The organism is Streptomyces sp. ITFR-16, assembly GCF_031844705.1.
In the GTDB taxonomy this organism is placed as follows: Bacteria; Actinomycetota; Actinomycetes; order Streptomycetales; family Streptomycetaceae; genus Streptomyces.
In genome coordinates this window covers 1-112,028 of record NZ_CP134609.1, presented here as the reverse complement: position 1 = coordinate 112,028, position 112,028 = coordinate 1, and the positions used below count along the sequence as shown (strand labels likewise).

General features: G+C 70.5%; 106 protein-coding genes and 13 pseudogenes (1 of these 119 running past the window's edge). 65 read left to right on the top strand and 54 right to left on the bottom strand.

Features of this window, described 5'->3' with window-relative positions; all coding sequences use genetic code 11:
* The 7 genes from RLT58_RS00590 to RLT58_RS00560 all read right to left on the bottom strand — a co-directional run.
* Positions 1–292 carry the start of an FAD-dependent monooxygenase gene (locus tag RLT58_RS00590; protein ID WP_311308350.1) on the bottom strand. 1,193 nt of this gene lie to the left of the window's left edge, so 292 of the gene's 1,485 nt are visible here — the first part of the coding sequence; its start codon is at positions 290–292; its stop codon lies beyond the left edge, outside the window.
* Positions 289–822, bottom strand: a complete 534-nt coding sequence (locus RLT58_RS00585) for a truncated hemoglobin (protein WP_311308349.1) — start codon at positions 820–822, stop codon at positions 289–291. Before RLT58_RS00585 ends, RLT58_RS00590 begins: the two co-directional genes overlap by 4 nt.
* 12 nt (positions 823–834) lie before the next feature.
* Positions 835–1,935: a GNAT family N-acetyltransferase gene (locus tag RLT58_RS00580; RefSeq protein WP_311308348.1), complete on the bottom strand. Its 1,101-nt coding sequence runs from the start codon at positions 1,933–1,935 to the stop codon at positions 835–837.
* Between the two features lie 82 nt (positions 1,936–2,017).
* On the bottom strand, positions 2,018–2,377 hold the full coding sequence (locus tag RLT58_RS00575; protein WP_311308347.1) for a hypothetical protein: 360 nt from the start codon (positions 2,375–2,377) through the stop codon (positions 2,018–2,020).
* Between the two features lie 187 nt (positions 2,378–2,564).
* A complete protein-coding gene (locus tag RLT58_RS00570; RefSeq protein ID WP_311308346.1) occupies positions 2,565–3,359 on the bottom strand; it encodes a helix-turn-helix domain-containing protein in 795 nt (264 codons plus the stop codon).
* A 61-nt stretch (positions 3,360–3,420) separates the two neighbouring features.
* Complete coding sequence (locus tag RLT58_RS00565) at positions 3,421–3,963, bottom strand: AAA family ATPase (protein ID WP_311308345.1); 543 nt, start codon at positions 3,961–3,963, stop codon at positions 3,421–3,423.
* 114 nt (positions 3,964–4,077) lie between these two features.
* Complete coding sequence (locus tag RLT58_RS00560) at positions 4,078–4,488, bottom strand: ATP-binding protein (protein ID WP_311308344.1); 411 nt, start codon at positions 4,486–4,488, stop codon at positions 4,078–4,080.
* Positions 4,489–4,713: 225 nt separating this feature from the next.
* On the opposite strand from RLT58_RS00560, the gene RLT58_RS00555 reads away from it, so the two are divergent.
* The 3 genes from RLT58_RS00555 (at position 4,714) to RLT58_RS00545 (ending at position 8,136) form a co-directional block, all read left to right on the top strand.
* Complete coding sequence (locus RLT58_RS00555) at positions 4,714–5,340, top strand: ArsR/SmtB family transcription factor (RefSeq protein WP_311308343.1); 627 nt, start codon at positions 4,714–4,716, stop codon at positions 5,338–5,340.
* On the top strand, positions 5,337–6,644 hold the full coding sequence (locus tag RLT58_RS00550; RefSeq protein WP_311308342.1) for an MFS transporter: 1,308 nt from the start codon (positions 5,337–5,339) through the stop codon (positions 6,642–6,644). The genes RLT58_RS00555 and RLT58_RS00550 overlap by 4 nt, the downstream gene beginning before the upstream one ends.
* A gap of 1,204 nt (positions 6,645–7,848) precedes the next feature.
* Positions 7,849–8,136: a hypothetical protein gene (locus RLT58_RS00545; RefSeq protein ID WP_311308341.1), complete on the top strand. Its 288-nt coding sequence runs from the start codon at positions 7,849–7,851 to the stop codon at positions 8,134–8,136.
* A 62-nt stretch (positions 8,137–8,198) separates the two neighbouring features.
* Here RLT58_RS00545 and RLT58_RS00540 read toward each other — a convergent pair whose 3' ends face one another.
* The gene (locus RLT58_RS00540) at positions 8,199–9,242 is read right to left on the bottom strand and encodes a hypothetical protein (protein ID WP_311308340.1); all 1,044 of its coding nucleotides are present in this window, start codon (positions 9,240–9,242) and stop codon (positions 8,199–8,201) included.
* Entirely contained in the window at positions 9,239–10,705 is a 1,467-nt protein-coding gene (locus RLT58_RS00535; protein ID WP_311308339.1) for a phenylacetate--CoA ligase family protein, read from the bottom strand. The genes RLT58_RS00540 and RLT58_RS00535 overlap by 4 nt, the downstream gene beginning before the upstream one ends.
* 623 nt (positions 10,706–11,328) lie before the next feature.
* Here RLT58_RS00535 and RLT58_RS00530 point away from each other — a divergent pair.
* The 6 genes from RLT58_RS00530 to RLT58_RS00505 are packed head-to-tail and all read left to right on the top strand — an operon-like array spanning position 11,329 to position 15,601.
* Positions 11,329–11,505 carry a hypothetical protein gene (locus RLT58_RS00530; RefSeq protein ID WP_187285003.1) on the top strand — a complete coding sequence of 59 codons (177 nt, stop codon included), beginning with the start codon at positions 11,329–11,331 and terminating at the stop codon, positions 11,503–11,505.
* Between the two features lie 10 nt (positions 11,506–11,515).
* The gene (locus tag RLT58_RS00525) at positions 11,516–12,208 is read left to right on the top strand and encodes a hypothetical protein (protein WP_311308338.1); all 693 of its coding nucleotides are present in this window, start codon (positions 11,516–11,518) and stop codon (positions 12,206–12,208) included.
* A complete protein-coding gene (locus RLT58_RS00520; RefSeq protein ID WP_311308337.1) occupies positions 12,205–13,257 on the top strand; it encodes a DUF6895 family protein in 1,053 nt (350 codons plus the stop codon). Before RLT58_RS00525 ends, RLT58_RS00520 begins: the two co-directional genes overlap by 4 nt.
* 43 nt (positions 13,258–13,300) lie before the next feature.
* The gene (locus RLT58_RS00515; protein WP_311308336.1) at positions 13,301–14,224 is read left to right on the top strand and encodes a DUF6895 family protein; all 924 of its coding nucleotides are present in this window, start codon (positions 13,301–13,303) and stop codon (positions 14,222–14,224) included.
* Positions 14,221–15,288 (top strand): serine hydrolase domain-containing protein, encoded by a 1,068-nt coding sequence (locus tag RLT58_RS00510; protein ID WP_399130647.1) that lies wholly within the window; start codon positions 14,221–14,223, stop codon positions 15,286–15,288. Before RLT58_RS00515 ends, RLT58_RS00510 begins: the two co-directional genes overlap by 4 nt.
* 52 nt (positions 15,289–15,340) lie before the next feature.
* Positions 15,341–15,601: a hypothetical protein gene (locus RLT58_RS00505; RefSeq protein ID WP_311308335.1), complete on the top strand. Its 261-nt coding sequence runs from the start codon at positions 15,341–15,343 to the stop codon at positions 15,599–15,601.
* 13 nt (positions 15,602–15,614) lie between these two features.
* Here RLT58_RS00505 and RLT58_RS00500 read toward each other — a convergent pair whose 3' ends face one another.
* A complete protein-coding gene (locus RLT58_RS00500; protein ID WP_311308334.1) occupies positions 15,615–16,502 on the bottom strand; it encodes a universal stress protein in 888 nt (295 codons plus the stop codon).
* Between the two features lie 227 nt (positions 16,503–16,729).
* Here RLT58_RS00500 and RLT58_RS00495 point away from each other — a divergent pair, with 227 nt between their 5' ends.
* Entirely contained in the window at positions 16,730–18,397 is a 1,668-nt protein-coding gene (locus RLT58_RS00495; RefSeq protein ID WP_311308333.1) for a sigma-70 family RNA polymerase sigma factor, read from the top strand.
* A 16-nt stretch (positions 18,398–18,413) separates the two neighbouring features.
* On the opposite strand, the gene RLT58_RS00490 is transcribed toward RLT58_RS00495, so the two are convergent.
* Positions 18,414–19,076, bottom strand: a complete 663-nt coding sequence (locus RLT58_RS00490; protein WP_311308332.1) for a DUF4230 domain-containing protein — start codon at positions 19,074–19,076, stop codon at positions 18,414–18,416.
* A gap of 135 nt (positions 19,077–19,211) precedes the next feature.
* On the opposite strand from RLT58_RS00490, the gene RLT58_RS00485 reads away from it, so the two are divergent.
* Positions 19,212–20,825: a DUF885 domain-containing protein gene (locus RLT58_RS00485; protein WP_311308331.1), complete on the top strand. Its 1,614-nt coding sequence runs from the start codon at positions 19,212–19,214 to the stop codon at positions 20,823–20,825.
* A gap of 4 nt (positions 20,826–20,829) precedes the next feature.
* Here the strand turns inward: RLT58_RS00485 and RLT58_RS00480 are convergent, their stop codons facing one another.
* Positions 20,830–21,654, bottom strand: a complete 825-nt coding sequence (locus tag RLT58_RS00480; protein ID WP_311308330.1) for an SDR family NAD(P)-dependent oxidoreductase — start codon at positions 21,652–21,654, stop codon at positions 20,830–20,832.
* A gap of 160 nt (positions 21,655–21,814) precedes the next feature.
* Here RLT58_RS00480 and RLT58_RS00475 point away from each other — a divergent pair, with 160 nt between their 5' ends.
* Positions 21,815–22,489 (top strand): TetR/AcrR family transcriptional regulator, encoded by a 675-nt coding sequence (locus RLT58_RS00475; RefSeq protein WP_311308329.1) that lies wholly within the window; start codon positions 21,815–21,817, stop codon positions 22,487–22,489.
* Positions 22,490–22,570: 81 nt separating this feature from the next.
* On the opposite strand, the gene RLT58_RS00470 is transcribed toward RLT58_RS00475, so the two are convergent.
* Positions 22,571–23,515 (bottom strand): aldo/keto reductase, encoded by a 945-nt coding sequence (locus RLT58_RS00470; protein ID WP_311308328.1) that lies wholly within the window; start codon positions 23,513–23,515, stop codon positions 22,571–22,573.
* Between the two features lie 99 nt (positions 23,516–23,614).
* Here RLT58_RS00470 and RLT58_RS00465 point away from each other — a divergent pair, with 99 nt between their 5' ends.
* Entirely contained in the window at positions 23,615–24,271 is a 657-nt protein-coding gene (locus RLT58_RS00465; RefSeq protein WP_399131803.1) for a TetR/AcrR family transcriptional regulator, read from the top strand.
* A gap of 44 nt (positions 24,272–24,315) precedes the next feature.
* Here RLT58_RS00465 and RLT58_RS00460 read toward each other — a convergent pair whose 3' ends face one another.
* Positions 24,316–25,125, bottom strand: a complete 810-nt coding sequence (locus tag RLT58_RS00460; protein ID WP_311314379.1) for an AraC family transcriptional regulator — start codon at positions 25,123–25,125, stop codon at positions 24,316–24,318.
* A gap of 174 nt (positions 25,126–25,299) precedes the next feature.
* Between RLT58_RS00460 and RLT58_RS00455 the strand changes: the two genes are divergently transcribed.
* A complete protein-coding gene (locus tag RLT58_RS00455; RefSeq protein ID WP_399130642.1) occupies positions 25,300–26,157 on the top strand; it encodes an alpha/beta fold hydrolase in 858 nt (285 codons plus the stop codon).
* Positions 26,158–26,195: 38 nt separating this feature from the next.
* Here the strand turns inward: RLT58_RS00455 and RLT58_RS00450 are convergent, their stop codons facing one another.
* Both RLT58_RS00450 and RLT58_RS00445 read right to left on the bottom strand, forming a co-directional pair.
* Positions 26,196–28,346, bottom strand: a complete 2,151-nt coding sequence (locus RLT58_RS00450; RefSeq protein WP_311308327.1) for an ATP-binding protein — start codon at positions 28,344–28,346, stop codon at positions 26,196–26,198.
* Positions 28,347–28,416: 70 nt separating this feature from the next.
* Positions 28,417–29,352, bottom strand: a complete 936-nt coding sequence (locus RLT58_RS00445) for an AraC family transcriptional regulator (protein ID WP_311308326.1) — start codon at positions 29,350–29,352, stop codon at positions 28,417–28,419.
* A 100-nt stretch (positions 29,353–29,452) separates the two neighbouring features.
* Between RLT58_RS00445 and RLT58_RS00440 the strand changes: the two genes are divergently transcribed.
* Together RLT58_RS00440 and RLT58_RS00435 are read left to right on the top strand one after the other, a co-directional pair.
* On the top strand, positions 29,453–30,367 hold the full coding sequence (locus RLT58_RS00440; protein WP_311308325.1) for an MBL fold metallo-hydrolase: 915 nt from the start codon (positions 29,453–29,455) through the stop codon (positions 30,365–30,367).
* Positions 30,368–30,426: 59 nt separating this feature from the next.
* Complete coding sequence (locus RLT58_RS00435; RefSeq protein WP_311308324.1) at positions 30,427–31,074, top strand: hypothetical protein; 648 nt, start codon at positions 30,427–30,429, stop codon at positions 31,072–31,074.
* A gap of 103 nt (positions 31,075–31,177) precedes the next feature.
* On the opposite strand, the gene RLT58_RS00430 is transcribed toward RLT58_RS00435, so the two are convergent.
* Both RLT58_RS00430 and RLT58_RS00425 read right to left on the bottom strand, forming a co-directional pair.
* Positions 31,178–31,786: a GOLPH3/VPS74 family protein gene (locus RLT58_RS00430; protein ID WP_311308323.1), complete on the bottom strand. Its 609-nt coding sequence runs from the start codon at positions 31,784–31,786 to the stop codon at positions 31,178–31,180.
* Between the two features lie 130 nt (positions 31,787–31,916).
* Positions 31,917–32,450, bottom strand: a complete 534-nt coding sequence (locus RLT58_RS00425; protein ID WP_311308322.1) for an EF-hand domain-containing protein — start codon at positions 32,448–32,450, stop codon at positions 31,917–31,919.
* Positions 32,451–32,830: 380 nt separating this feature from the next.
* Between RLT58_RS00425 and RLT58_RS00420 the strand changes: the two genes are divergently transcribed.
* From RLT58_RS00420 to RLT58_RS00405, 4 genes are read left to right on the top strand one after another with little or no spacing between them, the layout of a single operon-like run.
* Positions 32,831–33,586 carry a (5-formylfuran-3-yl)methyl phosphate synthase gene (locus RLT58_RS00420; RefSeq protein WP_311308321.1) on the top strand — a complete coding sequence of 252 codons (756 nt, stop codon included), beginning with the start codon at positions 32,831–32,833 and terminating at the stop codon, positions 33,584–33,586.
* A gap of 8 nt (positions 33,587–33,594) precedes the next feature.
* Positions 33,595–35,001: an aldehyde dehydrogenase family protein gene (locus tag RLT58_RS00415; RefSeq protein WP_311308320.1), complete on the top strand. Its 1,407-nt coding sequence runs from the start codon at positions 33,595–33,597 to the stop codon at positions 34,999–35,001.
* A 2-nt stretch (positions 35,002–35,003) separates the two neighbouring features.
* A complete protein-coding gene (locus RLT58_RS00410) occupies positions 35,004–36,092 on the top strand; it encodes an NAD(P)-dependent alcohol dehydrogenase (protein ID WP_311308319.1) in 1,089 nt (362 codons plus the stop codon).
* Between the two features lie 30 nt (positions 36,093–36,122).
* Positions 36,123–37,031: a class I SAM-dependent methyltransferase gene (locus RLT58_RS00405; RefSeq protein ID WP_311308318.1), complete on the top strand. Its 909-nt coding sequence runs from the start codon at positions 36,123–36,125 to the stop codon at positions 37,029–37,031.
* Positions 37,032–37,112: 81 nt separating this feature from the next.
* Here the strand turns inward: RLT58_RS00405 and RLT58_RS00400 are convergent, their stop codons facing one another.
* A complete protein-coding gene (locus RLT58_RS00400) occupies positions 37,113–37,691 on the bottom strand; it encodes a TetR/AcrR family transcriptional regulator (RefSeq protein ID WP_311308317.1) in 579 nt (192 codons plus the stop codon).
* A gap of 162 nt (positions 37,692–37,853) precedes the next feature.
* Between RLT58_RS00400 and RLT58_RS00395 the strand changes: the two genes are divergently transcribed.
* From RLT58_RS00395 to RLT58_RS00385, 3 genes are all read left to right on the top strand, one after another.
* Positions 37,854–39,347: an MFS transporter gene (locus RLT58_RS00395; protein WP_311308316.1), complete on the top strand. Its 1,494-nt coding sequence runs from the start codon at positions 37,854–37,856 to the stop codon at positions 39,345–39,347.
* 107 nt (positions 39,348–39,454) lie between these two features.
* The gene (locus tag RLT58_RS00390; RefSeq protein WP_311308315.1) at positions 39,455–40,348 is read left to right on the top strand and encodes an SDR family oxidoreductase; all 894 of its coding nucleotides are present in this window, start codon (positions 39,455–39,457) and stop codon (positions 40,346–40,348) included.
* 114 nt (positions 40,349–40,462) lie between these two features.
* Positions 40,463–41,128: an O-methyltransferase gene (locus RLT58_RS00385; RefSeq protein WP_311308314.1), complete on the top strand. Its 666-nt coding sequence runs from the start codon at positions 40,463–40,465 to the stop codon at positions 41,126–41,128.
* A gap of 13 nt (positions 41,129–41,141) precedes the next feature.
* Here the strand turns inward: RLT58_RS00385 and RLT58_RS00380 are convergent, their stop codons facing one another.
* On the bottom strand, positions 41,142–41,768 hold the full coding sequence (locus RLT58_RS00380; protein WP_311308313.1) for a TetR/AcrR family transcriptional regulator: 627 nt from the start codon (positions 41,766–41,768) through the stop codon (positions 41,142–41,144).
* Positions 41,769–41,980: 212 nt separating this feature from the next.
* Between RLT58_RS00380 and RLT58_RS00375 the strand changes: the two genes are divergently transcribed.
* Complete coding sequence (locus RLT58_RS00375; protein WP_311308312.1) at positions 41,981–43,096, top strand: pyridoxamine 5'-phosphate oxidase family protein; 1,116 nt, start codon at positions 41,981–41,983, stop codon at positions 43,094–43,096.
* Positions 43,097–43,127: 31 nt separating this feature from the next.
* On the opposite strand, the gene RLT58_RS00370 is transcribed toward RLT58_RS00375, so the two are convergent.
* Entirely contained in the window at positions 43,128–44,138 is a 1,011-nt protein-coding gene (locus RLT58_RS00370) for an NADP-dependent oxidoreductase (RefSeq protein WP_311308311.1), read from the bottom strand.
* 111 nt (positions 44,139–44,249) lie between these two features.
* On the opposite strand from RLT58_RS00370, the gene RLT58_RS00365 reads away from it, so the two are divergent.
* Complete coding sequence (locus RLT58_RS00365; RefSeq protein WP_311308310.1) at positions 44,250–44,831, top strand: TetR/AcrR family transcriptional regulator; 582 nt, start codon at positions 44,250–44,252, stop codon at positions 44,829–44,831.
* Positions 44,828–45,688, top strand: coding sequence for a hypothetical protein (locus RLT58_RS00360; protein WP_311308309.1), 861 nt, complete (start codon positions 44,828–44,830; stop codon positions 45,686–45,688). Before RLT58_RS00365 ends, RLT58_RS00360 begins: the two co-directional genes overlap by 4 nt.
* Before the next feature lie 161 nt (positions 45,689–45,849).
* On the opposite strand, the gene RLT58_RS00355 is transcribed toward RLT58_RS00360, so the two are convergent.
* Positions 45,850–46,437, bottom strand: coding sequence for a TetR/AcrR family transcriptional regulator (locus RLT58_RS00355; RefSeq protein ID WP_311308308.1), 588 nt, complete (start codon positions 46,435–46,437; stop codon positions 45,850–45,852).
* Positions 46,438–46,507: 70 nt separating this feature from the next.
* Between RLT58_RS00355 and RLT58_RS00350 the strand changes: the two genes are divergently transcribed.
* The gene (locus RLT58_RS00350; protein WP_311308307.1) at positions 46,508–47,401 is read left to right on the top strand and encodes an NADP-dependent oxidoreductase; all 894 of its coding nucleotides are present in this window, start codon (positions 46,508–46,510) and stop codon (positions 47,399–47,401) included.
* 145 nt (positions 47,402–47,546) lie between these two features.
* On the opposite strand, the gene RLT58_RS00345 is transcribed toward RLT58_RS00350, so the two are convergent.
* Entirely contained in the window at positions 47,547–48,071 is a 525-nt protein-coding gene (locus RLT58_RS00345; RefSeq protein WP_311308306.1) for a MarR family winged helix-turn-helix transcriptional regulator, read from the bottom strand.
* 118 nt (positions 48,072–48,189) lie between these two features.
* Here RLT58_RS00345 and RLT58_RS00340 point away from each other — a divergent pair, with 118 nt between their 5' ends.
* Positions 48,190–49,692: an MFS transporter gene (locus RLT58_RS00340; protein WP_311308305.1), complete on the top strand. Its 1,503-nt coding sequence runs from the start codon at positions 48,190–48,192 to the stop codon at positions 49,690–49,692.
* A gap of 114 nt (positions 49,693–49,806) precedes the next feature.
* On the opposite strand, the gene RLT58_RS00335 is transcribed toward RLT58_RS00340, so the two are convergent.
* The 3 genes from RLT58_RS00335 to RLT58_RS00325 form a co-directional block, all read right to left on the bottom strand.
* Positions 49,807–50,529 (bottom strand): SMI1/KNR4 family protein, encoded by a 723-nt coding sequence (locus tag RLT58_RS00335; RefSeq protein WP_311308304.1) that lies wholly within the window; start codon positions 50,527–50,529, stop codon positions 49,807–49,809.
* 61 nt (positions 50,530–50,590) lie between these two features.
* Positions 50,591–51,262 (bottom strand): DNA alkylation repair protein, encoded by a 672-nt coding sequence (locus RLT58_RS00330; RefSeq protein WP_311308303.1) that lies wholly within the window; start codon positions 51,260–51,262, stop codon positions 50,591–50,593.
* A 91-nt stretch (positions 51,263–51,353) separates the two neighbouring features.
* Positions 51,354–52,472 carry an FAD-dependent oxidoreductase gene (locus tag RLT58_RS00325; protein ID WP_311308302.1) on the bottom strand — a complete coding sequence of 373 codons (1,119 nt, stop codon included), beginning with the start codon at positions 52,470–52,472 and terminating at the stop codon, positions 51,354–51,356.
* 53 nt (positions 52,473–52,525) lie between these two features.
* Between RLT58_RS00325 and RLT58_RS00320 the strand changes: the two genes are divergently transcribed.
* The 6 genes and pseudogenes from RLT58_RS00320 to RLT58_RS00295 form a co-directional block, all read left to right on the top strand.
* Positions 52,526–53,218, top strand: a complete 693-nt coding sequence (locus RLT58_RS00320; protein WP_311308301.1) for a TetR/AcrR family transcriptional regulator — start codon at positions 52,526–52,528, stop codon at positions 53,216–53,218.
* A gap of 294 nt (positions 53,219–53,512) precedes the next feature.
* Entirely contained in the window at positions 53,513–54,082 is a 570-nt protein-coding gene (locus RLT58_RS00315; protein ID WP_311308300.1) for a restriction endonuclease, read from the top strand.
* 521 nt (positions 54,083–54,603) lie between these two features.
* Positions 54,604–55,146, top strand: coding sequence for a reverse transcriptase N-terminal domain-containing protein (locus tag RLT58_RS00310; RefSeq protein ID WP_311308299.1), 543 nt, complete (start codon positions 54,604–54,606; stop codon positions 55,144–55,146).
* A gap of 25 nt (positions 55,147–55,171) precedes the next feature.
* Positions 55,172–55,693: a group II intron maturase-specific domain-containing protein gene (locus RLT58_RS00305; RefSeq protein WP_311308298.1), complete on the top strand. Its 522-nt coding sequence runs from the start codon at positions 55,172–55,174 to the stop codon at positions 55,691–55,693.
* A 68-nt stretch (positions 55,694–55,761) separates the two neighbouring features.
* Entirely contained in the window at positions 55,762–56,028 is a 267-nt protein-coding gene (locus RLT58_RS00300) for an HNH endonuclease (protein WP_311308297.1), read from the top strand.
* Between the two features lie 73 nt (positions 56,029–56,101).
* A pseudogene (locus RLT58_RS00295) lies at positions 56,102–56,353 on the top strand (restriction endonuclease); the annotation flags it as partial.
* A 114-nt stretch (positions 56,354–56,467) separates the two neighbouring features.
* Here RLT58_RS00295 and RLT58_RS00290 read toward each other — a convergent pair.
* Entirely contained in the window at positions 56,468–57,694 is a 1,227-nt protein-coding gene (locus tag RLT58_RS00290) for a metallophosphoesterase (RefSeq protein ID WP_311308296.1), read from the bottom strand.
* 641 nt (positions 57,695–58,335) lie between these two features.
* Here RLT58_RS00290 and RLT58_RS00285 point away from each other — a divergent pair.
* From RLT58_RS00285 to RLT58_RS00270, 4 genes and pseudogenes are all read left to right on the top strand, one after another.
* Positions 58,336–59,304: an alpha/beta hydrolase family protein gene (locus RLT58_RS00285; RefSeq protein ID WP_311308295.1), complete on the top strand. Its 969-nt coding sequence runs from the start codon at positions 58,336–58,338 to the stop codon at positions 59,302–59,304.
* 56 nt (positions 59,305–59,360) lie between these two features.
* The gene (locus tag RLT58_RS00280; protein ID WP_311308294.1) at positions 59,361–60,110 is read left to right on the top strand and encodes an SDR family NAD(P)-dependent oxidoreductase; all 750 of its coding nucleotides are present in this window, start codon (positions 59,361–59,363) and stop codon (positions 60,108–60,110) included.
* A 47-nt stretch (positions 60,111–60,157) separates the two neighbouring features.
* Positions 60,158–60,265 (top strand): annotated as a pseudogene (locus RLT58_RS00275) (SDR family NAD(P)-dependent oxidoreductase); the annotation flags it as partial.
* Positions 60,266–60,279: 14 nt separating this feature from the next.
* Positions 60,280–60,652 (top strand): annotated as a pseudogene (locus tag RLT58_RS00270) (hypothetical protein); the annotation flags it as partial.
* A 532-nt stretch (positions 60,653–61,184) separates the two neighbouring features.
* Here RLT58_RS00270 and RLT58_RS00265 read toward each other — a convergent pair.
* The 3 genes and pseudogenes from RLT58_RS00265 to RLT58_RS00255 all read right to left on the bottom strand — a co-directional run bounded on the left by RLT58_RS00265 (position 61,185) and on the right by RLT58_RS00255 (position 63,226).
* The gene (locus tag RLT58_RS00265; protein WP_311308293.1) at positions 61,185–62,009 is read right to left on the bottom strand and encodes a hypothetical protein; all 825 of its coding nucleotides are present in this window, start codon (positions 62,007–62,009) and stop codon (positions 61,185–61,187) included.
* Between the two features lie 215 nt (positions 62,010–62,224).
* Positions 62,225–62,431 (bottom strand): annotated as a pseudogene (locus RLT58_RS00260) (transposase); the annotation flags it as partial.
* A 123-nt stretch (positions 62,432–62,554) separates the two neighbouring features.
* A complete protein-coding gene (locus tag RLT58_RS00255; protein WP_311314377.1) occupies positions 62,555–63,226 on the bottom strand; it encodes a TetR/AcrR family transcriptional regulator in 672 nt (223 codons plus the stop codon).
* Between the two features lie 112 nt (positions 63,227–63,338).
* On the opposite strand from RLT58_RS00255, the gene RLT58_RS00250 reads away from it, so the two are divergent.
* Together RLT58_RS00250 and RLT58_RS00245 are read left to right on the top strand one after the other, a co-directional pair.
* On the top strand, positions 63,339–64,349 hold the full coding sequence (locus tag RLT58_RS00250; RefSeq protein WP_311314376.1) for a glycoside hydrolase family 113 protein: 1,011 nt from the start codon (positions 63,339–63,341) through the stop codon (positions 64,347–64,349).
* A 128-nt stretch (positions 64,350–64,477) separates the two neighbouring features.
* A pseudogene (locus tag RLT58_RS00245) lies at positions 64,478–65,500 on the top strand (MFS transporter); the annotation flags it as partial.
* A gap of 80 nt (positions 65,501–65,580) precedes the next feature.
* Here the strand turns inward: RLT58_RS00245 and RLT58_RS00240 are convergent.
* Complete coding sequence (locus tag RLT58_RS00240) at positions 65,581–66,183, bottom strand: helix-turn-helix transcriptional regulator (RefSeq protein WP_311314375.1); 603 nt, start codon at positions 66,181–66,183, stop codon at positions 65,581–65,583.
* A 170-nt stretch (positions 66,184–66,353) separates the two neighbouring features.
* Here RLT58_RS00240 and RLT58_RS00235 point away from each other — a divergent pair, with 170 nt between their 5' ends.
* The 4 genes and pseudogenes from RLT58_RS00235 to RLT58_RS00220 all read left to right on the top strand — a co-directional run bounded on the left by RLT58_RS00235 (position 66,354) and on the right by RLT58_RS00220 (position 69,091).
* Positions 66,354–66,893: a hypothetical protein gene (locus RLT58_RS00235; RefSeq protein WP_311308292.1), complete on the top strand. Its 540-nt coding sequence runs from the start codon at positions 66,354–66,356 to the stop codon at positions 66,891–66,893.
* Between the two features lie 281 nt (positions 66,894–67,174).
* Positions 67,175–67,384 (top strand): transposase, encoded by a 210-nt coding sequence (locus RLT58_RS00230; protein WP_311308291.1) that lies wholly within the window; start codon positions 67,175–67,177, stop codon positions 67,382–67,384.
* A gap of 90 nt (positions 67,385–67,474) precedes the next feature.
* Positions 67,475–68,398, top strand: a pseudogene (locus tag RLT58_RS00225) (IS3 family transposase); the annotation flags it as partial.
* A 90-nt stretch (positions 68,399–68,488) separates the two neighbouring features.
* A complete protein-coding gene (locus tag RLT58_RS00220; RefSeq protein WP_311308290.1) occupies positions 68,489–69,091 on the top strand; it encodes a hypothetical protein in 603 nt (200 codons plus the stop codon).
* Here the strand turns inward: RLT58_RS00220 and RLT58_RS00215 are convergent.
* A protein-coding gene (locus tag RLT58_RS00215; RefSeq protein WP_311308289.1) for an IS3 family transposase occupies positions 69,075–70,327 on the bottom strand; the annotation gives its coding sequence in 2 pieces (ribosomal slippage) (positions 69,075–70,045 and positions 70,045–70,327; 1,254 coding nt in all). The two genes, RLT58_RS00220 and RLT58_RS00215, sit on opposite strands and share 17 nt — an antisense overlap.
* On the opposite strand from RLT58_RS00215, the gene RLT58_RS00210 reads away from it, so the two are divergent.
* The 5 genes from RLT58_RS00210 to RLT58_RS00190 all read left to right on the top strand — a co-directional run bounded on the left by RLT58_RS00210 (position 70,326) and on the right by RLT58_RS00190 (position 75,476).
* Positions 70,326–71,597 (top strand): hypothetical protein, encoded by a 1,272-nt coding sequence (locus RLT58_RS00210; protein WP_311308288.1) that lies wholly within the window; start codon positions 70,326–70,328, stop codon positions 71,595–71,597. The genes RLT58_RS00215 and RLT58_RS00210 overlap by 2 nt on opposite strands.
* Positions 71,594–73,759: a hypothetical protein gene (locus RLT58_RS00205; protein ID WP_311308287.1), complete on the top strand. Its 2,166-nt coding sequence runs from the start codon at positions 71,594–71,596 to the stop codon at positions 73,757–73,759. Before RLT58_RS00210 ends, RLT58_RS00205 begins: the two co-directional genes overlap by 4 nt.
* Positions 73,749–74,156, top strand: a complete 408-nt coding sequence (locus tag RLT58_RS00200; protein ID WP_311308286.1) for a hypothetical protein — start codon at positions 73,749–73,751, stop codon at positions 74,154–74,156. The genes RLT58_RS00205 and RLT58_RS00200 overlap by 11 nt, the downstream gene beginning before the upstream one ends.
* A gap of 80 nt (positions 74,157–74,236) precedes the next feature.
* Positions 74,237–74,500 (top strand): hypothetical protein, encoded by a 264-nt coding sequence (locus RLT58_RS00195; RefSeq protein ID WP_311308285.1) that lies wholly within the window; start codon positions 74,237–74,239, stop codon positions 74,498–74,500.
* Between the two features lie 163 nt (positions 74,501–74,663).
* Positions 74,664–75,476, top strand: coding sequence for a hypothetical protein (locus tag RLT58_RS00190; RefSeq protein ID WP_311308284.1), 813 nt, complete (start codon positions 74,664–74,666; stop codon positions 75,474–75,476).
* A gap of 173 nt (positions 75,477–75,649) precedes the next feature.
* Here RLT58_RS00190 and RLT58_RS00185 read toward each other — a convergent pair whose 3' ends face one another.
* Positions 75,650–76,141: a hypothetical protein gene (locus RLT58_RS00185; RefSeq protein ID WP_311308283.1), complete on the bottom strand. Its 492-nt coding sequence runs from the start codon at positions 76,139–76,141 to the stop codon at positions 75,650–75,652.
* Positions 76,142–76,439: 298 nt separating this feature from the next.
* Here RLT58_RS00185 and RLT58_RS00180 point away from each other — a divergent pair, with 298 nt between their 5' ends.
* Positions 76,440–76,994 carry a hypothetical protein gene (locus RLT58_RS00180; protein WP_311308282.1) on the top strand — a complete coding sequence of 185 codons (555 nt, stop codon included), beginning with the start codon at positions 76,440–76,442 and terminating at the stop codon, positions 76,992–76,994.
* A 61-nt stretch (positions 76,995–77,055) separates the two neighbouring features.
* Here the strand turns inward: RLT58_RS00180 and RLT58_RS00175 are convergent, their stop codons facing one another.
* The 3 genes from RLT58_RS00175 to RLT58_RS00165 all read right to left on the bottom strand — a co-directional run bounded on the left by RLT58_RS00175 (position 77,056) and on the right by RLT58_RS00165 (position 79,922).
* Positions 77,056–77,967 (bottom strand): ParA family protein, encoded by a 912-nt coding sequence (locus tag RLT58_RS00175; RefSeq protein ID WP_311308281.1) that lies wholly within the window; start codon positions 77,965–77,967, stop codon positions 77,056–77,058.
* Positions 77,968–78,010: 43 nt separating this feature from the next.
* Positions 78,011–79,462, bottom strand: coding sequence for a ParB/RepB/Spo0J family partition protein (locus tag RLT58_RS00170; RefSeq protein WP_311308280.1), 1,452 nt, complete (start codon positions 79,460–79,462; stop codon positions 78,011–78,013).
* A 154-nt stretch (positions 79,463–79,616) separates the two neighbouring features.
* The gene (locus tag RLT58_RS00165; protein WP_311308279.1) at positions 79,617–79,922 is read right to left on the bottom strand and encodes a hypothetical protein; all 306 of its coding nucleotides are present in this window, start codon (positions 79,920–79,922) and stop codon (positions 79,617–79,619) included.
* Between the two features lie 656 nt (positions 79,923–80,578).
* On the opposite strand from RLT58_RS00165, the gene RLT58_RS00160 reads away from it, so the two are divergent.
* Both RLT58_RS00160 and RLT58_RS00155 read left to right on the top strand, forming a co-directional pair.
* Positions 80,579–81,034, top strand: a complete 456-nt coding sequence (locus tag RLT58_RS00160) for a ricin-type beta-trefoil lectin domain protein (RefSeq protein ID WP_311308278.1) — start codon at positions 80,579–80,581, stop codon at positions 81,032–81,034.
* A gap of 402 nt (positions 81,035–81,436) precedes the next feature.
* Complete coding sequence (locus tag RLT58_RS00155) at positions 81,437–83,029, top strand: DUF2637 domain-containing protein (protein WP_399130625.1); 1,593 nt, start codon at positions 81,437–81,439, stop codon at positions 83,027–83,029.
* Positions 83,030–83,725: 696 nt separating this feature from the next.
* Here RLT58_RS00155 and RLT58_RS00150 read toward each other — a convergent pair.
* The 7 genes and pseudogenes from RLT58_RS00150 to RLT58_RS00120 all read right to left on the bottom strand — a co-directional run.
* Complete coding sequence (locus RLT58_RS00150; protein ID WP_311308277.1) at positions 83,726–84,409, bottom strand: AfsR/SARP family transcriptional regulator; 684 nt, start codon at positions 84,407–84,409, stop codon at positions 83,726–83,728.
* Positions 84,410–85,745: 1,336 nt separating this feature from the next.
* On the bottom strand, positions 85,746–86,120 hold the full coding sequence (locus RLT58_RS00145; RefSeq protein WP_311308276.1) for a hypothetical protein: 375 nt from the start codon (positions 86,118–86,120) through the stop codon (positions 85,746–85,748).
* Between the two features lie 151 nt (positions 86,121–86,271).
* Positions 86,272–86,832, bottom strand: a complete 561-nt coding sequence (locus tag RLT58_RS00140) for a VOC family protein (RefSeq protein WP_311308275.1) — start codon at positions 86,830–86,832, stop codon at positions 86,272–86,274.
* 71 nt (positions 86,833–86,903) lie between these two features.
* Positions 86,904–87,248, bottom strand: a complete 345-nt coding sequence (locus tag RLT58_RS00135; RefSeq protein WP_311308274.1) for a hypothetical protein — start codon at positions 87,246–87,248, stop codon at positions 86,904–86,906.
* Positions 87,249–87,898: 650 nt separating this feature from the next.
* Positions 87,899–88,522, bottom strand: a complete 624-nt coding sequence (locus RLT58_RS00130; RefSeq protein WP_311308273.1) for a MerR family transcriptional regulator — start codon at positions 88,520–88,522, stop codon at positions 87,899–87,901.
* 91 nt (positions 88,523–88,613) lie between these two features.
* Positions 88,614–88,940: an integrase core domain-containing protein gene (locus RLT58_RS00125; protein WP_311308272.1), complete on the bottom strand. Its 327-nt coding sequence runs from the start codon at positions 88,938–88,940 to the stop codon at positions 88,614–88,616.
* Positions 88,894–89,205 (bottom strand): annotated as a pseudogene (locus RLT58_RS00120) (IS30 family transposase); the annotation flags it as partial. The pseudogene RLT58_RS00120 and the gene RLT58_RS00125, both read right to left, overlap by 47 nt.
* Before the next feature lie 36 nt (positions 89,206–89,241).
* On the opposite strand from RLT58_RS00120, the pseudogene RLT58_RS00115 reads away from it, so the two are divergent.
* Positions 89,242–90,443 (top strand): annotated as a pseudogene (locus tag RLT58_RS00115) (IS3 family transposase); the annotation flags it as partial.
* A 183-nt stretch (positions 90,444–90,626) separates the two neighbouring features.
* Here RLT58_RS00115 and RLT58_RS00110 read toward each other — a convergent pair.
* The 4 genes and pseudogenes from RLT58_RS00110 to RLT58_RS00095 all read right to left on the bottom strand — a co-directional run.
* Positions 90,627–91,676 carry a zeta toxin family protein gene (locus RLT58_RS00110; RefSeq protein ID WP_311308271.1) on the bottom strand — a complete coding sequence of 350 codons (1,050 nt, stop codon included), beginning with the start codon at positions 91,674–91,676 and terminating at the stop codon, positions 90,627–90,629.
* Positions 91,673–91,972, bottom strand: coding sequence for a hypothetical protein (locus tag RLT58_RS00105; protein ID WP_311308270.1), 300 nt, complete (start codon positions 91,970–91,972; stop codon positions 91,673–91,675). The genes RLT58_RS00110 and RLT58_RS00105 overlap by 4 nt, the downstream gene beginning before the upstream one ends.
* A gap of 29 nt (positions 91,973–92,001) precedes the next feature.
* Positions 92,002–92,259: pseudogene (locus tag RLT58_RS36040) on the bottom strand (hypothetical protein); the annotation flags it as partial.
* Positions 92,260–92,467: 208 nt separating this feature from the next.
* Positions 92,468–92,596, bottom strand: a pseudogene (locus RLT58_RS00095) (IS3 family transposase); the annotation flags it as partial.
* Positions 92,597–92,665: 69 nt separating this feature from the next.
* Here RLT58_RS00095 and RLT58_RS00090 point away from each other — a divergent pair.
* Positions 92,666–94,036, top strand: a complete 1,371-nt coding sequence (locus tag RLT58_RS00090) for an IS30 family transposase (protein ID WP_311308269.1) — start codon at positions 92,666–92,668, stop codon at positions 94,034–94,036.
* Here the strand turns inward: RLT58_RS00090 and RLT58_RS36035 are convergent.
* The 3 genes from RLT58_RS36035 to RLT58_RS00080 form a co-directional block, all read right to left on the bottom strand.
* Positions 93,936–94,175, bottom strand: coding sequence for a hypothetical protein (locus RLT58_RS36035; protein WP_399131800.1), 240 nt, complete (start codon positions 94,173–94,175; stop codon positions 93,936–93,938). The two genes, RLT58_RS00090 and RLT58_RS36035, sit on opposite strands and share 101 nt — an antisense overlap.
* A 26-nt stretch (positions 94,176–94,201) precedes the next feature.
* Complete coding sequence (locus RLT58_RS00085) at positions 94,202–94,579, bottom strand: IS3 family transposase (protein WP_311308268.1); 378 nt, start codon at positions 94,577–94,579, stop codon at positions 94,202–94,204.
* A gap of 88 nt (positions 94,580–94,667) precedes the next feature.
* Complete coding sequence (locus RLT58_RS00080) at positions 94,668–94,877, bottom strand: transposase (protein WP_311308267.1); 210 nt, start codon at positions 94,875–94,877, stop codon at positions 94,668–94,670.
* A gap of 560 nt (positions 94,878–95,437) precedes the next feature.
* On the opposite strand from RLT58_RS00080, the gene RLT58_RS00075 reads away from it, so the two are divergent.
* A complete protein-coding gene (locus RLT58_RS00075) occupies positions 95,438–96,490 on the top strand; it encodes a hypothetical protein (RefSeq protein WP_311308266.1) in 1,053 nt (350 codons plus the stop codon).
* A 62-nt stretch (positions 96,491–96,552) separates the two neighbouring features.
* On the opposite strand, the gene RLT58_RS00070 is transcribed toward RLT58_RS00075, so the two are convergent.
* Positions 96,553–97,617, bottom strand: a complete 1,065-nt coding sequence (locus RLT58_RS00070; protein WP_311308265.1) for a C40 family peptidase — start codon at positions 97,615–97,617, stop codon at positions 96,553–96,555.
* A 555-nt stretch (positions 97,618–98,172) separates the two neighbouring features.
* Here RLT58_RS00070 and RLT58_RS00065 point away from each other — a divergent pair.
* From RLT58_RS00065 to RLT58_RS00025, 9 genes and pseudogenes are all read left to right on the top strand, one after another.
* A complete protein-coding gene (locus RLT58_RS00065) occupies positions 98,173–98,556 on the top strand; it encodes a hypothetical protein (RefSeq protein ID WP_311308264.1) in 384 nt (127 codons plus the stop codon).
* Position 98,557: 1 nt separating this feature from the next.
* Complete coding sequence (locus RLT58_RS00060) at positions 98,558–98,890, top strand: hypothetical protein (protein WP_311308263.1); 333 nt, start codon at positions 98,558–98,560, stop codon at positions 98,888–98,890.
* Position 98,891: 1 nt separating this feature from the next.
* On the top strand, positions 98,892–99,692 hold the full coding sequence (locus RLT58_RS00055) for a hypothetical protein (protein WP_311308262.1): 801 nt from the start codon (positions 98,892–98,894) through the stop codon (positions 99,690–99,692).
* On the top strand, positions 99,689–101,146 hold the full coding sequence (locus RLT58_RS00050; RefSeq protein ID WP_311308261.1) for a hypothetical protein: 1,458 nt from the start codon (positions 99,689–99,691) through the stop codon (positions 101,144–101,146). Before RLT58_RS00055 ends, RLT58_RS00050 begins: the two co-directional genes overlap by 4 nt.
* A complete protein-coding gene (locus RLT58_RS00045; protein WP_311308260.1) occupies positions 101,143–102,594 on the top strand; it encodes an SCO6880 family protein in 1,452 nt (483 codons plus the stop codon). The genes RLT58_RS00050 and RLT58_RS00045 overlap by 4 nt, the downstream gene beginning before the upstream one ends.
* Before the next feature lies 1 nt (position 102,595).
* Positions 102,596–104,188, top strand: a complete 1,593-nt coding sequence (locus tag RLT58_RS00040) for a putative type IV secretion/conjugal transfer ATPase (protein ID WP_311308259.1) — start codon at positions 102,596–102,598, stop codon at positions 104,186–104,188.
* On the top strand, positions 104,185–105,924 hold the full coding sequence (locus tag RLT58_RS00035) for a type IV secretory system conjugative DNA transfer family protein (protein ID WP_311308258.1): 1,740 nt from the start codon (positions 104,185–104,187) through the stop codon (positions 105,922–105,924). Before RLT58_RS00040 ends, RLT58_RS00035 begins: the two co-directional genes overlap by 4 nt.
* Positions 105,917–106,498: a DUF4913 domain-containing protein gene (locus RLT58_RS00030; protein WP_311308257.1), complete on the top strand. Its 582-nt coding sequence runs from the start codon at positions 105,917–105,919 to the stop codon at positions 106,496–106,498. The genes RLT58_RS00035 and RLT58_RS00030 overlap by 8 nt, the downstream gene beginning before the upstream one ends.
* Before the next feature lie 225 nt (positions 106,499–106,723).
* A pseudogene (locus RLT58_RS00025) lies at positions 106,724–107,927 on the top strand (IS3 family transposase).
* 571 nt (positions 107,928–108,498) lie between these two features.
* On the opposite strand, the pseudogene RLT58_RS00020 reads toward RLT58_RS00025, so the two are convergent.
* Together RLT58_RS00020 and RLT58_RS00015 are read right to left on the bottom strand one after the other, a co-directional pair.
* Positions 108,499–109,302: pseudogene (locus tag RLT58_RS00020) on the bottom strand (transposase); the annotation flags it as partial.
* Positions 109,265–109,740, bottom strand: a pseudogene (locus RLT58_RS00015) (transposase family protein); the annotation flags it as partial. The pseudogenes RLT58_RS00015 and RLT58_RS00020, both read right to left, overlap by 38 nt.
* A 104-nt stretch (positions 109,741–109,844) precedes the next feature.
* On the opposite strand from RLT58_RS00015, the gene RLT58_RS00010 reads away from it, so the two are divergent.
* Positions 109,845–110,111 (top strand): hypothetical protein, encoded by a 267-nt coding sequence (locus RLT58_RS00010; protein WP_311308256.1) that lies wholly within the window; start codon positions 109,845–109,847, stop codon positions 110,109–110,111.
* Between the two features lie 844 nt (positions 110,112–110,955).
* Here the strand turns inward: RLT58_RS00010 and RLT58_RS00005 are convergent.
* Positions 110,956–111,165, bottom strand: coding sequence for a helicase associated domain-containing protein (locus RLT58_RS00005; RefSeq protein ID WP_311308255.1), 210 nt, complete (start codon positions 111,163–111,165; stop codon positions 110,956–110,958).
* Between the last annotated feature and the right edge of the window lie 863 nt (positions 111,166–112,028).

Sequence of the window (112,028 nt, the reverse complement as noted above, 5' to 3'; positions counted from 1 at the left end):
TCCCCGACATGCCGAAGGCACCGGACCGGATGCGCTCGTCACCGATCACGGTGACCGTCTCGTCCCAGGTCGCGTACGCGGACTCCGGCAGGCGCAGCACATCGGGGTGGACGGCCCGCAGTCGCCGGGCGAAGTCGTCCGTCACCACGATGCCGGCACCCGGCCCCTGATCCGGCCGGTCGTAGAGCTCGACGGCAGTGTCCGGCAGCAGCCGGGCCAGCTCCAGCGCGCAGAAGGCACCGGCGGGCCCCGCGCCCACCACGGCCACCGTACGGACGGACGTGCCGCTCATGCCGGGGTCCCGTCCCAGTGGAACCGCTCGCCACGGGCCAGCGCGGCACCCCGCGACACTGCCGTCATCTCCCCGCTCGCGATCTTCATGATGGTGAGGAACTCCGTGAAGTACGGCTCCGGCGCGTTGAGTTGGATGCCCGCCTCCTTCATCAGCGCCAGCCAGCGAAGCCGCTGCTCGCGGGAGATCAGGAAGTGCGCGTGCGCCTGGTGCATCTTCGGGTCCCAGGCCGCGGTGAGGTCGTTCTCGCCGTAGATCCGGCGGAAGTGGTCGTACAGCCGTGCGGCGTGGCGCTCCCAGTCGGGCACCGCGAAGAGCGGGGTCAGCAGTTCGTCCTTCGCGACGAGTTCGTAGAAGCGCGTCGTGAGCGCCTGGAAGAACGCGGCACCGCCGATCCCGGTCCAGAAGTCGGAGACCTTCTGGTCGACCTGGGTGGGTGTCATCCGCTCGGCGGACTGCAGACCCTGGTCGGCGACGAGAAGTACCTTCCCGTCGTGCCGGGGAACCTGGGTGGCTGGATCGGGCGACATGGGCGTACTCCTTCAGTCGGATCGGTCAAGAACCAGGCCCGCGGCGGAGAGCATGCTGACGGTGCAGCCACGGTGCCGTTTGGCCTGTACGGTCCCGAGCCCGTAGGCGATCGCGGTGATCCCCTGCTTCGGGGCCAGCTCGGCCGGGCGGTAGAACATCGTGGCGAAGTACGTGAACGAGGCGTCGGGGTGGTCGTAGTCGGTGCCGCTCATCAGGGCGGTCCACTGGTCGCCGTCCCGCACGAGCATCGTGAAGGAGAGCAGAGCGCCGCGCTGCCGGGCCTCGACCACCCAGACGTTCTCCGGACCGAAGTGGTCCCGCAGATGCCGGAACGAGCCGGCCTCCCGCTCGGCGTCGGGCACACCGCCGTACTTCGTCACGATCTGGGCCCGCAGACGGACGAGATCGGGCTCGTCGTCGCCGATCGGGCGTTCGCTGATCTCGATGCCCCGGGCGGCGATCTCGCGCAGCTCGCGGCGCACCGCGAAACGCCGGTTGCGCCGCAGCCCGGCGATGTAGCCGTCCAGATCGTCCCAGGTGACGTCCATGTCGCTGCGGTCGACCATCGGGACGATGTCGAACCCCTCGGCGCGCAGCACGTCCACGAACTCCGGGTAGTCGGGCCGCAGGAACAGCGCGGAGACACTGCGCATGCCCTGCTCGCGGCACCAGTCGAGCAGTTCGCGCACATACGCCCGCAGCACCCGGGGATCGCGGGCGCCCGGTCCGGCCGGTGCCGACTCGTAGTTGGGGCCCATGAGCACGCAGGCCGGGAACAGGTCCTCGGCGGGGCGCCCCTGCCAGGGATGCGGCCCCTCGGCGACCACCCCGTCGTCGACCGAACCGCCCGACAGCACCCGCTGCGGATCGAACCGTACGTGCCCTGTCGGGGCCTCCATCACACCGCCGACCAGGGCGACTTGGTCACCGTCCGGACCGGACAGACCGAAGGTGCGCGCGCCGCCGGGGATGCGGCCCTCGGCGAGCGAGATCCAGCGCCGGCGCAGCGTGACCGGGGCTCTGCCGATCCAGTCGTCCCAGCTCTCGGGGATCTCGGTGCGCACGTGCAGCCGGGCGGTGTCCCGCGCCGGTTCGAGGCGGTGTGGCGTCACGGCAACTTCCTTCCGGTCCGGTCCGCCCGTCCGGCCCGGCGATGCACACGGTCGCCGGGCCGAAGGGGCTGAGGGTGGATGGTCAGGCCGCCTGCAGTTCCTGGACCCGGTCCCAGACCGGGGCCTTGTCCCAGACGGACAGGTCGTCGGCGGCGCGGTCCCAGACGGACAGCTCCTCCGACGCCCGGTCCCAGACGGCGAGTTCGTCCGACGCCCGGTCCCAGACCGCCAGTTCCTCGGCGGCGCGGTCCCAGACGGCGAGCTCCTCCGTGGTCCGGTCCCAGACGGAAAGCTCGTCTGCGGTCAGGTCCCAGACGGGGAGTTCGTCGGCCGTGCGGTCCCAGACGGACAGATCCTCGGCGGCGCGGTCCCGGACGGGAACCATGTCCCACACGCCGAATTCGTCGGCCGACCCCGCACGGGTCATACAGATGTCGCGCATTAAGCACTCCTTTGTGAGATTCACACAAGGCGATCCGCCGGACCGCCGAGACACGACCTCTGTCGCGCTCATAAAGAAGTCTTGCAGCGTGACTCACGACCTGTCTTCTCCCTAATTGCTGAGCTTCGGAACAGTCCGGAAAGCAAGGTGAAGGGCTTCTCGAATTCTGCTCGAATCGACTTGACGGTCACTTGGGTCCGGGTCGAGGAGCCGGCGTGATCGGAATCTCCAGGCCGGGAAGGGCGAACAGAAGAGGCGGCTGCGACCAGTGCCGCTGCCGCAGCACCAGCTCCACGTCGGGGGAGGCGTGGGGCTCGACGTCCAGCGGCCCGAGGGTGGCTGTGAGCAGCACCGTTTCGAGCGGCTGCCCCGGCAGCTCCCGAGCCGCCCGCATCATCGCGTGCACGTAACAGATTCCGCGCGGCACCTGCTGGAGCGAAAAGGGGCCGAGCCGCTTCGTACTGGTCCAACTGGAGGGGTGACCTTGGAGAATGGGCCCGGCGAAGGAGCCTATGTAGATCGGGGACACGGGCTCGGCCGCCGCCCGCGCCACACCGCTCAGCCGACAGGGCACCCCGTCGCCCGGACCGAGTGCGGGGGGCCGTACGGCGTGTGCGCCCTCGCCCCGGCTCAGCCGGCGGTACCGGGTGGGCGGGACCCCCACGGATTCGGTGAAGCGTCGGGTGAAGCTGCCCGTGCTGCTGTACCCCACGCGGCACGCGATGGTGGCGACGCCGAGATCGGAATTCCGCAGGAGACGTTTCGCCTCATCGAGGCGGACCGCACTGAGAAAACGCCCCGGGGTGACCCCTGTGAATTGATCGAATATCCGCAGGAGATGGAATTTACTCACCAGGACGGCGCGGGATATGTCATCCAGGCTGAGCGGTTCCGCGTACCGTTCGCGGATGATCTGCACGGCTCGTTCCACCATATGCTCGATACGCGTCTCCTGGACGGCCATGGAACGAGGCGTAGGCATGGAACAAAGCTAGAGAATATGTATGGAGGGCCGCTCGACACCCAATCGAGAAAGATTTGAATCAGTTGAAGGAGAAGAGCGCGGCGGCTTCCGCGGGTGTGACCCCTTGCCGGCGTCCGGGGATCTCGTGGACCGCCGCCGGACCCTCGGAACGCAGCTGGTCGAGACCGGCCTCCCGCACGACGATCGCGGCGTAGGCACGGACGTCCTCGTCCGTCACATCCGGACGCCCCCGCTCGGCCTGCTGCCGCAGGAGATCGGTGACGTCATGGGTGAAGCGCAGCACCGTCACCGGTGTGTGGAAGCGCCCCGCGAGGGCGAGAAGCCGCGCGCGAGCCTCTGCGGTGACATTCGTCGACTCGGCGATGGCGCTGCGCCCTGCGGCGAGCCGTTCGGCGATCCTGCGGTCGCGCTCCTCGAAGACACGGGAGTCCACGACGTCGGAGTCGGCCTCGGCGGGCGGAACACCGAACAGCTCCGCACGGATCTCGTCGCTCGACACCACGGCATCGGCCGCTACCTGCCCCCGCGCGACGAGGGCCCGCACGAAACTGGTCTTGCCCGAGGCCGGCGCCCCGACGAGCACGACGAGGCCGGCTGCCACGGGGATTGGGTGCTGTGCCACCTGTGGCGGTCTCTCTCCTGGACGGCGCCCCGCTGGGCGTGATCGGTCATCATAGACCGGCGGCCTGATCGGGGGCCTGGGTGCGGAAGGTCCTCACAGGGGGAGCTCGGCGCAGATGGTCTTGCCGCTCCCGGGCCCGGGGGTGACGGTCAGGCGGTCGGCCAGGCGGCGGACGAGGTGCCAGCCGAAGCCGCCGCTGCCGCCTTCGAGGTCGGGCGTGCGTTCGCGCGGGTGGTCCGGGTTCGGGTCGCTGACCGCCGCGGTCACCGTCTCGGGACCGGCGGAGAGGCGCAGCGTGTAGCGGCCGCCGCCGTGCCGCACCGCGTTGGTGACCAGCTCGCAGACCACCAGGACGAGAGCGTCCGCCGCGCGCGGGCTGAGTGCGGGGGTGAGCCGATGGGCGAAGGCCCCGGCGGCCTGACGGGCCCGGCGGATGGCGGCCGGGCTGTCGCCCTGAACCACGGTCGGCGCGGGGGGAGTCGAGGTGATCGTCGTGTTGTTCATCGCGTACACCTCACTTGCGATCGGGGGTGTCGTGACCACTCGCGTGCCCGTTCCCGGGGTGTTCACACCCCGTGAGTGTGCTCGGAGTGCACCTTCTCGTCTCCGCCGACGGCAGGAGACCATCAGTGTGCGGTACAGGAAATGTGTATTGAGTGGCGTAGATATCGCGCGGACTCGGGATGTGAGAGTTGACTCTCACACTATCTGAGAGCACACTCTCACACCATGGAATCCAGCAATCGTCTGGGCGACATCGAGATCACCGATCCGCAGGCCATGCGGGCGCTGGCGCACCCGGTGCGGCTGGCGATCCTCGAACGCCTCCAGCGGCACGGGCCGGCGACGGCCACGCAGCTCTCGCCCGATGTGGGGGCGACCCCCTCCGTGACCAGCTGGCATCTGCGGCACCTCGCGGGCTTCGGGCTCGTCCGCGACGCCGAACCGGGCCCGGACAGGCGCCAGCGGCGATGGGAGGCGGTGGCACGGGGCTTCCGGTTCGAGGCGCCGGAGGATCCGCACGACGAAGAGGGCGCCGCGGCCGCCCGGATCCTGTCCCGGGAGCTGTTCCTGCGCTCGGGAGACCTGCCGAACCGCTGGGCCGCCGAGGTCGAACCCGTACTCGAACCGGCATGGCGGGGGCGTGCGGGCGTGGCCCACACCCGCGTCGTCGTCTCCGCCGACGAACTCGGCGCCATCGAGGACGCGATGGAGCGCGTCCTCGCCCCCTACGTGACACGCGACGAGGCCGACCGGCCGGCCGGCGGACGCGGTGTCCGGCTGCTGCGCTACGTCCTGCCGGAGGCCGCCGGGGACCGGACCGGCGCCGAGGACCCGGCCGGCGGTACACCGTGAGCGCCGTCGGCGGGCCCATACCCGTATCGCTCTGGCGTGACCGGCCCTTCCGCCGCTTCTGGGCCGGTCAGTCGATCTCGCAGTTCGGCGACCGGATCACCGAACTGGCCCTGCCCCTGATCGCCGTGGGGGTCCTGAACGCCTCGGCCGGCCAAGTGGCCTCGCTGACCGGGCTCCTCTGGGCCCCGGCCCTGCTCGCCGTCGTCCTCGGCGCCTGGGTGGACCACCGCGTCCACAAGCGGCGCCTGATGGTGGTCGCCGACCTGGTCCGGGCGGGAGTACTCCTCTCGCTCCCGGCCGCGTATCTCCTGGGGGCGGTGACGCTGGTCCAGCTGTACGTGGCGGCCTTGCTGACGGGTGCGGCCGGGGTGCTGTTCAACGCCGCCTATCCGCCGTTCTTCGCGCACCTGGTGCCCCGCTCGTCCTACGTCGACGCGAACAGCAAGCTCAGCGCCGGCCGGTCCGTCTCGCACGTCGCCGGCCCGGCGATCGGCGGCGCTCTGGTCCAGGCGCTGACCGCTCCCGTGGCCGTCGTCGTCGACGCCCTGACCTTCCTGGCGTCCGCGGCCCTGGTCGGCCGGGTCCCGCTCGACGAGCGGCCCGCCGCCCGGGACGCGGCACCGCCCTCGCTGCTCCGGCGTGCGGGGGAGGGGATGGCGTTCGTCGTCCGTCACCCCGTGCTGAGGGCGAGCCTGGGATGCGCGGCGACCGTCAACTTCTTCACCTTCGTCGCGGGCAGCGGGCTGATCGTGCTGTTCGCCGGCCGCACCCTGGGACTGAGCGCGGGGGCCATCGGCCTGGCGTTCGGGGTCGGCGCCACCGGCTCGCTGCTCGGCGCGGTGATCGCCCCCCGGATCTCCCGCCGGCTCGGAGTGGGCCGCAGCATCGTCGTGGGCGCCGTGCTGTTCCCGGCACCGATCGCCGTGATCGCCGCAGCGGACGGACCGCTGTGGGCCCGCGCGGGAGCCCTGGCCGTGGCCGAGTTCCTCTCCGGAGCCGGCGTCATGCTGTTCGACGTCAACCTCAACTCCCTGCAGACGCACGTGATCCCCGACGGCATGCGCAGCCGGGTCGCCGGTGCGTACAGCACGGTCAACTACGGCCTGCGCCCGCTGGGCGCGGTCGCCGGAGGCCTCCTCGCCACCCTCGTCGGCCTCCGGCCGACCCTGCTCGTCGGGGCTGTCGGCGGGGCGCTGTCCCTGCTCTGGCTGCTGCCCTCGCCGATACCGCGCATCCACGCCCTGACCCCGGACCACCCGGTGGTCCCGGAGAGCGGAACGGACCCGCGACCCCTGCCCTCCTGACCGCCCCGCTGCGCGGCGGTCAGCGGATGAACTGGTAGCCGATCCAGACCTGGACCTCGGTCAGCCCGCTCAGATCCAGGCCCGCGTCGAACTGACCCTGCGGGATCGTCACCTGCCACGGCCCGCCCACACCCCGGCCCCAGAACGCCAGGGACCGGGGGGCCGTGAGGGGCGGATCGCCGCCGAGACCCTCGTCGGGCGCGAGCGGCGTGCTTGTCGATGTCCGTCCGCAATGACTCGTCGTGCTGCTCACCGCCGCCGCGGCCGGCGGGCGACACGTTCGCGCCGGGCAAGCAGGGCGCTGGTGCGCGAAGCTCCGTACGACGGACGGCAGTTCGGTACTGTCCTGTCCGACTGCCGGAGCACGCCGAGTGAAGAACGCGATCCGGGTGCGCATGGACACGGGGGGAGACGGGTGCTGAGCGACGACGAGGTCCTCGATGCGGTGCACAAGCACATACAGCAGAAGCATGTCCAAGGAGGAGGACTGCCGCTGCCGGCGGCCCGGCCTCACGCAGGAGACCTCACCTGGCACCCCCTTCTCGAGGGAAGGATCGTGCGCTGCATCGAGTCACGCACGGAGGAGGAGCGATTTCACGCAGGACCTCTCGACCTCTCCGGTCGTCCCGTGTACACATCGGCTATCAGCCGGCATTATGTGCCGCTGCCCCGGGACCTGTCCGAGAGGAGCACACTGAAGCTGGTGCGGCGTGGATCGGTCGACGACCGCGTCTGCGCATGCGGCAACGGGCAGGCTGCCTGCCAGCGCTGCCGAAGCACAGGCGGCATAGCATGCGAACCTTCCCGGCCCTGCAACGACTGCCACCACGTGGACAGTTGCCTGCGTTGCTCGGCCACCGGCACCCACCCCACGAGACGACCCGTCGAGGGCACCACGGAAATCGGCCGCGTCCAGTGCCGGCAGTGCGGTGCGCACAGCGCCGCATGCCCCACATGCCACGGCCGGGGCACCGTCCGGTGCGCCACTTGCCGGGGAACGGGATCCAGGTCGTGTCCCGGCTGCGGCGGCGACGGCACCGTGCGGCACCGGCGCTGCGAAGGCACGGGAAGGACCGTGACCTGGACGGAGGGCGTCATCACCAGAAGGCCCAGGACCCACAAGGTCAGACTGCCTGAATCCGGCGTGCCGTATCTGGCGCGGCGGCGGGTGCGCGAACGCGGCAACTGGGTTCAGACAGACCTCATGAGCAACCAGCGCGTCCGCGACCACGTCGTGGGGGAACTCACCCCGGTCCTGAGAGAGCTGCTTCTCCCGCACGACCAGGAGATCGCACATCACGCCTCCCTCCGATACATACGGCTCGCGCGTGTCGTCGTGCCGGAGCACCCGCGCAGGGAGTACTTCGTGTTCCCCACGTCCGACGGGCCGCACGTCCTGGCGCTTCCCTCGCAGCGACGGACCCGGCAGATCACCGCGCTCGTGCTCGGCGCACTCGTACTTGCCGCGCTGATCGCACGGCTGGTCGCCTGACCGCGGGGGGCGAAGGCCGCACAGGCGCGCAGAGGAGTGCTGTGTACGTGGTGCGCCGGGGCTCACTTCTGCCGTACGACGGGCACCGATGCGCAGCCCCGGAGCCCCGCGTCCCTGCGGGCGAGGCCGGGTGACGGTCCGGTGCCCACCACCCGGCCGTCGGCGACCGCGAGCCAGCCGCCCTCGGCCAGACCGGCGCACAGGCCGTCCGCGTCGGTAGGGTCGAGGGCCGCGAGCAGGACCGGGTCGGGGTCCGTGGGTGCGGAGGCGGCGCCCGCGCGCGAGGCTCCCGACCGCCATTCGGAGACCGTCCGCTCGGCCCCCCGGGCGCGTACCCACAGCACGTGCTGGAGCACGATCAGCGGTCCGAGCGCCGTCAGGAGCGGAAACGCCCCGGTCAGCGCGCCGAGAGCGAACAGCAGGCTGACGACGGAGGACACCGCCACCCCGGTCGCTGCCGCGAGAAGACCGGCGGTCCGCCCGAAGGCCTTGAGTGCCACCAGCGGGAAGAGCACCAGCAGGAGCAGGTCGCCCAGCCCGAGCGCCACCGGCGGCTCGCCGCGGGTCACCGCCAGCAGCGGGGCGAAGGGCAGCCCCATCACCTGGGTCGCGAACCGGTCCATGACGGAAGTGAGCCCCGTCGCCACCAGGTCGTAGCACGCCAGCCCGCCCGCGAACCAGGCCGTGTGGGACGAACGCATGCCGCTCTGCGCCCACATGTTCGCCACCCCCACCACCGCGACGGCCAGCAGTGCGTCGGTGAGCACCATGACCGCGAGCGACCGGTCGGCGAACGCGCATCCGGCGACGGACGCCACCGCGACGACCGCGAGGACCCAGGCCCGCCCCGCGCCGATCAGGGGCGCCAGGGTGAACTGGAGCGCCGCACAGAGCACCAGCCCGAAGACGACCGCCACGGCGGCCCGGGGGAGTTCCAGGTAGAGCAGGGGAGCGGCCATGACCACGACGAACACCACGGCGACATCCGGGAGTTCGTACCGGCCGACCGGTGGACGGGGCATCCGGACCCGGCCGAAGTAGACCAGGCCCGCCACCGTGATCGCGGCGACGCAGAGATTGAGGCCCACCAGTGCCGCGGTGTTCACGCCGGGCTCGCGATCCGTACGGCGGCGGGGCGGGCCGGCTCGAAGGTCTGTTCCCGCAGATCGGCCCGGACCGGCCCGGTCGCGGGCATCGAGGCCGGGTCGTCGTGCAGTACGACGGCGTCCAGCGCGAGCCCCTGGGCGGTGGCCCGCTCCTCCAGTCTGCCCAGCAGACCCGTGGCGGGCGATCGGCGGACCAGGACATGGAGGCGGGGGCCGGAGGGGCCGTCGACCAGGGCGTAACGGGCCGGCAGCGGTATCTCCGGCTCCGCCTCCAGCAGGTTCAGGACCGACCGGGTCGGCACCTCGACGCTGAGGGGGCCCGACCAGCGGCCGAGGACCGGCGAGGTCGCCGGCAGATGGCCCAGTTCGCAGCCCACGGCGTTCTCCGGGAGCCGGACCAGGTCGCCCGTCGCGTAGCGCAGCAGCAGGGTGCAGTCCCGGTAGGGGACGTACGGGGTCTGCACGATGATGCCGACGGCCCCCGGCCGCGTCGGCGCGTGGGTCACGGGGTCGAGCACTTCCAGGTGCCCGAACTCGGTGGTGTGGTGCAGATGCCCCTCCGTACACGGGGTCCCGCCCGACGGTACGGTCTCGGTCATCATGTACGAGGTGGAGAGCGTGCCGCCCAGGGCCGCGGCCGCCCGCTCCCGCAAGGGGTCCGAGAGCGGTTCGCCGCCCACGCCGATGGATTCGAGCCCGAAGTCCGCGGCGCGCCAGCCGCTCTGCTCCGCCTCCTCGACGAGAGCGGCCAGGTAGGACGCGGACACCGTCAGGTGGGTGATCTGCGGGGCCTTGCCGCGCAGCCCGAGCGGGGCGGCGAGCCGGTTCAGCGCCACAGCCGGCTCCACGGTGCCGATCTGGACGAACGCAGCGCCGATCCGGGTCACCGACTCCTCCACATTGAGCAACGGCAGGGTCGCCCGGGAGCATCCCGCGTACGCCACGGTGTGCCGGGGGCGCAGGCCCATGCCGAGCACGGCGGACACCGTGCTCATGGCGACCGCGATCTCCACCTCGGCCCGGGAGTACCAGACCGTGGTGGGTGTGCCGCTGGTCCCGGTGGTGAGCGCCATCAGCGCGGGCGAGGAGGCGGCGGACACGAAGGCGGCCGGCAGACCGCGCAGCGCCGTCTTGGGGGTGACCGGGACCTGGTCCCAGGTCTCCGGGGTGAGGGTGCGCGGGTCGAGGCCGAGCGTGTCGAACGTGCGGCGGTAGTACGCGGTGTGCCGCGCGGCGGCCCGTGCCGTGGCCCGCAGGCTGCGTTCGGTGACGGTGCGCCGTACGGCCGGGTCGACGGCTCCGGCCTGACCGGGCAGGAGGGCCGAGTCCGCCCCCGGTTCACCGAACTCCGCGAGGGTCGCGACCAGGTCGCGGGCGATGCGCTCCAGGTCCTGCGGGCGGATCCGCCGATTGCGCAGGATCGCCATGCCGTAGCGGAGCTGGCTGAGCGCGGTGCCGAACAAAGGAGCCTCCTGACGCCTGGACCGGTGCTGCACTCCCGGTCCAGGCCGGGCTGATCCGTCAGACCATGCTGGCGAACATCGCCGCGGTGAGGGTGCTGAACGCGTACTTGATGTAGTGCTTGACCATGGTGGATCTCCCTTCTCCGGGCCGCCCCGCAAGGCGGCCGGGCTCCCTGTGGTGCACTCTCGCAGCCGAGTCGGCCGGTTGATGAACGAGACCTTAGAGCAGGCGAGTTGATGTCTCAACGGTGCCTTCCGACTTACCCGCCGTTCAGTGGGAGGGGGCCTTCCGGCGGCCGGGGCCCCGCCGTGCCCCGGGGCGGGCGGGCGACTGTGTGGGCGGATCCGCCCGCCTTCCTGCGCGGAAATCGGGCCGCCACGGCGGAGCCGAACCCTCCGGGTGCACGCCTCGGGACGCTGGATGCGCCCCGCGCACTACCCGCCATTTGGGGAGTGGAATGTATGTATTCGCAGGTCAGCGCCCTGCGACGAGCAGTGTGAATTCACCATTCAATTGAATGCGGAAATTCCCTGGCCGGCTCATCTGGATTGCGGCTTCGCATTCCATGCATTTCACTCGAAACGTACGTCAACCCCATTTCCCACAGGACGGGGCAACACCCATGTACACCACAGAATCCACTGCCACCGACATCGAGCTGGACCTCGACGAGGCGCTCAACCCGGGCGAGGCCGAAGGCTTCTACCGTGACTCCCGCGAGTGCGCGTACCTCGCCCTCCTCGGAGGCGGCTCCGCACTGCTGCTCTCGCCGCCGACCCCGCGCCCGAAGAAGGGCTAGTCGGTAGCACATGGACCAGTCACATGCTCCGTCCCCCCTCGCGGGTGCCGTGCATGACCTGGCAACAGAGGTGGTCCTCGCTCTTCGGAGCGGGGACCACCTCGCCACGGTTTGCGGCGCGGCCGGAATCGACGAGGACGACCGGACGGGAATCGCCGCGGTACGCGTCATCGGAGCCGACCTGCTTCTGCCCAGCGTGCTGCACGGACACCACCCGCACCCCGGAGACCTCGCGGTGCTCCACCGCGCCGTACGGGAGTTCCCGCCCAAGCCCGATGCCTCCGACGCCGCGGTCTGGAGCCACTGGGGCATGCTGTCCGCCCTGAACCGGACGGCGCGGACCGGGGAACCCGGCGCCGGTGAACCGGACGCGGCCTGGCTCGAAGGCGCCCCCTGGCAGGCCTTCACCCATCAGCTCTCCGTGCTCGCCCCGCTCGCCGTTCCGGCCGCCTCCTCCGCCGTGCACCGCGCCGCCGCCCACCGGGTCGTGGACCTGTCCCGGGGGTTCGTGCGCGCGGTACGCCGGCGCAACTGGCTCCAGGCGGCGGGCACCGGACGCTGGCTGGCCGCGTTGGAGGGCCGCCCCGACAGCCTGGGCCTGGAACGCGGACTCGACTTCGTCGAGCTCATGGGCGGTACGGACCCCCGGGTCGCGCTGCACGTCCGGGCGGCCCGGCTGATGGCCGAGGGGCGGGCGCGGTGACGTCATCGGCGGCCGCCGCCCCCGGCGGTACGACGGGGACGGCGCTGTCCGTCCTGCCCCGCGTCCTGCGCCAGGCCCTCGGCTGGGCCGACGCCCACCGCTCGGGCTTCGTCCTCCCCCCGGACGTACTGGAGCCGCACACCGAGGTCAACCGCACCCTCAAACCCCTCGGCGAACTGGCCCAGCTCTGCACCACGATCGTCCGCAGCACCGCCCCGGACACCCCGGAACACGGAACGGCCCGAGAGCTCATCACGTTCGCGTGGGAGCAAGTGCACGCCGGTGACCTGCTGCTGGAGCTGCTGCGCGGCGAGCCCTTCGCCGCGTACCCGTACGAGATCTACGCCGCCTTCGCCGGCTACGGGCTGCGCAACGAGGGCTTCGAGCGCCTGGCCGGGACGCTCTCCGGCACCAGGGGCTGGGCGCACACCGAGCAGCACGCCAACCGGGAGCTGGGACTCATCAACTCGGAGCTGCGGGTCGGCACCGCCCCGCACACCGACGCGGACGCGGTCCTCGCGCGCACCTGGCTGGGCGGGCTCTGCGAACCCTGGATGTTCGAAGGACCCTCCGGCTACGCGCTGACCCACACCGTTTTCCACATCACCGACTGGTGCTGCTTCCCCGAGCGGATGCCCGCCGGCATCGACGCGTATCTGCGGGACTGGCTGCCGCCCTGGATCGACGGCTGTCTGGAGAGCCGGCAGTGGGACCTGACCGGCGAGCTGCTCGCGGTCGCCGCCGCCCTGCCGGGCCCGCCGCCCATGGATCTGCTGGACGCCGCCTGGCCCGCGCTCGCCGCCGCACAGGCCCCGAGCGGCGCCGTACCGGAGACCGGCCCCACGCTCTCCCCGGCTCAGCCGCCGGAGGGCGACCCGCCGCCGGAGGCCGCCCGGCCGCGCGATGCGGGCCCGGAGCCGGACCCCTACCCCTTCCTCGCCTGCTACCACTCCACCCTGGTGATCGCGTTCGCCGCCGCGCTGTCCCTCAAGCGGCTCACCGCCCACCCGGCCGACGCCGCGCCGGCAGCCACCGGGGCCGCCGTATGAGCCGCACCGGCCTCCGCACCAGCCGTACGAAGGGAGTCGCCGCATGAGCGGCATCCAGCAGATCCATGACGTGGGCGCGCGGGCCCTGGGATGGCTCTACGACCACCGGGCGGGCTTCCGCCTGGACGACGACCCGCCGCCCGAGGTGGGTGTCCTGGACCGGTTCAAGCCGCTCGGCGAACTGGCGCTGATCAGCAAGGTCATCTTCCGGGAGGGTGTCGCCGGATCCCGGCAGGCCGACCTCGCGCGCAAGCTCCTGGACCACGCCTGGCACGAACTGCTGGGCTCGGGCGCCCGGCTGCTGGACGGTCAGCGCCGCGAACCGCTCTGCCCCGTGCCCATGGAGGTCTACGTCCCCTTCCGGGAACTGGGCTTCCGCGAACCCTCCCTGGAGAAGGCCGTCCGGCTCAACCACCGGCTCACCAGCTGGGGCGCGCTGGAGGTCGTGCCGGTGCGCCGGCTCGGACTCAGCGCCATGGAGCGCCGCTTCGGAGTGGAGCCGAGCATGCCGCTCGACGAGGCATACCGACGCACCTGGCTGGCGCAGCGGCCCGAGCCGTGGACCGTCGAGGGAAACATCGGCTATGACATCACGCACACGGTGTTCCACCTGACCGACTGGGGCGCCAACCCCGCCGGGCTGCCCGACGACGTGGCGGACTACCTCGCCCTGTGGCTGCCGGTGTGGCTCGACGACTGGCTCGACCTCGGCCGCTGGGACCTGCTGGGCGAACTGCTCGTCGTCGACGCCTGCCTCCCGGAGCCCACCCTCGACCCGGCGGCCTGGGCCGGATTCGCCGGGGCGCAGCAGGCCGACGGGGCGATGCCGGTGATGGGCGCCATGCCGGAAGGCGACGAGGAGTCCGTGTTCGACCTCGTCTACCACCCCACGCTGGTCGCGGCGTTCGCCTCGGCGCTGGCTCTGTCCCGCGCCCTGTCCGACCTCGCCGCCCCGGCCCCCGCGTGACGGCCCCGCAGGAGGTGCACCGGGCCTCCGCCGGCCGTCCGCCCCGGGACGACGGCGAGAGCGCCCGGCTGCTCGCCGACGCCGCCCGCGCCATCGACGCACCCGGCCTCGTGATCGCGCTCAGCCACCAGGGCCGGCGCACCTTCCAGCTCGGCGAAGGCCTGCGGCCTGGCGACGCACCCCACTACGAACTGGGTTCCGCCTCCAAGCCGTTCACCGGCCTGCTGCTGGCCGCACTCGTCGCGCGGGGCCGCCTGCGGTACGAGGACTCGGCGGCCGAACTGCTGGCCCCCGGCCACCCGGTGCACCCCGGCGTGCGCGCCATCACGCTGCGCCATCTGATCACCCACACCTCCGGCCTGCGGTCCCTGCCCATCGACTTCTACCCGCAGGCGCTGCCCCGCTGGTCCACCGCGCCCTACAGCCGCTACCCGGCCGAACGGGTCGTCCGCGCGTTCCTCCGTGCCCGCCCGCGCCACCGGCCGGGCACCCGCTGGCACTACTCCAACTTCGCGGTCTCCGTACTCGGCCACACCCTGGCCGCCGCCACCGGCACCCCCTGGGAGACGCTGCTCCGGCGGGAGGTACTGGACCCGCTCGGCCTGCACGGCACCCGGCTGCTCCCGGGCCCGCCGGACGGACCGGACGGTGACGCCGTGGGACACCGACGCGACGGCACGCCCCTGCCCCCGCTGGACATCGGCGGCTTCAACGCAGCCGGAGCGGTCCGGGCGACACCGTCGGACCTGCTCACATTCCTGGAGGCCCACCTCCCGGCGGCGGCCGCGCCCTCGCGCCCGCTGGCCGCCGCGCTCGCGGAGGTACGGCGCCCGCTGCTGCGGCGCGGCCTGGGGCACGCCCACACGCACACGCTGACCTGGTTCCGCCATCCGTCGGCGAGCGGCCCGGTGTGCTTCCACGCCGGGGCCACGCTCGGGCAGCAGATGTTCCTCGGCTTCCGCCCGGACACGGGCACGGCGGTGGCCGCCATGTGCGGCCGGCGGGTGCACCGGGCGGACCCGTTCATCACCACGGTTCACGCACTGCTGACCGAGAAACTCTGACGGCGTCGGCAATCCGCTTGCCGCCCCGGCGCCGACCCGCGAGGGTGGGCCGGTGGCAGGACAGCGAAAGAGGAAGCGGCGACAGGAAGCCGAGAGACAGCGGGCCGCCGCCCGCACCGCGCCGGACAAGGGCCGGTGGACCGTGGTCCTGGAGACCGGCGACGAATCCGCACTCCAAGCCGAGCTGGGCCGCCTGCGGGAGGCGTTCGTCGACGAGTCGATGCTCCGGATCGACACCCTGTGCGGCCGGCTGACGCACCCGACCGCCTACCGCCTGAGCCGCTTCGTACCGGGCCCCGGAACGGGCGACTGAGCACCCCGGACGGTCAGCGGCCGTCGAGCGGAGTCAGGAGCACCGGGCAGTGCGCGTGGTGCAGCACCGCGTGGGTGACATGGCCCAGCGGCGCACCGACCGGGAACGAGCGCCGCCGGGAACCGATGACCACGACATCGGCGTCCGCCGTCGCGGAGACCAGCACGGCGGCCGCCGACCCGGCGCGCACCACATCGTGGCGGACCTCCAGTCCCGGACGGTCCTCGCGGAGCCGGGCGACCGCACGCGCGACCTCGGCGGACTCCGTCGCGGCGAGCCCGGAGGGGTCGTCGAACATCGTCGCCATGCTGCCGACGTTCTCCAGGAAGATCCACGCGCTGAAGACACGCAGCACCGCGCCCCGGCGCAGCGCCAGGTCCGCGGCGAGGCGCACGGCTTCCCGGTCGCGCTCGTCCCGTGCGGCGACCATGACGATCCCGGCGGGGCCGGCGCGATCACGCGGGGGCACCACCGCGGTGGGGACCTTCGCCCGGGCCGCCACCCGCAGGGCGTCCGAGCCCACCAGCAGGCCCAGGAACCCTCCGTGCCCCCGGGTCCCCACGACGACCGTGCCGTCCTGCCCGGCCTCACCGAGCAGACAGGACGCCGTCTCGTACGGACACGGGACGGCCGACACCGCGACGCCGGGAGCGGCCTCCCGCGCCAGCTCCTCCGCCTCGGCCAGCACGACGGCCGCGTGGTCCTTCGCCTGCCGGACCCCCTTGGCGGACAGGTGCGGATGCCCCGACTCCGTCCTGGTGGCGTGCACGATCATCAAGGGCTGCTCCCGGGACGCCGCCTCGCCGGCCGCCCACCGCACGGCCCGGTGCGCATCCGGTGTTCCGTCCGTCCCGACGACCACGGGCCCGTCCAGAGTCAGGCTCGGGCGTTCGCTCCGCATGGTCCCTCCTCCACCGGTGCCGATCCAGGCGGTTCAGGTCCATCTGTGGACATTCTCCCGCCGTTCGCCTCCGACAGCGACGCGGCAAACACCCTCAAATGCGCCGTATCCGAGATCCGGGGGCCCGCTGCGAAACTCCGTCCGCAAGAACTGTTATCCGAGCCGCCCGACACGGTCTCCCAGTCATCGGGCATCATCGGCGGCCTAATGGATGGGGAAGTTCTTACATGAGGGATCAGCACACAGTGGACCCTGTGGCACTGGTGACCGCCGCGCGCAAGGGGGACGCGGCGGCGCAGGACGCGCTGGCGAGCGCGTACCTCCCGCTCCTCTACAACATCGTGGGCCGCGCGTTGAACGGTTCGGCGGACGTGGACGACGTGGTGCAGGACACCATGCTCCGTGCGCTGGACGGCCTGGGCGGTCTGCGGACCCCGGAGAGCTTCCGCTCCTGGCTGGTCGCGATCGCCATGAACCGCGTCCGCGCCCACTGGCAGAGCCGTTCGGCCGCGCCGGGCACGCTGGAGGAGGCCGCCGAGGTCGCCGACCCCGGGGCCGACTTCGTCGACCTGACGATGGTGCGCCTGCAACTGTCCGGTCAGCGCCAGGAGACGGCGCGCGCGACGCGATGGCTGGAGCCGGACGACCGGAGCCTGCTGTCGCTGTGGTGGCTGGAGTGTGCGGGTGAGCTGACCCGGACCGAGGTCGCCGAGGCGCTGGAGCTGTCCCCGCAGACCGCCGCGGTCCGGGTGCAGCGGATGAAGGCGCAGCTGGAGACGGCCCGCGTCGTCGTCCGCGCCCTCGACGCGCAGCCGTCGTGCCAGGAACTCCGCGCCGTCCTGACCACCTGGGACGGCCGTCCCTCGGCGCTGTGGCGCAAGCGCATAGCCCGGCACGCCCGAGACTGCCTGCGGTGTGCCGGAATGTGGAGCGGCCTGATGCCCGCCGAAGGACTGCTGGCGGGCCTGGCCCTGGTCCCGCTGTCGGCGGGGCTCCTCGCGCTGTGGCCGGCCCGGGACGCCGGGATGGCACCCGTCGCCGCCACCCGGCCGCTCGACCCGGCGGCGGCCGACGGCGCGATACCCGCCCCGCCCGGCCGGCACCGGTCATCGGGCGGACACAGGGCGCGCGGCCGAAGCACCTCGCGGGCCGACGCGCGACGCCGCCGCCGGACCCGGCGCCGGGTCGTCGGCGCCGCCGTCCTGGCGGCATGCATGACCGGCGGGGGTCTCTGGTACGCCTCCCTCGGTCCCGGATCCGGAAGCGACGGCGACAGCAGCACGGCGAGCGCGTCGGCCGGACCCATGACGGATCTCTCGGCGTCCGAGGACTCGGCCGCCACCTCACCGGCACCCACGCCGTCCCACTCGGCGTCCCCCTCGCCCTCGCCGTCCGCGAAGAAGAGCACGGCCGCCACCCCCAGCCGGAAGCCGAAGAAGAGCGTCGCCCCCACGCCGAGGAAAACGGCTCCCGCGCCCCGGCCCAGCGCCTCCGCCGCGCCGCCGGCCCCCACGACCACCACGGCCCAGGTCGTTGCCCTCGTCAACAAGGAGCGGGCCGCCGCCGGATGCGGGCCGGTCGCGGAGGACACGCAGCTCACGGACGCCGCGCAGCGGCACTCCGACGACATGGCGGCCCGTGACTTCTTCGAGCACACCAACCCCGACGGCGCCGACCCCGGCCGGCGCATCACCGACGCCGGATACCGCTGGTCGACCTACGGCGAGAACATCGCGCGGGGCCAGCAGACTCCCGAATCGGTGATGGAGTCCTGGATGAACAGCCCCGGCCACCGCGCCAATATCCTCAACTGCTCGTTCAAGGACATCGGCATCGGCATCCACAACGGCTCCGGCGGACCGTGGTGGACCCAGGACTTCGGCGCGAAGCTGTGAGCCCCGCGCCCGCCCGTCACTTCCCGTAGGAGACGTGCACTTCCTTGAAGCCGAGGGAGCGCAGCAGGCCCTGGAGCATGCTGGTGGTGTTGGCCTCGGCCCGTGTGGTCAGTCCACTGCCCTTGGCGGCCTCGCCGATGTGCGAGACGGCGAGCTTCTGCACGGCGTGCTCGCTGTTGGGGTTGTCCGAGAACAGGTCGCCGAGGCGGTCGAGCAGGCCGCGCTGCTTGGAGACGGCGTAGGAGTGGTCTGCGTCCAGGGCGGGCTTGCCGAGCTGCGCATGCGGCAGCCGCAGGGTGGCCGATGTGCGGTCCTTGTTCACCGTCACACCGTTCTTGCCGACCTTGCCCAGGTCGACGTACGCCTCCACGGTGCCCGCGCCCACATAGAGCGTGCGGGAGCCGCGTACGGCGTCCGGGAGGTACTTGGCGTCCTTCTCCAGATCGACGACGACCTGGAAGTTTCCCGAGGCGGCGTCGAAACGGCTCATGTCCTGAATGGACTTGAGAAGGGCGGGGCCCGAGCGGTCCTGCGTCTCGGTGCCGAGCAGGTCCTTGATGCCGGGCAGCACGGCGAGCCTGATCCCGGCGAACAGCACCGCGAGCACCAGCACGAAGGCGGTCACGAGCTTCGCCCAGAACGGCATGCGCCTGGGCAGGTCCCTCAGGGGAGTCGTCATCCGGTGGTCCTCCTTCCTGTATTCCGGATGCCCCCGGAATCCCTTGCCAGACAGGCGAGTTGGCGGCAACCGGCCGGGACGCGGGCCATGACGCGGGTCGACCGGCAGTCGAGGGCGTCCGCTTAGCCTCACGGGATGACGCGGATCTTCGATCTCTGCGACGAGTACGTACGTCGCGCCGCCGAACTCGACCCGGTGGACGCCGGGTTCCTCGGCGTCAGCCTGCCCGAATCGGGCGAGCCGGCGACCGACCTCGGCCCGGACGGGCACGCCGCCCGGTACGAGCTGATCACCTCGACGCTCGCCCGCCTCGCCGAGCTGGCCCCCGAGTCACCGCAGGACCGGCCGGCCGCCGAGCATCTGCGCGAACGGCTCGACGCGCAGCGCGCCTGGCACGAGAGCGGCGAACCGCTGCGGATGGTGCGCGCGCCGTTCGGCCCGGTGAACAAGCTGCGGGTGAGCACGGAGCTGCTGCCGCGCCAGGACGAAGCCGACTGGCACTGTCTCGCCGCCCGGCTCGCCGCGGTCCCCTCGATGCTGACCGGCCTGCGGCAGAGCCTCGCCCTCGGCCTCGACCGCGCGATGCCGGCCGCCCGCCGTCAGGCCCTCGCCATGGCCGACCAGGCGGAGGGCTGCGTCGGCGCGCACGAGCAACTGGTCGCCGAGTACGGAGACGGCCCGCTCGCGGGTGAGCTGGCCTCGGCGGCCGCCGCCGCGTACCGGGGCTACGCGGACATGGCCCGCTATCTGCGCGAGCAGTACGCGCCGAAGGCCGCCGAGGCGGACGGCGTCGGCGCCGAACGCTACCGGGTGGAGGCCCGGCTCAGCCTCGGCATGGACCTGGACGCCGAGGAGGCCTACCACTGGGGCTGGGCGGAACTGGCCAGGATCGAAGCCGAGATGGCCGACGAGGCGCACCGGGTCAAGGCCGGCGCGAGCGTCGACGAGGCGGTCCAGATCCTGGACGCGACCAGTTCCGTCGAGGGCGAGGAGGCCTACCTGGCCTGGCTGCGCGCGAAGCACGAACAGACCATGGACGACCTCGAAGGCACCCACTTCGACATCCCGCCGCAGCTGCGCACCCTCGCCGTGAACCTGAGCCGTCACTCCTCCGGCGCGCCGTACTACACCGAGCCGAGCGAGGACCTGAGCAGGCCGGGCAGCACCTGGTGGCCGGTGGCCGGACGGCAGCGCTTCGCCGTGTGGAACGAGCTGACCGCGGTGTTCCACGAAGGCGTCCCCGGCCATCATCTGCAGATCGGCGCGATGCGGCTGGCGGGCGACCGGGTGTCCCGGTTCACCCGGGTCCATGCCGTCGACGGGTACACCGAGGGCTGGGGGCTCTACGCCGAGCGCCTCGCCGACGAACTCGGCTGGTTCACCGAACCCGGCGCACGCCTCGGCATGCTGATCGGTGCCGCACGGCGTGCGGCCAGAGTGGTGATCGACATCGGTGTGCACCTCGGTCTTCCGCTGCCGGACGGATCGCGCTGGGACTTCGACACCGCCCGCGCCGTGCTCCGCGACCGCGCCCGCACCCCGGAGCGCAGGCTCACCCCCGAGGTGGTGCGCTACTTCGGCTGGCCCGCGCAGGCGATCTCGTACAAGCTCGGCGAACGCGCCTGGCTGGCCGCGCGCGAGACGGCGGCCCGCCAGCCCGGGTTCGACCTGAAGCGCTGGCACACCAGGGCTCTGGATCTCGGGCCGATGGGCCTCGACCGCCTCGCGGCCGAGCTCGGCCGGGGCTGACCCGCTAGGCGCTGACGGACTCGGAGACGGCGCGCCACTGCTCGTCGGACCTGGCGAGTTCCCTCTCGGCCGCGCCGGCGTACATGACGGCGTCCTTGCCGAGCAGGAGCCGGACCGGCGCGTCGGGGCGGCCCGCCAGGTCGCGGATGACCCGGGCGACCTCGGCGGGCTCGGACGCCTCCCCGCCGGAGGCGCCCCTGAGCATGTCGGCGAACGCGCCTACGGTGGGCCGGTAGGGCGCGCTGACCGGCGGGATGCTCATGGAGGAGCCGGCCCAGTCGGTGCGCATGCCGCCCGGCTCCAGGACGGTGACCTTGATGCCGAGCGGGGCGACCTCCTGCGCGAGGACGGTGGAGAAGCCGCCGACCGCCCACTTCGCACTCTGGTAGGCGGCCAGGCCCACGGAGCCGATCCGGCCGCCCACGGAGGAGACCTGGAAGATGTGCCCGGAGCCCTGTTCCCGCAGCGCCGGCAGCACCGCCTTGCTGACGTTGACGACGCCGTAGAAGTTGGTGTCGATCTGCGCCCGGAAGTCCTCGGGCGTGACGTCCTCGACGGCCGCGAGATCGGCGTAGCCCGCGTTGTTCACGACGATGTCGAGGCGGCCGTACGCCTTCAGGCCGTCCCGGACGGCTCGGCGGACGGCCTCGCCGTCGGTGACGTCGAGGGCGACGGGGTGGACGCGGTCGCCGTGACGCGCGGCGAGACCGTCGAGTGTCGCGGTGCTGCGAGCGGTGGCGACCACCCGGTCACCGGCCTCCAGCGCGGCCTCGACGACGGCGCGGCCCAGGCCGCGGGAGCTTCCGGTGACGAACCAGACCTTGGACATGAGCGTGCTCGATTCCTGTCGTGGTGGGGGACCGGCACGGGCCGCGGGACACCTGCGCGGTGGAGGCCCGGGATTGCAGACCGCCGGTCCGTTGTGATGCTCCCAACGTAAGATACCGCTGGTCTGATGTCAAAAGACCGGGAGTCTGTAAGATGCGGGCATGAGCACTTTCCAGCGCGCGCGCAGCGAGGAACAGCGGGAGATCCGGCGGCAGGCGATCCTGGACACCGCCGCCGCGATGCTCGACGAGATGTCCGTGAGCGCGGTCAGCCTCAACGAGCTGAGCCGGCGGGTCGGGCTCGCCAAGTCCAATGTGCTGCGCTACTTCGAGTCCCGCGAGGCGGTGCTGCTGGAGCTGCTGGACCAGAGGTGGAAGCAGTGGACGGACGAGCTGCCCGCCCTGCTCGCGGACGGCGTCGACGCCGGGGCGCCGGTCGCGGAACGCGGCGAGCAGTTCGCGGCGGCGGTCACCGCCTCGCTCGCCGAGCGCCGGATGCTGTGCGACCTGCTCAGCGCGCAGGCGGGGGTGCTGGAGCACAACGTCTCACCCGAGGTCGCCGCCTGCTACAAGAGGGCCGCCATCGCCAACGTCGTCGCGTTCGCCGCTCTGGCCGCCATTCATCTGCCCGAACTGGGCGGGCGTGCACACCAGTTGGCCGCGTCGGTGATCATGGCCGCCGGTGCGGTGTGGACGCACGCCCGCCCCTCCGAGGCCATGCTCGCCGCCTACGCGGCCGACCCCGGACTCGCGGCGCTGCGGATGGACTTCGCCCCCGCCCTGCGGGAACTGCTGGCCACCCTCACCGCCGGCACCCTCGCCCGCACCCGGCCCTGACCCCCTTGGCCCCCGCAGCCCCCGCCCTCCACGCGGCGAGCCCGTCGCGGACCTTCCCCGGCGGACCGAGGGCCGCCCCGGTCAGCCCAGTGCGACGTCCGTCGAGCGGGAAGGGACGGCGTCGAGTGCCGCCAGTGTCGTGGCATCCAGCGAGAGCGCGCCTGCGGCGACGTTCGCGTCGAGGTGGGCGGCGTCCGCGGTGCCGGGGATGAGCAGCACGTTCGGCGCGTGGTGCAGAAGCCAGGCGAGGCCGATCTGTGCGGGCGTGGCGCCGAGCGACTGTGCCGCAGAGATGACCGCCGGCTCGTCCGCCACCTTCGGGAACCCGGGGAACGCGCCGCCGAGCGGGAAGTACGGCACCCACGCGATCCCGGCCCCGGCGCATGCCCCGAGCAGTTCCTCGTCCCCGCGCGCCACGAGGCTGTAGGCGTTCTGCACACAGGCGATGCCTGCGGGGGCCGCGCGGCGAAGCCCCTCGACGGTCACATTGCCCAGCCCGATGGCCCCGATCTTCCCCGCGTCACGCAGCGCGGTCATCTCGGCGAGCTGGTCGTCGAGGTCGACCACCTGGTCCGCGCCCAGCGGGATGCCCGGCGGGACGTCCATGCGGCGAAGGTTCACCAGCGGGATCCGGTCCAGGCCGAGGCTGGAGAGGTTGTCCTCGACGCTCGCCCGCAGCTCCTCCGGGCGTTGCGCGGGGCGGATCGGAATGGGTCCGCCGTGGTTCGGGTCGGCCCCGATCTTGCTGGCGACGAGGACGGCGTCCTCGGGGCGCAGGGCCTCACGGATGAGTTCGTTGACGAAGCCGTCGCCGTAGAACTGCGCGGTGTCGATGTGGTCGATGCCTTGTTCGACCGCGTGACGCAGCAGTGAGAGGGCCGCGCCGCGGTCGCCGCGCAGTCGCTCCAGTTGCATCGCGCCGTATCCGATCCGGGAGACGGTGCGGCCGGCGAGCGGTCCGGGGCCGCCGGGGCGCGGAGCCCCCGTGGCCGTGATCCCGGAGTCAGGGGTGGTGCTGGAAGTCATGGCAATCCCGTCCTCGTGCGACGATGGGGAAAGCGGAGGTGCCTCCGCCAGTCCGACTGCAACGTTACCGGAGGTTCCTCCGCTTTGACTCCCGAACCGGTGTCCTCCGGCGATTCCGCCGAACCGCTCGCCGCCGAACCACCCGCCGCCCATCCGCCCGCCGGCACAGCGCGGCCCCTGCGCGCGCACGCGCGCCGCAACCGCGAGAAGCTGATCACCGTCGCCCGGGCGGCCTTCGCCGCCGCCGACGACACCGTTCCGCTGGAGGGCATCGCCCGCGAGGCAGGCGTCGGCATCGGCACGCTGTACCGCCACTTCCCGACCCGCGAAGCCCTCGTCGAGGCCGTCTACGGCGCCGAGCTCGACGACATCGCCACCAGCGCCCCCGCCCTGCTCGACCGGTTCCCGCCCGATGTCGCCCTGCGCGCGTGGATGGACGGCTACGCGGCGTTCATCGCGGCCAAACGCGGCATGGCCGACACACTCCGGGCCGGCTGGGCATCGGGCCGGATCGCCACCCCGGCCACCCGGGAGCGCATCACCGCGGCGATCGGGACGATCCTCACCGAGGGGGCCGAGGCGGGCGCGCTGCGCCGGGACGTCGACCCCGACGTGGTCACCACGATGCTGCTGGGAATCTTCCTCTCCACGGCGGCCGGCCACACCCCCGAGCACACCGGCCGGCTGCTCGACCTCGTCGTCGACGCGCTCCGCCCGGCCCACGGAACAGCGGGCTCGTCGACGGGGGACTCCTGACGCGGTGAGTGGGCACCGGCTGCTTCAGCCGCCGCGGTGCGGATTCAACCGCCGTCGTACGGACGGCCGCCGCGCTCACCCGTGGCCGGGCGGGCCTTGCCAGGCCACGCACGGCGGTCCACCCTCAGGAACGGTTCGCTCAGCACGCTCACCGGGGTGGCGCCGGTGAACGCCGCGATGTCCCGATGCAGATGGGGCTGGTCGTAGTAGCCGCCGTCCGCCGCCACCCGGGCCGCGCCCTCACCGACGATCAGACGGTGCACGGCGTGGTCGAAGCGGACCAGTTTCGCGGCGCTCTTCGGCGCGATGCCCAGGTGGGACCGGAACCGGGACCACAGGCGCTTGCGACTCCACCCCAGGTCCACCGCCACATCCTCGATCCGGACGAGGCCCCTGCTGACGGCGATACGGTTCCAGGCCCAGGCCACCGCCGGTTCCACCGGCGCCCGTTCCCGCAGCCGGCGGACGAGCAACGCCTCCATGAGCGTGAAGCGGTCCTCCCACGAGGGGATCGCGGCCAGCTGTTCACGGATCCGTGCGGCCTCCCTGCCCCAGACGTCGTCGAGGGACGCCGGGGAACCGGCCAGGTCTGCCGGACCGGCGCCCAGAACCGCGCCGGCGATCACCGGGGACAGGCGTACCTGCACGCACTCGACGTGTTCGCCGCCCCACGCCCGTACCCCGCCGCCCGAGCCGAAGCCAGGGCCGGCGACGAGACTTCCCCGATAGTTGCGCCCGGCGCCGTCCGCCACAGTGGGCGGGCTCGACCCGAACTCCACGATCAGCATCACATCCGGGTGCGGCACCACCCGCAGGCCGTCGAGGGGCGTGCGGGGGACGCGGAATCCGGCCATGTCGACACCGGGCACCCGGCCGGGGTGCCGGGGACGGGCGACGTCCCACGCGGCGGAATCGTCACGTTCACCTGTGGGGAACCCCATGCCCACATGCTACGCGGGCCGACGAGGGAACAGACGAGGGAACATTCGTCCAAGCCGTCGACCCCCACAGGCGGCGACGCTGGCCCCATGACGTCTCCCAACACGCACACGCACTCGCACTCGCATCCGGGCACGACCGACGGCGACGGATCCTCCGAGGACACGGTCCTCTCCATGCAATACGGCGACATCTACGTGCGCCAGGACGGTCCGCGCGCCGCGCCCGCGCTCCTGCTCATCCACGGATCCGCCGCCACGGGCCGTTCGTGGGACGCGCTCGTTCCCCTGCTGACCGCGCGTCATCGCGTGATCAGGATGGACCTGCCGGGCCACGGCCGCTCGGCCGAACCGGTCGACGGCGACTACACGATCCCGGAACTGGGGCGGAGATTCGGCTCCGTCCTCGACCGGCTCGGCGTCGAGCACGCCGTGGTCGTCGGCCACTCCAGCGGCGGCTATGCCGGCACCGCTCTCGCCGAGCAACGCCCCGACCTGGTCCGTGCGCTCGCGCTCATCAATACCGGGCCGGGCATGGACGCCTTCATCGCACCGGGGACCGCCACCTTCGACCCCGCGCAGTGGCCCCCCACCGACGAGCAGATCCGCGCGTTCGCGAGCCCCGGCTTCCGCACCGGATTCGAGCTGCCGCAAGAACTCGTCGACGAGCTGCGGGGCATGAGCCTCGGCGCGATCTCGGCGGCCATGCAGGCATCCATCGCCTATCTGACCGCACGTGCGCTCCCCGACCGGCTGAAGGCCGTGGGCAAGCCGCTGCACGTGATCTTCGGCGACCAGGACCGCAGATGGCGGCCCTCGTCGGCGGCCGACTACCGTGATGTCCCCGGCGCCGAGGTCGAGTTGCTGGCCGGCTCCGGGCACACCCCCATCCTGGAGGATCCGGCGGGGACCGCCGCACTGCTCCTCCCCTTCACCGAGAAGTACTGACCGGCGCGCAACCCGGCCGACGGCTCACGCTCACCGGGCTACGGACCGGTCGGCGCGGAGCCGGAGAAGGCGCGGAGCAGCGCCCCCGCGCGTTCCCGGAAAGCCTCGTCCTGGTGGATGATGCGGTCCTCGACACCGGAGCGGACCACCCGGGCGTCGCCATCGGCGAGCGCCACCAGGCGGCGCAGATGGTCCTCCGTCATGGCCTCGGCACCCAGGGCTTCCCACGCCTCACAGGCCCCCTCCGGGTCGGCGTCCGACTCCGCCGCCCGCAACACGGTCGCGGCGAGCGCGACACGGTCCGAAGAAGCGGGTTCCGCCACGGCCGCGAGCGCGGTCACGGCGGCCGGCGCCTGCGTCGGAGAGGCGAGGGCGGCCTCGAGCCGGGGCCGGAGCGGACGCCCCGCGGGGCCGAGCAGCGCCGTCGCACGGGCGGCCCGCACCACCGACCACCGCGACCACGCGCTCCGTTCTGCGCGCGCGAAGACCGAGTCCAGCACGGCGACCGCCTCCTCCGCGTTCCCCGTGATGCGCCACAACGCCTCGGCGACGGCCGTGTCCCGGTCCAGCGCGGGCGTGGTGGCGTCGCCGGTGCGGCGCAGCGCCTCGCGCAGGGCCGGCACGAGGGCCGCTCCTCGGGGGCCGAGGACGCCGGCCGTCACGGCGGCGTCCCTCACATCACCGGCGCCGGCGAGTTCGCGTTCGAGGCAGCGGACCAGGGGCGCGGCCTCGCCTTCGAGGTCGTACAGGGCCCTGGCCGCAGCGAGGACCCCCCGCTCCGCCGCCGCCCGGAGCGAGCCGACAGCCCGCGCGCGCTCGTCCTGGCCGCAGCCGGCGGCCACGGAAGCGATGGCCGGGGCGACCCGGTCCGGATGGTGGGGGAGTGCCGCGCGGAGTTCGGGCAGTGCCGCGGCGGCGTCGGCGCCCCACGCGGACAGCAGGTGGGTGAGCTGCCACGGCTCGTTGCCGCTGAGGCTCTCGGGCCGCGACAGACGGTCCCGGACCGCGTCGAGGAGGGCCGCGTCGCAGGGGAGGGCGAAGGCGGCAGGGCTCCGGAATCCGGCGACTGCGGCGAGGGCACGAGGCCGCCGTCCGAGGCCCGCAGCCAGGAGCGGGGCCGCCTGCTCGGGGGCGACGAGCACGAGCGCGGCCAGGGCCCGGTCCGCATGGTCGTCGTCCTCGTCAGGGTTGCGCCCGGCGAGCGGGGCGAGGACGTCCGAGGCGGGTGCGGCGACGCGGCCCAGCCGGCCGAGAAGAGAGGACATGGCGATCACCGCACTCTCGTCGACGGCGGCCGCGCGCAGGCTCTCCATCAGCCGTGGCGCGGCACTGCGGGAGAGCATGCACGCCCGGTCGGCGGCCCAGAGGGCTTCGGCCCGTACGGCGGCCCGCTCGTCGTGCAGGGCGGCATCGACCAGGGCGAACGCGGCCTCGCGGTCAGGGCGGCGGCCCCGGTCCAGGAGGGCCGCCACGACGGCCGCCAGTGGCTCCCCGCGTTCGTGGTCGAAGGCGGAGCCGAGAGGGTCCGCGGGCAGCAGGGACAGCATCGCCGTGTGCAGGGTCTCGGTCCAGGGAGCGTCCGCGTCGAGGTGGGCGAAGACAGCCGCCATGCGCACCTCGGCCGCCTGGGAAGGCGCAAGGGCGGCAGTGGCCACCACGACCCCGGCCCGGGGATCGAGCCTGCTGATGCCGGCCAGCACCTCGGCGCGAGGGGCGGACATGGATTCCCCCTCCCAGCGCGCCCGGAGAGCCGGGAGCACGAGCGCCGCCGCCCCGGTACGGGACACCGCCCAGGCAGCGGTGCGCCGCACATCGGGCTCGGGCGCGGCCAGCAGGGGCAGCAACAGGGTGAGCCGGTCCGCCACGGCCCCGCGGACCGAGCCGGGCGCGACGCCGTACTCGTCCTCGCTCTCGGCCAAGCCGCCGAGGAGCATCAGAAGGTCTGCCGTACGGTGCCCGCTCGCCGCCATGCCGACCAGGAACGGCACCACTTCCGCGCTGGCGGAGTAGACCGTTCCCTGATGCAGCACGCTCCCGTGCAGCTCCGAGAGCGCCTCCTCGGCGGCCTCCGCGTCCGTACCGGCGAGGGCCCGCAGCAGGCCGGGAAGATCCTCCGCGCTCCCGTAGGCGTGGGAGAACGATGCCCAGGGGTGTGCGTCCAGGCCGTCGAGCGAGTGTGCGAGTTCCATGGGGATCATCGTGTCAGCCGCCTCTGACAACGCCGGGCGGCCGGTCACCGCATCCGCAGCGGCCGGGAGTTCACTCCGCCGCCCGCCCCGCCGCCTCCGCCCGGTACTGTCCCGGTGTCGTACCGAATTCCCGGCTGAAGGCGTGCGAGAAGGCGTACGGCGTGCCGTAGCCGACGCGCCGGGCCACGGCGGCCAGCGGGTCCGGGGTGTCGCGCAGCAGCGTGGCGGCGAAGGTGAGGCGCCACCAGGTCAGGTACGCAATCGGCGGCCGGCCGACCAGGGCGGTGAAGCGGCGGGCCAGGGTGGCCCGGGACACTCCCGCCTCGGCGGCCAGGCGGTCGTTGGTCCACGGGGCGGCCGGGTCGGAGTGCAGCGCGCGCAGGGCGGCGGACGCCACGGGATCGCCCAGGACGGTCGACCAGGTGCCGCCCGCGCCCTGCGCCGCCCAGGAGCGGACCATATAGACGAGGAGGAGGTCGAGAAGACTGGGCACCGCGAGACAGGAGCCGGGGCCCTGCGTGACGAGTTCATGGCCCAGCAGGTCCACGGCGGCCCGCAGTTCGGGATGGGCGCCCACACGGTTCGGCAGATGAACGACCTGCGGCAGCTCCGCCATGAGCGGGTGCATGCGACTGCGGTCGAGCCGGTACTTGCCGCACAGCATCTGCACCTCGCGGGAGGCGGAGGCGGCGGCAGGCTGCCGGTCCGGCACCCTGCCGTCAAGCCACCGCTCGAACGACACCGCGCGCCGCACGGTCGCCGCGTCGGCGGGTGCGTCGGCGATGACGTGTCCCGTGCCGTGCGGCAGCAGCACCACATCGCCCGTCCCCAGCGAGACAGGCGAACCGCCGTCGGGCAGCAGCCAGCAGCCGCCCTCCAGCACCACATGGAAGCCCGCTCCGTCGTACGGGGCGAGCCGTGCGCACCAACTGCCGCCCACCCGGACCCGGTTCGAGGAGGGCTTCCCGATCCGTACGGCCGAGACCGCGTCGCTCACCACATCCATCGGCCGAGGATACCCACACCATCAGCCGTGAGACGTATGCGTATCCGCATGAGCAGAACACGCATTGAGAGGCTCATCCACCCCTCCTAGAGTCGATGACATGAAGAGCGAGAGCACACAGAGCATCGTGCTGGGCGACGTCGAGGTCATCCGGGTCGTCGAATGGCAGGGGGCGTTCGCGCCCGCACGCGGCCTGATCCCGGAGTCGGGCACCGAGGTGTGGAAGGACAACGAAGGCCGGCTGGCGCCCGACCACTGGGAGCCCGGCGACGACAGGGCGGTGGTGGCGCTGCAGACCTGGGTGCTGCGCAGCGGCGGGCGCACCGTCCTGGTCGACACCGGGGTGGGGAACGGGCGGGAGCGGCCCGGATCGCCGCAGTTCCACCACTGGCAGGGCGACTTCCTGGAGGGGCTGGCGCGGGCCGGAGCCCGGCCCGAGGACGTCGACGTCGTCGTCAACACGCACGTCCACGGGGATCACGTCGGCTGGAACACCACCGGCGCTGACGGGGCTTGGGAGCCCACGTTCCCCCACGCCCAATACCTCATCCCGGCCGCGGACGACTTCTACTTCGGGCCGGACAACGCGTACGGGAAAGGCCACAGGGAGGACGACCGGCTGATCTACGAGGACAGCATCGCCCCGGTCCACCGGGCCGGTCTGGCCACTCTCTGGGAAGGCACCCACCGCATCGACGAACACCTCACCCTGGAGTCGGCCCCCGGCCACACCCCCGGCTCGTCCGTACTGCGGCTCGCATCCGGAAACGACCGGGCGGTCTTCGTCGGCGACCTCCTGCACAGCCCGGTGCAGATCCTCGAGCCCTCCTGCAACAGCTGTTTCTGCCTGGACGCGGGCCAGGCGGTGGCCAGCCGATACCGGATCCTCGAACGCGCCGCCGACGAACGCGAGTTGATCGTCCCCGCCCACTTCGGTGGGTCCGGCGCCGTGGAAGTCGGGCGGGAGAACGGCAGGTTCACCCTCGGGCGGTGGGCGGCCTCTGCGACGCGGTAGACCGTGCCGGCCGGAATTCTGTTGGCCCGCGGGGCACTCACGTTGCTACAAGTAGGCCCATGGGAATCTGGACCGACGCATTCATCGCGCCCGACGAGCCGAACCTGCTGCCGCGGGAGGCCTTCGGCCGCCTGGTGATCGAGCTGGCGCGGGAGCGCGTGGTCCGAACACCGTGGGCGTTGATCGCGGGGGAGCTGTGCGTCAACGCGAGTCTCAACTGGGGCAGCGTGAGCGGGCAGGCACGGTGGGACCGCCCAGCCGTGGGCACGCTGCTGAGCTCGGATGAACGCCCGAAGGGAGCGGGCGATGCCCCACCGCCCTGGGGCCCTTCGTACGAGCGGGCCAGGCTCCTGGCTCACGGTGATGCCGTGCTCGACGTATTGCCGGCTCTGCGGCGGGCACCGTACGGGCGGGAAGACGTCGCTGTCGTCTTCGACTGTCTCGATTTCGGAAACCGGTCCATCGTCGAGTACTTCCACTTCGAGGACGAGCGCACGACGGTGGCCTGCTTCGCTCTGGCACACCCGCAGAATCGACCCCTGTCCACCCACGACGGCGGAAGGCGCGGCGGCCCGGTACATCCGGTGCGTACGTGTGTCGTCCACACCTTCAAACATGCGATGGCGGACGGACCCGTGCCGGCGATGGCGTCCGTCGCCACCCGTCACTTCGGCCCCACCTGGGTCAGTGGCGAGACGTGGGGCTGAGTGGTGCTGTGACCGCCGGGCCGATCCCGCTCTCGGCGGGGTGAGCACCGGCCCTGAGGTGTGCCCCCGGCCCGGGGCGGGGGCACACCTCAGCGGGGTTCGCTCAGGGACCGCGCCAGAGGTTGGCGAACGCCGCGTTCTCGATGGACCGTCGCTGGCGTACCGCCTCCAGCTCCATCACCGCGTCGTGGACACCGGCCACCACGACCGTCACCGCGTCGTCGCCGAGGCCGGTTCCGTCGTCGTCCGGGCGCTCGTCGGCGACGCCCACGGCCGAGGCGAGGGCGACCAGAACGGGCTCCCCTTCCGCCCAGCGGCCGGCCGCCCGGCGGCGCGCGGGTGTGTCCGCCGTCTCCACACGTTCCGCGCCGAACGACAACCGCCCGCCCCGCTTCTGCGTCAGGTCACCGGACTCCTCCAGCGCGCTCTGGTACGCGGCGGAGAGGTCCTGCCCCCGGCGCCACAGCCAGTCCTCGACCCGTTCGTACGGCTCCTGCCGGGTCAGCCCCGCCGCGGCCTCGTCCAGGAGCCGGTCGTCCTGCGCCGACGGCCCGCCCGGCACGAGGCGGTCGCCGTCCAGGGTCACCGCTCCCGCCCCGAGAAGATCGATCAGCTCGGCTCCCGCGAGCGCCAGCGACAGGTCACCCTGTCCCACGGCGTGCCCGGCGCTCGGATCCATGGCGATGATGAACAGGTCTCTCGCCGTAGTCATGAACGGCTCCCCTCGCGAACATCGACAAAGGTGCGTCTGCGTCCCCGCCGGGCCGGCCCGCGTCCACGGCCGGCCCGGCGGGGAGGCCTGTCACGACCAGTATCGCCCCAGGTCTGTCCGCGCAGCGGGATCAGGCCGCCGGAGCGGCCGCCAGCAGGTCCGCGGGGATGCCGCCCTTGTCGGGGGCGTAGAAGTTCTTGATCTCGGCCTCCCAGACGTCCACCCGGACCCGGTCGTCGTCATCGGGCCCGAAGGCGTCGAAGAGGGCGTGGATGTTCGGCAGGTCGAAACCGACCCCTCGCATCAGGCCGATGAACGCGGGCCGGGTGACGGTACCGCTGCCGTCCAGGTCACCGAGGCGGGCGAAGCCGGCCGCGAACGCGTCGACCGCCCCGCCGAACCGCTCCGGGGACAGCACGCACGCCTGGTACTCGTCGTACGTGATCCGGCCGTCGCCATTGGCGTCGAGCTCCTCGACGAGCGTGTTCCAGTAGCGCGTGAAGCCGGCGCGCATGGCCTGTTTCCGTGCCTCGTCGGCCTCGGGAACGGCCGCGGCGACCCGGCTGCTCATGAGCGTGAAGTCGTCGGATTCCAGGACGCCGTTGCCGTCGGCGTCGAACAGGGTGAATACGAGCCTGACCCGGTTGACCGCTTCGTTCCGCATCGTCTCTCTCGCCTTTCGCTGGGCCGGGAATTCGGTGACGGCCGCTCGCACGGCCGTCGTGGCGTTGTCACTATGCGAGCGGCGGAATGAGGCGCTCCAGGGAAGAACGGCCTGTTCAACGGAAAGAATGAAATCGACGTCGGGCCGGCATGAACCATGAACCGGGCCATGTCGCCACCTCAGCCGGTGTCCGTCCGGCGCGGCGGCCGGTACGAACCGGCGCGCACGGCGTAGTGGCCGTGAGGGCAGCGCCCCGTTCGGCCGTTGTGCGCCCTACCGGTGGTTCACGGGCCGCGGTGATGATGAGCCGACCGCAAGAATTCCAGGCGATCGCACACACCTGCCTGCCGGCCGGGGTGGCGCGGTGGAAGGAGCCCACGTTGTTGCTTCTCATCTCCCCGGACAGCGTCGAGGAGGCCCTCGAATGCGCGAAGGCGGCGGAACACCTCGACATCGTCGACGTGAAAAAGCCGGACGAGGGCTCGCTCGGCGCGAACTTCCCTTGGGTCATCAGGGAGATCCGCGACGCGGTCCCGGCGGACAAGCCGGTGTCCGCCACCGTGGGAGACGTGCCCTACAAGCCCGGCACAGTGGCCCAGGCGGCGCTCGGCGCCGCGGTCTCCGGAGCCACCTACATCAAGGTCGGACTCTACGGATGCACCACGCCCGACCAGGCCGTCGACGTCATGCGAGGGGTCGTCAGGGCGGTGAAGGGATACCGGCAGGACGCCTTCGTCGTCGCCTCGGGATACGCCGACGCCCATCGCATCGGCTGCGTCAACCCGCTCGCACTGCCCGACATCGCCCGCCGCTCCGGCTCCGACGCGGCCATGCTCGACACCGCGATCAAGGACGGGACACGCCTGTTCGACCACGTACCGCCCGACGCCTGCGCGGAGTTCGTCCGGCTCGCCCACGACGCAGGGCTGCTCGCCGCGCTCGCCGGCAGCATCAAGGCGGAGGACCTGGGTGCCCTGACCCGTATCGGCACGGACATCGTGGGCGTACGCGGCGCGGTCTGCGAGGGCGGCGACCGCAACGCCGGAAGGATCCAGCCGCACCTGGTGGCCTCCTTCCGGGCGGAGATGGACCGGCACGGCCGGGAACACGCGGCCGCCGTCATCACCGCGAGCTGACCGCCGGCATGGTCACAGCCCACCCGCTCCACCTGCCCGCGCCCGCCACCGCGTCCTTCGCCGTTCTCGATCCGGCGACCGGCGAGGCCTTCGACGAGGCCCCCGGCCAGCAGCCCGACGAACTCGACGCCGTCGTGCGACGGGCCCACGAAGCCTGGCGCGGCTGGCGGGCCGATCCCGCCGCCCGTACGACCGCACTGCTCGCCGCCGCCGACGCCGTCGAGGCCGCCGAGGCGGACCTCGCCCCCTTGCTCACCCGTGAACAGGGCAAACCCCTGGCCGAATCGTCCATGGAGATCGCCCGCACGGCGGCCCGCCTGCGCTACTTCGCCGAGCTGACCGGCCCCCGCACCGAGCCCCTGGCGGACGGACGGCCGGTGCGCAGTGAGGTCCGCTGGCGGTCGCTCGGGCCCGTCGCGGCGATCGTCCCGTGGAACTTTCCTCTCCAGCTCGCCTCCGCGAAGTTCGCTCCGGCGCTCGCCGCGGGCAACACGATGGTCCTCAAGCCCTCTCCCTTCACCCCTCTCGCCACCCGGCTGCTGGCATCGGTCATGTCCCGCGCACTCCCCGAGGGCGTCCTGACGATCGTCACCGGCCACGAACCCCTCGGCGCCCGCCTCGCGGCCCATCCGGGGATCCGCCATGTGACCTTCACCGGTTCGACCGCCACCGGACGGGCCGTCGCGCAGGGCGCGGTCCCTTCACTCGCCCGCGTCACGCTGGAGCTGGGCGGCAACGACGCGGCCGTCCTGCTGGACGACGTGGAGGTGGAGCGGATCGCGGAGCGGCTGTTCTGGGCGGCCTTCCGCAACTGCGGGCAGGTCTGCATGGCGGTCAAGCGCGTCTACGCCCCGGCCCGGCTCTACTCCCGCGTGGTCGAGGCCCTCGCACAGCAGGCCAGGACGGTGGTCGTAGGAGCGGGCACCGACCCGGACACCCGGCTCGGCCCGATCAACAACGCCGCCCAGCTCGCCCGGGTCGAGAACATCACCGAACGGGCCCTCGCGGACGGCGCCCGCGCCGTGGCGGGCGGCCACCGGCTGGACCGGCCGGGCTACTTCTTCGCCCCGACGATCCTGGCCGATGTCCCGCACCACAGCCCGGTGGTGACGGAGGAGCAGTTCGGCCCCGTGCTCCCCGTGCTGCCGTACACGAACCTCGACGCGGCGCTCGACGCGGCCAACGGCACCCGCTTCGGACTCGGCGGCTCGGTGTGGGGGACCGACATCGACCGGGCCGAGGAGGTGGCCGGCCGGCTGGAGTGCGGAACGGCCTGGGTCAACCACCACGCCGAACTGTCCCTCGCCCAGCCCTTCGCCGGCATCAAGCAGAGCGGCGTCGGTGTCGCGGGCGGGCCGTGGGGGCTCTACGGCAACCTCCGGCCGTTCGTCGTCCACCGTCCCGAGGAGGCGTGACGATGAGGTTCGCTGCGGCGGTACTGCGTTCCTACGAGAGCCGGTTCGCCGTCGAGGAGGTGATCCTGAACAGGGGACCGGCCGACGGCGAGATCCTCGTGAAGATCGCCGGCTGCGGGATGTGCCGGACCGATCTCGCGGTACGGGGCTCGGCGGGCCGCTCACCGCTGCCTGCGGTACTCGGCCACGAAGGCGCCGGTGTCGTGGTGGAGACGGGCGGCCCGCACACCGCTCCGAGCAACGGCGACCACGTCGTGCTGAGCTTCGACTCCTGCGGCAACTGCCGGAGCTGTCTGGGCGGTGCGCCCGCCTACTGCGACTCGTTCGCCCCGCTGAACCTCTTCGGCGGGCGCAAGGAGAACGCCGAGCGGTTCACCGACGGGACCGGGGGCGAACTGGCCCCGCGCTGGTTCGGCCAGTCCTCGTTCGCCGAGTACGCGGTGGTCCGGGCGCGCAACGCCGTACGGGTCGACCCCTCGCTGCCGATCGAACTGCTCGGACCGCTGGGCTGCGGGTTCCTCACCGGCGCCGGCGCGGTCCTCAACTCCTTCGGCGCCGGGCCCGGCGACAGTGTCACGGTCCTCGGCGCGGGAGCGGTGGGCCTGGCGGCGGTGATGGCGGCCACCGCCTCCGGAGCACTGACGGTGGCCGTCGACCGGCACCCCGAACGACTCGCCCTCGCCGAGCGGTTCGGCGCGACCCCGCTCCACGCGTCGTCGCCCGATCTGCCCGGCCGCATCCGGCGCCTGACCGACGGCGGCGCCCACTACGCGCTGGACACCACGGCCTCCGCCCAGCTGATCAACGACGCGCTCCGGGCCCTGCGCCCGACCGGGCACCTCGGCCTGGTGGCGCGCCTCCACAGCGCGCTGCCCCTGGAGCCGGGGGCGCTGGACCGGGGCAGGAGGATCTCCCACATCTGCGAGGGGGACGCGGTGCCGGGGCTGCTGATTCCCCGGCTGACGGGGCTGTGGCAGGCCGGGCGCTTCCCCTTCGACGAGCTGATCCGTACGTATCCGCTCGCCGACATCGACGAGGCCGAGCGCGACTGCGAAGCCGGCCGCGTCGTCAAACCCGTCCTGATCCCGTAGGACTCAGCACAGCTCGCCAATGGAGGAAACGTGGTCGGAACAACGCATCGCGCCACCGACGTGGAAGGCGTCGAAGGAGGAGTGGGCGTGACCGCCCTGATGGTCGCCGCAGCACGGGCGATCGAGACCCACCGCCCCGACTCCCTGGCACGGGACGTCTACGCGGAGCACTTCGTGCGCGCCGCACCGGCCTCCGCACGCTGGCCGGTCCACCCGCAACAGGTCCCGGACGGCGACGCGAACCCGCTGTGGGGCCGGTTCGCGCGCTACTTCGGTCTGCGGACGCGCGTCCTCGACGACTTCCTGCTCAGATCCGTGCACACGGGGGAGCTGCGCCAAGTGGTGCTGTTCGGGGCGGGGCTGGACTCCCGCGCCTTCCGGCTCGACTGGCCCTCCGGCTGCGTGCTCTTCGAGATCGACAGGGAAGGCGTGCTGGAGTTCAAGCGGAACGTGCTCGACGGGCTGTCGGCGAAGCCGAAGGCGGCGCGCGTGCCCGTCCCGGTCGACCTGCGCGCCGACTGGGTCGGAGCACTCGCCGGCGCGGGCCTCGACGCGACCGCGCCGAGCGTCTGGCTCGCCGAGGGGCTGCTGTTCTATCTGCCGGCCGCCGCCGAGACACACCTCATCGACACCGTGGACCGGCTGAGCCCGGCGGGGAGCGCCCTGGCGTTCGAGGTCAAGCTCGAGAAGGACCTGCTGGAATACCGCGACAGCGCGCTCTACACCTCGACGGCCGACCAGATCGGCATCGACCTGCTCCACCTGTTCGACAGGGAGCCGCGGCCCGACTCCGTCGGTGATCTGGAGGGCAGGGGCTGGTCCGCGTCGGTGCACACCCCCTTCGACTTCACCCGGCATCACGGACGCGGCCCGCTGCCCGAGCCGAACGACGCGCTGGCCGGCAACCGATGGGTGTTCGCGGACAAGCCCCGCGCGTAACACCGCAACGAAGACAGCTCTCGGCCCGGGGCGGGGTGCCGCCCCGGGCCGAGCCATGCCGGCGGGCGCGCCGGGCGTGGCTCAGGCCCTCCGGTGGTTCAACGTACGCACGAACTCCTCCGCGAGCTGCGCGGTGTCGATGGTGTCCGCGTCGCGCCCGGACAGGATGTGGAAGAACGGCGGGCCGATCAGCAGCGCCGTCGCCTGTTCCAGCGAGAGAGCGGTGCCGCTGGACCGCCGCACCGCCTCCACGACTTCCGCGGCGCTCTCCCCGAGGACATCGCGCGACGAGAGCAGCGCGGCGACATCCGCGTCGTGCTGGGCTTCGCCCATCAGCGCCCGGTAGGCCGCGCCCGCGTGGGAGCGGGAGAGAAACGTGACGAGGGCGTCGAGGTAGGACTCGACGTCCTTGCGGGGGTCGTCGCTGCGGGCGACCGAAAGTTCCTTCTGGGCGTCGAGGGCGCTGGCCTCGTACAGGACCTCCGCCTTGTTCGACCACCAGCGGTACACGGTCTGACGGCCCACGCCCGCCCGCTCGGCGATGCCCTTCATGGTCAGGGCGGCGTACCCGACGTCGACCAGGAGGTCGTCGACGGCGTGCAGCACGGCGGTGCGTGCGCTTTCACTGCGAGGCCGTCCGCGGCCGCTTCCATCCACCATGCCGCCACTTTATACGAGGCACGGTGTCTCGCATGTGTTACCTTTACGGTGCACGGTGACTCGTAAATGGGTGTCCGGCCCGCCCTTGCCCGTTCCCGGAAGGGTCCGCCGGTACCGCCCGGCCGTGCTCCACGTCCCGCCCCCCTGAAGGAATCGAGAGCAATGGCTCCCCTACCGGAAGTCGCCGTGCGCCCGGCACCGACGCAGCGGTCCGGCCCGGTGCTCGCCTGCATGAGCGTGTGCACCGCCCTGGTCGTCGGGTTCGTCGCGGCGATCAACCTCGCGGTGCCGCAGCTGGCCGCGAGTTCTCTGCGGCCGACCTCGTCGGACCTGCTGTGGATCGTCGACGCCTATGTCGTGATCTTCGCCTGCCTGGTCATCCCCGCCGGCGCCGCCGGCGACAAGCTCGGACGCAAGGGCGTCCTGCTCGCGGGACTCGGCATATTCGCGGGCGGCGCCGTCGTGTCGGCTCTGGCACCGAACGTGCCGATCATGCTGATCGGACGCGCCGTCACGGGCCTCGGCGCGGCCTGCGTCCTGCCCAACTGCGTCGGCATCCTCCTGCACGCCACCGCTCCCGCCCGGCGCCCGCACGCACTGGCCATCTGGGCGGCGGCCACCGGCATCGGCGGCGTCGTCGGCAACGTCGGCGGGGGAGCGGTGCTGAGCGCGGGCTCCTGGCGCGCCCTGTTCGCGGCGGTCGCCCTCGTCGCGGCCTGCTGCCTGGCCTGGGCGGCGCGGTCCGCGCCGCGCAGCGCCCGCCACGAGCGCACCCTCGACCTGCCCGGCACACTGCTGTTCGTGGCCGCCGTCGTGGCCCTGCTCATCGGCATCATCGAAGGACCCGAACAGGGCTGGGCCGGCACGCTCGTCCTCACCGCCTTCGCCTGCGGCATCCTGCTGGGCGCGTGGTGGGTGCGCGTAGAACTGCGCGTCCCCCACCCCATGCTCGACCCCCGGCTGTTCCGCAATCCGGCACTCAGCAGCGCCGCCCTCGGCATGACCCTCGTCTTCTTCGGGAACTTCGGACTCTTCTACGTCAACGCCTCACTCCTGCAGTACGGCCGGGGCTTCACCGTCCTCCAGGCGGGGCTCGGGATCATCCCGCTGACCGTGCCGCTCCTGGTGGGCACCCGCTACGTCCCCGCGCTCATCGGCCGCATCGGCGTCCCCGCGACCCTCTCCGCAGCCTTCCTGCTCACCAGCGGCGGCCTGCTCGGCCTCTCGTACGCCTCGACCATGGCCTACCCCGTGTACGCGGCCGGACTGGTCGTCATCGGACTCGGCATCATGCTGGCCGCGCCCTGCCTGACCGCCCAGATCGCCTCCGCCCTGCCCGTCGAGCGGGCGGGCATCGCCGGAGGGCTCCAGTCCGCGACCCGCGAACTGGGCAGCGCCCTGGGCGTGGCCGTCGTTGGAACCATCCTCACCGCCGGGTTCACCCACCACCTGCCGGCCGACCTCGGCCGCCACACACCACTCCCGCGCACGGTGAAGGAAGCGCTCACGCTCGCCCCGGCGGACCACACCGCCATCACCGACGCGTTCACCCACGGCGCCGACACCGCGCTGCGCGCCGCCGCCCTCGTCGTGCTCCTCGCAGGAGCCCCCGTCGTCGCCGGCGCCTGCCGCGCCCGGCGCACCACCCCGCAGTAGCGGCGGGGCCACCCACCACCCGACTCGGGGCCCTTGTGCCCTGCGACCCGGAAATCCTCGAACACCACCATCCACACGCCCCGTTCGGGGCGAAGGAGGCCATACTCATGCGTGCATTTGTCACCGGAGCCACCGGCTGGATCGGATCCGCCGTCGTCGATGAACTCCTCACCTCCGGCCACGAGGTCACCGGCCTGGCCCGGTCCGACCGGTCCGAGCAGGCTCTCACCGCCAAGGGCGCAGGCGTCCTCCGGGGCGACCTGGACGACCTCGACTCGCTCCGCCGAGGCGCCGCCCGGGCGGACGCGGTCATCCACCTGGCCAACAAGCACGACTGGGGCAACCCCGCCGAGTCCGACCGCTCCGAACGCGCCGCGGTCCAGATCCTCGGCGACGCCCTGGCCGGCACCGGCCGCCCGTTCGTCGTCGCCGCACCGCTCTCCGGCCTCGTCGAGGGCCGGCCCGCCACCGAGGACGACGTGTCACCGGCCGTCGGCCCCGACTCCAACCGGGGCGGCAGCGAGAATCTCGCCCTGGACCATGTGGCCCAAGGCGTGCGGACCGTGATCACCAGGTTCGCGCCGAGCGTGCACGGCCGGGGCGACTGGGGGTTCGTCGACTTCCTCACCGCCGTCGCCCGCAAGCAGGGAGTCTCCGGCTACATCGCAGACGGCTCCGCCTCCTGGGCGGCGGTGCACCGCGACGACGCGGCCCGCCTCGTCCGCCTCGGCATGGAGCAGGCACCCGCGGGGTCCCGCCTGCACGTCGTCGCCGAGGAGAGCGTCACCACCAGGGCGATCGCGGAAGCGATCGGAGACGCCCTCGGCCTGCCGGTCGTCTCCATCGACCCGCAGGACGCCGGAGCCCATTTCGGCTTCGTCGGCCGCTTCTTCGCCTCGACCATGACCGCGTCCAGCGACCTGACGAGGGAACTCCTCGCCTGGGAGCCCACCGGCCCGGGCCTGCTCGCGGACATCGCCGCAGGCGCGTACACCGCCTGACGCCCCGCCGCCACACCGGAGGGCGCCCCGCTGCCACACCCGAGGGCGGCCCGCTGCGGTCGCCCTCCCACCACCAACTCCCCGCGAAAATCATCCCGAAGGAGCCGGCCCACCATGCCCACGCACCCGTACACCCTCGCAGAACCCCGTGTCGCAGCAGCGCTGACCCGCATGTTCGAAGCCGCCGGCCGTGACGGCCAGACCGTGGCACGCATGGCGGACGTCCAGCCGTACGACCCGGACGCGCTGACCGCACAGGAGCAGGCCGACGCGGCACAGGACGTCTACATGCCGATCTCCGCCGACGGCGGCAAGCTCCTGTACAACCTCGTCCGCGCCACCGGGCCCGCCACCGTCGTCGAGTTCGGCACCTCATACGGCATCTCCACCCTGCATCTCGCCTCGGCCGTGCGCGACAACGGCACGGGCCGGGTCATCACCACGGAGATGAATCGCACCAAGGCGGCCGCCGCCCGCGCGACCTTCGCCGACACCGGCCTCGACGACGTGATCACCGTGCTGGAGGGGGACGCCCTGCGGACACTCGCCGCACTGGGCCGGCCGGTCGACTTCCTGTTCCTGGACGGGTGGAAGGACCTCTGCCTGCCCGTCCTGCGGCTGCTGGAACCCCACATCGCCCCCGGCACCCTCGTCGTCGCCGACGACGTCGACCTCCCCGGCCTGGCCCGGTACCTCGACCACGTACGCGACACCGCCAACGGCTACCACAGCGTCACCTTCCCCGTGGAGGACGGCCTCGAGATCAGCTGCCGTCTCTGACGAACCGCTTCGGCTACGGCTGCTGATCGCCGAGCAGGTAGCGGGTCACCAGGTCCACCAGCTCGTCCTCGAACCGCTCGACGGAGGTGGTGCGCGGATCGGCCATGAGCTTGTGCGTGTTCATCTCCACGGTGGTCACGATCAGTTCGGCGGCGAGGCCGAGGTCGCGCACACGTACGTCGGGATGCCGGGCGAGGACGTCGTGCACCTGGGCGACGCGCTGCCGGCCGTGCCGGTCGATCGTGTCGACCACGTCCTTCGAGAACGCCGCCTTCTCGATCATGATCCGCAGCAGTTGCGGGTCGTCGCGGTGGTGGTCGATCGCATCGCGCACCAGGGCACGCACGACCGTCCTCAGCGTGCCGGGGGAGAGGTCGAGCCGGTCGGTGTCCTGCCAGGCGCCGCGGTCGATGTGCCGCACCACCAGCTCGGCCAGGATGGCGTCCTTGTTCGGGAAGTACTGGTAGAGCGAGCCGATGGAGATGCGGGCGCGCTCCGCGATGCGATTGGTGGTGCCGGCGGCGTAGCCGTACTCCGCGAAAACGTGAGCAGCGGCGGTCAGGATGCGCTCACGGGTGAGCTCGGCGCGTACTTGGCGGGGCTTGCGACGTGGCTGAAGACGACGATCGGCCGACGGCATCGGGGGCGCTCCTCATGGCACGGAAAGCGAGTAGTCAAAGAGCTGAGCTTTTGTTCACAATAGTGCCATGAGCTGCGGAAACATTGCCACGATCGCTCCGGGTGGCGCGCTGTGACCCCGATGGCGCGCCTGCCGGAGCCCCGCACGACGACCACGCCGGAGGCCTGCGGGTTCACCGGCGTCACCCCGGGCGGCTCCGGGCAGGAGGAGTGGTGAGGGAACCGGCGGACCGGACGAGCGACCCGCACCGCCTGACGACGGTCGACGAGATCGAGGCGACGGTCGGACGGCCGGCGCCGATCGTCCTGCGCAAGCAGATCGCCACCCTGGACGAAGGCTGCCGGTCGGTCCTGGCCCACAGCCCCGTCGCGGCCCTCGGCTACCGGGACGCCGACGGCACCGGCAGGACGACCTTCATCGGCGGCGCACCGGGCTTCACCCGGGTCCACTCGCCCGGGCGGTTCTCGTTCGGCCTGCCTGGGGGCGGCACCCCGCACGGCGCGGTCTCCCTCTTCTTCCTCCTCCCGGGCGTCGGGGAGACCCTCCGGGTCAACGGCTCGGTGGCCTCCCGCAAGGGCGCCCGGGTGACCGTCGACGTCAAGGAGGCCTACGTGCACTGCGCCCAGTCCGTGCTGCGTTCGGGACTGTGGCGGCCCTGCGACCCGCCTGAGCCCGCTACGGGCAGCGGCACGGGCGAGGGGCCGCTGCACCGGCCCGGCGTCGCGGAGTTCCTGGCCGCCGCCCCCTTCCTGGCCCTGTCCACCTGGGACTCCGACGGCGGGAGCGACACCAGCCCCCGCGGGGACCACCTCACGGTGGCGCGGGTCGCCGACGGCCGTACGCTCGTCATCCCCGACCGCAAGGGGAACAGGCGCGCCGACACCCTCCACAACCTGCTCCAGGACGACCGGCTCTCGCTGGCCGCCCTGGTCCCCGGCCGCGGCGAGGTGCTGCACATCGGCGGACGCGCGTCGATCACCGACGACCCCGCACTGCTGGAGACGATGGCGCTGCGCGGGCGGCCACCGCACCTCGCGCTCCTCATCGACGTCGAGGACGCCGAGGTGGCGGCCAACGACGCGGTCTCCCGCTCCGGGATGTGGACGCCCCGGGCAGAGCCCGGCCGGGACGCGGGGCCGGACATGATCGCCGTTGCAGGACGGCACCTGGCCCCCGAACAGGCCGACGGCCGAGGCGGCGCACCCGCCCGGCTGCTCCAGGCGATCGCGGCCGTCCCCGGCCTGAACCGGCTGATACGACGCGTGATGAACCGCGCCTACCGCACGGGACTGCGCAAGGAGGGCTACGACCACATCCCGCGCAGATGACTGCTCTCGCTGCCCCTGCCGGCGCGGGCCCCTAAGCCACCGTGAGGACGATCTTGCCCTGGATGTGCCCCTGGGCGGCCCGTTCGTGCGCCGCGCGGGCATCGGCGAGCGCAAACGTACTGTCGATCGCCACCCGGACCGTGCCCGTGTCCAGCAGCCGGCCCAGTTCGGCGAGCTGCGCACCGCTCGAACGGACCTGGGTGGCCGTGACGGTGACGCCCAGCTTCGCGATCTCCTCGTCGTCGAATTCGGCGAAGAACACGGGGAATTGGGAGCCGCCGCGCTTGAGGGTGTGCAGCAGGCGCCTGCTGCCCGGGCCGCCGACGGTGTCGAGAACGAGGTCCACGTCGTGTACGAGGTCCTCGGGACGCCCCTTGGTGTAGTCGATGAACTCGTCGGCGCCCAGCTGGTTCAGGAACTCCTCGTGTGCGCCCGACGCCACCGCGATCACCCGTGCGCCCTTCCATTTCGCCAGTTGCAGCGCGAGGTGCCCCACACCGCCCCCGGCACCGTTGACGAGCACGGTCACGCCGGGGCCGAGCGGCACCGGACGGTGCTTCGCCGCCTGGAAGGGCGACGGGTGGTCGTGCCCGAGCTCGATCAGGAACTGCCAGGCCGTCAGGCCGGCCATGGGCGCCCCGGCGGCGTGCACATGATCGATGCCGGCCGGTTTGAGCGCGAGGTCCGACGCGCGCGCGGCCACGTACTCGGCATAGGCGCTGCCCTCGAAGCTGGGGAAGCGGAGGAGGCCGAAGACTTCGTCGCCGACGGAGAAGCCGTTCACATCCGGGGCGACGGCCACGACCACGCCCGACATGTCCGTCCCGGGGATCACCGGCAGGCGGAAGGCCGGCCTCGTCTCCGGAGGCAGGTTGGACATCCCGTCGCGCAGATACCAGTCGGGCGGGTTGATGCCGACCGCGTGCACACGGACGAGCACCTCGCCCGGCCCGGGTACAGGAACCGGAACCTTGTCGGTACGCAGGACTTCAGGGCCACCGTGCTCATGGAGCCGGACCGCCCGCATTGTTTCCGTCGGCATTGCTTCTCCCCTTGCCCGCAGCGCGGATAGACTTATCCGGATCAACGATCCGGATAAACGGATCAGTGGTTCGAATATATGGACCACTGATCCGGATAGTCAAGGGGACACATGCGCGCCGACGCCAGGAAGAACCGCGACCACCTGCTCGCAGTGGCGGGCACCGCCGTCACCGAGCAGGGCGTCGACGTGTCGCTGCGCGACATCGCGCGCCGCGCCGACGTCGGGCTCGCGACGCTGCTGCGCCACTTCCCGACGCGCGAGGCGCTGCTCGACGCCCTGCTCCGTACCGGCTTCGACGAGCTGGCGGCACAGGCTGCCGCACTCGAATCCCTCGGATCGCCCCGGGATGCCCTCGCCGAGTGGCTGCGCGACTTCGTCGCGTGGACCACCGAGTACCGGGGTGTGACGACGCTGATGGCGGCCGCCATCGAGGACACCGAGTCCGCACTCCACGCCTCGTGCGTCACCCTGCGTGCGGCCGGTGCCCGCCTCCTCGCCCGCGCCCAGGCCGAGGGGGCGGCGCGGAGGGACATCGACGGCGCCGATCTGTTCGCGCTGGTGGCCATGCTCGCCTGGCTCGGGGATCAGCCCGCGCTCGCCTCCCGCGCCGACCGCCTCTTCGGGGTCGTCGCCGGTGCGATTCTGACGGGCACGGGGCATGGCAACACGGAGGGAGCGGATCCGCGATGACGACCGGCTCGGCCGGCGAAGGGAACCGCCTGGGTGCGCCTGCCGTCCCCGAGAGCGCGGTGTGGCTCAAGGGGCAGCTGCTGGAGATCGCCTCCGGACTGTGTCCGGACCGCGGCCCGGTGGTGGCGCGTGAGTGGACCGACCCGGTACGGCTGCGCGACCCCGCCCCGGTCGGTCACCGCTTCCTGTTCCTCATCGGCATGAGCTGGGACGACCGCTCTGCCTCGCCCGCATTCGCCGACGTCCTGAAAGCCTTCACGGCCGCCGGCTGGAACGCGCACCAGCGGTCCTTCGGCCACTCCGAGGAGGGGCGGGCGACAGTCCGGCGCGAGGATTTCGAGGTCGAGGTCTACGAGGGCGGCGGGTCCGGGCTCCTGACCCTCACCGGCTGGACACCGGTCGTGTACACCGAACGGCAGCTGGGCCGGCCGCCCTTCACGCGCAGCACGGCCACGGGCGTGCTGTGCGACGACTGCTACGGCTGGGGCGTGTGCATGCTCTGCGAGGGCAGGCCCTACAGCGGCGGCAGCGGTGGCTACGGGCGATGCTGGTGCGCCGGGAACAACGCCGGCCCCGGCGTGTGCGTGGAATGCGCCGGCCGGGGCCAGACACCGTACGGCCCGCCGGACGTCGCCGACGGCGGAGCCGTCCCGCAACCGGTGGCCGAGGACGGCCACGACACCAACGTCGGCGCCTTCGTGGACGTCGCCCGACGGCCGTGCGCATGCGGAGAGTTGCGCTGCCTCTGGCGCAACACGCTCTCCGAGTCCGGCGGCCGTCTCCTCTCCCGGTTCGCCGGCACCTGCCAGGGCTGCGCCGCCCCACGCGCGTACGCGTTCACGCTGCCTCGGCCGTAGACCTCGCACGGGGCCTGCGCGTGGAGCAGTCACGCGGCACCGGCGCACGGCCGGCCAGCGCTACTCGGCACGCCCGGCGCGCTCGACGAGCCCCTGGATGCCGTCGAGTACGCAGCCGGGGCCGAAGCCGAGGGGGCTGTCATCCGGAGAGCGCGGCCTCTTCACCCGCGTCGGGCAGGTTGGGCGACCTCCCAGGCCGCCTCGATCATCCGGAAGATCTCGTCCACCGCGGCTTCCGGATTGGCCGCCTCCCGGGCCAGTGAGTAGGCGTCGATCGCGAACCTCGCGATCGCCCGGCCCGCCGTGGCGGTCAGGGGCAGTCCGGGGTCGGCGGCGATGGCCGCCGCCAGGCTCTCCGCGTGGCGCAGCCGCATCGACTCCTCGTACTTCCGCAGGGCGGGCGAGGTGTCGATCATCGCCCAGATCTCGGCGGAGCTGTCGGCCGTGCAATGACGCACCAGCGCCAGGATCTCGCGGCGCAGAGCGGGGACGAGCGGCGCGTCGGGGGACCGGTCGGTGACCGCGCCCGTGAGACGGCGCCCGAAGTCGTCGTCCTGTTCGAAGACCAGCGCTTCCTTCGAGGGGAAGTGGGAGAAGAGCGTGGTGACGGCGACATCGGCTTCGGTGGCCACGTCGCGGATGCCCACCGCGTCGTACCCGCGTTCCAGGAACAGCCGCAGGGCGGTGTCGGCGATCTTCTGGCGGGTCGCGGCCTTCTTGCGCTCGCGGCGTCCGGTCGGCACGGTCATGCGCTCACGCTATCAGCAGCGAACATGGAACGGGTTCGAAACGCTAACCGTTAGTGCTACGGTCGGCGGCATGAAGAAAGTGAGCTTCGCCGAGTTCGGCGGCCCTGACGTCCTGCGCCTCATAGACACCGAGAAGCCCCGGACCGGCCCGGGCCGGATACGTATCGCCGTACGGGCGGCGGGGGTGAACCCCGTCGACTGGAGGGTCCGTGAAGGCCAGGTCCTCGGGGCCCATCCGACCCGGTTGCCCTCGGGGGTCGGGCTCGACGCCGCAGGGGTGGTGGACGAGATCGGCGAGGGCGTGGAAGGGGTCGAGATCGGGGACCGTGTGTTCGGCGAGGGCTCCAGTACGTACGCCGAGTTCGCCGTGCTCTCCGCCTGGGCTCGCATGCCCGAAGGGCTGACGTTCGAAGAGGCCGCCGGATACCCCTCGGTGGTGGAGACCGCGCTGCGCGTCATCCGCGAGGTCGGTGTGCGGCCCGGGCAGACGCTGCTGGTCAGCGGCGCATCCGGGGGAGTCGGATCGGCGGTGCTGCAGATCGCCCGTGACCGGGGCATCGCGGTCATCGGTACGGCCGGTGCCGCGAACCAGGACTACCTGCGGAGCCTGGGTGCCGCCGCCACGACGTACGGGGAGGGCTGGGTCGACCGCGTACGACGGCTCGGCCCTGTCGACGCGGCCCTCGACCTGGCCGGTTCGGGGGTCGTCCCCGAACTCGTCGGACTGACCGGAGATCCCCGGAAGGTGATCTCCATCGCCGACCTGGCCGCGCCGGAGCACGGCGTCCGGTTCTCCGGCGTGGCCGGAAGTGTGCCGGACGCGCTCGCCGAGGCCGCCGACCTCATCGCGCGGGGCCGGCTCCACATCCCGGTCGAGAAGTCGTACACGCTGGCCGAGGCCGCGGCGGCGCACGCCGACAGCCAGGCGGGCCACGCGCGAGGCCGCCGCGTCATGGTCCTCTGAACCGATCGGACCGATCCCCGCGCGGCCGTGCCGGTCGGCGCCGGCTCGGCCGAGCCGAGGGCGAGTGCCCCCCTCGCGATCGTGAGCGGCCACCCGACCGCCGTCGTGAAGGAACAGGCCCGCCTCCTGCGTACCGGGCTCGCGGCTAGGGGGTCCGGTCGCCGGGGCCGGCGGGGGAGTGCGGCGCCGCAGGGTCCCGCTCCGCGAGATGGGTGTCCATCGTGGAGTTGAGATGGGTCATGAACGACTCGATCTGCTCCAGCAGCTGCGGCGGGTAGTGCGACATCGCGGCGTCGAGCCGGACGGCGAGCGGGCCGAAGAACTCGTCCGCCCGCTCCTGGATGTGCCCGCCGCTGCGCAGGGTGATGACGCGCCGGTCGGAGTGCTCGCGGGTGCGCGTGATGTGCCCCGCCGCTTCGAGGCGGTTCAGGAGCGCGGTGGTCGCGCCGGTGGAGAGGGAGACCCGCTCGCTCAGCCGCGCCGGTGACAGCGGGGCCCCCCGCTCCTCGGCGGCGGCGATCTCCAGTACGGCGGCCGCGTCGGTGGAGTGCAGACCCAGCCAGGCGGCGAAACGCCGGCTGAGCTCGGCGTAGTGGCCGCCGTAGATCCGCAGCGACTCCATCAGCCGCTCACGCTGCGCCCCGACGCCGTCGCGCATCGCTTCCTCCATGGAGGCCCCTCCACCCTTCTCTTCTCCCGCGTGGTCCCCGCCGGAGACCCGCTTTGACAACCTACCGTCATCAACTTTACCTTCACCGTGGAATTACTTCACCATGGAGGTATTGAATATGCGCGACCCGTCCCTCACCCCCGACGAGACCACCGAGCCCCAGCGCCGGCGGTGGCTCATCCTGGTGGTGATGATCGTCGCCGAGATCATGGATCTCCTGGACGCCTCGATCGTCAACGTCGCCGGACCCGCGCTGGAGGACTCCCTCGGCGCCGGCTCCGTCGGGCTCCAGTGGGTGATCGGCGGCTACGCCCTGACCCTCGGCGCCGGACTCGTCCTGGGCGGCCGGCTCGGTGACCGCTACGGGCGGCGCCGGATGTTCCTCATCGGCCTGACGGCCTTCACCGTGAGCTCACTGCTGTGCGCGGGCGCACCGAACATCGAGTCGCTGATCGCCTTCCGCCTGCTGCAGGGCACCGCAGGGGCGATGCTGCTCCCGCAGGGTCTGGGGCTGCTGCGCGAGAACTTCAGCGGTCCGGAACTCACCAAGGTCTTCGCGATCTTCGGCCCCGTCCTCGGCCTGGGCGGCATCATCGGCCCGGTCCTGGGCGGCTTCCTCATCGAGGGCGACTTCTTCGGCCTGGGCTGGCGCTCGGTGTTCCTGGTCAATCTGCCCATCGGAGCCACCGCACTGATCGTCGCCGCGAAGTTCGTGCCCAGGAAGCCGGGCGACCGCACGGTACGCGTCGACCTGGTCGGCGCGGCCCTGGTCGTGGCGGCCTGCGCCCTGCTCGTACTCCCGCTGAACCAGGGGCAGGAGGACGGCTGGCCCCTGTGGACATGGCTGTGCATGGGCGCCTCGGCGGTCGGCTTCTGCCTGTTCGCCGTGCATCAGCGCCGAACGGCGGCCGCCGGACGCGAGCCGCTGGTGACCCCCGGCCTGCTGCGCAAGCCCGCCTTCACCGTCGGGCTCGGCGGCATCGCCCTGTTCTTCGGCGGGCTGATCGGCACGCAGCTCGTGCTGACGCTCTACCTCCAGATCGGCCGGCACTTCACCGCCGGTGACGCCGGACTCGGCAACCTGCCGCTCGCCGTGGGAACCGCGATCGGCGGGGCGGTCAGCGGCGCGTTCCTCGCGGACAGGATCGGCCGCAAAGTGCTCCAGATCGGCCCACTGGTCCAGCTGGCGGGCGCGGCCCTGCTCTGGTTCGAACTCGACGCCCTCGACCCCGCGTCCTTCTCGATCCGGGACATCGCTCCCGGCGTGACGGTGGCGGGCATCGGCGCCGGCATGGTGATCGCCGCCCTGTTCAGCTTCATCCTGGCCGCGGTGGACGACAACGAGATCGGCTCGGCCTCCGGCGTCCTGTCGGCGGTCCAGGCCGTGGGCGGCTCCATCGGCGTCGCGGTCTTCGGCTCGGTGTTCTTCGCCCGGGCCGAGACCGGTGACTTCACCGGCGGCTTCCACCGCGCCCTGATCGTCCAGGCCTGCCTGCTGCTGGCCTTCCTCGCCATCACCTTCCTCCTGTCGAGGAAGGGCCGCCCCGAGGAGGACCAACACGGCATCAGCCCCGAGGCCGCGTCCGGCGACTCCACCACCAAGCAGCACCTCACCGCCTGAGAGCCCGGAGGGGGCGCGCACGACGCCGCGCCGCGCGGACCGACGCCCGCGCCCCCGTGGGGCGGCGCGATGTCCAGTCGCTCGGAGCCCGGACGGTGGAACCCCGCCCCGTGCTCAGCGACTGTCGTTCAGCCAGTCACCCGGGATCAGATCACGCATGCGGTCGAGGTCCTGGGCGCTCCGGCCACGGGCGAGGACGGCCGCGCCGTCGTCATCGCGCAGAAGGACGTCCCGGCCCAGGAACCACCGCGTCTCCTCGCCGGGGGGACAGGCCGGGAACGGCAGTCGCACCGCGTGCGCCTCCAGCGGTTCGAGGCTGTCGTCCTCCACGTCCAGGTAGTCGCACAGCTCCTCGTCGGCCTGCAGGGATTCCGACAGGACGATCTCGACGAAGCAGAGCGAAAGACGCTCCAGCCAGGCCTCCCAGCGCTCGGCGCTCTTGTCGGCGAGGTCGAGCCGGACGAACACCGCAGGATCGTCACCCCGGAGGTCGTCGAGGCGTACGCCCCAAGAGGCGGCTCCCTGGTTCTCGTGACGGAAGACCAGGGCCTCCCCGGCGTCATCGACGTACAACTCCGCGGGACCGAGCAGCACATCGTGGTTGCTGGTGAGATCCCGCCGGCGCCCGAACAGCAGATACGCCTCACGCAAGGCGGCCGGCAGCCGGTGCCCGAGCCGCTTCTCGGCGGCGTCGAGATCGGCTTCCGTCCACCCGTCCTCGTGCTCCAGGGCGGCGCCGGCCCAGTGGGCGGCGAAGCCCTGGACGAAGGCCCACGCACCCCTGCGGTCTTCGACGCCCTTCGCGAGCGACGCGGCAAGATCGAACTCTTGTGTCATGCCAGGACGATATAGGCCCCGCTCACCAGCCCTCTTCGCACCCCGACGCGCCGTCAGGGTCCTACTCGCCACCCCGGCGGCGCACCATCTCGGCGATCCAGACAGGTGCGAACGGAGAGGTGCAGCCCGCGGAAGTCGGGTAGTCCTTGAGCACTTCCAGTCGCTCACCGATGGCGACGGCACGGGCCCGGTGTTCGGCGTGCTCGATCCCGATCTGTGCCAGGCAGTGATTCATCGCCCACTGCAGACGGTCCGGGGCGTCCTTCATCCCGGTCTCGATGGTGTCGAGCAGCCCGGCGAGGTCCAGTCCGTCGGGCTTCTTCGCCACGCGTTCGGTGGTCAGCGCCCAGCCGGCACTCGCCACCACGGGATCCGGATCGGCGGTCCAGGCAAGGCGCAGCTCTTCGGCGTGCGGGCTCTTCTTCACCACGTAGTTCACGAGCCAGTCGTGCACCTTGGGGGAGCGCGCGTCGCGCACCATGGCGTCCAGCTCGGCCCGCCCGAACGCCTTCGGGCGGCAGACCAGGAGCGCCAGGAGTCTCGCCGCGGTGTCACCTGTGTCCCAGAGCTGAACAGCGAGTTCCTGCTGTGTCCTCAGCCGCTTCGCGAGCGCCCGCAGTCTGCCGAGGTTCACACCGTGGTCATCGCCGTGCCGTTCGTTCACGGCGCGTGCCTTCGGGTCCTCGGGAGCGGCCAGCTCGGCCATCACCTCGTCCACCGTCGTCCCGGCCATCTCGGCCTCCGTCCGCTCCGCGACTCGACCTCCGGTGAGACGAACCTACCTGTGACCGGCCGGGACGACGCCGTGCTCCCGCTCTCCGTGGTCAGGACGGCTGGACTTGATCGAAGAGGGCGAGGGCTTCGGCGGGGTCGGGGCTCACCAGGCGTTCCAGACCGGCCGCCGTGATCTTCGCCCACCTGCCGGCCCGCGCCCACATCTGTTCCTCGAAGGCGCGGACGACCCCGTCCGGATCCCCGGGCCCCGTGGCGAGGGACTCGGCGAGCTCGGCGCCTTCCAGCATCGCGAGGTTCGCACCCGCCCCCAGCGGAGGCATCAGATGGGCGGCGTCGCCGAGCAGCGTCACGCCGGGTACGTGGGACCACGTATGGGAGACGGGCAGTACGCAGAGGGGGCGGTGGACGAACGCGACGCCGTGGCGCAGGAGATCGAGGACGGGCGTGGCCCAGCCGTCGAACAGGGCCAGCAGACTCGATCGCACGGCCTCGGCATCGGCCAGGTCCAGGCCGGCGTGCCAGTCCAGCGGAGCCCGGAACTGGGCGTAGACCTTGACGTGACCACCGCTGTTGCGCTGCGCGACGAGTGCCCGGTTCACGCCGTACGCCGCCACCGACCCGTCGCCGATCAACCGGGCGAGGTCGGGGTGCCGGGTGTCGACGTCGTCCAGCGAGGTCTCGACGTAGGTGACGCCCGTGTAGTGCGGCGTCGCGGACGAGAGGGCCGGCCGGGTCCGCGACCGGGCACCGTCCGCACCGACGACGAGGTCGAACGTCTCCCGCCGCCCGTCCGTGAAGTGGACCTGTACGCCGTCCGGCCCTTCCGGCACCACCCGGGTGACGCCCCGCCCCCACTGGACATCGACAGAATCGAGCAGCAGGTCACGGAGTTGCCCGCGGTCGATCTCGGGATGGGCCCGGTCGTCCGGCCGGGGCCGCCAGTCGCGCAGCACGTTCCCCGCCGCGTCCAGAATGCGCATGGCCTGCCCCTCGGGGCGGGCCAGCGCCCGAAACTCCGCCAGCAGCCCCGCCTTGTCCAGCGCGAGCTGACCCATCCCCTCGTGCAGGTCCAGCGTGCCGCCCGGGGGACGGGCGGCAGGGGAGGGATCGCGTTCCAGGACGGTGACGGGGTGACCATGACGGCGAAGGACGCGCGCGAAGGTCAGGCCGCCGGGGCCGGCGCCGACTACAGCGATACGATGTCTCATGCCGATACACTGTATTTCCCGCTTCCGACGCATGGCAACAGGACGGAATGACCATGACTGTGTGGGACCGGCCGGAGCCGCCGGCGCGCCCCGTACCGCTCGACCGGGAGCGCATCGTCGCCGCCGCCATCGCCCTGGCCGACGAAGGCGGCCTGGCGGCGGTGTCGTTGCGCAAGGTCGCCGCCCGGCTGAACGCGGGCCCGATGCGGCTGTACGGATACATCGCCACCAAGGAGCAGCTGTTCGACCTCATGATGGACGAGGTCCAGGCCGAAATCCTCCCGGAGGAGCAGCCCGGCGGCTGGCGCGATGCCCTCCGCACCCTGGCCCACCGCACCCGGCGGACCGCGCTCCGCCACGAGTGGCTGGCCGACCTCCTCGGCGGCCGCCCGGCGCTCGGCCCGAACGGCGCGGCCGTGGCCGAGGCCACGCTGTCCGCCCTCGACGGCCTCGCCGACATCGACACCGTCATGCGTGCCGTGGAGACCGTCAGCGCCTACTTCACCGGCGCGATCAGGCGCGAGATCGCGAACCTGAGGGCCGAGCGCGCGACGGGCCTGTCCAAGCACGACTGGCAGCGCGCCTCCGGCCCCCATCTGACGAAGATGCTGGCCACGGGCCGCTTCCCGGCGCTGTCCAAGGCCGTGTACGACGGCACGGACCTGGACGCCGAGACCGCCTTCGACACCGGCCTGGACTGGGTCCTGGACGCCGTGGCGACCCGACTCACATCGTCGCCGCAGTGAGGTCCGGCTCCGGACGGCTCACGGGTTGCCGCACTCCGGGGCACCGGTATCGAACCGGATGTGCGTGCGGTGGCCGTCGTACGGCCGAGTACTGCGGGGCAACCGGCCGCTTTGCGTCAACGTCGTGCGACCAGGTGCCACGGTGCCTCGGCCGGGGGTAGACAGGTCGCGGAGTCCTCGCGCTCGCCCGGCCGAGGCCGTCGCGCCGACCCCGTCGGCGAACACACCGACATCCCCGTCCAACTCACCACACACGTAAGCGACGTCAGCACCTGAACCACCCGGAGCCCTTTGATGGCCACGCGCCGCCCGCAACGACGCCGCCCCGCACCCCGTCGCCGTACCTACCGCACCCGTAGGCGGCGGCAGGGCGAAACCCCGGTGCCGCTGCTCGCCGCCTGCGCCCTGACCGCCGCCGTGGCATGGGCCGTCATCTCGTGGCTGGTGAACAACTGGTGGGTCCTGATCCTCCTCGGCGCCGTCGCGGCGGTGGGCGGAGTCTGGTGGGCCCACCGCTACCGGCAGCGACGGGCCTGGGACCGCGTGCGGCAGCAGGCGCTGCGCTACGGGCTCCCGCAGCTGGACGCCCTGCACCACCGCGACTTCGAGTACGCCGTCCGCGATCTGATGCGCCGCGACGGATGCACCGACGCCCGGCAGATCGGCGGAGCCGGCGACAACGGAGCCGACGTCCTGGCCACCGACCCCCACGGGCGCACCTGGGTCATCCAGTGCAAACACCGCGTGCGACACGAAGTCGCACTATTCAGTGGGCGGAAAGTAAGGAGGAAAGCTCCGCCTTCGGCAAGTGATCAATGCCGATCCCCACATTCGGGGGCATCTCTGGCAACGGGGGCGTCCTGAGCCGAATGTAAAAGCCCAAGACCCTGTCTCGTCGCGGGGAACAGGCGAAGGGGAAGGCCGGAAGGACGAACGAAAGTGAATCCCTGGTGCAACGCATCGTTAATGCAACTTCGCGCCGACGAGGAACTAAGCGAGCGCGATGGCAAGTCCTGGCGGAGGGAACCGCCACGTGCGTGGAAGGCGACGAAACGACCACGAGATCACCATGGGACTCGGTGCAGAGGGGGCGTCCTAACCGCGCCGTACCTGAATAGTGCGGAACGTGAAACCCCGTAAAGGTCCGCTATTTGCGGTAAGTCGGAGGTAACGAAGACCTAACCCCTTTGCGGGAAAGGATGATCCGAGAAGCGAATGCCGCCACGGCGAAAGCCCAGAGGAAATGACCGGGAATGGCTACCTCCAGCCCCGGCTATAACTCGGCGGATATCAGGTAGATACCTGAACCCGAAAAGGGGGCCCACGCGGATCAGGTAGGCGGAAAAAGACAAACTGCGAGAAGTCTGTATCGAGGTATAAGTTAGATGCCGAAAGGAGCGGCGGTCAGAATGTCGACGACAGTACGACTGTCGCCAGAGTCGGCGAACGGACCCTCGGGCGTGATCGGCAGGCCACCCATATCCGAATGGGCGAAATCCGAGGCGAACGTAAGGCGACTTCGACAGCGAATCTTTAGAGCCGCGCAAGAAGGTGACCTCAAGAAGGTACGGAACCTTCAAAAGCTCATGCTGCGCTCACACTCGAACCTCGTCGTGAGTGTGCGACGAGTGACGCAGACGAGCAAGGGAAAGAATACGGCGGGCGTCGACGGCGAGACCGCCCTTACTCCCTCGGAGCGACAGCGCCTAATCAAGGAGCTGGCATCCGAGACTGGTCTCGCAGCCAAATCCGTCAAGCGTGTATACATTCCGAAGTCAAACGGCAAAATGCGGCCCCTGGGAATCCCGGTCATTAGGGATCGAGTGCATCAGGCCAGGGCGAAGAACGCCCTGGAACCTGAATGGGAGGCTCGCTTCGAAGCGAGGAGCTACGGCTTCCCAGCCGCTTCGTGCGCTTCCCCGAAGTGACTGTGTGGATGGTGCTGATGGCGTCATGACAGCTTCGCCCCGGGCGGGACTTGCCTTCAATGAGGATAAAACCCGCGTGGTCCACCTCAGTGAAGGATTCGACTTCCTTGGGTTCAACATCCAGCGTATGCGTAACGGCAAGGTGATCATCCGGCCGAGTCGAGATGCCGTTAAGCGACTCATCCGGACGCTCAAGGAGCGCATCCGAAGCATGGATGGTTGGGAGACCATTGCTCTAATCGGCAAGCTCAACCCGATCATCCGAGGATGGGCAACCTACTACCGGGGGGTCGTCTCCAGTAACATCTTCGCGGCGCTGGACTCTTATGTTTTCCAGCGACTCTGGTTGTGGGCCATGCGAAGGCATCGAAACAAGGGACGACTGTGGAGGATCGCCCATTACTGGGGTGAATACACCTCCACAGGCGAGATAGATGGGTGTTCGGCGATCTTAAGACCGGTGCATATCTCATCAAATTCAGTTGGACCAGAATTGTGCGGCACAAGCTGGTCAAGGGGCGGGCCTCCAAGGACGACCCGAGCCTGACCGCATACTGGGCCAGCCGATCCCGGGGTCGCAAGCATCCCGATGCTGATAGAAGGCGAAACATCGGGATGGCTGTGCGGCAGAAGGGACTTTGCCCAAGGTGCGGACTAGACCTGATCGAGGGCGCCGAATTCGAACCACAGGATGTACGCGAGTGGGTCCAATGGTTCTCGGCTTCGTCAAAGCGACTGCACGTGCATCATATCGTGTATCGCCGTGACGGAGGAGCAGACGACAGGTCGAATCTGGAGCTGATTCACGCAGACTGCCATCGGGAACTCCATGCCCGTGGCGACCGTAGGGCACCTACTGCGCGGGCCTCGCAGCCCGCTTGAGCCGTGTGCGTTGAGAGGCGCACGCACGGTTCTGAGGGGGGTCTGGCGCAGCGATGCGCCGGACCTACCCGACAGGGACGGCGACCGCGGCTCAGCCGTGGGCACCCCCGATCTGCAGCGCGTCAACGGCACCGCCCGCCAGCTTTACGGCGCCGACATCGTCCTGGTCGTCACCAACGGACGCTTCTCCACCCGCTGCGCACCACTTGCCGCGCAACTGCGGATGCACCTGGCCGACCGGCGGACGCTCGCCGCCTGGGCCGGCGGCGGACGTCCCCTGTGGGAGCTTCTGCCGAAGGTCCCCGCACCCCGCACGGGCAGGTAGCGCGGGGCGGGCCCGGCGTTCCTGCGCGACTCATGCTGCTTACTGCCCCCTGAACGACGAAGATCCCGCCCGGTCGTGCGACCGGACGGGATCTCGTCACGCCTTCTGGGCCCGTCACGGAGCGGACGGCGGCTGCGCGGCGGGGGAGCGGAGGACGAGCAGGGTGATCTCGCTGGGAGCGAAGACGCGGAAGGGCGGACCCCAGAAACCCGTGCCCCGGCTCGTGTAGAGAAGCGTGCGGCTGCCATGGCGGCTGAGGCCGGCGAGAGCGGGCTGGTCGATGCCGACGAGGTGATGGAAGGGCCAGATCTGGCCGCCGTGGGTGTGGCCCGAGAGCTGGAGGTCGACCCCACCCGCTGCGGCCCGGTCGATGAACTTGGGCTGGTGGGCCAGGAGCAGGACGGGCAGGTCGGGGTCGGCGCCGTCCAGGGCTCCCGCCAGGTGGGCGCGGTGGCCGGCCAGGCCGGAGGACTCGGCGGTGACGTCATCGACGCCGGCGACCACCAGGGTGTCGCCGCCGCGTTCGAGCAGCAGATGGCGGTTGCGCAGCGGCTCCCAGCCGAGCTCGTCCATCAGGTCGACCCAGCCCTGGGCCTCGCTGTAGTACTCGTGGTTTCCGGTGACATAGACCCGGGCCCGTGTGGCCCGTACGGTGCCGAGCGGAGCGGCCTGGGCACGGCGGCGCTCGGCCGTGCCGTCCGCGATGTCACCGGTGTGGCAGACCAGGTCCGCGTCCAGGGTGTTGACCTTCTCGCAGACCCGCGCCGACCAGCGGGCGCGGTCGAGGGGCCCGTAGTGCGTATCGGTGATGAGGGCGACCCGCGTCCCGTCCAACCCCGCTCCCAGGCGCGGAAGTTGTACGTCCAGCCGACGCACCCGGGGCACCCGGCGGGCTTCGGCGTACCCCCAGACCAGCAGCACGGCGGCTACGCCGAGAACGGCCCAGGTGACGATCCGGGCCCGGGTCTGCCCGTCGCCCACACCACCCACGGTCAGAGCGAGGCGCAGCAGGACGCCGAGCAGAACGGACCAGGTGAACAGGACCCAACTGGCCCCCAGGAGGGTGTCTCCGACGATCGCGGCCCCGTCCTGCTGCCGCTTTCCGTGGCCGCGCACCATCGCGAGCGGCATGGTGACCAGACCCAGGACGAACACGGCGGTGCCGCCCACCGCCACGGGAAGCGGCCAGTCCTGGCCGGCGTACAGCAGCACCCAGCAGGGCACGGCCCACAGCAGGACGGGTGCGATCAAGGGGATGAACCGCATCAGACGGCGCAGCCGACTCTGCTCGTCCGCATGCGCCGCACCGTCCGCAGATCGGGCTTCGCTGGTGTCGGTCACGCTTCCGCTCCTCACATGGCCGGTCTGCCCGGCGCGCGCACTGGACCCGGTCGCCCCGGGGACCCGAGCCGGAGGCCGCCGGCAAGAGATGGCGACCTTGCCGAGGATCTCGTCGGGGTTCTTGGTCCGGGCGACGGTCATGGATAGTCGCCCCAGTCTACGACCCGGACCCGGTCGCACGGAGGCGAGCCGAAGCAGGCCGCCCGGTCACTGGGCGGCCACGGCCGCAGTGAACAAGGGGCGGCCCCGGGGCTCGGGGGAACGGATGCGGACGGGGGTTGTGACGCTCGTCGAAGTGGCCGTCATCGGCCCTGCGGGGGTGCATCAGCACCGGATGTCGCGAACACCTGCGCAGCGGCGGTGAGCAGCTTCTCCCGGTTGCGGACCGCGTCGGCCCACTCGGCCGTGACCGGCATGTCTCCGGACCGCTGCGCGCTGCTGGGCGCCAGACTCCCTCTCCTGTGACCGCCGCTGAGGCGGAATGCATCTCTCCGGTTGCAATGCGGAGCGTCGTTCCGTATCGTAAGTGGAGCAACGTTCCGCTTGGTCGGGTCCAGCCCCGGCCGAGCCCGAACGCACTCACCTTTCCCACCCGCCCTCCGCGCCGCGATCAGCCGCGGAGGCTTCAGAAGGGACACGCCATGGCCGAGTGGACCTCCACCGCCGACACCTATCTGCATCCGACCGCTCCGCCGGTGATATCGGTCAGCCCTGTCACGCTGTCCGTGCCCGGACGCCCGCTGGACCTCGACGTGCGGGTCTCCGCGCCGATGACCGGTGCCGGCCTGCCGGTCATTCTGCTCTCGCACGGCCACGGAGGGGCTTACGGCCTCTCCTCGCTCGACGGTTACCTGCCGCTCGCCAAGGTATGGGCGGCGCGCGGGTTCGTCGTGATCCAGCCGAACCACCTCAGCGCGCCCAGGCTGGGCAACCTGGTCGGCGACAGGCCCGAGGCGCCGCTGTTCTGGCGCTCGCGTGCCGAGGACATGAGCGCCGTCCTCGACCGGCTCGACGAGATCGAGCAGGCCGTCCCACAGCTCGCCGGGCGCATCGACCGCACCAAAGTCGCGGTGGCCGGCCACTCCCTCGGCGGCTTCACCGCCGAACTCCTCCTCGGCGCCCGGATCATCGACCCCGACACCGACGAAGAGGTCAGCCTCCTCGAACCCCGGATCACGCAGGGCGTGCTGATCGGCGCGACCGGCCGGGGCGCAGACGCCTTCGACGGGTTCATGGCCGACCAGGTGCCGGTCTTTCGCACCATGAACCTCACCACGATGACCACCCCCGCGCTGGTCGTCGCCGGCGACAAGGACGACTCCCCGCACTGGACGACCACGGGCCCGGACTGGCACGCCGACCCGTACCACCTCGCCCCCGGGCCCAAGACCCTGCTCACCGTCTTCGACGGCGAACACCTCTTCGGCGGGATCCAGGGCCACGACAGTGTCGAGACCACGGACGAGAGCCCCGACCGGGTCGCCGCCGTCGCCGAACTGACCGCCGCCTACCTCCGTACCGCCTTCGACCCCGGGAACACCGCCTGGCAGAAGGCCCAGGACGCACTCACCACAGGCCCCGACGCCTACGGCAGCGTCGCATCCAAGTAGTCGCCGAGACCCCACCCGAGGGCTGGGCAACCAGCCCGCCATGAGGAGCACACTCCATGCAGAACACTTCCGTCGCCCTGGTCACCGGGGCAAACGCAGGTATCGGCCGGCAGGTGGCGAAGGAACTCGCCGGACACGGGTACACCGTGCTCGTCGGCTCCCGTGACCTGGGCCGCGGCGAAGCCGCCGCAGCCGGGATGGACGGGGACGCCCACGCGGTGCAGCTCGACGTCACCGACGAGGCGTCGATCGCGGCCGCCGCCCAGCGGATCCGAAACGAGTTCGGCCGCCTCGACGTACTGGTCAACAACGCCGGCATCTCATTCGTCGGTGACGCCGACACCCCCCTGGAGGAGCGCGCCCGCCAGGGCCTGCTCACCGAGGTGTCACCCGACGTCGCCCGCCAGTTCTTCGAGACGAACGTCATCGGACCGATCGCACTGACGCAGGCACTGCTCCCACTCCTCCGCGAGGCCCCGGCGGCACGGATCGTCAACGTGGGAAGCTCCGGCAGCTCACTCACGCTGAACGCCGACGAGAACAACCCGCAGCGTTCCATGTTCGGTATCTATCCCACCTCGAAGTCCGCGCTGCACGCAGCCACGCTCGGATTCGCCACCGCCCTCGAGCCGGCCGGCATCAAGGTCAACGTCGCAGACCCCGGTTTCACGGCGACCGCCCTCAACAACTTCCAGGGCACGAAAACCGTGGAAGAAGGTGCCCGGCACATCGTCCGGATGGCGCTCATCGGACCTGACGGCCCGACAGGCACGTTCTCCGGCGACGACGGCCCTCTCCCCTGGTGACAGACCGGACACCCCACCCGCACCAGCACCAGCACTGAAGGATTTCCATGAATCACCCCATGATCGCCCTGGTCACCGGCGGCAACAAAGGAATCGGCCGCGAAATCGCAGCCCAGCTCGCCGAACTCGGCCACACCGTCCTGATCGGCGCACGAAGCACTCCTCCGCCCACGCATTCGCCAACCTCGACACCGCGCGGCGCGGCGGCGACGTCCTCAAGGAGCTCGTGCAGCAGCCGCGCACCGTACGCCAGGGGCCGGGCTGGCGCGAGGAGATCATCGGTGCGCTGCCGGAGATGTTCTACGCCGTGCACCGCTTCGTGATCGAGGGACCGGAGCCCGCCGAGGACGACACCGACGGCCGCTTCCACATCCTCAACGTCCGCCGGCGACGGCGTCGTCGTGGAGACCGCCGGGGGAGCCCGCCACGACCTGGCGTTCGCCGAGACCCTCACCGTCCCCGCCTCCGTGGGCGCCTACCGGCTGCACCCCGTGGGCGGACGCCCGGTGCACGTGGTGAAGTCCCTGGTGACGCCGGTATGAGCCGTGTCCCCGTGCTGGAGATCGGCGGCACCCACGTGACGGCCGCCGTCATCGACACCGAGGCCGCCGGGCCCGACCCCCTCCGCGCCGTACGGCGGCCGGTCCCCGCCGACGCGCCGGCCGGTGAACTCCTCGACGCCGTCGCCGCCGTCGCCGAGACCCTCACCGTCCCGGCCGCCGCGCACTGGGGCGTGGCGATACCCGGCCCCTTCGACTACGCCGCCGGGCCGTGTGCATCACGCTCGGAACCGGCGTCGGCTCCTCGCTCCTGGACCGGGGACACCCCGTGGTCGAAGGCCCCGACGTACCGCCCGGCGGCCGGGCTCACCGGCTCACCGTCCAAGGACTGCCCCTGGAACCGAGCCTCTGCGAGGCGCCGCCGATCGTTTCGCGGCCCGCCTCGCGGAGGCAGCCAGGGGCGGTATATCCGACGGGTCCGTGACGCCTCGGTGAGACGGCGCTGCGGGTGGAAGGATTGGATCGGGTGGTGTCGGGTTCGGTGGACGTGCCACCTTCCGCTCGTCCTGATCTTTCAGCGGCGGGTCGGTCGCAGGCGCTCGATGCGGTCGAGGTCGCCGGCGAGCAGATCGCGGTGACTGATGGTGAAGTCACCGTTGGGCAGAGTCTGGCCGTGGCGATAGTGCCGGCCGACGACGGCGGTCGGGAGAAAGGCGCGCAGGCGGTGGCGCATGTCCCCGGGGTACACGACGGGTGCGCCCCAGCCGGAAGGGGCTTGGTCGGTGGAGAACAGGACCCAGTGGTCCACGGGCACGGTGGCGTCGAGGTCCGGTGCCTTACCGGTGTGGCTGTCCAGGGCAGGCACGGTCAGCCGGTCGGGGTCGAGAGGCGCGTACCACATCAGCAAGGGCTTGGCGCGTTGCGCGTCGGCGTTGTCGAAGCAGCACACGGCGATGGTGTGGTCGGGGAAGTGGTCGGCGTAGAAGCGCAGGAGATCCGGGTCGAGATCGGGGCGCCGGTGCGGTGGCACCTGCCACAGCGCTGCGGGAACCGCGGTGGGGTCGTCCGCCAGGAGCACCGTGTAGACGTCGTGGTCGAAGACCTGGACGGGCTGCGGTTCCGCGCTCATCCACGCCATGCCGTCGTCCGTGGCGGCGCCCTGTTCCACGGCGGCGACCATGCGGTGCAGGATGTCGTCGGCGCGCCCGGCGGAGAGGAAGTGCCGGGGTGTGAGCTGCCTGGTGGGCAGGTGCAGCAGCATGGCGTTCGGGCCGCCCGCCAGGTTGACGGCCGTGTTCTGGTAGCCGAGGACGTGGACGAGGCCGTGGGCGCGGTGGTGCTGTCGCCCGCAGTACAGGATCGTGCCGGAGAACGCTGCCTCGCCTGTCGAGATACACATGGCGGAAAGGTATCGCCCCTTCTCCGGCGGGCGCCGAGGGGGTCTGGCCCGGCTGAGGACCGCAACCGCCGATGGACGGCCCCGAAACGGAGTTCAGACGCCCGGCCGGCCGGGTAGAGCTGCTCGGCAGGCCGGGGCAGAACCACCGCCTCGACGGCGAGGTTGCCGAGGTGGTGTGTGACCAGCGATCGGATGCCGGCCTGTGGATTTTGGTCCGGGGCGTAGGCCGGCAGCTGGAACACGGTGAGCCACTCGGCGCTCGCTTCGATGAACTCCCGTATTGCGTTGGTCAGGTGCAGGAGGGCGTTGTCCCGAACCAGCACAATCGGACCACCGAGCTGAGCGTGCGCGCGGACGATCAGATCACGGAAGTCCCGTCGGCCGAAACCCTTCTGACCCCCGGCCGAGCCCCATCGGGTCATCCTTGCGGCCCGGGTACTCGCATCTCGCACAGATGAGCCGGGGCATGGCGATGTGCCACAGCGCCACCTGCGTTGAACCAGCTGACTCGGACGGCAACGGCAGGCCCTTCGACATGCACCGGATCAGTTGGAGCGTCTCTGCGCCCGTACGTGCCGCTCGGCGGCGTCGAACGCGGGCGCGAGCGGGGCCAGCGCGGTGCGGAGCTGGTCGGGCAGTGAGCCGGACGGCACGACCAGTCCTCCGGCACCGAGACTCCCGGCAGCCTCCGCGCTCCCGGCCGGCTGGAGCCAGCCTTCCAGCGCGATGCGAACCGCCGCGGCGACGCTTGCCGCCAGAACGCGGGCCGTGGGCCCTCCGGTGCCATCCAGGCGTTCGGCGATCACCGCCGTGAGAGGGGACTCGATGCCGGCGGTGGCGTCGAGGAACGCGTCGCGCAGCGCGGTCCGGGTGGTGATCAACAGCAGCGCCTCGTGCGCGCGCTCTCCGGTGTTCGTGTATTGCTCGACCACCGCGTCCGCGACGGCGTCGGCCAGGCGCACATCTGCGGGCCGGGCCGCGACCGCCGCCGCGATCCGCGCCTCTCGGTCTGCGGTCACAGCGGAGACGATCGCCTGCTCCCTGCTGGCGAAGTAGTTGTTGTACGTGCGCGGCGAGACTCCGGCCGCCTCGGCGATGTCCTCGACCCGGACCTGGTCCGGGCCGCGTTCGATGGCCAGACGCAGGGCCGCCTCGCGCAGCGCTTCGCGCGTGGCCTGCTTCTTCCTCTCCCGCAGCCCTCGTGGTGTCGTCACGATGTCAACCTCTCATACAAGCTGCGTGCACGCAAACTTGCGTGCGCGCACTTTTCTTGTCAGTCTCCACCCATACGAGACCGAGAGAGAGGCCGTCACCATGCGAGCCAGAGGAATGACCTACGACACCGGACTTGTCGTGCACGGCCAGACATCCCGTGAGGACTTCGACCCCGAGGTGGTCCGGCGCGAGCTCGCCATCATCCGCGACGACCTGCACTGCAACGCGGTCCAGATCATCGGCGGCGACCCGGACCGACTGGAGCTGGCCGCCGGTGCCGCCGCCGAACTCGGCCTGGAGGTCTGGTTCTCGCCCTACCCGCTGGAGCTGGATGCGGAGCAGATCCTCACGCTCTTCCGCGACTGCGCCGAGCGTGCGGAGCGGCTCAGGCGGCAGGGAGCCGCGGTCGTGTTCGTCGCAGGCGTCGAGCTGAGCGTGATGAGCCGGGGCTTCCTGCCCGGAGAAAGCCCCGAGGAACGGGTCGCGCACCTGATGAGCCCGCCCGAGCGGCGGGCCGAAGCGATGCGGGAACTCGGCGCGCGCATCAACGCCTTCCTCCGCGACGCCGCAGCCGCGATCCGCGAGCGCTTCCGGGGCAAGCTCACCTACGCGTCCATCCAATTCGAGCAGGTCGACTGGGCTCCCTTCGACATAGCGACGTACGAACTGCTCCGCTCCGCCGAGATCGCCGGCCAATTCCGGGACGCGGTACGCACCCTGGCCCAAGGCCCGAAGCCGCTCGCCGTCACCGGATTCGGCACCGCGGCCTATCGCGGCGCGGGGGACCGGGGCGGGCGGGTGCTGGAAGTGGTCGAGCACGACCCACAGACCAAGGCCCCCGTCCGGCTGAACGGCATATACGAGCGCGACGAGGCCGGCCAGGCCGCGTACCTGAGTGAACTGCTGGAGATATTCGAGACCGAGGGCGTGGACAGCGCGTTCGTGTTCCTGTTCGCCCTGTCCGGCTACCCGCACCGCCCGGACGGCGATCCCAGAGACGACCTGGACCGGGCCGGCCTGGGCATCGTGAAACTCCTCGAAGGACGTCGGGGACAGACCTACCCCGACATGGACTGGGAACCCAAGGCGGCCTTCGCGGCAGTGGCCCAGCGGTATCGGAGCTGACAGTCCCGCTCACACGGGGACCCAGGGTTCGGGATCTGCGACCGGGAAGAACGCCCGTGCGGCAGGGCAGGAGGCAGCACGGAGGTTGACTGACAGGAGATGTCAGTCAACCTCCGGACAGTGGTGCCATGATCCTCAGCCACCACTCCCGCCGGGCCGAGCGGCTGCTCGTCCCCGCAGCCTTCGCCACGGCTCTCGGCAACAACGTCCAGCTCATCGTCGGCGCACTGCTCATGATCAGGGAGCAGCAGACGATGATGGCCGTCGGCTGGCTGTTCATCGCCGTCGCCGGACCGCAGGCGCTGCTGTCACCCTGTTTCGGACGGCTGGCCGACCGCTTCGACCGCCGAACCCTGTGGATCGGCTGCGATGTCACCAGCGCGGCGCTCGCCCTCGCACTGCCGCTCTGGCTGGCCTGCGGCGGTGCCCCGGGACCCGGCATCTACAGCGCCAATCTGGCGCTCGCCGTGGCCGGTGCCCTCTTCTTCCCGGCGAGCTCCGCGCTGATCAAAGAACGCATCCCGGCGGACCGGCTACGGCAGTTCAACGCCCGCTACGAGATGGGGACTCAGGCGGGGATGCTGCTGTCGGCCACGGTCGGCGGGCTCTGCGTCCAGGCGTTCGGCGCGGTGCCGCTGCTGGTGTTCAACGCCGGGACCTTCATCGTCTCGGCCCTCTGCGTCACTGCGGTGGGGCGCCGCCCGGACCAGGCGCCGACGACCGCCGCCATCGAGGGCCCGGCACCGACGGCCGCTCCGCGCAGGCCGCTGCGGATGCGCCACTTCATCCTGCTCTACGCCCAGGGCAGCGTGGTCGTGACGGTGTTCAACGCTCTGCTGCCCACCGCCGTCATCGGCGAACTCCACCTGGGAGCGGCGACGTTCGGCGCGGTCGACGCACTCGGCTGCCTCGGCTTCCTGGCGGCCACCGGCGCGTACCGGATCATCAGCAGACGCACCCCGGACCTTCGTATCGCGGTCGTCGGCTTTCTGCTCTGCAACGTCGGCCTGATGCTCCAGAGCCAGTTCGGGATCGCCGGCTATCTCGTCGGGGTGCCGCTGGGTGCCTTCTTCTTCGGGCAGGCCCGGATCGCCTCCCGGACCATGCTGATGACCTCCGCCGACGATGCCGCGGTGGGCCGGGTCTTCGGTCTGGCGAACGGTGGCGGGCTGGCGGCCACGGTCGCTGTGATGTTCCTGGTCGCGACGATCACCGATCACAGCGACGTGCGCTACGGCTTCGGAGCCCTCGCCACCGTCGCGCTGCCGGCAACCCTGTCCGCCGGACTGCTGTTGAGATCACCGGCCCCCGCCCGGCCTGAGACGTCCGCCGGCCGATACCGGTCGAGCACGGCCGCCGCCGTCTCCTCGATCCTCCGGCGCAGCTCCTCCGGGGCCGGCACCTCGATGTCCGGACCCAGCGACAGCAGTACGGGCACCGCCAGCTCGACCGACTCCAGCGGCACCGTCGCCGTCACCCAGCCACCGTCCTCCGGCGGCCCTGCCGACGCCTCGACGGCGCGGACCAGCGCTGCGTCCAACCGGTCCGGCAGCGCGGACAACAACTCCGGAGCAATCCGGACCGACGCCTGAAGCCGCAGCCTGCGGGCGTCGTAGACAGCGAGGTAGTCCTGCCAATGGGCGGCCAGATCGAACCCCTCCGGGCGCTCGAAACCACCCTCCTCGACCTCCAGACGCAGAATCGACGACACCCGGTACGTCCGCACCGCCCCATCCACCGCCGCCACCAGGTACCAGACACCCGCCTTGAGGACCAGGCCGTAGGGTTCGAGCCGGCGCTCGACCTGCGGCTCGGCCCAGCGACGGTAGCGCACACGGATCCGCCGCTGGTTCCACACCGCATCGGCGAGCGCCACGAGAACGGGCGGGACCCCGTAGCTTCCGTGCTCGGCCGGGCCGCAGAGCAACAACAGCCAGCCGCTGTCTGCGCGGCGACCGGACCGCACCCCTGCGCACGTCAGGTCTCCTTGGCTAGGGTGCGACCATGGCCACCGCCCGCGCCCACGAACCCGCCCTGCTGGACCCCAAGGGCCCGGGGATCACGGCCCTCGCATGCACCGTGGGCGCGGTCCTGTTCCTGGGTGGGGGAGGGGCCTGCGTCTACGTCGCCGTCCGCACCGTCACCGACCTCGACGAGACCGGCAGCGGATGGGTATGGGCCGGCGCCGGCCTCGCCCTGGCAGCGGCGTTCGTCGCCTGCGTAGGGCTGTCCACGATGCTCTCAGCCCGTGAGGACCGGCGGGCCACGCTCCAGCTCGCTGCCCTCGGCGTCGACACGACCGCCCTGGTTCTGGCGGTCGCCTCGGCCCCGCCGACCAACGACAACTACAACCAAGTCCGGCTGCTGATGCGTGTCAGCGGCCCCGGATTCGAACCCTTCGAGTGCGGCAACGAAGTCCCGAAGTACCGGTTCGGCAGCGCCGCACAGGGGACGGTGCTGCCGGCCCGGGTCAATCCGCGCACCCGCGCATTCACCATCGAGCCACCACCAGCGCCCCCGGCCCCCGCAGCCGGAGACGCATAGCGAGGGCGCACGTCTTTACACGCCCGTCGCACCTCACTAGGCCGGTCTCCTTCGAATGGAAGTACCGCACCAGTTCGCCGTGGTGAGACCCCCGGACACGAGCCCTGGCCGGCCGCGCCGTACCGCGCAGGCGGCGGCATTCGCGCCCAGTTCGGCGGTCCGGCCCAGCAGGAGTTCCTGATCGGCGCGGACGAGATGGCGGGGAGCCACCGAATGAGGTTCCCCCTGCTGGCTGGACAGCTTGATACTGGGACGGATGGTCCCGGAGGAAGCAGTCGCAGATGGTGAGCAAGAAGAGCAATATGAGTAAGCGGTATACGGCCGAGTTCAAGCGGGACGCGGTCGCCTTGGCGTTGTCCTCGGACAAGACGGTCACCGAGGTCGCGAGGGATCTGGGCGTGAGTCCGGAGGGGCTGCGCGGGTGGGTGAAGCAGGCGGAGACCGACCGCGGTGAGGGGCCTGCGGGGGGCTTTGACCGCTGCGGAGAGTGAGGAGCTGGTCCGGCTGCGGCGGAAGGTCCGCGAGCAGGAGGCCACGATCGAGGTTCTGGGAGAAGCGACCGCCTTCTTCGCTCAGGACATGATGAGGTAGACACTGCGGCACGGTGTCGTTTCATCGATGCGGAGAAGGCATCGGACGGCAATCCCACAGGTCACAGCGTTTCGTTCCTGTGCCGTGCGCTGGGGGTACCACGTTCCGCCTACTACGCGCACCGGGCCTCGGAGCCGGCCCGGGTGGTGCGGGAGCGGGCCGAGGAGGCGCTGGTGGGCGAGATCCGGGTACTGCATGCCGGATCTCGCGGCGCCTACGGGGCCCCGAGGATTTACGCCGCCCTGCGGCGGGCCGGGCGGGCGGTGAACTCCAAGAAGGTCGAGCGGCTGATGCGCAAGCACCGGATCGCCGGGATCACCCGCCGCCGGCGTGGGGGCCTGACCCGGCAGGCGAAGCGGGCGGTGTTCGCCCCCGGCCTGATCGGCCGGGACTTCACCGCACCCCGGACCGGAATGCGGCTGGTCGGCGACATGACCGAACTGGTCACACTGGAAGGGACGTTGTATCTGGCGACCTGCATCGATCTCGCGACGCGGGAGGTGATCGGCTGGGCGATGGCCGACCATCACCGCGCCGAGCTGCCGGTCACCGCCCTGCGGATGGCCGCAGGACGTGGCGGCCTGGAGCATGGATGCGTCATGCACACGGATCGTGGCAGCGAGTACACCAGTGACGAATTCCGCACCGAAATACGCAAGTTGCGCATGACGCAGTCGATGGGCCGTGTCGGATCTTGTTACGATAATGTCGCCGCGGAAAGCTGGTTCGCCATCCTGAAAGCGGAGATCGGGACGACCGTGTGGGAGACCCGCGAGGCTGCCCGGGCCGACGTTTTCCGCTATATCGAGGCCGAGTACAACCGCAGCCGACTCCGCCGGCACCCCGACTACGGATACGTCACCCCGCTCGAAACGAGATCCCTACTCAGGCAGAACCTCGGTCAGGCAGCGTAAACACCCGCTGCCCAGCCCGCAGGGGGAACTTCACTCGGGCTCACGCCGTACTTGCGGACATCACCGCACGCTGTCAGAACCGGGACGCCGATGCCTCATAGCATCGGCGCGAGCGCCGTCCCGCCGCCCCACCGCCCATGGGACCCCGACGACTCGCCAGACTTCCACGCCTCTCGGCTACTGCTCCTGGTCGCCGAGTGCGGCAGCGACCCGGGTCCTCATATCGCCGGCCGAACCAAGCTCGCGAAGCTCGACTTCTTCCTCCGCTATCCGGCTTTCCTCGAGCGCGCACACACCGAGCTCGCCGACACCCTGAGCGGACAGAGAGCTTTCCGCGCATCGAGGCCCGAGGAAGTGGAAGCCCCGATGATCCGGTACCGGTTCGGTCCCTGGGACCCCCGCTACCGCCAGTTTCTAACCTTCCTCATGGCCCGCGGTCTCATCACCATCACCACCAGCCATAGACCAGAGCGCGTCCGCTTGACCTCGACCGGAAAGCGAGCGGCCGCAGCGCTGGCGGACATGGACGAGTTCCACCCCATCGTCACCCGATGCCGCGCCATGAGGGACAACCTGGCGCAGTGGTCCGGGACAGACCTGAAGAACCTTGTCTACCAACTCTTCCCCGAGGAAGTGGCGGACCTCGCCTTGAACCGCCCCGGGTTCGGTAGAGACTTCAGATTGTGGTTGTGACCTGGGGTTTCGTGATCGTGAGGTAGTAGTTGGTCTCGTATTCGGCGGGTGGGACGTGCCCTATTTCACCGTGGAGGCGGCGGTGGCAGTACCAGTCGACCCATTCCGCGGTGGCCAGCTCGACCTGGGAGAGCGTCCTCCAGGGCCGCCCCGGTTTGATCAGCTCAGTCTTGAACAGGCCGATCGCGGACTCCATGAGGGCATTGTCGTAGGCGTCACCGACGGAGCCGATCGAGGCCGCGATGCCGGCGGCGTCCAAGTGCTCGGCGAGCCGGAAACTCGTATATTGCGACCCGGCATCGGAATGATGTATCAACTCGCCCCGCTGATGGGGCTGTTCGTCGCGGTCGCGCTGCCACAGGGCCATGTCCAGGGCGTCCAGGACGAGTCTGGTCTCCTTCGACGTAGCGGCGGACCAGCCGACGATCCGGCGGGAGAACGTGTCGACGACGAAGGCGACGTAGACGACTGCCGACCAGGTCTTGACGTGGGTGAAGTCGGCGACCCAGCAGCGGTTGGGGGCGGCCGCGACGAAGTTGCGGTCCAGTAGGTCCGGTGCCCGCTCGACGGCGCTGTCCGGGATCGTGGTGATGATCTTTCTCCCGCGGACGGCGCCTGTGATGCCGAGTTCCCGCATCAGGCGCTCGACGGTGCACCGGGCTACGGGGTGGCCCTGGCGGTGCAGCTCGCGCCATACCTTCCTGGCGCCGTAGACGCGGAAGTTGGCCTCGTGGACCTCGGTGATCAACTCCTTGAGGGCAGCATCGCGCACCCGCCTGGCCGAGGGTTCGGCGGCGCGCTTCTTCGCCGCGTAGTAGGTGGAGGGGGCGATCTTGCAGCCGTGCTCGGTGAGCACGCGGCAGATCGGCTCGACACCGCCGAAGCGGTCCCGGTGCTCGTCGATGAACGCTACGAGCGTGTGTGTGGCCGGTCGAGCTCGGCCGCGAAGAAACTTGCCGCAGCCTTGAGGATGTCGTTCGCCCGTTTCAGCTCGGCGACTTCCTTCTTCATCGCCTTGATCTGCGCGGACTCCTCCGTGGTCGTCCCCGGCCGCTGACCGGAGTCGGTCTCGTCCCGCTTCACCCAGTTCCGCAGGGTCTCGGCCGAACCGATCCCGAGTTTCTGGGCGACCGCTCTCAACGCGGCCGACTCGTTCGGATAGTCACCACGGACCTCGGCGACCATACGGACCGCTCGTTTGCGCAGCTCAAGGGGGTAGGAGGAGGGGCGTGCCATGACTCAAACCTTTCACGGAATCAAGTCTCTACCAAACCCGGGGCGGTTCAAGCTGCTGGATTACGTGGAGCGGCACGGCGACGTCCCGCGCAGGGACACCCGCTGGGGCCGGCAGCCCGACATCTGCGTCCGTCCGTTCGGGGCGGGCCGGCTGATGGCGGACCTGCACCTGACCTTCTCCGACATCGGCGCGGCCGGCGTGCTGCTGCTCTGCCTGACCGGGCAGAACTACAGCACGATCTCCACAGCCACGGCGACGCACCACCGCGCCGACGGGCACACCGGGACCACCGCGACTGGGGTGGTGGACCTGGTCAAGCCGCGCCGCGGCCGGGACCGCGCACACATGCCGACCGCGTTGTCCGGCAGCGGGCCCGGCGAGCCCGGCGTCCCGCACCGGCAGTTCGACCTGCACACCCCGTTCGGGGTCTACGCGCTGCTGGTCGATCTGGCCGGCCCGGCACGGGCGCACCTCGGAACGGACCAGCTCCTGGTCTTCTTCTGCTCCCAGGGCGTGGAGAAGGCCCGCGGATTCCGCACAGGCCTGCCCAACGCGATCCTGGCCAGCTGGAGCCGTGGCGCGAACCTGAGCGCCGACGCCTTGGACGAGGGCGGTCTTCCGATTCCGCTGGTGGTCGACAGCCGACGGCTGCGGATGAGCTGGCTGGAACGCCACCAGCAGCCGGTCGCCCACACCGAACGGACGCTGGCGAACGAGTATCTGGCCCGCAACCGCGGCAACCTTGCCGAGTACCAGAAGGTCGTCGCCGACGTGCTGGAGGAGCAGCTGGCTGGCGCGAGGGCCGCGCAGGTCATGCGGGTGCTGACGGCCGCCGACGTCGCCGAGGCCCGGCAGAGGCCCGAGGCGGTCGCCAGGCGCCACGGCCTGGAGACGGCCACTCTGAAGAAGCTGTTGGCCGGGGAACTGGACACCGTGCTGGGAGGCTGCACCGACCATCTGGCCAGCCCACACAGCCCGGCGGGTGAGCCCTGCCGGGCCTCGTTCCTGCTCTGCCTGTCCTGCCCCTGCGCCCGCGCGACTCCGGCGCACCTGCCGGTGCTGATCGCCGTCCAGGACGGACTAAAGGCCCGCAGGCGAGAGATGACACCTCTGCGCTGGGCCGAACGGTTCGCCGGGCCCGTCGCGCAACTGGCCGACCTGCTCGCCAGCTTCCCCACGGCGACGATCGCCATGACCCGCACCGAGATCACCGCCGAGCAGCGCGCCCTGGTCGAGCGGTTCCTGACCCGAGGACTCGACCTGACATGATCATCCCGGACACCGCCCCGGTCCCATCTGCGCCTGCACTGCCCGAGCCGGACACACTCGTGCTGCTCAACCGACCGTTGCGCCCCGGGACCGACCCCAGCACCCTGTCGGTCTTCGCCGACCAGCGCTGGCGCCTTTCGCCCGCCGTGTTCGAGGGCCACACCACCGCGTTCTCTATCGACTTCAGCCCCATCGCCGCACCGTTCCTGCACACGGTCAAGACGCTCACGTGGTTGCTGCTCAACCACACCAGCGCCGGCGTCTCCACCTTCTACTTCCGTCCGCGCACGTTGGCGATCACCACCATCACCTGCATGTTCCGCAGCCTCCGGCTGTTCACCGACTGGCTCCACGGACGCGGCCGGACATGCTTCGGCGAGGTGTCGCTGGCAGACCTCGATGACTACGCCGCCCACGTCAAAGCAACCGAGACCAGCCATGGCCAGCGCGAAGACCGGCTCTCGATCGTGAACCGGGTGTGGTCCTACCGGGACCTGCTGCCCGAGGCCGACCGGCTGCCGCAAACACCGCCCTGGCGCGGCGAGCGCATCCAGGACATCCTCCAGCAGCGGCGCGCCATCCGCGAAGAGAACCGCACCCCCCGCATCCACCCCGAGACGATGTCGGCGCTGCTGGCCTGGTCCCTGCGGTTCGTGGAGACCTTCGCCGAGGACATTACTGCAGCATTCAGCGAACACCTCGTCCTCAGCGAGCGCAGCGGCCGCAGCCGCTGGGGCCGGGCCATTCCCCCACCGCGGCGCCCGAAGGGCGCGCTGACCGACGACCTGCGCGTCCTGCTGAGTGACTACCGCGAGCGGGGACGTCCGCTTCCCGGCATCCGGGACAACGACGGCACGCTCCGGGTCAACCTCTCGCATCTGGGAAAGGTGCTCGACACGGCACGCGGCGCGCTGGACAACCCCAGCAACCGCGCCGTTTTCGCCGAGATGGGGCTGCCCGTCATCGAGGGCACGCCGCTGGACGCGCCGGTCACCGGGCGGTTGGACGGCCGGCCTTGGCACGACGGGGCCATCGAATACACCGAGGCCGGGTTCCTGGCCCGGCATCTGAGTACGGCCTGCTTCATCGTGATCAGCTACCTGTCGGGGATGCGGTCAGGTGAAGCCCTCAGTCTGAAACGCGGCTGCGTCGAACGAGACCACTCCCACGGCCTGGTCCTCCTGCGCGGCAGACACTGGAAAGGTGTCCGCGACGCTGCCGGCGACAAGATGCCCGAGGGTGAGATCCGGGCCGATCCGTGGGTTGTCACCGAGGCCGTCGCCACCGCCGTCGCCGTCCTGGAACGGCTCCACACGAGCACCTGGCTGTTCCCGGCGACGTTGTTCACCGACGGCCGCGATGGCGCGACCATCCTGCGCAGCCGCGTCGGAGGCTCCCGGTCGGAGACCCGAATCAACCACGACATCGCCGAATTCCTGGCCTGGGTCGAGACCTACTGCACCGAGCATGGCCGCAGTGACCGCATCCCGCCCGATCCGGTCCACCCGGTCATCTACTCCGCTCGCCTGCGCCGCACCCTGGCCTGGTTCATCGTCCGCCGGCCACGGGGCCTGGTCGCCGCCGCCATCCAATACGGACACCTCCGCGTTCAGATGACCCTCGGCTACGCCGGAAGCTACGCCTCCGGCTTCCCCGACGACCTCGCGTTCGAAGACTGGCTGGCCCGGCTGGACACCCTCGCCGACGCACACGAGCGCCTACGTGGAGGCGAGCAGGTCAGCGGCCCAGCAGCCGAGATCTACCGGCACCGTGTCCAAGCCGCCACTCGCTTCGCCGGCCGAGTCCTGCGCACCAAGCGGCACGCCACCACCATGCTTGCCAACCCCGACTTGCAGATCTTCCCCGGCAAGGGCATGACCTGCGTCCTGGACCCCAAACGAGCGGCCTGCCGCCTGCGCAGCGAGGAGGACGGCACCCGCCGCACCCCCGACCTCGACGACTGCCGCCCGAACTGCGTCAACATCGCGCGGACCGATCGCGACATCGAACAGGTCCTCGTCCAGATCGAGCGGCTACGACCGCTCGTCGACGACCCGCTGGCCCCGGCCTTCCGACATGCCCGCGAACAGCACGAACTCGACCGACTAGAACGCATCGTCACCGCCCACGATCGCACCGGAGGACCCCACGGTGGCCACTGACCGCGACGCCGAACGCGACGCCATCACAGCAGCGATCCAGCGGCTCCTCGACGGCCGTCCAACCCGGTCTACTGGGGCGCTCACCACGCTGCAACTCGCCGCCGAGGCCGGCGTCAAGCGCTGGGTCCTCACCCACAAGCACGCCGACCTGAAAGAAGACTTCGCCCGGCGAAAGTCCGAGGCGAACGGCATCCCGCCCGCGTTCCAGCACCTGCACGCCCGCGCCATCGACGCCGAAGCCGCCGCCCAGGCCCTGAGGGAGGACAACGGCCGGCTTCGTGAGCGCGTCGCCGTCTATGCCCAGGTCATCCACGAACTCCGAACCGAGCTGGACCGGCGCACCGACAACAACACCCAGCGCAGTCCCGTCCGGAGCCTCCCCACCAGCATGACCTGACGCGCGGGAATGGCAGGTGAACGGTGATCGCTTGACGGTCCTCGCCCGGGTCGGACCGTTCCCAGCTACGGTAGACGCCCATGAACGCCTACGACCGGGCCGTACAACGCGCCCTCGCCGCCACCGGCCACACCCACCTCACAACCGGTCAGCTCGCTGCGCTCCTCGACCGCACCGAGGAAGCCACCCCGCACGCACAACACCTTCAACGTCTCCACCCCGGACACGCCACCACCCGCAACCGCCTGCACGCCGCTGGCATGACTTGCGCACAGATCGGCCTCCACGAGGAGGGCGACCCGGAGTTCCTCGACGCGCTGCTGGATGAACTCGCCCACACATAAGCCCGGCAACAACCCATCACCGGGTTCAGCCAAGGTGAGGTCAGAAGTCGCCGTGAGTGGATCTCCCGCGCTGTCTTTCCTGCTCGCGCTGGCAGCGCCGCAGCAATTGCGAATATCCGGCTTTGAGTCTCACCTTGGCCGCGCCCCGCCTAGGGTGCCCGCCATGGACTGTTTATTCTGTGGCGAGAACCGGAAGATGACGAAGGAACACACTCTCGCCCGGTGGATGAGCAAGGAGTTCCCGGAACTGGCCCAGGCACCGGTCTACTCGGGGAGTGAGTCCGAGTACGACAGCCCCTCGGGCAACGGGCCCAAGGAGCGGATCGCGGGCGGCCGGGAGCGGACCGGCCCCTTCACCAATCAGGCACGCGTGGTCTGCGGAGACTGCAACAACGGGTGGATGTCCGGGCTTGAGAAGGCCGTGCGCGAGCCCCTGGTTCGGATGATCAAGGGCCTTCCCGTTGTCCTGACCCCCGAGCGTCAGAAGACGGTGGCGCTGTGGTCGGCGATGAAGTTGATGGTCATCTACTTCGACACGCACTACGGCGGCAAGCGGCCTCCGCTGGAAGTCATCGGGCTCGAAGATGCTCGGTCTCTGTACCGGGATAGGGCGTTGGGACCCCGGATGGTCATGGCCCTGTCCCGCTACCAGTCGGCTCACGGTCTCAGCGAGCCGTTCTACCGCACCGTCTTCGAGCGGATGGACCACGGCAGGAACATGCACAGCCGGATAGACCCCGGCGGTACAGGGCACAGCTACCAGGCGGTGCTCAAGATTGGCGCGTTCGTCGCGAAGATGATCCGGGTCGGGGAGGGCGTTCCCATGTACCAGGTCCCGCCGGATCTCCCCGAGTCGGTGACGGTGCACCCGAGGTGGGGGAAGGCCACGTGGCCGCCGCTGCGCGACGTCCTGGCCGGGCAGGAGTGGGAGGCGTACGCCTGCCTTCCGGATGAGACCGGGGCACGGCCAAGCTGAGCGGCGGCTTCTGACCTCACCGTGGCTGGACCCCTTCACAGCCCGGTACTCCCGAAGCTGCCAGGTGCCAATGGCATCTGGCAGAAGCTTCGGGAGTACCGGGCCGTGAAGATCGGGCCAGGTGACACGTCCTCTGGCCCGATCTTCACGAGCGCAGGGCTCACTTGCCGGCCCTACTTCTCGATGACGAAGTAGATGGCACGGTGCTCATCCACCTTCTCCAGCAGGCCACTGTCCGCCAGTCGTCGGTACACCTCTCGGATGTACTTCTCGGAGGGGTGGTAACCGGCGTCTCGCAGGGTCTGCATTCCGCGGCTCGGGTCCCAGGTTCCGCCGAGCGCGCGAACGGACTTCTCCAGGGACTCTCGCTGGGTGTTCTCAGCCTTCTGCACCTTGGCCATGTGGTTGCGGATGCTTTCAGGGGCGCCCTTGTAGTCGCAGTGGTCGCACTTCTTCCAGGCGCCCGCTTCGACGGCTGCGTCGGTGACGGGGTTGTCGGGGCCGTAGCCCTGGCTCTTGAGGAGTTCGGCGACGGAGCTGTTGTGGTGGACGGCGAGGTAGGCGGCTTCGGCGATCTTGTCATGACCGGCGGCGAAGGTGCGTCCGTAGCCGATGGCGGTCTGGCAGCCGCAGTGGCAGCGGTTGGTGGTCGCGGTGTCTGTCATGCCGTCAGGTTAGCTACCCCGGAATCTCCTAGCAAGGCTTGGAAACCCTTGGATTGCTAGGGTAATGGAAGGTGGGTGGCGCTCCGGCCCCACGCTGGGTGCTACATGTTTTTGCCGGTTCGAAGCAACAACTCGCAATGGGCGAGAGAACAGGCGGGAGGCACAGGGCATCCGGCCTCACCGAACTCCTTGCCCGGGAAGTCCGCGCCCGCGGCCTCCAGGCCGACGTCCAACACCTCCACGTCCATCTGCCGCGAGTCCTCAAGACGACGGCCGACACCGGCACCGGAGCGGGCGCATGACCGCCACCGGCCTGTACGAGATCGAGACCAGCGAGGGCGACGACGGCACGATGCACCCCGTCGAACAGCTCTGGACGCCGGGTGACGACGCCGCGGAGAACGGCTTCATCGTCCATCGCGACCTGCACGTCACCGGGATCGACGACGCCACCGAGGAGCACCTCTACCCGGTCGCGTTCATCGTCCTCGGACACCGCCGGTGGGCCGACGTCATCGAGTCCGCCGCCGCGTACATGGCCCGGGTCCACGGCTGGCGGAACCTGCACCTCTACCCCGGCGACGACCCCTCGGTGCTCATCCCCCGCATCCCGCGCGCCGTCCACACCCACGGCCTCTTCTTACGGCACCCGCACCCCGACCACGGATGCGCCTGCCAGTGGGATGACACCTGGCGGATGCTGTGGGCGCCCGCCGACGAACCCGGTGCTATCCCGATCACCGCCCTGCGGCACCCCGCTGCCCTGGTGACCGCCGCCGACACCCCCAACCCCGACGAAGGCGCGCCCGCGACCTGGGCGAACACCACGAAGGCCCGCACCTCAAGCGTTTGAGGTGCGGGCCTCTTTTGCGTTTCTGGGCTTAGCCGGTCGGTACTTTCACGCGTGAAAGTAGCTATCGGCGTTGCGGAAAGCCCAGCGCCGTGGCGACCTTCGCGTAGTCCTGCGCCGGCCGGGAGTTCGGCGAGAGGATCGGCACTGCGCACTCGTTGCGGTAGATCTTGGTGGCGACGCCGGACCAGTGCACTGGCGGCAGCAGTATGTCGCCGTACTCCTCCTTGAGCTCGTTGAACGTCTCCCAGTGCTCCTCGGTCCCGAACGAGGCCGTGGGAGCGGCACAAGCCATCACGTACTTCATCTGCGGCCGGATTCCCCGCCGCTGGTACATGCGGCGCTCGCTGATCTCCTTGAGCTTCTTCTCCAGTCGGACCAGTGCGTCGGCCTCCTTGTAGGTGCACAGCACCGGCGGGATCACCGCGCCCTCGGTCTCTTCGTCCAGGAGCACAAGGGCCGTGACCGTCAGGCGGCCGTACGTCGCGGGCGGGTCGATGAGTACGACATCGACATCGAATTCCTCCGCCAGGTCGTCCAAGCCGTCCTTGAGCCAGAAGACGTTCCCGTCCTCGGCGTTGAGGATGCGCTCCGCGTCGTCGATCTCCGGGTGATCGAGGTCGCCGGGAGCGATCCAGACGTTTGGGATCTCGGTGAACGAGTCGTCCCCGTCGCCGTCCGGGTCGGTGCGGTACCGGGCTTGGACGATGATGTCCTTGAGCTGCGCCTTGTCCGCCATCACGTCAGTGAGGCTCTTCTGGCCCGGCTTGAACACGCGACGGCCCAGCACCCGGGTGGCGTTGCACTGCGGGTCCAAGTCGATGACGAGGACACGGTAGCCGCGCAAGCCGAGCTGCACGGCGAGGGCTGTGGTGCTGGACGTCTTGGCCGTGCCGCCGGCCTTGAGAGCGAAGATGAACACCTTGTAGGCGCGCTTGACGTTCTGCGCCCTGGTCTTCGCGAGTGTGCTGGTCATCTGATCTCCGTGGAGGCTGAGCCATCCTGTCGGGGGCGAGCGGTCACTGTTTCCCGCGTGAAAGTAGCTCCACCTGCTGCTGCTCCCACTCGCTGAGCTGGTACGAGGCGCGGCTGGTGGCGAGGAACTGAACGTGTGCGACGTCGCGAGCGTCCCAGGCCCGACCTGGCTGCGCGGCCCGCACTTCGTCGGCGGCCAGGCCGATGGCGAAGGCGGCACGGTGCATCAGACCGGAGTCCTCGGATGCGGCGACGGCCGCGAAGTAGTCGGTGGGACGCTTCTTGCTGGACGGCCCCTTTTTGAGCTCCATCAGCCACCCGTGGGCCTTGGCCGCAGCCTGCTTCCACTCGTGCGGGTTGAGCACCACGGTGACGAGCCGGGCGTTCGACTCCGCTCCCTTGGCGAACCGCTCCTCAGCGAGCAGCAGTCGGCACGCCAAGTTCCGCTGCTCCGCCGCAGCCTTGCGGAGCAGCTCGGGGTCGACAGCCGGGGCGGGCGCGGCGGCGGGCGCGGCTCCAACGGCCGTCTCGATGACCGCAACGGCCGTCGGCGCGGCGGTCTCACCCCGCACCGTCGCGCCAGAAGGAGCCTGGTCTTCCCGGGCCTGGGCGCTGCTCTCCTCCCGCGGCTCCGGCACAGCCACCGGGGCGGCGGGCGACTTTCCCGCGTGAAACTGCTGGTGTCCCTCCAATGTCACCCGGTTCTTGGCAGTCTCCACGGACAGCTTCTCGTCTCGCATCAGCTGCCAGGCGCGCAGCTGGAGGGCGTGTGCCTCCGGGGACTCCTTCTTCCCGTCGGTGTCCTTGAGGAGCGAGAGCGAGTAGCTGGCGCGCATCGACAGGTCACCGATGTGGATTGCTTGCTGAACCTCTCGGGGGAGCTTGAGGAGCGCGAGGTACTTCGACACCGTCCCTGCGGTGTATCCGGCCCGCTCGACGACCTCGTCGAAGCTGAGTGCCCGGTCTTCGTCCTCGTGGACGCGCTGGCGCAGCAAGTCGATCGCCATGGCCTGCTCGATCGGCGAAAGACCGGAGCGGCTGTTGTTCTCGGAGACCAGCTCTTCCTCGACGCGACGATCTCGGGCGAGATCATCGCGAAGAATCGCAGGCATGATGCGCCCGGTCGCGAGCGCAGCGGCGTGCCGCCGATGACCAGGTCCGAGGATGAAGGTCCTATCGGGGTACTTCACAGCGGACGCCCACTGCGGATAGCACTCCATGAAGACCTTGGTGTGCATCACGATGCCCGGCGTATGGATACCCCGCTCGCCTACGTCCGCGATCATCGCGTCCATATCGCGCAGGTCGAGCCGCATGTTCATCGGGTTGGGCGAAATGGTCTCCGGGGCCAGCTCCAAGAGCTCGCCGTCCTCGGGAGGCAAAGCGTGGATGTCGCCGCCGGTGAGACCAGCCTTCTCGCGGTCGGCTCGCAGAGTGCCGCTACCGCCGCCCTCACCCTTCTTCTTACGCTTCGGCCGAGGCAGCGGCATCGTCATTGTGTCCTCCGGGGTGGTGCAACCTGTCGGATCGCACCCTAGCGGCTGCCCTGGTTTCACGCGTGAAAGCGGTCGCGAGCGCTTCAATCGAAGCGCTCTTGTTCGAGATGAAGTCGAACGCTCGCGTGCTAATCGGCAGGCCGGACCGGTCGGATCAGGGGCCGGTGAGGATGTTGTGGGTCCCGATCCGGTGCCACACGATGTGGGGGAGACCTTGGACTATCGGCGTCCCGTACGACCAGGTCGCGCGTCCTGCGGGTCCAGACCCCACGGACCACGTGAGCTCGTAGATGCCGGAAGCACTTTGGACGCCCTTGATACGGAGGCCGGCGCGGAAGCATCCGCCGGTGCGCAGGTCTTGGACGAAGGCGGCCACCGCTCGGCGGAAGGCTCGGCGCTGCTTGGGCGTGAGGCGATTCAGGTCGGCGGTGAAGCGGGGCAGGGCCTCGTACGTGGGCATGGCTAGCCTCCAGAAACCACAAAGCCCCCGACGGCTGGCCGGGGGGCGGGACGGATAGGAGCGCTCTATAGGCAGTTGGTGACTAGGGACGGGCAGGTGCGGAACTAACAGGGGCCGGCGCGATCGCTGGTCGAGTCCGGGGCGTAGGTGATACCGAGCCGGACTCAGCTCGGCGTCCTACCGCGTAACGTCCCGGGTTGCCGGGCCAGGCGGTCAGGTCTCGTAAAGGACGGGGGCGACGACGTTCTCGAGCGCCGTGAAGCGGTCTTGAGGTCTGCAACGAGGCCTGACTGATCCGACCTCATCGGGGAGGCGTCGGAAGGGCCGGCAGCATGTTGGCAACGCCTGCGCGGCGGAACTCGGAGTTCCACGGTGTACGACTCGCGCCCGAGCCCGCCGCTCCTGCGGTGTGAGCCCTCAAGGGAGAAGTGCCCGGACCCCGTTGCGCCCGGGCGGCCGACCAGGAGCGTTCGTTGAGATATCCCTCACCGGAGTCTTGATCCTCCGACCTGGACTCGATTCGGTGAGGCGAACAGGGACGGCTGTCAGCGAGGTACTCCCGTGAAGCTGAGGTAGCCGTGTTCTCGGCAGACCCTCATGTCACACTCCGGCAGCCCAGTTGCTCTTGTTGGTACCAACGAGAGGAAGGGCTCACCATGCGAGCTTCGACCAAGATCGCTGCCATAGGCGCCTCGGCAGTGCTCACCCTCAGCGCGGCCACCCTGTCCAGCCCGGCGCAGGCGGCAGTGAGCGGGTTCAGCATTCGGAACGCTGCGACCGGCAAATGCCTCACCGCTCCGGACTACAACCACTACCTGGACCTGGTCACCTGCAACAAGAACCACGCGAATCAGCGTTGGGCCAACGTCGCCCTTCAGTTCCAGAATCGCTTCCCGGACCTGGGAGGCTGGTGCATAGCCGGACAAGCTCACGAGCAGCGGGTGTACCTCCGCACGTGCGACAGCGCGGAGACCAAGTGGTCCGTGGCGTCTCTCAAGGACAACGCGCAGACCCCGATCGGCAACGCCACTTGCGGGTACCTCAAGTTCAGCAATAGCGCTGTTGCGTGCGGGGCGCGGAGCAGCACGATGACCTGGATCATCGACTACTGACTCCAACCGCTGGAGTTCAGGGCGCCGATGGGACGGCACGCTCGGGGTGCAGTCGGTTGCTGGGGATCCAGGCACTCCTTCGTCGAAGCAGGCGCAGAAGTTCCCGGTCTCAAGTACCCGAACCCCCTGTCGTTCGTCTCGGCGAACACAGTCGCACCTTGCCGGATGGCCGGGTGCGACTGTGCTCCTTGAGACAGGACAAGAGGGACCTGCACGTACGACGCTCGACGGCCCCGGAGGGGGAGCCGAGAGGACGAGATCTTTACGTCGTAAATCGCCAGCCCTCTGTGAAGCGGCCCGAACGGGCACGAGGCCCGACTTGAAGTCACTATTCGCTGACGATCTGCGAGTGCGTATCCATGACCGCCCGATGCTGATCACCCGTCGTGAGAGTGTGATCGGATGATGCAGTTGACGCGGACGCACCGAGCACTGATCGGGCTGGTGGTGGCCGGAGCGGTGTTGATCGCCGCGATCGGTTTCGCGGGTTCGTACGCGGCGGTGCGCGCGCTGGCCCTGCAGAAGGGGTTCGGCGACTTCTCCCTGGTCTTCCCGATCGGCATCGACGCGGGCATCTGCGTCCTGCTCGCGCTGGACCTGCTGCTGACGTGGCTGCGCATCCCGTTCCCGCTGCTGCGGCAGACGGCCTGGCTGCTGACCGCCGCGACCATCGCGTTCAACGGCGCCGCCGCCTGGCCCGACCCGCTCGGCGTCGGCATGCACGCGGTCATCCCGGTGCTCTTCGTGGTCTCCGTCGAGGCCGCCCGTCACGCGGTGGGCCGGATCGCGGACATCACCGCCGACAAGCACATGGAAGGCGTCCGCCTCACCCGCTGGCTCCTGTCCCCCGTCCCCACCTTCCGCCTCTGGCGCCGCATGAAGCTGTGGGAGCTGCGCTCCTACGAGCAGGTCATCAAGCTCGAACAGGACCGCCTGATCTACCAGGCCCGCCTCCAGGCCCGCTACGGCCGCAACTGGCGCCGCAAGGCCCCCGTCGAGTCCCTGATGCCCCTGCGGCTGGCCAAGTACGGCGTCCCGCTCGCGGACACCGGCCCCGCCGGCCTGGCCGCCGCGGGCATCGAACCGGCCCTCCTGCCCCCGGCCCCGGCGGCGGTGGAGGCGCCCCCGCAGGCGCAGCAGCAGGGCGACGTTGAGGTGCGCCCGCAGAGCCCTGTCGACGAGCAGCTCGTGGAAGAGCGGGAGTTCTCCGCCGCGCAGGTGAGCCCGTGGTTCGCGGCGCAGGCGCCGGACGGGGTATACGAGGGCTCGTACAACCCGAGCTACGTCGAGGACCTGGAGCCCTCCTTCGCTCCGGCCGGCCCGGGCCCGGACCGGCCACGGGCGTACGCGGCTGCGGACGGTGGCACGGTCCCGGGCTCCCGCGCCGAGCAGCAGCCGCTGCCGCTCTCCGACGCTCCAGAGGCCTGGGCGCAGGAGTGGGCGCAGGAGGGCATGGGGTACAGCGAGATGGAGCCGCCGTACGACGGTTCAGGGGAGGGGGAGGCCGAGGAGCTCGGTGGGGCGCAGCGGCATCCTGTGCACGCGGCGGGTCGGGCGGGCGGTGCCCGTACCGTCGTCCAACTGCGTCTTCGGGAGACGGACGATGAGGGCGCGCCCGTATCCGGAAGTCCAGCCGCGGACAGCCAGCGGACCGGGCAGGACGGGCAGGACGGGCAGACTGAGTCGCACGGGCAGGACGGACGGGACGGGCAGACTGAGTCGCACGGGCAGGACGGACGGGACGGGCAGACTGAGTCGCACGGGCAGGAGGGGCGGGACGGGCAGGACACCGCGAAGGAAGAGCTGTCGGGGGAGGAGGCCGGCGCCGGCCTGACGGGTCCCGCGCGGGTGGAATTCCACTACCGTCGGTTGTCCCCCGAAGAGCAGGCGCGTCCGGCGAAGTCTCTTGCCCCGCTGCTGGCGGAGCGCTGCGGGTACCGGGAGGGGACCGTGCGGAAGTACCTCGGGGTCATCAAGAGCCGCTCTGCAGTTTGACGTTCCACTGCGGTGGAACGGGTGCGAGCTACCCGGGGCGCTGCTTGAGGGCGGGGTGGAATCCCTGGATTCCACCCCGCCCTCTGGTCTGCCCAGACCCGGGTGAGCGGGCCGCCCCGGGGCTGCGCAGGCGGCGCCGGCCGTCGTCGGATGCGTGGCCGTCACGCGCGTCTCGGGCGGTGGCCTTGAGCGGGGTGGAACGGTGCGACCTGCGGTTTTCCAGGATTGGGTCACTGTTTGGGGTATACCCCGCTGGCGTGCGTGTGCTGCTTAGCGGAGACGCGGGGGGCGGTGAGGGGTGCTGGCTGGCAGCATCCGGTGGGCCGTTCCACGTGGGGGAGTGGCCGGGGTGGAACCGGCGAAGGACAGCGCCGGATCCAGGGCGCCCCGAGTGGATTTTCCAGGCCGGTGCGGTCACCGCGGGACCGGTGGGCGCGGGTGGCCGAGCTTGGGGGCAGGCCGCGTGGAACTGTGGAACGCGGGACAGGAGGGGGCGGTGCCAGGGGGGGCAACCCGCGCCGGAGTTGCGCAGGGTGACGGCGCTTCGCCTGCGTCGAGGTCGGCCCTCGTGCCGGGGGAGGGCTCGCGGGCTCGCGAGCCAGGACCGCCGGGCGAGGGCTGGTGTGCTCTTCCGGGCAGGGCCCGGCCGCGGGGGCGAGCTCGGCCGGGCCGGTGCGGATCCGGGAGCGGCGAGGGTCAGCGGCGGACCGCGTCCAGGCGCCGGATGGTCTCCTCTGTCTCGCGCTCCATGGTCAGGCCGGTATCGAGGAGGTACTGCTCAAGCTGCCGGATCGCGGTCTCCAGATCGTCGTGCGCGCCGAGCCGGGCGAGTGCCTCGAAGCGGTGGCGCCACAGGATCTCCCGTTCACGGCCGCTGTCCAGGCCGCGTCCTGCCGCCCACAGGGCGCCCTGCGCATCGCCGGCTTCCAGGCAGAGAGCGGCGAGGTCGTCGGCGGCGTCGACGACTGCCGAGATCATGTCCTGGGTGAGGGACTGGGCCCAGGCGTAGCGGCGCGGGGGGATGCCGGTGAAGGGCCGTCCCCGTACGAGATCGAGCGCTTGCCGCAGCAGAGCGCGCGCCCCGTCGCCCTCGGCGCCGGCGGCCTGGTGCGTCAGGTCCTGGAAGAGGTGCCAGTCGCAGGCGACGTCGACCAGGCGGTGCTTGCGGTCGGGCTGGTCGTTGAGCTTGGGGTAGTGGTCGTCACCGAGCCAGCGCCGCACCTCTCGGAGGCGGCCGTTGCGGGTGTTGTTCTCCACCCGTCCGCCGCCGGGGGCGATGACCTCGTCGAGCTCGTGCCGGGTCGCGCCGTCAGCCCGCAGAGCGAGCCAGGAGACCAGCTCCGTTGCGAGGGTGCGCCGGTTGGAGTCGATGCGCCCCACGGCGCCGGTGACCTCGACCGGACCGAGTACGCGGACAACAGGCCCGCCGGCCGCGTCCTGGCCGGCCGACGGCCCCGCACCGTCCTCTCCGCCGGAGTGGGCCGGCGACGGGAGCGCCCCGGCGGACGGGGGAGTGCTGGGTTCGGGAAGGCGGGCGCTGACCCGGGCTACCGGAGTCGTGGCGGGCAGTCAGGTACGCGACGAGCTCGCCCAGGTCCTGCGGCAGATCCCCGTCCCCGGTGGCATCGGCTTCCGAGATCCAGCCGCGCACGAGGTCGCCGCCTGCCGAGTCGGCGCACACCAGCGCCCATTCCGCGTCCAGTCCCGCGAACACCCTCTTCTCACCCACGACACGACCCCTTTCAAGTACGTGTCGTGGACTCTCCTCAGCCCCACTGCCCCGCCGAATACCCCGATTACCCAAATGCGCAGGTCAGGGACTTGCCCAAAGAGTGACCCACCCCCAAGCACAGTGACCCGCCCCGAAGGGACCCACCGATACGTCGTACGGCCGGCGTCACCGCGTCTCGTGCGCGGCGCGTGGACCTCACGGAACATCGACGGCAGCCCTGGGGCCGGAGAACGGACAGGCCTGGGCCCGCTCCGAGGCCGGAGCGGCGCCGTTCCACGCCCCGGTCGCACGACGTCGCACAAGGCGCCCGGAACGCCGCGACTGCGCGCGGGGTATGCCCGCGACAGTGACTCGCGCTGGAAAATCCCAGCTCACCCCGTTCCAACTTGTGGAACGGGGGTTGGCGAGGGAGCGCGCTGCCAGCCGTTCCACTCGGTGCGTGCCCGGCCCTTTGGATCGCGGCTGGCTCCCGTGCCGGGCGAACGGGCGCTCGGCGCGGGAGCCAGCTGCGACCTGGCGGTTCAACGGCGGGCGCGGGCCTGGGGGAGCGGGTGCGACTGGCCCAGGTCCGGTAAGTGCGAGGCGGCCTTCCCTTGGACTTGGCCCGTCGTGCGTTCCGATCCGCGGCAGCGACGCGCCCCGGCTGACGGGGTTGCCCAATGGGTTGCTTTTGAGATTGCTTTCGGGGTTGCCTTTGACGTTGCTTTTCAGGTTGCCCAATGGCAGCCCACCCCGGGCGCATCGGATGACCAGTTCCCCAGGTCAGGGGGTGCAGGGTCACTCCACGCCGACGCCGACACCTCTTCCCCGACGGGGAAGAGGTGTCTTCTCTCTTACCTTCGGCGCCGGCCGGATGCGGTGCCGGTCGATCCGGTCCAGCTGAACAGCGAAGCGGTGCCCAGGGGTCGTGCCTGGCCCGGATGCGAGACTGGCTGGTACTCCGATCCGCTGAAGCGGGTGGCAAGGGGGACCGGCTAATCGGGTCTACCGCCGGTAGGTGCGGCGAGCGTTGACGGTGGCCTCAACCGTTCGCCCGTACCAGAACTGCGTGCCGTCATCAGTGCGTGCGTCTGGACCCGGCCACCTGCCCCGGCTGGCATCCGCGTAGATCGTGTCCGCAGCCAGGCCGGTAGCCGCGGCAGCCTCTGCCACCGTGTACAAGCGATCCGGGTCCAGCTTCACGCCGGGGCGTACGTGATGGGCACGGACGAAGGCATCTACCGCCTCAGGGCCGTACTCGCCGGACCGGCCGCGCTTCCCGATCTGGGCAGGCCATTGCGGGTGGCGGCCCCAGCGACCGTTCTCAGCAACGTATCGTGCGGTCAGACCGTAATGCGCGGCGATCTCCTTGAACGTCACCCCGTCCCGTCCAGGCGGCGGGACGGGCGGTCCGGCGGATACCATTAGGTTGTTCTCCTTTGCGGGAATGTGCGGCCGACAGGGCATGCTCCCCACCCTCGGGTGGTGGGTCCACGGACCCGGCCCTGTCGGCCCTTTTTGTGTGCCCGGGTCAGGTAGTGGCCGCGTCACGGGCGGCGGTCAGCGCCGCCTCAAGGGTTGGCGCGGTGTCGTCGTGGCCGGAAAACCCGACGTCCTCGCCCGGGTCCAGGGTCCAGCCCCACCCGGACTCCGGGTGCCCGTCGACTGTCGCCACGTGAGCGCCCAGGCGCACAGTTAGCGACACGTTCCCCGCCGGGTACACCGTCACCTCGGGATGCGCGGTCTCGCCTAGGACCTGCTGAACAGCGGTTCGGGCTTCCTGCTCTGTCATGAGTTCCTCTGTGGTGACGGTGAGGACGACCGTGCGGCCGTCCGGATCAGTCAGAACGTGCCGGCCCACCGGGTGCCCTACAGGGCCGGCATGCATGGTGAAGCCCAGGCGCAGCCTCCCGGTGGGTGCCCGGTCCCCGGACGGGTACAGCTCGAACACGGCACCACCGTCGAGGACGGCCGCGTAGTGCTCCGGGCCCTGCCCGTGCTGTTCCTTCCCGAAGTCCAGGCCCATGCCGCTGTAGAAGGCGCGGCAGTCGTCGAGGTGGTCGGTGTAGATGACGGTCAGGTTGGTATGCATGGGTCTCCTGGTGGCGGTAGCTGTGACGGGAAGGGGCCCGCCCCGGCTTGATGCCGGGGCGGGCGGTTGGTCTAGGCGCCGGGGCGCTGGTAGACCGTTTCGCCGGTCCGTCTGCTGGTGATGATCAGTTCCCCGTCCGGCTTCGCATAGATCACGTTGCCTTTGGTGACTGCCACCAGCGTGCCGTCAGCCTCTTCGGTGGTGTAGTCCGCGCGGGGCGGGTACATCCGGCCGTCGAAGGCGAGTTCCGGCTTGGGGTCCTTGGGAACTCCGCTGTATTCGTCTTCGACGCTGGTGAGCGTTTCGGCGAGTTGGCGGAGAGCTTCCTGCGGCCCTGTTGCCGGGGGCAGCGCCGTCAGGCGCTGATAGACGATCTGGAGGCGTTCTCCGAGGGAGAGTTCCTGTCCGTCTGTCACGGCTACCTCTTTTGAGTTGGGAATGTGCTGGCCGGTCGGGGTGCTCCCCCCTTCCGGTGATACTCACTTTACACGCTGTGATACATCTTTTGCAAGGTGGTTTTGGGGTGTGATCCCTCAGCTCCAGGACGGTGGGTGAGTGAGCGTTTCGGAGTGGCCACCGATCGGATGGCGCAGGAAGACCGACTACTTCCACAAGTACCGCCGCCACGGCGTGAACATTCAGGCCGTGACCGCCCCCTCGGTCAACAGTCGTCTTGTCGCTGAGGGCGATGCATGTTGATCGGGTGTTTCGAAAGGCGACGGGTACTGCAGGAGGCGGCCAGCAGCCGCAGGGAAGGCGAGCCCGTCTCCCCATGGACGCTCTGCGCTCCCACCTTGAGGACGGCCCAGGCCGCCTGATGATGCTCCCTCCGGGGGCCGAGGTCGTGTCGTCGGCGCGCGGCCGGCCGCGATCTGACCTACCGTCGGACCGGGTGCTTCCTGACAGGACGTGGCGCTCAGGGGGGCCTCGCGGAACTTCGCACGTACGCGGGGCCACCCACCCGCGCGGTGCCACCGCCCCGCCGCCCTAGCTCGGGGCGCAGCGAGGGCAAGGGCCCGGCCTGGCGGTGCGTACCGACAAACGTTGAGAAGGCGCCGTTCTCGCGTCAGGTCTGGTTGATGTCGTTCGTGTGTTGGGTCGCCGCGGCGGTGGTGAGGAGCCGTTCCCAGGTGCGGGGGGTATGGCCGTGGAGTTCTGCGAGCTCGGTGGCGATGCGGCCCTTGGGGGTGTCGGCGGCCGCGTCGACGAGGGCCTGGGCGGCGATGGCGAGGCGCGGGTCGTCTTCGTACGCGTGCGCTTTGCGGGGACCCTGGGGTTCGCCGGCGCGTCGGCCCCCGCCCTTGCCGCGGCCGGGGGCGTTGTCGCGGCGGTCGTGGACTTCGCGGCGGGTCCACAGGCGGGCGCCGTAGCGGGTGGTGCCGGGGGAGAGGTAGCCGTGAGCGGCGTAGGAGCGGACGGTGGCAGTGCTGATGCCGAGGAGAGCGGCGGTCTCCTTGTCGGTCAGCAGGTCGTCGGGGTGCTCGTCCGCGGGCAGTTCTGGGATGGGCCTGCCTGCGAGGTAGGCCTCGGCCTGGGCGAGGTCATAGAGGAGGTATCGGCTGTCGGGCAGGAGGCTGGGGACGCGTTCGCGGAAGACGAGGGCGTCACGCCTGCGCCAGGTGGGCAAGGGGACGCCGACGCGGGCGGCGATGTCGGCTTCGTTGATGACGGGCCGGCTGCGGGGGATCACGTCGCCTCCTCGAGGGCTTATGGACCGGCGCGGAGCCGAGTATCGTGGATGTGAGCTTGTTCCGCTTTGACGGACACCTTTGGTGTGGTGGTCAGGCTGCGAGTTCGGTCTCGTACTCGGCGGGGCTGAGGTAGCCGAGGCTGCTGTGCAGTCGGTGCAATTTGTACCAGCCCTCGATGAAGTCGAAGATCGCGGTGCGGGCGGTGGCCCGGCTGGGCCAGGCGGAGGTGCCGAGCAGTTCACGTTTGATGGTCGAGAAAAACGACTCCGCGAGCGCGTTGTCCCAGCACTGACCGGTGCGGCCGACCGACAGCTGGACCCCGGACTGGGCTGCCAGGGAGGCGAATTGCTGACTGGTGTATTGGGCGGATTCAACCAGTCGTTGCAACGCTGGGCTGCGCTGATTGTAGATGTTCATCGAGGGCCTCCGCGGGGGTCTTCCAGCCGAGGGTTTTGCGGGGGCGGGAGTTGAGGACCGCGGCGATGGCGGCCAGCTCGTCGGTGCTCCATGGGGACAAGTCGGTGCCCTTGGGAAAATACTGACGTAGCAGCCCGTTGGTGTTCTCGTTCGTGGCGCGCTGCCAGGGTGCGTGCGGGTCCGCGAAGTAGACCGGTAGTCCGGTCTCGACCGTGAGCTGGGCGTGAGCGGAGAGGGGCCTTGACCCCTGATCTTGGACACACGAGACACTGGATCCTGAGGATCTGAGAACGGACATCTCGTGGTCATGAAGAACTACCCGCTGGAGTTCAAGGCGGACGCGGTCGCGCTGTACGAGTCGCGGCCGGAAGCGACGATCAGGTCGGTCGCGGCCGATCTGGGGATCAACCCGGAGACCCTGCGGAACTGGGTGAGGGCAGCCGGGGTGAGCCGTCCCCGAGGACGACGGACGCAAGAACCGGCCCAGCCGCCGGTACCGCTGGAGGCGGAGAACGCCGCCTTGCGAAAGAAGGTCCGCGAGTTGGAGGAGGAACGGGAGATCCTGCGGAAGGCGGCGAAGTATTTCGCCGGGGAGACGCGCTGGTGAACCGCTTCCAGTGTGTCGCCGACCTCCAGCGCCGTCACGGCGTGAAGCGGCTCTGCAGGATCCTCGGCGTCAGCCGCTCGAGCTTCTACTACTGGCAACGGACAGCCGCTGACCGGGCCGCCCGGCAGGTGGCCGACGCCCGCCTGGCAGCCCGGATACGGGCGGTGCACCAGGAATCGGACGGCACCTACGGAGCCCCGAGGATCACCGCCGAGCTCCGCGAGGAGAACGGTGTCGCGGTCAGCCACAAGCGCGTCGCCAGGATCATGCGGGCGTCCGGGATCCAAGGGATCCGGTTGCGGCGCCGGCACCGCACCACCGTCTCTGACCCGGCCGCGGCCAAGGCCCCGGACCTGATCGGCCGCGACTTCACCGCAGCAGAGCCGAACACGAAGTACGTGGGCGACATCACTTACCTGCCCATCGAAGGTGGGAAGTTCTGCTACCTCGCTACCGTCATCGACCTCTCCTCGCGCCGCCTGGCCGGATGGGCGATCGCCGACCACATGCGTGCGGACCTGGTGACCGACGCCCTGGCCGCGGCGATCCGCACCCGCGGCAGCCTCGCCGGATCGATCATGCATACCGACCACGGAGCCCAGTACACGAGCAGGTCCTTCGCCGAAGCCTGCAGGTCAGCAGGGGTTCGGCGAAGCATGAGCGCGGTCGGGTCCAGCGCGGACAACGCCCTCGCCGAGTCCTTCAACGCCACCTTCAAACGCGAGACCCTGCAAGGACGAAAGAGCTGGCCAACCGAGCGCGAGGCCCGACTCGACGCCTTCAGATGGCTCCACCGCTACAACACCCGCCGCCGGCACTCCCACCTCGGACAACGATCACCGATCGCCTTCGAGAACGCTCTCCAACTCACACCAACTACGTTGGCACAAGCCGCACAACCTGTGTCCAGGATTCAGGGTCAAGGCCCGGGGAGCCGGAGCTATCGGCATACGGCCTGCCGCCGTGGTCCACCAGGTGCAGCACGGCGGCCAAGGGGGGTCAGGTGAAGTGCCCGGGGGCGCCCCCGCGACGAACGTGCTCGCCGTGGCGGCGCCCCCGCATATCGCGTGCGTCAGACCCTACTTACTGCGCCCGCGCTGATCTGGCCCATCGGCGGGACGGCGCGGGACTTCGTTTCGAGTTTCGGGTGCGGAGCCTTGCCCTGGTCGAGGGCGCGTGCTGATGGTTGTACTGCGCGAGCGCGCGGCGGCCACCGATGGCCGCAGGGGTGAGGGCGTCAGCCGGGCGGCTTGGTCGGCCGACAGCAGGGGGAGGGCCATCTCCTCAGTACGCGCGAGGCGGGCAGGCCATGGTGCACCGAGCGTGCGGGTGGCCTCGCGCAGATGTAGCTGGACCTCCACGAAGTCCGCCGCCTCACGGGCGGACAGGGGCCGGGCTCGCTCCCGCTCCAGCTGGGTGCGTGTCTGGGGCTCTGCCGACCACTGGCCGCCGCCGTCCAAGGCGTTGGCGTACCGGGGCTTGCTCTCTCCGCGCCGGTACAGGCTGACCAGGTCGGCCAGCCGGCTGGCGTCGACCCGGTCGGCCAGTTCGAGGATTCCGGCGTAGGACTCGTCCGCGTTGGACTGCACAGTGAGGCGCCCCTGCCCGCGGTCAGCGAGTTGCTGGATGTAGCGGGCGTCGATGCCCTGGTTGCTCTGCGCCTGCGAAACCCCCATGAACAGGGCCTCAACTCGGGCTCCGGCGGTGCGGTAGGCGAGCATCTTCTCTTCGACAGCCGCAGCGTTCTGCGAGGTCTCTTGGACGATGGCGTGGAGCTTGTGGTCGCGGACGTACGCCTCGGCCAGTGCCATCCAGGCCCGGCCGTCGGCCCGCGTGTAGGCGGCCATCAGTGTGTCGTCCTGTGCCATGAGGTCGTCATAGGAAGGGTGGTAGGGCTTGTAGAGATCGCTGTCAATGTCCACGAAGCCACCGTGGCGGTTGAGGGCGGCGGCCACGAGCTCGGTGAGCCTGCTCTTACCGGCGCCGGGCTGGCCGATGAGGAAGACCACCGTGGGCGTCTGCTGCGGCACCCGGCCTTCCAACTGGTCGGGCACGATGCGCTCGTTGAAGATGCGCTCGTTTTCCGGCTGGGGCAGCCGGTGCCGCTCAACTTCGACGGGGTCGATCACCGCGATTCCCGAACGGTGCGTGCCAGCATTGAGTACTGCCGACGAGCATTCGCGATCTGGTCCGTGTCGTCCGGCCGCAATGCCTCGCGCTCGCGGGTCAGCCGGGTCTGCTCGGCCCGCGCTGCGGCCACGACGGTAGCGTCCGGGGCGGACTTGGCCTCTTCCGCCGAGATCAGCGCGCTGTAGGCGCCAACCGCTCCGTTGATAGCCTCGATTGCCGCCTCGTACGCCGCGACAGCCCGGCTGTCCCACTCGTACGGCTCTAGCTGATCGGTGATGGACAGTCCCTCGGACATAGGTTCCCTCCCGTGGTCAGTGGTGGTCATTATCGGCACAGCGGCTTCCTGTCGCCGCCGGCCTGGGCCTCATCACGGCCGTCATCCGCACGGCTGCTACCCCTCTTCGTCCCGGCCGTCGGCGTCCTCCTGGGAATGTAAAACGATCTTCGAAAGCTTTGCCAGGCATTGAGGCGTGTCATGCCGCGTTCGACGGGAGCTCGGGATGAGGCCAGGGCGCGGTTGACCGTTTGTTCTGTGGGAGTCAGTTGGCCGTTGGGTGAGCGTCTGCGTCCGGTGGTGGCCCAGGTGAAGCTTTGAGCTGTACCGAGTTTCGTAGAGTCCGGTGATCTTGCTTCAGGCGGACTGCGGGGCTTGCTCCTGGCTCCGTCAGAAGGCTTCCTCGTACTCGGCCGGCGGCACGTAGTCGAGCGCGGAGTGAAGACGCTCCTCGTTGACCAGGTGATCCACTGGAAGATCGCCCGCTCGACCTGGTCGACGTCCTTTCAGGGGCCTCAGCTCGGCCTTGAAGGTGCCGTTCAGGGCCTCGGCTATCGCGTTGTCGTAGCTGTCCGCGGCGGACCCGACCGACGCGGAGGCGCCGATGTCGGCGAGCCGGTCGGTATACTGAATTGATACGTATTGACCGGGTTCAACCAGTCGTAGCAACACTCCTGATCAGAGAGGTGTGTTGTGGGACGTCCAGCAGGTTGGATGACGGAGTTGACGGGTCGGTCGCCGATGAAGTCGCCGGGACGGCCGTCGACTCGGCGCGAGATCGAGCGGTTGTTCTGGGGCGAGATCGCCAAGGGCCTGACCAGTGAGGATGCGGCGGTCGCTGTCGGAGCTGCGCCGGCGGTGGGGACGCGGTGGTTCCGGCACGCTGGCGGGATGCCGCAGATCAACTTGACCGTCTCGGGCCGCTATCTCTCGTTCGTCGAACGGGAGGAGATCGCTCTGCTGCGCGTACAGGGTGCCGGGGTGCGGGAGATCGCCGGACGTCTGGGCCGGTCACCATCGACGATCTCCCGGGAACTGCGGCGCAACGCGGCCACCCGTGGCGGCAGACTCGAATACCGGGCCTCGGTCGCGCAGTGGAAGGCCGACCTGGTGGCAGGGCGCCCCAAGGAGGCGAAGCTGGCCGCGAACGAGCGACTGCGGGAGTACGTCCAGGACCACTTGCTGGGCGTGATCCGAGCCGCCGACGGTACGACGCTTCCCGGTCCGCAGGTTCCCGAGTGGAAGGGACGCAACAAGCCGCATCGCAATGATCGCCGGTGGGCTAATGCCTGGAGCCCGGAGCAGATCTCAGCCCGACTGAAGATCGATTTCCCTGAGGACGAGTCCATGCGGATCAGCCACGAAGCTATTTACCAGGCCCTTTACGTCGAGAGCCGCGGCGGCCTCAAGCGTGAGCTCGTGGCCTGCCTGCGCACCGGCCGCGCGCTGCGTGTTCCACGGGCGAGGAGCCGCAACAAGCCGGGCGGGCACGTCACCCCGGAGGTGGTGATCAGCCGGCGGCCTGCGGAAGCTACCGACCGTGCCGTCCCGGGCCACTGGGAAGGAGACCTGATCATCGGGCTGAACCGGTCGGCAGTCGGCACGCTCGTGGAGCGCACGACTCGTTACACGATGCTGGTTCACCTGCCACGGGCCGAGGGCTACGGCACGATCCCGCGCACCAAGAACGGGCCTGCGCTGGCCGGCTACGGCGCCGTGGCCATGAAGGACGCCCTGGCCACCACGATGGCCACCTTGCCCGGCCAGCTTCGCCGATCACTGACCTGGGATCGCGGGAAGGAGCTCTCCGCTCACGCCCAGCTCACGGTCGAGACCGGACTACCGGTCTACTTCGCGGACCCGCACGCACCCTGGCAGCGCGCCACGAACGAGAACACCAACGGGCTGCTACGTCAGTATTTTCCCAAGGGCACCGACTTGTCCCCATGGAGCACCGACGAGCTGGCCGCCATCGCCGCGGTCCTCAACTCCCGCCCCCGCAAAACCCTCGGCTGGAAGACCCCCGCGGAGGCCCTCGATGAACATCTACAATCAGCGCAGCCCAGCGTTGCAACGACTGGTTGAATCCGCCTTGCGATCCTCGGTCGCTGTGATGAATGAGGCCGGAGTCCTTCTTGATCCCCCGTCTCCACAAGGCCATCTCCAGGGTGTCCAGAGGGAGTTCGGTCCGCATGTGGTTCGCGATCTGCCACCCGACGATCATCCGCGAGTGAATGTCCAGGACGAACGTCACATACACCACGCCCACCCCGACCGGGTGGCGGACATCGTCATGTCCGCCACCCGCAGCTGATCAGGTCGCGAGGCGGTGAAGTCGCGGTCGACCAGGTCCGGCGGACGTGGCGCCGACGGCTCTGGAACCGTGGTCCGGTACCGTCGGCCACGGATGACGCCCTCCAGGCCCAGCTTGGCCATCAGCCGCTCGATGGTGCAGCGGGCCACCTCGACGCCCATGCGTCCCAGGGCCCGCGTGATCCGGCGGGAACCATAGGCGCCGCCCGGCCAGCATGAATCTCTTCGATCAGCGGCATGAGCTGTTCGTCCAGGAGCCGGCGGGCCGACTTCGGCCGCTCCTTGCGGGCGAAGTACGTCGACGTGGCCGATCACCTGCTCGGCCTCGTCCGGGGACGGTCGATCTCCTGGGCAAGAAACACCGAAGCGGCTTTCAGGATCTCGTTCGCCCGCCGCAACTCCGCTACTCTTTACGGAGTTGCTTCAACTCGTCGAGCTCGGCGGTGGTGAGCCGGTCGCTGCGGTTGACCTTGGCTTGGCGGACCCAGCCGCGCAGGGCTTCCTTGTGAATGCCGAGATCCTTCGCGACGTGGGCTATGGGGCGGCCGGTGGTGCGGACCTCGCGGATCGCGCGCTCGCGGAGCTCGTCAGGGTATTTACGGGGTGCTGCCATGGTGCTGGTGGTTCTCCTTCGCCAGGACGGTAACCCTGGCATCAGGGACTCCACAAATCTCGGTACAGCTCGGGGCAGCGTGTGCCGGTAGTCGTGGACCGTGCTGATCCGGGCCGGGTCGCCATCCGATGGGACCAGATGCCACGCCGGGATGTGCTCGGGGCGGCACGCCGGGCGAACCAGCAGGCGGCTTCCGCGCAACGTTGGAAGCGACGAAACTCATACTGAGACGATCGGTCTGCGCGGGCTGTGGATGACGTGCTTGAGTGCGCGCAAGCGTTCGGGACTGCTGCACGGTCGGGTGACGCTGCCACCGAGAGCAGCACGTCCGCCGCGCCGGTCGGCGGTGCCGGTCGCACGGGCTCGGCCCGCAAGCAGGGGGCGGTCTCGCCGGCACGGCGACAGCCCGGTGAGAACCAGGAGCGCAAGGGCCCGAAGCAGGGCCTTCGCGAGGGGGGAGCGCGATGACATCAGCGACACCAGAGGGGCGTGCGGGGGAGGCGTTTGCCGAGTCGGCGGCCGAGGCGGTGCAGACCGCGGTCATGTCGTACCGCTTGATTATGGCCATTGCGGACGCCGCGCGGCGGCATCAGCAGCGTCGGCTGAAGGGGGTGGAGGAGGACCTCCCGTCTGCCGAGGAGTCGCGGGAGGGGGCCATCGAGGCCATCAAGCGTCTGCTTCCCTCCGACATCTCCGAGGCGCTGATGACGGAGGCGGACTGGCCGGAGCTCGCGCAGCAGCTGATGGCGCTGCGCCGGGCCGGAGTCGACCTGGACCAGATCCTGCCGCGCGTCGGGGAGATCGTGGTGGGCGTGCGCGACCAGGTCGCGGCGAAGGCCTCGGAGGCGACCACCGATGAGTGGGTGCGGACGGTACGCGAGACGCTGCCGGCGGGGCCGCTGCGCGAGGCGATCCTGACCTCTCCGGCCTGGCCGGAGATGGCGGCGACGATGGCCCGGTTGGAGGAGCGGGGTGTCGACGTGCGCGAGGTCCTGGCGGCCGCGCACAACGAGGTGCTGGCCGTGGAAGAGGCAGTGGCGATGGGGCTCGGTGCGGTAGCTGAACCGGCGATGAGCCGGGACGCGCAGCTGTCGTACGGGCCGCTGACGACGGGGCTGGATCTTCCGCGCGACTACGACCTCTCCGACCGTGAGCGGGCACTGCACCGCCAGTTCGCCGTCGCGTCGCAGGAGAACGAGAGGTACATCCGGTGGGTGCGCGAGGCGATGCCCGGGCACGAGCGGGAGGCGGACCTTCTGGTGGCGTCCCGTCAGTGGCCGTTGGTGGCCGGCCGGATGGCGCAGATGGAGAGCGACGGGAAGCCGGTGCGCGACCATCTGGCCCGCCTGGGCAAGGACGCGTCCTGGCAGGAAGGTGCTCCCGCGCAGCTCGGGAGGCGGCTGGTCATGGCGGCCGGTGAGGCACTGACCCGTCCGGTCGGGGACGCACCAGGGGAGTCACGGGTGAAGGTGAACACGGAGGCGGCGAAGGCGACGTCGCCGAGCGTGGGCCCTACTAAGGGGGCCGCGCCGAAGGGTGCGGCGCCGACTGATCCGGCGGTGGCTCCGCACCGTGAGACCGGGCCCGTCGCGAAGGGCGGCAAGACTCGGTAGACCGGAGCTCGGACGCCGTGTGCCGCAGACCGTTCGGGTCTGCGGCACACGGCGTTGAGGGGTCAGGGGCGGGTCGCGCCGACGTAATCGCTCTCCGGCATGGCGGACGTCAGGGGTGCGAGGGAGACGGTGCGGCCGGTGCGTGGTGCGTGCAGGACGCGGCCGTCGCCGGCGTAGAGCGCGACGTGGTAGATCGCGCTGGTGCCGCCGCGGGACCAGAACAGGAGGTCGCCCGGTTTGAGGTCTGCTCGGGCGACGGGCCGGTTGGCCGTGGCGCCGTACTGCGCGGCCGCGGTGCGGGGCAGCTTCGTGTCGGGCCAGTAGGCGTACTGGACGAGGCTGGAGCAGTCGAAGCCGACGGTGGAAGAGGCAGAGCACGTGCCGTTGAGGTAGCCGTTGGTGCCGTCGCAGAACCCCGTGGACGGTCCCTGGGGTCCGCCGCCGCCCCACGCGTACGGGGTGTCCATCTGGGTGGCCGCCTTGCGCAGTGCCTTGGCGCCGGTGCCGGAGCCGGAGACGTGAAGCAGGCCGGGCCCCTCGAACCGCTTCATCGTGGTCATGATGATCTCGACGTAGTGGTGGGTCTCCCCGCCTGCCCAGTCCTCGTCGGGCACGCCGCCGAATTCCAGGACCCGTCCCCAGCCGGCGTTGTATCCGGCCAGGGCGAGACGGCGGATGTCACCGGGGAGGCCGGAGGCCTTGGCGGTCTTGAGGAGCGAGCACATCATGCGGCCCTGTGCCATGACCGCGTCGCCGATGTCCCAGGCGGAGGTCGAGCCGTTGCCGTCGTCGTCGCGGCCCCAGGTCGCGAAGGTGGCGGGCATGAACTGGGCCGGGCCTTCGGCGCCGGCGCTTGAGGTGGCCTCGGCGCGGCTGGTCTTGAATTTCGACTCCTGGTAGAGCTGGGCGGCCAGCAGCGCCGGGGTCATGGCGGGCTGGTCGCAGGCCGCGTCCGCCTTGAGGATCCAGGACCGGAATTCGGAGGGCACGCCTTGGAGGCCGCCCCCGCCGGCGGCCAGTTCGGTGGCTTCGGCGTCGTCGTCGGAGAGCACGAGCGAGACAAGGCCCACGACCGCCAGCAGGATCACCGCTGCGACGACGGCGACCGTCCGGACCACTACCTTCATCTCGTCGTCCCCCGTGCGTGTGTGGTTCGCGTCCCCGCTGCTTGTGCCGCAGGTATCGGCTGGAGCCGGGGAGCGGGGATTGCCGCTCCGGCGGTTGCGGGCGGGCATTCCGCACCAAGAGCGGGCAGAGCGGTCCCGGTGGGTGGTCTGATTTTGCGTAATGAAACACCGGCGGAAGGATCAGCGAAGCGCCGGTGGTTATGTCGATTTCTAGACCCCGTGATGTTGGTGATGAGCGGGAAGTGACCGGAAGTGGCCGCTGCGGCAAATCTGTTGGGGTGCGATTCGGATTTATGGCGCACTCTTCGCGTTTTCCTCTCCTTAGGTGGTGACACCTGTGAGTGGACCCCCGGGGGCGCACCGGAATCGCGTCACTGTTTGCAGAGATACACGCTACCCTCAGTTGTCTCGCGGTCCGCAAGATCGCAACTGAAACACATGTGGACCGGGGGGAGTTGCGGCGTGACTGCTCAATGGACGGGGCCAAGTCCCGTTGCCGATATGTCGGTTGGCCCTTCCTATGTATTGATCGCCGTGCACGGATACGGAATCGCTGTGGCGACGGCCGTGGCGATGCTCGATGACGGTGCCGAGGGGCGGCGGGCGAGAATTCTCGCCCCGCATGAGCCCATCCCGTACGGATCGCAGCCGGTACTGGTGGCGGAGACGACCGTGTACGGCGCGAAGCGCGTCGAGGAGCTGCTGCTGCAGTGGGAGCCGCGGCCGCGCCCCTGGCTGCTGCTGATCAGCGACGCACCGGTCCGTCCCGCGGCGGGCGCGCGCTACCTGATCAGGGCGATGGAAGGGCGGCTGGCGGGAGTGGCGACGCTGCCCTACCTGCCGGTCCTGCGCGCCGTCGCGGGGCCCGAAGAAGCGCTGGAGTTCAAGGACGTACGGGCCGCGGCGCAGAAGCTGCGGCGCACCCTGGGAGGAAACTGAGATGGCATTGACGAATCATCTGGCGGCGCTGACGATCCGTCTGGCGGCGGACGGTCCGGACAAGGGCGCGGGAGGCGGCCTCATTCCGCCGGCGACCCCGACGGAAATCCCGGGGCTGGGCGGCACGGTATCCACGCTCTTCGGGTACGCGCTGTGGCTGCTGCTGATTGCGGGGGCGGGGGGAGTCGGCTTCGGCGTCTTCAAGCTGGCGGTATCGGAGAAGGGCCGTGGCGGCAGTGCGTCGGAGCCTTTCAAGTGGATGGGCTCGGGTATCGCGGCGATTTTGTTGTCGGGCTCGCTGATCGCCATCCTCAACGGAATTGCGGGTTCCTGAAATGGCCAGGGGGACGTGGAGCGTCCGAGGACTCTGGGCGGCCGCCGGGGCTTTGGGCGCGGTTGTGGTGCTCACGCTCTATGTGCTGCTGAGCGGGGGCGGCGACGAAGGGTCGGGGAAGGACGCGGCTCCCGACGGCGGGGGCAAGCCGAGCCGGGCCGCCTCCGCGAGCCCCAGCCCCTCCTACACGGTTCCGGACGACTGGAGCGAGCCGCAGCGGTGGGCGGCCCTGCCGCGTGCCCGCACCACGGACCGGTACGGCAGCCAGGTCGGATTCCCGCACACGCCGGATGGTGCTGCGGCGATGGCGGTGGCCTCCAACTCGGTCACCATCGAGGGCGACACGTCGGGCGTCGACGAACAGACTCGGATCTACCACTCCTACGTCGGCTCGGGCGATCAGTCCCCGGGAGCTGCTGAGCGGGTGGAACAGGCCGCGGAGAAGGCGGACAAGAAGCTCGCCGAGGAGATGGGGGTGGCCCCCGGTCAGGCGTTGCCGTCGGGGGCCTACATGCGCAGCCACGTGATCGGGTTCAAGGTGGTCGAGGGGTCGGCCGACGAGATGGCCATGTGGGTGCTGGCCCGCACGACCACGAAGCGGGGCGAGACGGCCAAGGAGACCGGCGCCTACTCCCGGACCCTGGTCGGGCTCCAGTGGCAGGACGGTGACTGGAAGATCACCGGGGACGCGACGAAGTGGGCCATGCAGCGGGCCGAGGGCAAGACCGAGCCGAAGATCGTGGCCGTGGGCGACGAGGAGTTCAACACGTCGGGGTGGACGGCCATCCGTGAGGCGTCGTGAGGCGTCGGCTGGCGGCGCTGCTGGTCGCGCTGGTGGCGGTGTTCGGCCTGGCGGTCACCGCGCCGCAGCCGGCCGCTGCGGACGGGGTGGTCGGCGGCGGCATCGAGCTGACGTGCAAGTACGGGGGCGGGCTCGTCGGTGCTGCCATCCTTGAGCTGACCGATTCGGATCTGTGCGAGAAGGTCGGTGACGCCGGGCAGAAGTTCGTCAACAAGGCCTGGAAGAGCGTGTGGGAGGGAGCGCTGGGCGACCTCATCAAGTCGGCCGCCGATACGGCGCGGTGGGTGATCAAGAAGGTCCTGACCGTCGCCCTGGCAGGCCCCTCGGTCGACTTGGCGGGGACCGGGCTCTTCGGTCGTGATGCAACCCTGGCGGGCATGCTCATGTGGCTCGGGCTGGTGATCGCGGCGCTGGGGGTGACATGGCAGGCCGGGAAGATGGCGCTGACCGGGCAGTCCAAACACCTGGGCCGGGCGGCGCTGGGGTGGGTGGAGAACCTCGTGCTGTCCACCATCGGAGTCGCGATCTTCGCCATCCTGCTCAAGGCCTCCGACGCGCTCACCAAGGGGCTGGTCGACGCGGTCTTCGACGACGCGGGGGATGCCTACAAGCGGATCGTGGCGGTGCTGATTCCGGTGGCCGTGCAGAACCCCGCCACCCTGGCGGGTGTCGTCCTGATCCTGCTGCTGATCGGGTTCATCCAGCTGGTCATGGTATTTCTGCGGCAGAGCGCGATCCCGCTGATCTGCCTGCTGCTGCCGGTGGCCGGCGCGGGGCGCACGGGCGGCGAGACCACCCGGCAGTGGGCGCCCAAGCTGATCACGAGCGGGCTCGTCATCCTGGCCTACAAGCCGATCCTGGCCGTCATCATCTGCACGGGATTCGCCGAATTCGGCAAGGCGCACACGCTCGCGGAATGGCTGCGCGGATGCGCCACCCTCATCCTGGGTGTGCTGGCTCCGGGGCCGCTCACGAAGATCTTCGCCCCGTTCGGGGACGCGGTCGGCGCGGGGATGGCCAGCGGGGGAGCCAGTGGCGCCCTGGGAGCGGCCGCCAGCTACATGGGCAACCGGGGCGGCGGGGACGGCGGCGAGGGAGTCCCGCCGGTGACCCCGGTGCGCCACGCCCAGTACGTGCAGCAGAACATGCCGCGTCCCCCGGACAACCCGGATGATCCCGATGATCCGGATCCCAGTGGTCCGCCGCCCGGCCCGAACGGACCGCGGCGCCCGGCCCGCCGCCGGAGCACCGTCAGCGTGCCCGGCCAGAACACCCCGGAGGACGGCGTCACGACGGAGGGCGGGATCAAGGTCGTCGAGGGGAGCCCGAACCCGTCTCCCGGCACCACGTCGGCACCCGGCGGGATCGGGCTCGGACTGGAGATCCTGGACGGCATCAACGATGGCGTCCACCACGCGAGTGAGCAGTTCGGCAACGAGGGGAACCAGCGGTGACCACCCATGATGTGCCCGGGTCGTTGATGGTCGACGGGTTCCGGGTCAAGAAGACCTTCGGCATCGGCGGCCTGTCCAAGGCCGGCACGATGATCGGGGCGGCGGTGCTGACCGCGGACGGGCTGATCGGTGTGCAGCTGCCGGTGACGCTGCTGTTCACCCTGCCGGCCACGGCGATGGTGCTGGCCCTGGCGGCGGCCCGCCGCCACGGGATGCCCGCGCTGAGCTACTACTGGGCGCGGTTCGCCTGGCGCAGGGCCGCGAATTTCGAGGCGACGTCCTTCCGGAGGCTGCTGCTGCCGCACCCGTACGCACTGGACCTGCCGGGGGTCGGGGCGCGGACCACGCTGATCAAGGCCCACGACCCGACCACGGGCCGGGCGGTGGGGGTGGTCCACGACCGGGCGACCGGGCGCATGACGATCAGTACGCTGCTGGCTCCCGGCGGCAGCCTGATGGCGCCCACCGGCAGCGTGCGCAGCTCGCTGCGGAACTGGGCCTCGATGCTGGAGTCGATGAGTACGGACGACCAGATCAAGGGCGCGTCGGTGACCATCCAGATCACCCCCGGGGCCGGGGAGGCGCTCAGCGACGATGTGAAGGCGCGTCAGGACCCGCACGCACCGGAGCTCGCGAAGCGGATCATCGCCGAGCTGGTGCGTACGACTCCGCACGCCACCGCGAGCGTGGCGCCGTGGATGTCGGTGACCGTCGACCCGTCGGCCAGCGTCAATCCGCCCACCGATCTCGGCGGCCAGGTCGCCGAGGCGTTGAAGGCGGTCGACGGGATCGACCTGGCGGGCACCGGTACGGACATCGAGCGTCGTGCCACGGACATCGACCTGCGGCGCCTGGTGCGCTCCGCCTACGACCCGGACGTCTTCAACGCCAGGGACTCCGATTTCGCCGACCTCCCCTGGGCGGAGTGCGGGCCGCAGGCGGCCGATGACGGGTGGGAGGAGTACGCCCACGACGGCGGGGTGTCGATCTCGTGGGTGCTGCGGGAGATGCCGCGGCGCCCGATCGCCTACAGCGTGCTGCTGCCGCTGCTGGCCCCCGGAGCGTTCCAGCGGCGCATCACCCTGGCCTACCGGGTGCTGGACCCCCGCGAGGGTGAAGCGGTCCTGGAGCGGGAGATCAGCCACGCCCGGCTGCGGGAGCAGGCCACCGCCGAGGTCAAGGGCCGGTCGAAGTACTCGCAGAAGGCCGACTCCCAGCGGGCCGAGCGAGCCGCCGCGCAGATGGCCGGAGGCGCGCAGGTCGCCGACTGGACGCTCATGGTGACGGTGACCGCCCGTACGGCGGCCGAAGTCCCGGCGGCGCGCCAGGAGCTGGCGCGCGCGATCAAGGCGACGCGAGGGATCCGCATGCGGCCGGCGTACGGGGCGCAGGCCTCCGTATTCGCCGCCGGACTGCCGCTGGGCTACAACCCGCTGGTGAAGGACTGATATGGCACGGGAGCCGAAGCCGCCCGTACTGGCCAGCCCCAAGCGGGTGGTCCGGGTGCAGGAGCAGCCCCCCAGCCGCGAGGAGCGGCGGGCCGAGAAGCAGCGGCGGGGACGGTATGCGCCCCGGCTCGGCTGGGGCGGCAGGTTCGGAGGCCGGGCGCCGGCCGAGGACTCGGGAACCGTGTACACCGGCCCCACCCAGCAGGTCGGCGGCATCTATCCCTGGCTCCTCGGAGCCGGTCTGCCGCCGCGCGGAGCGCCCGTGGGACGCGATGTACTGACCGGCGAGCTGGTCTGCATCGACCCCTCCGGCTGGACCGGGAAGCTGGTGACGAATCCGGGCGTGTGGGTGATGAGCCAGCCCGGTGCGGGTAAGTCGGCGCTGGTCAAGAGGATTTGCCTCGTGTACGCGGCGTACGGGCACATGGTGTGTGTGCCGGGGGACGTCAAGGGGGAGTACAGCACCCTGATCAGTGAACTCGGTGGCAGCGTGGTGCGGATCGGGGACGGTATCGGCCGCCTCAATCCGCTGGACTCCGGGCCGCTCAAGGGCCGCGTCCAGACGCTGCCGGCCGGGCGCCGCCAGGCCCTGCTCGACGTCCTGAACTCGCGCCGGCTGGAGACCCTGGTCGCCCTGCTGTCCACCAAGCACGGGCTCGGCCGGGCCCCCGACGAGATCGAGCGGTCCGCGCTCGACACCGCCGTGCAGGTCGCCTCCGCCGCGCAGACCCCGGGCAGCGACCCGATCGTGAAGGACGTCACCGACGCGCTGCGGGCGGCCCCCGAAGTGCTCCGGACGAAGCTGGCGGCCGAGGGCGCGACCTACCAGACGCTGACCCGGTCGGTCATCGCCGGGCTCGACAACCTGATCGGCGGCCCGCTGAAGGGGCTCTTCGACGGCCCGACCACGACACCGCTCGACATCAACGCCCCCGCCGTCTCCGTCGACATCAGCGGCCTGCGGGCCCGCGGAAACGACGTGGTGAGCGCGGGGATGATCGCCACCTGGGCCTACACCTACAGCGCGATCGACAGCGCCCGCAGCATCGGGCTCATGGACCGCAAGCTGGTGCTGCCCATGGACGAGATGTGGCGCGCGCTGCGCTCCGGCCCGGGCCTCGTGGACGCGATGGACGCGATCAGCAGGCTCAACCGGACGACCGACGACGTCACGATCTACGTCACGCACTCCCTGCTCGACGTCGAGGCACTGCCCACCGAGATGGACCGGGCCAAGGCGCGCGGGCTTATGGACCGGTGCGACACCTGGGTAATCGGCGCCTCCAGCGAAGAGGAGCTGCGCCGGGTCACCGGCAAGCGGTCCCTGACCGAGCAGGAGATCATGATGATCGGTTCCTGGTCCTCGGCGACGAGTACAGGGCTCGACATCGACCCCATCAGCTACGACGACGAGGACGGCCAGGTCCGCCAGGCCGAGGACGACAGCGTGCGCCACCCCGGACGCGGGAAGTACCTGATCAAGCTCGGCACCCGGCCCGGGATCGCCGCCCAGCTGGAGCTGACCCCGACCGAGCAGCGGCTGTACCGGACCGACACGAACCGGCGGCGGGCGACAACGGGGGACACACGATGATGACGGAGAGCGACCGGGCATGGGCCCTGTCGGGCACGGTCTTCGGCAGCGCGGTCGTGCTGTCCGCGTCCAGCTGGACCGGGGCGGCCGCCGGCGCCGTCGTGACCGGCGAAGAGGCGGCCCCCGCCTCGCCGCTGACGGTCTACCGCATGGCCGGTGACTGGTCCGCGGTGTGGCCGCACTCCCAGACCGCCTCCATGATCGGCGCCACCGTCGCGGACCTGGCGGTCGTCGTATTCATCGTGTGGGGGCTGCGGTGGGCCTTCCGCTGGTTCCGGAATCCCAGCTCCCTGGCGACGCTGTACCAGGTGCGTGAGCTGACCCCGAAGGCCGCGGCCCGTACCGCGACCCGGCTGCGGGCCTCGCTGAAGGAGACCAGGCCGAAGGATGTCCCGGCCCGCGACCGAGGTGTGCTCCTTGGCGACCACCTGCCGTCCGGCGTCGAGCTGCGCGGGTCCGACGAGGACACCTACGTAGCCATCATGGCGCCCCGCGCCGGCAAGTCGACGTCGCTGGCCATCCCGGTCGCCGAAGAGGCGCCCGGTGCCCTGCTGATGACCAGCAACAAGTCCGACGTCTTCGCCGCGACACGCGGCTCCCGCGCGCGGATCGGGCAGACCTTCCTCTTCGACACCCAGGGCGTCGCCCAGGCCGAACGGGAGGTGTGGATCGACCTGATCGCCCAGGCCGAGACGCTGGAGGGAGCCGAACGCCTCGCCTCCCACTTCGTCAACCAGATCACGTCCGACCAGGCGGCCGACCCCTTCTGGTCCCAGGCCGCCGGGGACCTCCTCACCGGCCTGTTCCGGGCCGCGTGGTGGAAGGGCGACACCATCCGCGAGGTCATGAGGTGGCTGGCCGACCCGAAGGAGAAGGCGCCGCTGCGCGTCCTCTACGAGCGCGAACCGGTCCTCGCCGAACAGGTCGACTCCTCGATCAACATCGCCGAGGAGACCCAGTCCGGGATCTATCAGAACGCTCGTACGGCCATGAGTGCCTTGCGTGACGAGAAGGTGCTCGCCTGGGTCACCCCGGACAGGCACCGCGTGCGGTTCGACCCCGAGACCTTCGCGACGAGCAGGGACACGCTCTACCTGCTGAGCAAGAAGGGCGGCCCGGCGAGCGCCTTGGTCGCGGCGGTCGCCGACGCCGTCTTCACCGCCGGCACCGAGGCGGGGGAGCGGGCAGGCGGCCGCCTGCCCGAGCCGATGCGCGCCGTCCTGGACGAGGCCGCCAACATCTGCAGAATCGCCGACCTGCCCGACTTGTACTCGCACCTGGGCAGCCGGGGCATCACCCCGTTCGTGATCCTTCAGTCCTACCGCCAGGGCGTACGGGCGTGGGGCGAGGTCGGCATGGACTCGATGTGGTCGGCGGCTACCAAGAAGCTGATCGGTGTCGGTATCGACGATGCCAAATTCGCCCAGGACATCAGCACCCTGACCGGTCCGCACTTCGTCGAGCGCGGCTCGTACTCCAAGAGCAAGGACGGCGGCAGCCACAGCTGGTCCGAGCAACGCGAGCAGGTCCTCGACCCCGCCGAGATCCGCGCCATGCGCAAGGGCACGGCCCTGCTGCTGGCCACCGGCATGCCCGTCGCCCAGATCGGCCTGCGGCCCTGGTACGCGGAACGGGCGATGGCGCACATCGGCCCGCAGATGAAGGCCGAGGAGTACGCCATCACCAAGCGGGCGGTCGCGGCGTACGAGCAGCGGAAGGCGGCGCGCAGTGAGTGATGAGCACGAGGAGAGTCCACGGCTGGACGTGCCCGTGGGCATGTTCGAGGACATCGAGGACCTCAAGGCCCAGATCGCGAGCCTGACGGCCCTGGTCAAGACGCGGACCGAGCGCGAGGCGGAGGAGCCGGGCAAGGACTCCACCGAGACGGAGGCAACAGCCGGCGGAGAGGCCGACGACGAGGAGGGCGGATACCCGCCGTTCATCCTGCTGCTCGATTCCCCGGAGTACGACGATGAGCTGCGAGCCCTGATCGAGTGGGTCGAGGGCGTGCTCGTACCCGGCTACCTCGCGGAACCGTCGGCCGACGCGAAGTGGTGCCACCTCTGGTTCGAGCACACCGTCGCCGTCGCCCGCCTGCACGCCGCATGGCTGGCATGGCAGGAGCTGACCGACCCGGCATCCTGCGGATACACCGGCCCCTCAGTCTGGCATCGCGACCACCTGGACCCCGCGCTGCGAGAACTGCGGGGGAGCTCCGGCCCGTTCGCCGGGTGTACCAAGGGCGAGCACAGAATCGAGCACCGCCTCCCCGGCCTGGTACCCAGCGCCTGGACGCACAGTGAAGACTGAGAAAGAGGTGCCGAGGTTCGGTCCTGATACGTCTGACGCCTACACCTTGACCATCACCGACCGCTCGGACGTACTGCTAACGCTGGTAACGCTGGGTGGGGGGTTTTTGGTGTGCGGCGGGGCGGTTGGCCTGGGGTGTTGTTGGTTCGCTGAGAGGTGGGGCCTTGACCCCTGATCTTGGACACACGAGACACTGGATCCTGAGGATCTGAGAACGGACATCTCGTGGTCATGAAGAACTACCCGCTGGAGTTCAAGGCGGACGCGGTCGCGCTGTACGAGTCGCGGCCGGAAGCGACGATCAGGTCGGTCGCGGCCGATCTGGGGATCAACCCGGAGACCCTGCGGAACTGGGTGAGGGCAGCCGGGGTGAGCCGTCCCCGAGGACGACGGACGCAAGAACCGGCCCAGCCGCCGGTACCGCTGGAGGCGGAGAACGCCGCCTTGCGAAAGAAGGTCCGCGAGTTGGAGGAGGAACGGGAGATCCTGCGGAAGGCGGCGAAGTATTTCGCCGGGGAGACGCGCTGGTGAACCGCTTCCAGTGTGTCGCCGACCTCCAGCGCCGTCACGGCGTGAAGCGGCTCTGCAGGATCCTCGGCGTCAGCCGCTCGAGCTTCTACTACTGGCAACGGACAGCCGCTGACCGGGCCGCCCGGCAGGTGGCCGACGCCCGCCTGGCAGCCCGGATACGGGCGGTGCACCAGGAATCGGACGGCACCTACGGAGCCCCGAGGATCACCGCCGAGCTCCGCGAGGAGAACGGTGTCGCGGTCAGCCACAAGCGCGTCGCCAGGATCATGCGGGCGTCCGGGATCCAAGGGATCCGGTTGCGGCGCCGGCACCGCACCACCGTCTCCGACCCGGCCGCGGCAAGGCCCCGGACCTGATCGGCCGCGACTTCACCGCGGACAAGCCGAACACGAAGTACGTCGGTGACATCACCTACCTGCTCGTCGCCGGCGGGAAGTTCTGCTACCTGGCGACCGTCATCGACCTCGCATCGCGCCGTCTCGTCGGCTGGGCGATCGCCGACCACATGCGCGCGGATCTCGTCACCGACGCCCTGGCCGCGGCGATCCGCACCTGCGGCAGCCTTGCCGGATCGATCATGCACACCGACCACGGAGCCCAGTACACGAGCAGGAGTTTCGCCGAAGCCTGCAGGTCAGCAGGGGTGCGGCGAAGTATGAGCGCGGTCGGGTCCAGCGCGGACAACGCACTCGCCGAGTCCTTCAACGCGACCTTCAAACGCGAGACCCTGCAAGGACGAAAGAGCTGGCCGACCGAGCGCGAGGCCTGACTCGACGCCTTCCGATGGCTCCACCGCTACAACACCCGACGCCGACACTCCCGCCTCGGACAACGACCACCGATCACCTTCGAAAACGCCCTCCGCCACACACCAACTACGCTGGCACAAGCCGCATAACCCGTGTCCAGAATTCGGGGTCAAGGCCCGGGCTCGGTCTGGGCATCTATGCTGCGATACGCGCCCATGCCCAGACAGCCACGTCGTGCTGGAGCCTGCCGGCTATACTCAAGAAGCTGACTGAATGATCGCTCACGACGAAGGGAACAGTGCCGTGACGCCGCGTGTGGAGAACGACTCCTCGGCGGTGGCCTTTTGTTCGGTGCCTTTCTGATGCTTGTGATCGGGTTCGGCACCTCACGGTCGGACGGCTCGGTCGGCACATTTGCAATTGCTGTGGCCCTCGGGGGCGCAGGCGTGTGGCTGATCCGTGGAACTCACCTCTTCAAGAGGTGGTGGCTCCCTCCCAGCCATCGGATACCACACGAACGAGGACGACCGGGCCACCACCCCCTTAGCCTCGATCGTTCATGAGTCCTCGTCGGTTCACTGACGGGGACTCTTGCTTGCGAGCTGCGGAATTTCGAGGGCTGGGGCAGGTTGGCGGCCTGGCTGTCGCGTCGGGTGGGCGTCGGGGTTCCACGGCTCCTGGGATGCTGCTGTGGCTCGTCGGGACGGTCGGAGTTGCTGGTCAGCCGGGGTTCGGCAGGGCTGCGAGTCGCTGGATCGCGCGGGTGATCACATCTGTCCAGGGCCATTGGGCGGTGAGGTGGAGCCAGCGGCGGCGGCCGGTGGTGACCAGTTGGGCGGCGGCGGAGAACAGCCGCAGGCGGAGCTTCGCGGGTTCCCAGCGGCGGGGTTTTGCTGGTCAGGGCGAGCATGGGCATCCAGGCGAGGAGGCCGAGTGCGAGGGAGACGATCTCCAGCCAGATCTGGTTCTGCGCGGTGTCGTGCAGAGGTGAGGTTGCGCAGGCCGGTGTCGCGGGCGTTTTCGAGTCCAACCCTCGCAGCGGGCCTGGCCGGCGGTGACGTCGTTCCAGGTCGCGGATAAAAACGCTCCTGGTGTTGGTCGCGAAGCAGGTCAGCCGTAGTCCGTCGAGGTCGGTGAAGCGCAACGAAACGCTGGGATAGAACTGTTCCTTGCGGACGATCAGCCGGCTGCCCCTCGGCCACGTACCCAGGTCGGGCATGTCGTAGAAAACCGCGACCCAGGCGCTGGGCCGCTCGAAGCCGTCGGTGTCGTAGGCCGGTGTCCATGCCTTCTTCGGTATCTTCAGGACGGCTCGGTGGAGATGACGTCGGTGATGGTCATGCCGACGGAATACGACAGCCACCGGCCCCGGCGGGTGAGCCAGTCGAGGAAGGCGTGGGTGCCGCCGGCGGAGTCGGTGCGGATCAGTGTCTGCCGGCCCCGCCGCAGATGTTTGGGGAGTTGGGCCAGGGCGAGTTGGGTGGTCTCGATGTGATCGCTCGCGGTGTTGAACCCGGCGTTGCCGGCCAGGCAGCGCGGGCGAAATCCCCAGGATCTCTCAGGCTGGAGTCGGTGACGACCTGCACGTTCACCCCGTGCCGCTCGTGCTTCGCCGAGGTAGTCGGCCTTGCCGTCGCCGACGCGGTCGCACTCGGCGAGCGTGCCGTCCAGGAGGACGAATTCCGGGTCGTGCGAGCGCGGCGTCTTGGGCCAGGCCCGGTGCCTGGTCGGCGAGCAGGCCGGTGACGGAGGTGACGTAGGCATGGGCGGTGCCGACGGATATCCCAAAGCCGGCGGCGATGCGGGCGAGAGTATCGTGGCGGCGCAGGTACACGAGTGCGACCAGCGCACGACGGTGCAGCGAGTTTGCACCGGCAGTGTCCTCACGGATGACGATGAGCATCGCGACCCACTCGACCAGGGCGTAGAAGCGGGTCGAAGTGCGGCAGGATACGGAACCAACGGGGCTCCTGTGCTGCAGATTGAGACGTCGAACACCTCCCTCAACGGCGCGGGAGCCTGTCCGTTACGCACTCTGACCCTTACACCGCTCCGTCACCCGATCAGTGGCCACGCTGAAAACGCTCAATGAACGCGAGGACCTGACCAGTTTCCGAATCGATGACCGCTCGCGAGCCGGGATCAGCAACATCTGGATCGAGCGGACGATCAAGAACAACAGCAGTGAGAAGTCCAATTACTCCTGGGACTGGGAGGCCGTGGTTGCCAGCAGTACCGGTGTCGCGCACAGCACTCAGTTCGTGACCGACGTCCAGCCCGGCCAGACTTCCAAGGGCGAGATGCCCACCGTCTCCAGAGCACCGACGGCGTGAAGCTGAATGTCAATTCCTTCCAGCGCACCGCGGCGCAAAGAAAGTTGTTCTAGAGGTTCGGGATCTCATTTATCACTGTCGTAGAAGTGGCCGCTTACGCCGCCCATTCCAATCCGAGGTTGGCGAGGGCGGCGAGCTGGGTGGTGTCGAAGGCGGTCACGTCAGGTGTTCTGGTTGCTGACCGAAACGCCCAGCCGAACGGCGGTCTCTGTGCCGCTGCCTGCCTCTACCAGAACCTTTGTGTGCTCCCTGGGCACGACGGTCTTCCCTTCGCGTTGGATGTACTGGCGCAGGGCTGCCCCGCCTCGTGTGAACGCGTCGGAGCCTTTCGCTGCTCAGGTCTTCGTATAGCCAGCCAGCAGGGGGCCTTCCGCACCCGTACAGTCGCTGCTCGCACACCGAGTTCGCCCAGGCGCCGCTGCTGCTCCGGATTCGGCCATTTGATAATCCCGGGCTTGCCGGGCGACCCAGCGCCCGATGTCGTCGCCCCGGTAGGTGACGCCGGGCTGGACGTCCTTGAGCGCGCCGCCGACGTTCGGGAGGGCGGCCAGGCCGGCATGTTGGCGTTGCCGGTCGACGGTCCGGCCCAGCTGTCCGGGGTTCCAGTCGGGGTCGATCGCCGTGAGCTGCTCGGCACGCCGCTGCGCCTCGCTCGGGGTCTTTGCCGAGTCCGCCGGGCCGCCGGAGGTTGGTCAGCCATTGGCCCACGGGCTTGTCGAGGGCGACCGCGTGCCGTAGGGCAGCCAGGTGCCCCGGCCTCCCGGTAGTAGGCGCGGGCGCGGCGAGGTTCTCCTCGAACTGGGCATCGGCGGTGTCCCGGATCATGCCGAGTTCCTCGAGCTCATCATGCGCAGGTGCTGTTCGTAGTTCCGGCCCGGTAGGCGCGCCTCTGGTCGGACAGCCACCTGCCCAGTGGATACGCGCCTTCCTGGTGTTCGTAGAGGACGTCCAGGTCGTCTTCCCGGTCGCGGTAGCGGCGGGCGGCGTCGTACCAGCGGGTCCAGTCCTGCCGTTCGGTGTCCAGGACCTGGAACTTGATCCATTTGGCGATCATCACCGGGTCTTGGGGGCGGCGAGGTGATGATGCAGAACCAGAACTGCCCCGAACACCGCTAACCACCCGCCCCCCACACGACACCAGACCTTCGGCGGGAAACGACACGGCCTTCAGCAAAGAGCGACACCCGGCACCGGTCGAGGTGTTCGTGGGCTTGCGCGTCGCCTGTGGCGGCGAGGGCTGCCTGGCGTCGTAGGAAGCGTTTGTAGGTGATCCAGCCTGCTGCAAAGTAACTCATCGCGATGCTTCCGGGTATGGCAACAGCGAAGTACAGGGTGTTGTTGTCCGCAGTGGGCGGGATGCGTTCAGACCACAGGTGGTGGTGTTCGCCCCGCCGGGGTGGGGGTGGCGCCGAATCCGGGATGCTACACAGCTCGCCTGCTGATGCACCCCGGACCACGGAACCGCCAGGAAGGCGGCTGTACGCCCGCCTCCCGCCCTCGGCTCCCGTCTGGGCAGAAACCAACGCCAAGAGCGCCACGGGAGGCCGGGAGGCGGGCACGCAGGGGCTATGGGCTGGTTCTGCCAAAGCTGCATGTGCATCAGAAGTGATGCAGACTGGCCCCAGACCCCATCCCCACCCCCGAAAAGAATCCCTCCCCGTCCGCCCCACCCCCGGGGCCGGCCACCCCTCCCACCTAGCCAGCCGCCCGCTGGCCGCCTGCGTCCCTGGAGGGCGCGGCCGGAGCGCACCGGCGGCGTAGTGGCCGGTCAAGGCCCAGGGCGCAGCGGCGGACGCCCACACTCAAGGGGCCTGGAGCGAAGCGCAAGGCCCCCGCGAGCGGCCAGCCGAATCCGCCGGGGTGAAGCCCCGGCCCATCACGCTCCGCGAAGCGGAGCGTGTCTCTGTCCCATCGCGC

Bases quoted from the DNA above. Each gene is read 5' to 3' on its own strand.
- RLT58_RS00585 (WP_311308349.1), bottom strand. From the start codon at position 822: ATGTCGCCCGATCCAGCCACCCAGGTTCCCCGGCACGACGGGAAGGTA.
- RLT58_RS00575 (WP_311308347.1), bottom strand. From the start codon at position 2,377: ATGCGCGACATCTGTATGACCCGTGCGGGGTCGGCCGACGAATTCGGC.
- RLT58_RS00570 (WP_311308346.1), bottom strand. From the start codon at position 3,359: ATGCCTACGCCTCGTTCCATGGCCGTCCAGGAGACGCGTATCGAGCAT.
- RLT58_RS00560 (WP_311308344.1), bottom strand. From the start codon at position 4,488: ATGAACAACACGACGATCACCTCGACTCCCCCCGCGCCGACCGTGGTT.
- RLT58_RS00555 (WP_311308343.1), top strand. From the start codon at position 4,714: ATGGAATCCAGCAATCGTCTGGGCGACATCGAGATCACCGATCCGCAG.
- RLT58_RS00545 (WP_311308341.1), top strand. From the start codon at position 7,849: ATGAGCAACCAGCGCGTCCGCGACCACGTCGTGGGGGAACTCACCCCG.
- RLT58_RS00530 (WP_187285003.1), top strand. From the start codon at position 11,329: ATGTACACCACAGAATCCACTGCCACCGACATCGAGCTGGACCTCGAC.
- RLT58_RS00525 (WP_311308338.1), top strand. From the start codon at position 11,516: ATGGACCAGTCACATGCTCCGTCCCCCCTCGCGGGTGCCGTGCATGAC.
- RLT58_RS00515 (WP_311308336.1), top strand. From the start codon at position 13,301: ATGAGCGGCATCCAGCAGATCCATGACGTGGGCGCGCGGGCCCTGGGA.
- RLT58_RS00500 (WP_311308334.1), bottom strand. From the start codon at position 16,502: ATGCGGAGCGAACGCCCGAGCCTGACTCTGGACGGGCCCGTGGTCGTC.
- RLT58_RS00495 (WP_311308333.1), top strand. From the start codon at position 16,730: ATGAGGGATCAGCACACAGTGGACCCTGTGGCACTGGTGACCGCCGCG.
- RLT58_RS00490 (WP_311308332.1), bottom strand. From the start codon at position 19,076: ATGACGACTCCCCTGAGGGACCTGCCCAGGCGCATGCCGTTCTGGGCG.
- RLT58_RS00485 (WP_311308331.1), top strand. From the start codon at position 19,212: ATGACGCGGATCTTCGATCTCTGCGACGAGTACGTACGTCGCGCCGCC.
- RLT58_RS00480 (WP_311308330.1), bottom strand. From the start codon at position 21,654: ATGTCCAAGGTCTGGTTCGTCACCGGAAGCTCCCGCGGCCTGGGCCGC.
- RLT58_RS00475 (WP_311308329.1), top strand. From the start codon at position 21,815: ATGAGCACTTTCCAGCGCGCGCGCAGCGAGGAACAGCGGGAGATCCGG.
- RLT58_RS00470 (WP_311308328.1), bottom strand. From the start codon at position 23,515: ATGACTTCCAGCACCACCCCTGACTCCGGGATCACGGCCACGGGGGCT.
- RLT58_RS00460 (WP_311314379.1), bottom strand. From the start codon at position 25,125: ATGGCCGGATTCCGCGTCCCCCGCACGCCCCTCGACGGCCTGCGGGTG.
- RLT58_RS00455 (WP_399130642.1), top strand. From the start codon at position 25,300: ATGACGTCTCCCAACACGCACACGCACTCGCACTCGCATCCGGGCACG.
- RLT58_RS00450 (WP_311308327.1), bottom strand. From the start codon at position 28,346: ATGGAACTCGCACACTCGCTCGACGGCCTGGACGCACACCCCTGGGCA.
- RLT58_RS00445 (WP_311308326.1), bottom strand. From the start codon at position 29,352: ATGGATGTGGTGAGCGACGCGGTCTCGGCCGTACGGATCGGGAAGCCC.
- RLT58_RS00440 (WP_311308325.1), top strand. From the start codon at position 29,453: ATGAAGAGCGAGAGCACACAGAGCATCGTGCTGGGCGACGTCGAGGTC.
- RLT58_RS00435 (WP_311308324.1), top strand. From the start codon at position 30,427: ATGGGAATCTGGACCGACGCATTCATCGCGCCCGACGAGCCGAACCTG.
- RLT58_RS00430 (WP_311308323.1), bottom strand. From the start codon at position 31,786: ATGACTACGGCGAGAGACCTGTTCATCATCGCCATGGATCCGAGCGCC.
- RLT58_RS00425 (WP_311308322.1), bottom strand. From the start codon at position 32,450: ATGCGGAACGAAGCGGTCAACCGGGTCAGGCTCGTATTCACCCTGTTC.
- RLT58_RS00415 (WP_311308320.1), top strand. From the start codon at position 33,595: ATGGTCACAGCCCACCCGCTCCACCTGCCCGCGCCCGCCACCGCGTCC.
- RLT58_RS00410 (WP_311308319.1), top strand. From the start codon at position 35,004: ATGAGGTTCGCTGCGGCGGTACTGCGTTCCTACGAGAGCCGGTTCGCC.
- RLT58_RS00400 (WP_311308317.1), bottom strand. From the start codon at position 37,691: ATGGTGGATGGAAGCGGCCGCGGACGGCCTCGCAGTGAAAGCGCACGC.
- RLT58_RS00395 (WP_311308316.1), top strand. From the start codon at position 37,854: ATGGCTCCCCTACCGGAAGTCGCCGTGCGCCCGGCACCGACGCAGCGG.
- RLT58_RS00390 (WP_311308315.1), top strand. From the start codon at position 39,455: ATGCGTGCATTTGTCACCGGAGCCACCGGCTGGATCGGATCCGCCGTC.
- RLT58_RS00385 (WP_311308314.1), top strand. From the start codon at position 40,463: ATGCCCACGCACCCGTACACCCTCGCAGAACCCCGTGTCGCAGCAGCG.
- RLT58_RS00380 (WP_311308313.1), bottom strand. From the start codon at position 41,768: ATGCCGTCGGCCGATCGTCGTCTTCAGCCACGTCGCAAGCCCCGCCAA.
- RLT58_RS00370 (WP_311308311.1), bottom strand. From the start codon at position 44,138: ATGCCGACGGAAACAATGCGGGCGGTCCGGCTCCATGAGCACGGTGGC.
- RLT58_RS00365 (WP_311308310.1), top strand. From the start codon at position 44,250: ATGCGCGCCGACGCCAGGAAGAACCGCGACCACCTGCTCGCAGTGGCG.
- RLT58_RS00360 (WP_311308309.1), top strand. From the start codon at position 44,828: ATGACGACCGGCTCGGCCGGCGAAGGGAACCGCCTGGGTGCGCCTGCC.
- RLT58_RS00355 (WP_311308308.1), bottom strand. From the start codon at position 46,437: ATGACCGTGCCGACCGGACGCCGCGAGCGCAAGAAGGCCGCGACCCGC.
- RLT58_RS00350 (WP_311308307.1), top strand. From the start codon at position 46,508: ATGAAGAAAGTGAGCTTCGCCGAGTTCGGCGGCCCTGACGTCCTGCGC.
- RLT58_RS00345 (WP_311308306.1), bottom strand. From the start codon at position 48,071: ATGGAGGAAGCGATGCGCGACGGCGTCGGGGCGCAGCGTGAGCGGCTG.
- RLT58_RS00340 (WP_311308305.1), top strand. From the start codon at position 48,190: ATGCGCGACCCGTCCCTCACCCCCGACGAGACCACCGAGCCCCAGCGC.
- RLT58_RS00335 (WP_311308304.1), bottom strand. From the start codon at position 50,529: ATGACACAAGAGTTCGATCTTGCCGCGTCGCTCGCGAAGGGCGTCGAA.
- RLT58_RS00330 (WP_311308303.1), bottom strand. From the start codon at position 51,262: ATGGCCGGGACGACGGTGGACGAGGTGATGGCCGAGCTGGCCGCTCCC.
- RLT58_RS00325 (WP_311308302.1), bottom strand. From the start codon at position 52,472: ATGAGACATCGTATCGCTGTAGTCGGCGCCGGCCCCGGCGGCCTGACC.
- RLT58_RS00320 (WP_311308301.1), top strand. From the start codon at position 52,526: ATGACTGTGTGGGACCGGCCGGAGCCGCCGGCGCGCCCCGTACCGCTC.
- RLT58_RS00315 (WP_311308300.1), top strand. From the start codon at position 53,513: ATGGCCACGCGCCGCCCGCAACGACGCCGCCCCGCACCCCGTCGCCGT.
- RLT58_RS00310 (WP_311308299.1), top strand. From the start codon at position 54,604: ATGCCGAAAGGAGCGGCGGTCAGAATGTCGACGACAGTACGACTGTCG.
- RLT58_RS00305 (WP_311308298.1), top strand. From the start codon at position 55,172: ATGACAGCTTCGCCCCGGGCGGGACTTGCCTTCAATGAGGATAAAACC.
- RLT58_RS00300 (WP_311308297.1), top strand. From the start codon at position 55,762: ATGGCTGTGCGGCAGAAGGGACTTTGCCCAAGGTGCGGACTAGACCTG.
- RLT58_RS00285 (WP_311308295.1), top strand. From the start codon at position 58,336: ATGGCCGAGTGGACCTCCACCGCCGACACCTATCTGCATCCGACCGCT.
- RLT58_RS00280 (WP_311308294.1), top strand. From the start codon at position 59,361: ATGCAGAACACTTCCGTCGCCCTGGTCACCGGGGCAAACGCAGGTATC.
- RLT58_RS00265 (WP_311308293.1), bottom strand. From the start codon at position 62,009: ATGTGTATCTCGACAGGCGAGGCAGCGTTCTCCGGCACGATCCTGTAC.
- RLT58_RS00250 (WP_311314376.1), top strand. From the start codon at position 63,339: ATGACCTACGACACCGGACTTGTCGTGCACGGCCAGACATCCCGTGAG.
- RLT58_RS00235 (WP_311308292.1), top strand. From the start codon at position 66,354: ATGGCCACCGCCCGCGCCCACGAACCCGCCCTGCTGGACCCCAAGGGC.
- RLT58_RS00230 (WP_311308291.1), top strand. From the start codon at position 67,175: ATGGTGAGCAAGAAGAGCAATATGAGTAAGCGGTATACGGCCGAGTTC.
- RLT58_RS00220 (WP_311308290.1), top strand. From the start codon at position 68,489: ATGCCTCATAGCATCGGCGCGAGCGCCGTCCCGCCGCCCCACCGCCCA.
- RLT58_RS00210 (WP_311308288.1), top strand. From the start codon at position 70,326: ATGACTCAAACCTTTCACGGAATCAAGTCTCTACCAAACCCGGGGCGG.
- RLT58_RS00205 (WP_311308287.1), top strand. From the start codon at position 71,594: ATGATCATCCCGGACACCGCCCCGGTCCCATCTGCGCCTGCACTGCCC.
- RLT58_RS00195 (WP_311308285.1), top strand. From the start codon at position 74,237: ATGAACGCCTACGACCGGGCCGTACAACGCGCCCTCGCCGCCACCGGC.
- RLT58_RS00190 (WP_311308284.1), top strand. From the start codon at position 74,664: ATGGACTGTTTATTCTGTGGCGAGAACCGGAAGATGACGAAGGAACAC.
- RLT58_RS00185 (WP_311308283.1), bottom strand. From the start codon at position 76,141: ATGACAGACACCGCGACCACCAACCGCTGCCACTGCGGCTGCCAGACC.
- RLT58_RS00180 (WP_311308282.1), top strand. From the start codon at position 76,440: ATGACCGCCACCGGCCTGTACGAGATCGAGACCAGCGAGGGCGACGAC.
- RLT58_RS00175 (WP_311308281.1), bottom strand. From the start codon at position 77,967: ATGACCAGCACACTCGCGAAGACCAGGGCGCAGAACGTCAAGCGCGCC.
- RLT58_RS00170 (WP_311308280.1), bottom strand. From the start codon at position 79,462: ATGACGATGCCGCTGCCTCGGCCGAAGCGTAAGAAGAAGGGTGAGGGC.
- RLT58_RS00165 (WP_311308279.1), bottom strand. From the start codon at position 79,922: ATGCCCACGTACGAGGCCCTGCCCCGCTTCACCGCCGACCTGAATCGC.
- RLT58_RS00160 (WP_311308278.1), top strand. From the start codon at position 80,579: ATGCGAGCTTCGACCAAGATCGCTGCCATAGGCGCCTCGGCAGTGCTC.
- RLT58_RS00155 (WP_399130625.1), top strand. From the start codon at position 81,437: ATGATGCAGTTGACGCGGACGCACCGAGCACTGATCGGGCTGGTGGTG.
- RLT58_RS00140 (WP_311308275.1), bottom strand. From the start codon at position 86,832: ATGCATACCAACCTGACCGTCATCTACACCGACCACCTCGACGACTGC.
- RLT58_RS00125 (WP_311308272.1), bottom strand. From the start codon at position 88,940: ATGAACATCTACAATCAGCGCAGCCCAGCGTTGCAACGACTGGTTGAA.
- RLT58_RS00105 (WP_311308270.1), bottom strand. From the start codon at position 91,972: ATGTCCGAGGGACTGTCCATCACCGATCAGCTAGAGCCGTACGAGTGG.
- RLT58_RS00090 (WP_311308269.1), top strand. From the start codon at position 92,666: ATGACGGAGTTGACGGGTCGGTCGCCGATGAAGTCGCCGGGACGGCCG.
- RLT58_RS36035 (WP_399131800.1), bottom strand. From the start codon at position 94,175: ATGATCGTCGGGTGGCAGATCGCGAACCACATGCGGACCGAACTCCCT.
- RLT58_RS00080 (WP_311308267.1), bottom strand. From the start codon at position 94,877: ATGGCAGCACCCCGTAAATACCCTGACGAGCTCCGCGAGCGCGCGATC.
- RLT58_RS00075 (WP_311308266.1), top strand. From the start codon at position 95,438: ATGGCCATTGCGGACGCCGCGCGGCGGCATCAGCAGCGTCGGCTGAAG.
- RLT58_RS00070 (WP_311308265.1), bottom strand. From the start codon at position 97,617: ATGAAGGTAGTGGTCCGGACGGTCGCCGTCGTCGCAGCGGTGATCCTG.
- RLT58_RS00060 (WP_311308263.1), top strand. From the start codon at position 98,558: ATGGCATTGACGAATCATCTGGCGGCGCTGACGATCCGTCTGGCGGCG.
- RLT58_RS00055 (WP_311308262.1), top strand. From the start codon at position 98,892: ATGGCCAGGGGGACGTGGAGCGTCCGAGGACTCTGGGCGGCCGCCGGG.
- RLT58_RS00040 (WP_311308259.1), top strand. From the start codon at position 102,596: ATGGCACGGGAGCCGAAGCCGCCCGTACTGGCCAGCCCCAAGCGGGTG.
- RLT58_RS00035 (WP_311308258.1), top strand. From the start codon at position 104,185: ATGATGACGGAGAGCGACCGGGCATGGGCCCTGTCGGGCACGGTCTTC.
- RLT58_RS00005 (WP_311308255.1), bottom strand. From the start codon at position 111,165: ATGATCGCCAAATGGATCAAGTTCCAGGTCCTGGACACCGAACGGCAG.